The sequence below is a fragment of the Aurantimonas sp. A3-2-R12 genome (assembly GCF_036016755.1).
Taxonomy (GTDB): Bacteria; Pseudomonadota; Alphaproteobacteria; order Rhizobiales; family Rhizobiaceae; genus Aurantimonas; species Aurantimonas coralicida_A.
On record NZ_JAYXIH010000007.1, the window covers coordinates 57,672 to 146,941 of the forward strand.

At 64.2% G+C, this 89,270-nt stretch carries 83 protein-coding genes, 1 tRNA gene, 1 pseudogene and 1 riboswitch (1 of these 86 only partly in view); of the genes and pseudogenes, 53 read left to right on the plus strand and 32 right to left on the minus strand.

Annotated features, from left to right (window positions below):
• The 4 genes from malQ to VSX60_RS05705 form a co-directional block, all read left to right on the plus strand.
• Window positions 1–330: the 3' end of a 4-alpha-glucanotransferase gene (gene malQ / locus VSX60_RS05690; protein ID WP_327623182.1), read on the plus strand. It extends 1,530 nt beyond the left edge of the window; only the last 330 of its 1,860 coding nucleotides appear in the window; its start codon lies beyond the left edge, outside the window; it ends in the stop codon at window positions 328–330.
• A complete protein-coding gene (gene treY, locus VSX60_RS05695) occupies window positions 327–3,032 on the plus strand; it encodes a malto-oligosyltrehalose synthase (protein WP_327623183.1) in 2,706 nt (901 codons plus the stop codon). The genes malQ and treY overlap by 4 nt, the downstream gene beginning before the upstream one ends.
• A gap of 76 nt (window positions 3,033–3,108) precedes the next feature.
• Window positions 3,109–3,894, plus strand: coding sequence for a ThuA domain-containing protein (locus VSX60_RS05700; RefSeq protein WP_327623184.1), 786 nt, complete (start codon window positions 3,109–3,111; stop codon window positions 3,892–3,894).
• Window positions 3,891–4,982, plus strand: coding sequence for a Gfo/Idh/MocA family protein (locus VSX60_RS05705; RefSeq protein WP_327623185.1), 1,092 nt, complete (start codon window positions 3,891–3,893; stop codon window positions 4,980–4,982). Before VSX60_RS05700 ends, VSX60_RS05705 begins: the two co-directional genes overlap by 4 nt.
• 42 nt (window positions 4,983–5,024) lie before the next feature.
• Here the strand turns inward: VSX60_RS05705 and phbB are convergent, their stop codons facing one another.
• Both phbB and VSX60_RS05715 read right to left on the minus strand, forming a co-directional pair.
• Window positions 5,025–5,750 carry an acetoacetyl-CoA reductase gene (gene phbB, locus VSX60_RS05710; protein WP_327623186.1) on the minus strand — a complete coding sequence of 242 codons (726 nt, stop codon included), beginning with the start codon at window positions 5,748–5,750 and terminating at the stop codon, window positions 5,025–5,027.
• An 80-nt stretch (window positions 5,751–5,830) separates the two neighbouring features.
• Window positions 5,831–7,015, minus strand: a complete 1,185-nt coding sequence (locus tag VSX60_RS05715) for an acetyl-CoA C-acetyltransferase (protein ID WP_327623187.1) — start codon at window positions 7,013–7,015, stop codon at window positions 5,831–5,833.
• Between the two features lie 263 nt (window positions 7,016–7,278).
• Here VSX60_RS05715 and phaR point away from each other — a divergent pair, with 263 nt between their 5' ends.
• Entirely contained in the window at window positions 7,279–7,887 is a 609-nt protein-coding gene (phaR, locus tag VSX60_RS05720; protein ID WP_327623188.1) for a polyhydroxyalkanoate synthesis repressor PhaR, read from the plus strand.
• Window positions 7,888–8,113: 226 nt separating this feature from the next.
• Here phaR and rpmF read toward each other — a convergent pair whose 3' ends face one another.
• Both rpmF and VSX60_RS05730 read right to left on the minus strand, forming a co-directional pair.
• On the minus strand, window positions 8,114–8,299 hold the full coding sequence (gene rpmF, locus VSX60_RS05725) for a 50S ribosomal protein L32 (protein WP_327623189.1): 186 nt from the start codon (window positions 8,297–8,299) through the stop codon (window positions 8,114–8,116).
• 230 nt (window positions 8,300–8,529) lie between these two features.
• On the minus strand, window positions 8,530–9,216 hold the full coding sequence (locus VSX60_RS05730; RefSeq protein ID WP_327623190.1) for a biosynthetic peptidoglycan transglycosylase: 687 nt from the start codon (window positions 9,214–9,216) through the stop codon (window positions 8,530–8,532).
• A gap of 173 nt (window positions 9,217–9,389) precedes the next feature.
• On the opposite strand from VSX60_RS05730, the gene VSX60_RS05735 reads away from it, so the two are divergent.
• Window positions 9,390–10,292 (plus strand): polyprenyl synthetase family protein, encoded by a 903-nt coding sequence (locus VSX60_RS05735; RefSeq protein ID WP_327623191.1) that lies wholly within the window; start codon window positions 9,390–9,392, stop codon window positions 10,290–10,292.
• Between the two features lie 97 nt (window positions 10,293–10,389).
• Window positions 10,390–10,650 (plus strand): YARHG domain-containing protein, encoded by a 261-nt coding sequence (locus tag VSX60_RS05740; RefSeq protein WP_327623192.1) that lies wholly within the window; start codon window positions 10,390–10,392, stop codon window positions 10,648–10,650.
• Window positions 10,651–10,704: 54 nt separating this feature from the next.
• Here the strand turns inward: VSX60_RS05740 and VSX60_RS05745 are convergent, their stop codons facing one another.
• Both VSX60_RS05745 and ispG read right to left on the minus strand, forming a co-directional pair.
• Complete coding sequence (locus tag VSX60_RS05745; protein WP_327623193.1) at window positions 10,705–11,697, minus strand: lytic transglycosylase domain-containing protein; 993 nt, start codon at window positions 11,695–11,697, stop codon at window positions 10,705–10,707.
• Between the two features lie 139 nt (window positions 11,698–11,836).
• Window positions 11,837–13,102 carry a flavodoxin-dependent (E)-4-hydroxy-3-methylbut-2-enyl-diphosphate synthase gene (gene ispG, locus VSX60_RS05750; protein WP_327623194.1) on the minus strand — a complete coding sequence of 422 codons (1,266 nt, stop codon included), beginning with the start codon at window positions 13,100–13,102 and terminating at the stop codon, window positions 11,837–11,839.
• Window positions 13,103–13,351: 249 nt separating this feature from the next.
• Here ispG and VSX60_RS05755 point away from each other — a divergent pair, with 249 nt between their 5' ends.
• Entirely contained in the window at window positions 13,352–13,510 is a 159-nt protein-coding gene (locus VSX60_RS05755; RefSeq protein WP_327623195.1) for a DUF3309 family protein, read from the plus strand.
• 27 nt (window positions 13,511–13,537) lie between these two features.
• Here VSX60_RS05755 and VSX60_RS05760 read toward each other — a convergent pair whose 3' ends face one another.
• The 3 genes from VSX60_RS05760 to VSX60_RS05770 all read right to left on the minus strand — a co-directional run bounded on the left by VSX60_RS05760 (window position 13,538) and on the right by VSX60_RS05770 (window position 19,340).
• Window positions 13,538–14,803: an MFS transporter gene (locus VSX60_RS05760; protein WP_327623196.1), complete on the minus strand. Its 1,266-nt coding sequence runs from the start codon at window positions 14,801–14,803 to the stop codon at window positions 13,538–13,540.
• A 79-nt stretch (window positions 14,804–14,882) separates the two neighbouring features.
• Entirely contained in the window at window positions 14,883–18,344 is a 3,462-nt protein-coding gene (pyc, locus tag VSX60_RS05765) for a pyruvate carboxylase (protein WP_327623197.1), read from the minus strand.
• 111 nt (window positions 18,345–18,455) lie between these two features.
• Window positions 18,456–19,340, minus strand: coding sequence for a DMT family transporter (locus tag VSX60_RS05770; protein ID WP_327623198.1), 885 nt, complete (start codon window positions 19,338–19,340; stop codon window positions 18,456–18,458).
• Window positions 19,341–19,733: 393 nt separating this feature from the next.
• Here VSX60_RS05770 and VSX60_RS05775 point away from each other — a divergent pair, with 393 nt between their 5' ends.
• On the plus strand, window positions 19,734–22,958 hold the full coding sequence (locus VSX60_RS05775; RefSeq protein ID WP_327623199.1) for a helicase-related protein: 3,225 nt from the start codon (window positions 19,734–19,736) through the stop codon (window positions 22,956–22,958).
• A 17-nt stretch (window positions 22,959–22,975) separates the two neighbouring features.
• Window positions 22,976–23,359 carry an RNA-binding S4 domain-containing protein gene (locus tag VSX60_RS05780; protein WP_327623200.1) on the plus strand — a complete coding sequence of 128 codons (384 nt, stop codon included), beginning with the start codon at window positions 22,976–22,978 and terminating at the stop codon, window positions 23,357–23,359.
• A gap of 61 nt (window positions 23,360–23,420) precedes the next feature.
• Here VSX60_RS05780 and fdxA read toward each other — a convergent pair whose 3' ends face one another.
• Window positions 23,421–23,759 (minus strand): ferredoxin FdxA, encoded by a 339-nt coding sequence (fdxA, locus tag VSX60_RS05785; RefSeq protein WP_327623201.1) that lies wholly within the window; start codon window positions 23,757–23,759, stop codon window positions 23,421–23,423.
• 343 nt (window positions 23,760–24,102) lie between these two features.
• On the opposite strand from fdxA, the gene VSX60_RS05790 reads away from it, so the two are divergent.
• The 7 genes from VSX60_RS05790 (at window position 24,103) to VSX60_RS05820 (ending at window position 30,100) form a co-directional block, all read left to right on the plus strand.
• Window positions 24,103–25,500 (plus strand): TrkH family potassium uptake protein, encoded by a 1,398-nt coding sequence (locus tag VSX60_RS05790; protein WP_327623202.1) that lies wholly within the window; start codon window positions 24,103–24,105, stop codon window positions 25,498–25,500.
• 306 nt (window positions 25,501–25,806) lie between these two features.
• A complete protein-coding gene (locus tag VSX60_RS05795) occupies window positions 25,807–27,045 on the plus strand; it encodes a tyrosine-type recombinase/integrase (protein ID WP_327623203.1) in 1,239 nt (412 codons plus the stop codon).
• Window positions 27,038–28,153, plus strand: coding sequence for a hypothetical protein (locus VSX60_RS05800; RefSeq protein WP_327623204.1), 1,116 nt, complete (start codon window positions 27,038–27,040; stop codon window positions 28,151–28,153). Before VSX60_RS05795 ends, VSX60_RS05800 begins: the two co-directional genes overlap by 8 nt.
• 99 nt (window positions 28,154–28,252) lie before the next feature.
• Window positions 28,253–28,474: a helix-turn-helix transcriptional regulator gene (locus VSX60_RS05805; protein WP_327623205.1), complete on the plus strand. Its 222-nt coding sequence runs from the start codon at window positions 28,253–28,255 to the stop codon at window positions 28,472–28,474.
• A gap of 201 nt (window positions 28,475–28,675) precedes the next feature.
• The gene (locus tag VSX60_RS05810) at window positions 28,676–28,975 is read left to right on the plus strand and encodes a winged helix domain-containing protein (protein WP_327623206.1); all 300 of its coding nucleotides are present in this window, start codon (window positions 28,676–28,678) and stop codon (window positions 28,973–28,975) included.
• 163 nt (window positions 28,976–29,138) lie between these two features.
• Window positions 29,139–29,825: a hypothetical protein gene (locus tag VSX60_RS05815; RefSeq protein ID WP_327623207.1), complete on the plus strand. Its 687-nt coding sequence runs from the start codon at window positions 29,139–29,141 to the stop codon at window positions 29,823–29,825.
• Window positions 29,822–30,100: a hypothetical protein gene (locus VSX60_RS05820; RefSeq protein WP_327623208.1), complete on the plus strand. Its 279-nt coding sequence runs from the start codon at window positions 29,822–29,824 to the stop codon at window positions 30,098–30,100. The genes VSX60_RS05815 and VSX60_RS05820 overlap by 4 nt, the downstream gene beginning before the upstream one ends.
• A gap of 4 nt (window positions 30,101–30,104) precedes the next feature.
• On the opposite strand, the gene VSX60_RS05825 is transcribed toward VSX60_RS05820, so the two are convergent.
• Window positions 30,105–30,860 carry a hypothetical protein gene (locus tag VSX60_RS05825; RefSeq protein ID WP_327623209.1) on the minus strand — a complete coding sequence of 252 codons (756 nt, stop codon included), beginning with the start codon at window positions 30,858–30,860 and terminating at the stop codon, window positions 30,105–30,107.
• The gene (locus VSX60_RS05830; protein WP_327623210.1) at window positions 30,854–31,453 is read right to left on the minus strand and encodes a hypothetical protein; all 600 of its coding nucleotides are present in this window, start codon (window positions 31,451–31,453) and stop codon (window positions 30,854–30,856) included. Before VSX60_RS05830 ends, VSX60_RS05825 begins: the two co-directional genes overlap by 7 nt.
• Before the next feature lie 174 nt (window positions 31,454–31,627).
• Between VSX60_RS05830 and VSX60_RS05835 the strand changes: the two genes are divergently transcribed.
• The 7 genes from VSX60_RS05835 (at window position 31,628) to VSX60_RS05865 (ending at window position 39,205) form a co-directional block, all read left to right on the plus strand.
• Window positions 31,628–31,858, plus strand: a complete 231-nt coding sequence (locus tag VSX60_RS05835) for a hypothetical protein (protein WP_327623211.1) — start codon at window positions 31,628–31,630, stop codon at window positions 31,856–31,858.
• Window positions 31,858–32,208 carry a hypothetical protein gene (locus tag VSX60_RS05840; RefSeq protein ID WP_327623212.1) on the plus strand — a complete coding sequence of 117 codons (351 nt, stop codon included), beginning with the start codon at window positions 31,858–31,860 and terminating at the stop codon, window positions 32,206–32,208. The genes VSX60_RS05835 and VSX60_RS05840 overlap by 1 nt, the downstream gene beginning before the upstream one ends.
• 58 nt (window positions 32,209–32,266) lie before the next feature.
• Window positions 32,267–34,237 (plus strand): cell wall hydrolase, encoded by a 1,971-nt coding sequence (locus tag VSX60_RS05845; RefSeq protein WP_327623213.1) that lies wholly within the window; start codon window positions 32,267–32,269, stop codon window positions 34,235–34,237.
• Between the two features lie 58 nt (window positions 34,238–34,295).
• On the plus strand, window positions 34,296–35,504 hold the full coding sequence (locus VSX60_RS05850; RefSeq protein WP_327623214.1) for a hypothetical protein: 1,209 nt from the start codon (window positions 34,296–34,298) through the stop codon (window positions 35,502–35,504).
• The gene (locus tag VSX60_RS05855) at window positions 35,504–38,497 is read left to right on the plus strand and encodes a hypothetical protein (protein ID WP_327623215.1); all 2,994 of its coding nucleotides are present in this window, start codon (window positions 35,504–35,506) and stop codon (window positions 38,495–38,497) included. Before VSX60_RS05850 ends, VSX60_RS05855 begins: the two co-directional genes overlap by 1 nt.
• A gap of 96 nt (window positions 38,498–38,593) precedes the next feature.
• Window positions 38,594–39,013 carry a DUF5681 domain-containing protein gene (locus VSX60_RS05860; RefSeq protein ID WP_327623216.1) on the plus strand — a complete coding sequence of 140 codons (420 nt, stop codon included), beginning with the start codon at window positions 38,594–38,596 and terminating at the stop codon, window positions 39,011–39,013.
• 21 nt (window positions 39,014–39,034) lie between these two features.
• Window positions 39,035–39,205, plus strand: a complete 171-nt coding sequence (locus tag VSX60_RS05865) for a hypothetical protein (protein WP_327623217.1) — start codon at window positions 39,035–39,037, stop codon at window positions 39,203–39,205.
• 197 nt (window positions 39,206–39,402) lie between these two features.
• Here the strand turns inward: VSX60_RS05865 and VSX60_RS05870 are convergent, their stop codons facing one another.
• Together VSX60_RS05870 and VSX60_RS05875 are read right to left on the minus strand one after the other, a co-directional pair.
• On the minus strand, window positions 39,403–39,798 hold the full coding sequence (locus VSX60_RS05870; RefSeq protein WP_327623218.1) for a helix-turn-helix domain-containing protein: 396 nt from the start codon (window positions 39,796–39,798) through the stop codon (window positions 39,403–39,405).
• Entirely contained in the window at window positions 39,795–40,037 is a 243-nt protein-coding gene (locus tag VSX60_RS05875) for a helix-turn-helix domain-containing protein (RefSeq protein ID WP_327623219.1), read from the minus strand. The genes VSX60_RS05870 and VSX60_RS05875 overlap by 4 nt, the downstream gene beginning before the upstream one ends.
• 116 nt (window positions 40,038–40,153) lie before the next feature.
• On the opposite strand from VSX60_RS05875, the gene VSX60_RS05880 reads away from it, so the two are divergent.
• Together VSX60_RS05880 and VSX60_RS05885 are read left to right on the plus strand one after the other, a co-directional pair.
• Complete coding sequence (locus VSX60_RS05880; RefSeq protein WP_327623220.1) at window positions 40,154–40,471, plus strand: hypothetical protein; 318 nt, start codon at window positions 40,154–40,156, stop codon at window positions 40,469–40,471.
• Between the two features lie 50 nt (window positions 40,472–40,521).
• Window positions 40,522–41,238 carry a hypothetical protein gene (locus tag VSX60_RS05885; RefSeq protein ID WP_327623221.1) on the plus strand — a complete coding sequence of 239 codons (717 nt, stop codon included), beginning with the start codon at window positions 40,522–40,524 and terminating at the stop codon, window positions 41,236–41,238.
• A gap of 54 nt (window positions 41,239–41,292) precedes the next feature.
• Here VSX60_RS05885 and VSX60_RS05890 read toward each other — a convergent pair whose 3' ends face one another.
• Window positions 41,293–41,547 carry a hypothetical protein gene (locus VSX60_RS05890; RefSeq protein WP_327623222.1) on the minus strand — a complete coding sequence of 85 codons (255 nt, stop codon included), beginning with the start codon at window positions 41,545–41,547 and terminating at the stop codon, window positions 41,293–41,295.
• Between the two features lie 206 nt (window positions 41,548–41,753).
• Here VSX60_RS05890 and VSX60_RS05895 point away from each other — a divergent pair, with 206 nt between their 5' ends.
• Both VSX60_RS05895 and VSX60_RS05900 read left to right on the plus strand, forming a co-directional pair.
• Window positions 41,754–42,032 (plus strand): hypothetical protein, encoded by a 279-nt coding sequence (locus VSX60_RS05895; protein ID WP_327623223.1) that lies wholly within the window; start codon window positions 41,754–41,756, stop codon window positions 42,030–42,032.
• Window positions 42,033–42,053: 21 nt separating this feature from the next.
• A complete protein-coding gene (locus VSX60_RS05900) occupies window positions 42,054–42,407 on the plus strand; it encodes a hypothetical protein (RefSeq protein ID WP_327623224.1) in 354 nt (117 codons plus the stop codon).
• 586 nt (window positions 42,408–42,993) lie between these two features.
• Here VSX60_RS05900 and VSX60_RS05905 read toward each other — a convergent pair.
• Both VSX60_RS05905 and VSX60_RS05910 read right to left on the minus strand, forming a co-directional pair.
• On the minus strand, window positions 42,994–43,362 hold the full coding sequence (locus VSX60_RS05905) for a phage antirepressor N-terminal domain-containing protein (RefSeq protein ID WP_327623225.1): 369 nt from the start codon (window positions 43,360–43,362) through the stop codon (window positions 42,994–42,996).
• 125 nt (window positions 43,363–43,487) lie between these two features.
• Window positions 43,488–43,922, minus strand: a complete 435-nt coding sequence (locus tag VSX60_RS05910) for a hypothetical protein (RefSeq protein WP_327623226.1) — start codon at window positions 43,920–43,922, stop codon at window positions 43,488–43,490.
• 718 nt (window positions 43,923–44,640) lie between these two features.
• Here VSX60_RS05910 and VSX60_RS05915 point away from each other — a divergent pair.
• Entirely contained in the window at window positions 44,641–44,871 is a 231-nt protein-coding gene (locus tag VSX60_RS05915) for a hypothetical protein (protein ID WP_327623227.1), read from the plus strand.
• A 983-nt stretch (window positions 44,872–45,854) separates the two neighbouring features.
• Window positions 45,855–46,667, plus strand: a complete 813-nt coding sequence (locus VSX60_RS05920) for a hypothetical protein (protein ID WP_327623228.1) — start codon at window positions 45,855–45,857, stop codon at window positions 46,665–46,667.
• A gap of 368 nt (window positions 46,668–47,035) precedes the next feature.
• Here VSX60_RS05920 and VSX60_RS05925 read toward each other — a convergent pair whose 3' ends face one another.
• Together VSX60_RS05925 and VSX60_RS05930 are read right to left on the minus strand one after the other, a co-directional pair.
• Entirely contained in the window at window positions 47,036–47,509 is a 474-nt protein-coding gene (locus tag VSX60_RS05925) for a hypothetical protein (RefSeq protein WP_327623229.1), read from the minus strand.
• A gap of 287 nt (window positions 47,510–47,796) precedes the next feature.
• Window positions 47,797–47,873, minus strand: a tRNA-Arg gene (locus tag VSX60_RS05930).
• Window positions 47,874–48,209: 336 nt separating this feature from the next.
• Here VSX60_RS05930 and VSX60_RS05935 point away from each other — a divergent pair.
• Genes VSX60_RS05935 through VSX60_RS05945 form a run of 3 tightly spaced genes read left to right on the plus strand, consistent with a single transcriptional unit; the run spans window position 48,210 to window position 51,377 of the window.
• Window positions 48,210–50,012: a type I secretion system permease/ATPase gene (locus VSX60_RS05935; RefSeq protein WP_327623230.1), complete on the plus strand. Its 1,803-nt coding sequence runs from the start codon at window positions 48,210–48,212 to the stop codon at window positions 50,010–50,012.
• Between the two features lie 44 nt (window positions 50,013–50,056).
• The gene (locus VSX60_RS05940) at window positions 50,057–50,293 is read left to right on the plus strand and encodes a hypothetical protein (protein WP_327623231.1); all 237 of its coding nucleotides are present in this window, start codon (window positions 50,057–50,059) and stop codon (window positions 50,291–50,293) included.
• Window positions 50,280–51,377: an HlyD family type I secretion periplasmic adaptor subunit gene (locus tag VSX60_RS05945; RefSeq protein WP_327623232.1), complete on the plus strand. Its 1,098-nt coding sequence runs from the start codon at window positions 50,280–50,282 to the stop codon at window positions 51,375–51,377. Before VSX60_RS05940 ends, VSX60_RS05945 begins: the two co-directional genes overlap by 14 nt.
• Before the next feature lie 16 nt (window positions 51,378–51,393).
• Here VSX60_RS05945 and VSX60_RS05950 read toward each other — a convergent pair whose 3' ends face one another.
• Window positions 51,394–52,032, minus strand: a complete 639-nt coding sequence (locus VSX60_RS05950; RefSeq protein ID WP_327623233.1) for a thiamine diphosphokinase — start codon at window positions 52,030–52,032, stop codon at window positions 51,394–51,396.
• Between the two features lie 122 nt (window positions 52,033–52,154).
• Window positions 52,155–52,253: riboswitch (TPP riboswitch) on the plus strand.
• A gap of 48 nt (window positions 52,254–52,301) precedes the next feature.
• On the opposite strand from VSX60_RS05950, the gene thiB reads away from it, so the two are divergent.
• The 10 genes and pseudogenes from thiB (at window position 52,302) to VSX60_RS06000 (ending at window position 61,996) form a co-directional block, all read left to right on the plus strand.
• The gene (thiB, locus tag VSX60_RS05955) at window positions 52,302–53,324 is read left to right on the plus strand and encodes a thiamine ABC transporter substrate binding subunit (RefSeq protein WP_327623234.1); all 1,023 of its coding nucleotides are present in this window, start codon (window positions 52,302–52,304) and stop codon (window positions 53,322–53,324) included.
• Window positions 53,325–53,379: 55 nt separating this feature from the next.
• Window positions 53,380–55,005, plus strand: coding sequence for a thiamine/thiamine pyrophosphate ABC transporter permease (thiP, locus tag VSX60_RS05960; RefSeq protein ID WP_327623235.1), 1,626 nt, complete (start codon window positions 53,380–53,382; stop codon window positions 55,003–55,005).
• Window positions 55,002–55,739 (plus strand): thiamine ABC transporter ATP-binding protein, encoded by a 738-nt coding sequence (locus VSX60_RS05965; protein WP_327623236.1) that lies wholly within the window; start codon window positions 55,002–55,004, stop codon window positions 55,737–55,739. Before thiP ends, VSX60_RS05965 begins: the two co-directional genes overlap by 4 nt.
• A 194-nt stretch (window positions 55,740–55,933) precedes the next feature.
• On the plus strand, window positions 55,934–57,457 hold the full coding sequence (locus tag VSX60_RS05970) for a M48 family metalloprotease (RefSeq protein WP_327623237.1): 1,524 nt from the start codon (window positions 55,934–55,936) through the stop codon (window positions 57,455–57,457).
• 232 nt (window positions 57,458–57,689) lie between these two features.
• A complete protein-coding gene (gene rpmH / locus VSX60_RS05975) occupies window positions 57,690–57,824 on the plus strand; it encodes a 50S ribosomal protein L34 (protein WP_206453065.1) in 135 nt (44 codons plus the stop codon).
• 28 nt (window positions 57,825–57,852) lie between these two features.
• Window positions 57,853–58,242, plus strand: coding sequence for a ribonuclease P protein component (gene rnpA / locus VSX60_RS05980; RefSeq protein WP_327623238.1), 390 nt, complete (start codon window positions 57,853–57,855; stop codon window positions 58,240–58,242).
• Window positions 58,242–60,056, plus strand: a complete 1,815-nt coding sequence (gene yidC / locus VSX60_RS05985) for a membrane protein insertase YidC (RefSeq protein ID WP_327623239.1) — start codon at window positions 58,242–58,244, stop codon at window positions 60,054–60,056. Before rnpA ends, yidC begins: the two co-directional genes overlap by 1 nt.
• A 34-nt stretch (window positions 60,057–60,090) precedes the next feature.
• Window positions 60,091–60,728: pseudogene (locus VSX60_RS05990) on the plus strand (CatB-related O-acetyltransferase).
• Between the two features lie 2 nt (window positions 60,729–60,730).
• The gene (gene yihA / locus VSX60_RS05995) at window positions 60,731–61,402 is read left to right on the plus strand and encodes a ribosome biogenesis GTP-binding protein YihA/YsxC (protein ID WP_442873056.1); all 672 of its coding nucleotides are present in this window, start codon (window positions 60,731–60,733) and stop codon (window positions 61,400–61,402) included.
• Between the two features lie 90 nt (window positions 61,403–61,492).
• Entirely contained in the window at window positions 61,493–61,996 is a 504-nt protein-coding gene (locus VSX60_RS06000) for a hypothetical protein (protein WP_327623241.1), read from the plus strand.
• A 151-nt stretch (window positions 61,997–62,147) separates the two neighbouring features.
• On the opposite strand, the gene VSX60_RS06005 is transcribed toward VSX60_RS06000, so the two are convergent.
• The 6 genes from VSX60_RS06005 to VSX60_RS06030 form a co-directional block, all read right to left on the minus strand.
• Entirely contained in the window at window positions 62,148–62,603 is a 456-nt protein-coding gene (locus tag VSX60_RS06005) for an arsenate-mycothiol transferase ArsC (protein ID WP_327623242.1), read from the minus strand.
• Window positions 62,604–62,711: 108 nt separating this feature from the next.
• The gene (locus VSX60_RS06010) at window positions 62,712–63,200 is read right to left on the minus strand and encodes a UPF0262 family protein (RefSeq protein ID WP_327623243.1); all 489 of its coding nucleotides are present in this window, start codon (window positions 63,198–63,200) and stop codon (window positions 62,712–62,714) included.
• Between the two features lie 7 nt (window positions 63,201–63,207).
• Complete coding sequence (gene hisD, locus VSX60_RS06015) at window positions 63,208–64,500, minus strand: histidinol dehydrogenase (RefSeq protein WP_327623244.1); 1,293 nt, start codon at window positions 64,498–64,500, stop codon at window positions 63,208–63,210.
• Window positions 64,501–64,563: 63 nt separating this feature from the next.
• Window positions 64,564–65,031: a DUF2948 family protein gene (locus tag VSX60_RS06020; protein ID WP_327623245.1), complete on the minus strand. Its 468-nt coding sequence runs from the start codon at window positions 65,029–65,031 to the stop codon at window positions 64,564–64,566.
• 125 nt (window positions 65,032–65,156) lie between these two features.
• Window positions 65,157–66,449: an O-antigen ligase family protein gene (locus tag VSX60_RS06025; protein WP_327623246.1), complete on the minus strand. Its 1,293-nt coding sequence runs from the start codon at window positions 66,447–66,449 to the stop codon at window positions 65,157–65,159.
• On the minus strand, window positions 66,418–67,398 hold the full coding sequence (locus VSX60_RS06030) for a glycosyltransferase family 2 protein (RefSeq protein WP_327623247.1): 981 nt from the start codon (window positions 67,396–67,398) through the stop codon (window positions 66,418–66,420). The genes VSX60_RS06025 and VSX60_RS06030 overlap by 32 nt, the downstream gene beginning before the upstream one ends.
• Before the next feature lie 308 nt (window positions 67,399–67,706).
• On the opposite strand from VSX60_RS06030, the gene VSX60_RS06035 reads away from it, so the two are divergent.
• From VSX60_RS06035 to VSX60_RS06045, 3 genes are read left to right on the plus strand one after another with little or no spacing between them, the layout of a single operon-like run.
• The gene (locus VSX60_RS06035; RefSeq protein ID WP_327623248.1) at window positions 67,707–68,951 is read left to right on the plus strand and encodes a glycosyltransferase family 4 protein; all 1,245 of its coding nucleotides are present in this window, start codon (window positions 67,707–67,709) and stop codon (window positions 68,949–68,951) included.
• Window positions 68,948–69,745 carry a WecB/TagA/CpsF family glycosyltransferase gene (locus VSX60_RS06040; RefSeq protein WP_327623249.1) on the plus strand — a complete coding sequence of 266 codons (798 nt, stop codon included), beginning with the start codon at window positions 68,948–68,950 and terminating at the stop codon, window positions 69,743–69,745. The genes VSX60_RS06035 and VSX60_RS06040 overlap by 4 nt, the downstream gene beginning before the upstream one ends.
• Before the next feature lie 37 nt (window positions 69,746–69,782).
• Window positions 69,783–70,661 (plus strand): DUF6492 family protein, encoded by an 879-nt coding sequence (locus tag VSX60_RS06045; protein ID WP_327623250.1) that lies wholly within the window; start codon window positions 69,783–69,785, stop codon window positions 70,659–70,661.
• Here VSX60_RS06045 and VSX60_RS06050 read toward each other — a convergent pair.
• Window positions 70,633–71,946, minus strand: a complete 1,314-nt coding sequence (locus VSX60_RS06050; protein ID WP_327623251.1) for a lipopolysaccharide biosynthesis protein — start codon at window positions 71,944–71,946, stop codon at window positions 70,633–70,635. The genes VSX60_RS06045 and VSX60_RS06050 overlap by 29 nt on opposite strands.
• Window positions 71,947–72,049: 103 nt before the next feature.
• Between VSX60_RS06050 and VSX60_RS06055 the strand changes: the two genes are divergently transcribed.
• The 7 genes from VSX60_RS06055 to VSX60_RS06085 all read left to right on the plus strand — a co-directional run bounded on the left by VSX60_RS06055 (window position 72,050) and on the right by VSX60_RS06085 (window position 81,638).
• Entirely contained in the window at window positions 72,050–73,147 is a 1,098-nt protein-coding gene (locus VSX60_RS06055) for an endo-1,4-beta-xylanase (RefSeq protein WP_327623252.1), read from the plus strand.
• A 116-nt stretch (window positions 73,148–73,263) separates the two neighbouring features.
• On the plus strand, window positions 73,264–75,321 hold the full coding sequence (locus VSX60_RS06060) for a GumC family protein (protein ID WP_327623253.1): 2,058 nt from the start codon (window positions 73,264–73,266) through the stop codon (window positions 75,319–75,321).
• 252 nt (window positions 75,322–75,573) lie between these two features.
• Window positions 75,574–76,836, plus strand: coding sequence for an ABC transporter substrate-binding protein (locus VSX60_RS06065; protein ID WP_327623254.1), 1,263 nt, complete (start codon window positions 75,574–75,576; stop codon window positions 76,834–76,836).
• 128 nt (window positions 76,837–76,964) lie between these two features.
• Window positions 76,965–77,963, plus strand: coding sequence for a carbohydrate ABC transporter permease (locus VSX60_RS06070; RefSeq protein ID WP_442873057.1), 999 nt, complete (start codon window positions 76,965–76,967; stop codon window positions 77,961–77,963).
• Window position 77,964: 1 nt separating this feature from the next.
• Window positions 77,965–78,792 (plus strand): carbohydrate ABC transporter permease, encoded by an 828-nt coding sequence (locus tag VSX60_RS06075; RefSeq protein WP_327623255.1) that lies wholly within the window; start codon window positions 77,965–77,967, stop codon window positions 78,790–78,792.
• Window positions 78,793–78,826: 34 nt separating this feature from the next.
• Window positions 78,827–80,491 (plus strand): beta-galactosidase BglA, encoded by a 1,665-nt coding sequence (bglA, locus tag VSX60_RS06080; RefSeq protein WP_327623256.1) that lies wholly within the window; start codon window positions 78,827–78,829, stop codon window positions 80,489–80,491.
• A gap of 34 nt (window positions 80,492–80,525) precedes the next feature.
• Entirely contained in the window at window positions 80,526–81,638 is a 1,113-nt protein-coding gene (locus tag VSX60_RS06085; RefSeq protein ID WP_327623257.1) for an ABC transporter ATP-binding protein, read from the plus strand.
• A 45-nt stretch (window positions 81,639–81,683) separates the two neighbouring features.
• On the opposite strand, the gene edd is transcribed toward VSX60_RS06085, so the two are convergent.
• From edd to VSX60_RS06110, 5 genes are all read right to left on the minus strand, one after another.
• Window positions 81,684–83,501, minus strand: coding sequence for a phosphogluconate dehydratase (edd, locus tag VSX60_RS06090; RefSeq protein WP_327623258.1), 1,818 nt, complete (start codon window positions 83,499–83,501; stop codon window positions 81,684–81,686).
• 27 nt (window positions 83,502–83,528) lie between these two features.
• The gene (pgl, locus tag VSX60_RS06095; protein ID WP_442873059.1) at window positions 83,529–84,236 is read right to left on the minus strand and encodes a 6-phosphogluconolactonase; all 708 of its coding nucleotides are present in this window, start codon (window positions 84,234–84,236) and stop codon (window positions 83,529–83,531) included.
• 8 nt (window positions 84,237–84,244) lie between these two features.
• Window positions 84,245–85,723 carry a glucose-6-phosphate dehydrogenase gene (gene zwf, locus VSX60_RS06100; RefSeq protein ID WP_327623260.1) on the minus strand — a complete coding sequence of 493 codons (1,479 nt, stop codon included), beginning with the start codon at window positions 85,721–85,723 and terminating at the stop codon, window positions 84,245–84,247.
• Window positions 85,724–85,840: 117 nt separating this feature from the next.
• Window positions 85,841–88,456: an HWE histidine kinase domain-containing protein gene (locus VSX60_RS06105; protein ID WP_327623261.1), complete on the minus strand. Its 2,616-nt coding sequence runs from the start codon at window positions 88,454–88,456 to the stop codon at window positions 85,841–85,843.
• Window positions 88,453–88,974: a hypothetical protein gene (locus VSX60_RS06110; RefSeq protein ID WP_327623262.1), complete on the minus strand. Its 522-nt coding sequence runs from the start codon at window positions 88,972–88,974 to the stop codon at window positions 88,453–88,455. Before VSX60_RS06110 ends, VSX60_RS06105 begins: the two co-directional genes overlap by 4 nt.
• Between the last annotated feature and the right edge of the window lie 296 nt (window positions 88,975–89,270).

Here is an 89,270-nt window from a genome sequence, read left to right on the forward strand (position 1 = left end):
CGTGCGCTGGCGGTGGCATTGGCGGAGGAGGGGATCCTCCCCGACGATTTGCGCCCAGCGGTGGCCGGGACGGACGACCTGCCGGCGGAATTGCCCGCCGAGTTGGCCGTCGCGATCCACCGCTTCGTCGCCCGCACGCCATCCGTGCTAGTGACGGTGCAACTCGACGACATGGTCGGAGCCGAGCGCCAGCCGAATCTTCCCGGCACGACCGACCAATATCCGAACTGGCGTATCCGGTCGGATGTCCCGATCGAAGACCTGCCAGGGAACGAGCGTTTCCGTGCGCTTTCCGCCGCCATGCGTGAAGAAAGACCCATCGCCTCATGAGCCGCCCTCTCGTTGCCACCTACCGCCTGCAGTTTCGCGAGGGCACGACGTTCGAGACGGCCGGGAAGCTCGCGCCCTACATGGCGCAGCTCGGCGTCAGCCATCTCTATGCCTCGCCGATCTTCGCGGCTTCTCCCGGTTCGACGCACGGCTACGACGTCACGGATTACAACGCCTTCGAGGACGATCTCGGCGGGCTGAGCGGATTCACCGCCATGAGCGATGCCCTGGTCGCTTCGGATCTCGCGCTGATCGTCGACTTCGTTCCCAACCACATGGGGGTTTCGCCGAAGAATTATTGGTGGGAAGACGTTTTGCGCTGGGGCGCCGAAAGCCGCTACGCCCAGACCTTCGATATTTCCTGGGAAGCGGAAAAGATTCTCGTTCCGGTGCTTGGCAAGCCCTATGGCGAGGCGCTGGCCGAGGGCGATCTGTCGGTTGAGCTCGACACGGAGAACGCTCAGTTGCGCTTCGATGCCTCCGGCTATGGACTGCCGATCGATCCCAGAACCTACGGCCATGTCTTCGGCTTGATGGATCATCCGGAAAAGGACCGGATGGTGCGGCGATTTTCGGTCTCGACTCCGGCCGAGGCGGAGGAACTGGCGGAACGCTTTTCGGAACATCTGACCGAGAAGGGGTTCAGCAAGGCCCTCAAGCACGCGCTCGAGACGATCAATAGCGACCGGCACGCGCTACACGAGCTGCACGAAGCGCAAACCTGGCGGCTCGCCTGGTGGCGGACGGCCCGCGAAAAGCTCACCTATCGGCGGTTCTTCGAGATCGCCGACCTGATCGGTGTCCGGCAGGAATCGCGGCGTGTCTTCCGCGAATCCCATCAACTGGTCATCCGGCTCGCCCGCGAGCGCCGGCTGGACGGAATCCGGATCGATCACGTCGATGGTCTGGCCGACCCGAAGGGCTACCTAGAACAACTGAAGCAGGCGTTCCACTCGGTTCGCCGTTCGCCGACGATCCACGTCGAGAAAATCCTGACCGGCCCCGAACGGTTGCGCCGATCCTGGGAGATCGAGGGGACCACCGGCTACGAGTTCATCACGGCCCTGTCCGGCCTCTACGTTGATGCCGGGCAGGAAGAGGCGATGACGGCGGCCTATCACGATTTCCTCGGCGAGGACGAGGATTTGCGGGGCATGATCACCCGGCAGAAACGCTCGATCTTCCAGCGCAACCTCGCCGGCGAACTGTCGCACCTGACCGGTCTCGCCCTGGCGGTGGCGGGCAGGGGCCTCGCCACCCGCGACCTCGGCCAGGACACCATAGCGCGGGCCATCGTCGAGGTTGCGACGGCGTTGCCGGTCTATCGCACCTATGTCTCTGTGGACGGCGTGCCGCGGCGCGATATCGCGATCATCGACGATGCCGTCGATCTCGCCATGACCTGGCGCGAGGTCGAAGCCGACGAGCCGATCCAGTTCATCGGCCGCCTGCTCAAGCTGGATTTCGAGGACGGCGCCGATGTCGCCGCTTCGCTGGACTTCACCCGGCGGTTCCAGCAGACCACCGGCGCGGTCATGGCCAAGGCCGTCGAGGATACCGCATTCTACCGCTATAACCGGCTCATCGCCCTCAACGAGGTGGGCGGCGAACCGGATCACTACGGCGCCGACCTGGATGCGTTCCACACGGCAATGCAAATCCGGGTAGAGGACCAGCCCGAGGGCCTGCTCGCCACCTCGACCCACGACACCAAGCGCGGCGAGGATGCCCGCGCCCGCCTCTACACCCTGTCCGAGGCGCCGGAGCACTGGCGCGATCTCATCACGGAATTCGCCGAACGGATGGCGCCGTGGCGCAAGGACATCGACGGTGGTGTCGAGGCCCCGGAACCCGCCACCGAATGGGGGCTCTACCAATCGCTGCTCGGCGTATTGCCGGCCGATTTCGACCCCACCGACGGGGCGCAGAGGGAGGCGATCGCCGGTCGTCTGGCGGCCTATGCTGAAAAGGCCGTGCGCGAGGCCAAGCGCTGGACCAGTTGGACCTCTCCCGCCGAGCCCTACGAGCGCGCGCTGCGCGGCTTCGTCGAGGCGGCGCTCGATCCGAAAAAATCGGGCTCGTTCCTGACCGACTTCTGGGCTGCGGCGCAGCCCTTCGTCGCCGCCGGAGCGCTGACGTCGCTGTCGCAGACGGTGATCAAGCTCGCCGCCCCCGGCGTTCCCGACATCTACCAGGGCACGGAATTCTACGATTTCTCCCTGGTCGATCCGGACAACAGGCGTGACGTCGATTTCGCCGCGCGCAGCGAGGCGATCGCTGGCGATGTGGCGTTCGAGGAGGCTCTGGCCGATTGGCGCTCGGGCCGCATCAAGGCGATGCTGACGGCCGCGGGGCTGGCGATGCGGGGCCGGACGCCGGCGCTGTTCACCGCCGGCAGCTATGTGCCGCTCGCGGTCGAGGGCGACATGGCGCGGCACGTCGTCGCCTTTGTGCGGACGGACGAGACCGGCGGCGCGGCGATCGCGGTGGCGCCGCGGCTTTGCCTGACGCTTCTCGATGGGCGCGAGGCCATCGACGTTCAGGCCGAGCGCTGGGGCGACACCCGGATCAGCCTGCCGGAGGAACTGGCGGCTCGATCCTGGCGCAACATCCTCACCGGCGAGACCGTCGAAGCGTCCGGCGAACTTGCGCTTGCCGCGATTTTGGCCAAGCTGCCCTTCGCACTTCTCGAGGTGAGCTGACGAAACGGGGTGTGCCGCCAGCCTCAATGGACGCATTTTCCGCGGGCGGAGATCGAGATCTGAGCGGGAGGAAGCCATGACCATCCGGACCGTCGTGTGGAACGAATTCATCCACGAACGGGAGAACCCGGTCGTCAAGGAGATCTATCCGGACGGAATCCACGGCACGATCGCCGCATTCCTGTCGACCGATCAGGACTTCGCGGTCTCGACCGCGACGCTCGACGAGCCGGAACATGGTCTGCCGCAAGCGCGCCTCGACGAGACCGACGTGCTCGTCTGGTGGGGGCACAAGGCGCATGGGCAGGTTTCGGACGAGATCGCGGACCGTGTCGCAGCCCGCGTCCATGAGGGCATGGGCCTGATCGTCCTCCATTCGGGTCATTTCGCCAAGGTATTCAAGCGGCTGATGGGCACGCCCTGTTCGCTGCGCTGGCGCGAGGCGGGCGAACGGGAGCGGCTGTGGGCGGTGAACCGCTCACACCCGATCGTGCAAGGGGTGGGTCCTGCGATCGAACTGCCGAACGCGGAGATGTATGGCGAGCCGTTTCTGGTGCCCGAGCCGATGGAGACCGTGTTCATCTCCTGGTTCGAGGGCGGCGAAGTGTTCCGGTCCGGCCTGACCTACCAGCGCGGGGCGGGAAAGATCTTCTATTTCCGCCCCGGCCACGAGACCTATCCGGTCTACCACAACGCGGAGATCCAGACGGTCGTCAAGAATGCCGTGCGCTGGGCCTATAATCCGGTGCCCGCCTGGAAGGATGTCGCGGCGGCGCCGAACGTGCCGGCCGACAAGGCGCCGGAGCCACTCGAGGTCAAGGGCCCGAGGCTGCACAAGGCCGGGGAGGCCGGATACCGATGAGCGGCGGAGGAGACGGCGAGACCGGGGCCGCCGCCGGCGAAAAGCGCATCATGATCCTCGGCACCGGTGGCATCTCGCATCGCCATGCCGAACATTTCCTGTCGATTCCCGGTTGCCGGATTGTGGCGGCCTGCGACACCAATGGCGAACGGGCCCGCGCCTTCGCCGACATGCACGGCATCCCCAAATCCTTCAACAGTCTTGGCGACGCGCTCCAATGGGGTGAGTTCGATGCCGTGGTGAACTCGACGCCCGATAACGTCCACAAGCCGACGACGATGGAGATTCTGGCGGCGGGCAAGGCGGTCTTTTGCGAAAAGCCGCTGGCCGTCAACGCCGACGACGCCTTCGAGATGGCCGAGGCAGCCGAGCGGGCGGGGCTGATCAACATGGTCAACCTCACCTACCGCAACGCCCACGGGATTCAGATGGCGCGGCGGATGATCGAAGCGGGCGAAATCGGCACGGTCCGCCACGTCGAGGCGAGTTATCTGCAGAGCTGGCTGACCGGCCAGCATTGGGGCGACTGGCGCATCGACGAGCGATGGCTGTGGCGCTTGTCGACGGTGCACGGCTCCAAGGGCGTGCTCGGCGATATCGGCATTCACATCCTCGACTTCGCCACCTATGGCACCGGCCTCGACATCGTCGCGCTGCAGGCCCGGCTGAAGACCTTCGACAAGGCTGAGGGCGGGGCCATCGGCGCCTACAAGCTCGATGCCAACGATTCCTGCGCGATGACGGTGGAGTTTTCGAACGGCGCGCTCGGCGTCGTCCATATGAGCCGCTACGCCACCGGTCGGGCCAATGACCTCGACCTGACCATCCACGGCGACAAGGGCGCCCTCAAGATCTGGGCGAACCAGACCGATTCGATGCTGCGGGTCTGTCTCGGATCGGATATCGAGACCCAGACCTGGAAGCCGCTCGAATGCCCGCCGACGCCGCGCAACGCCGACCGGTTCGTCATCGCGCTCTTGTCGGGGGTCAATGGCGAGCCGGATTTCCGCCATGCCGCCGAGGTCCAGAAGCTGCTCGATCTCTGTTTCGTGTCGGACGCGGAGCGACGGATGCTGCCAGTCGGCTGACGGGCAGCGGGGCGGTGGATTGTCAGCCGCCCCGGACCGAACTCAATCCATATACTGGCCGCCATTGGCCGACAGCGTCGAGCCGGTGATGAAGCCGGCGTCGTCGGAGGCGAGGAACACCACGCAGCGGGCGATTTCGTCCGCCTCGCCCAGCCGTCCGACCGGGATCTGCGGCAGGATGTGCTTTTGCATGACGTCGTCGGAGATCGTCGCCATCATGTCGGTGTTGATGTAGCCGGGACAGATCGCGTTGACCGTGATGCCCTTCTTGGCGCCTTCCAGCGCCAGTGCCTTGGTGAAACCGAGGTCGCCGGCCTTGGCGGCGGAGTAGTTGGCCTGGCCGGCCTGGCCCTTCTGGCCGTTGATCGACGAAATGTTGATGATCCGGCCGAAATTGCGCTCGCGCATCCCTTCCCAGACCGGGCGGGTCATGTTGAACAGGCCGGACAGATTGGTGCCGATGACCGCCTGCCAGTGCTCCGGCGTCATCTTGTGGAACATGGCGTCCTTGGTGATGCCGGCATTGTTGACCAGGATCTCGACCGGGCCGTGTTCGGCCTCGACCTTGGCGATCCCCTCAGAGCACGCCTCGAAGGACGACACGTCCCATTTATAGACCGGGATGCCGGTGTCGTCCTTGAAGGCGTTCGCCTTCTCGTCATTACCGGCATAGGTGGCGACCACCGTATGACCGGCCGCCTTCAACGCCTTGGAGATCGCCGCGCCGATGCCGCGCGAGCCTCCCGTCACGATGGCTACTTTGCCCATGTGTTTCCTCCCGTTGCGTGTTTATGCCGGCATCAAACGGGCGGACCTCCATCCGCCCGTCGGCTGTTACTATCGTCGTCCTACATTCGCTCGAAGCACATGGCGACGCCCATGCCGCCGCCGATGCAGAGCGTGGCGAGGCCCTTCTTGGCGTCGCGGCGCATCATCTCGTGGATCAGCGTGTTGAGGACGCGGTTACCGGAGGCGCCGATCGGATGGCCGATGGCGATCGCCCCGCCATTGACGTTGACGATGTCCGGGTTCCAGCCGAGATCCTTGTTGACCGCGCAGGCCTGCGCCGCGAAGGCCTCATTGGCCTCGACGAGGTCGAGATCCTCGACGCTCCAGCCGGCCTTTTCCAGCGCCTTGCGCGAGGCCGGGATCGGGCCCGTGCCCATGATCGACGGGTCGACGCCGGCGGTCGCCCAGGAGACGATCCGCACCAGCGGGGTGAGTCCGCGCCGCTCGGCCTCGGCCTCGCTCATCAGCACCGTCACCGCGGCGCCGTCATTGATGCCGGAGGCGTTGGCCGCCGTGACCGAGCCTTCCTTGTCGAAGGCGGGGCGCAGCTTCTGCACCTTGTCGAGCGTCGTGCCATGCTTGATGTACTCGTCGTCCTCGACGATCGTGTCGCCCTTGCGGCCCTTGACCGTAAAGGGGGCGATCTCGTCCTTGAACCGACCGGCCTTCTGGGCGGCCTCGGCCTTGTTCTGCGACTTCACCGCGAATTCGTCCTGCATCTCGCGGGTGATCTGCCACTGGCGCGAAACGTTCTCGGCGGTGGTGCCCATGTGATAGCCGTTGAAGGCGTCGAGCAGTCCGTCCTTCAGCATGGTGTCGATCAGCTTGAGGTCGCCCATCTTCTGGCCGGAGCGCAGATGCGCGGCGTGCGGTGCCATCGACATCGATTCCTGGCCGCCCGCGACGATCACCTTGGCGTCACCCATGGCAATCTGCTGCATGCCGATGGCGACGGTGCGCAGACCCGAACCGCAAAGCTGGTTGAGCGCCCAGGCAGTGGTTTCCTGCGGACAGCCCGCCAGCATCGCCGCCTGGCGGGCTGGGTTCTGACCCTCGCCGGCGGTCAGGATCTGGCCCATGATGACCTCGTCGACCTCGCCTGCGTCGACCTTGGCCCGCGACAGCGCCTCGCGGATCACTGCGGCGCCCAGTTCGTGGGCGGGCACGGTCGCGAAGGCGCCGTTGAACGAGCCGACCGGCGTGCGCGCGGCCCCGACGATGACGACCGATTGTCCGTTATTCATGGCATGTCCTTCCTGGAGGTGAGCGCCGCGCCGAATCCGGTGCCGTTGGTTCAGATGCAGATAGGGCGCCGTCGCACTTTTCTCAGTTGTCGCAGAGGCGGTTCGCGGCTGTCAAACCCGCTTCGTCGGTTCGCCTCGCTGCCGCCAATAGCCGAAAGGTTTGGAAAGCGCCCGGTTTTGTGCCTATCATTTATGCGGCGCAACGAAGCAGTTGCACAAAGCGTCCTCAGGGCGCCGACGGTATCGTGGACAAGGGGTGAGGCATGGCCAAGAATTCGGATGTTACGGTCATCAAGAAATACGCCAACCGTCGGCTCTACAATACCGGCACCAGCACCTATGTGACGCTGGAAAACCTGGCCGCGATGGTCAAGAGCAACGAGGAATTCGTCGTCCAGGATGCCAAGTCCGGCGAAGACATTACCCATTCCGTCCTGACCCAGATCATCTTCGAGCAGGAGAACAAGGGCGGGCAGAATTTGATGCCGATCGCCTTCCTGCGCCAGCTCATCAGCTTTTATGGCGACCAGATGCAAATGGTCATCCCAGGCTATTTGGAGCAGACGATGAGCGCGTTTACCCGCGAACAGGAGGGGTTTCGCGACAAGATGGCCGGGCCCATGGCCCAGTCGCCGATCAAGATGATGGAGGCGCAGGTCGTCCGCAACACCGAGATGTTCCGGAAGGCCATGGCGGTGTTCAATCCGTTCGTCGTGGGGGCGATGGGCGAGGCCGGGAAAGGCGAGGGCGCGCCGGCGCAAGGTTCGGACAGCGACGCGGCGTCCGGCCAGGAGGACCTGAAAGCGATGCGCCAGCAACTCGCCGAGATGCAGAAGCGTATCGAGGCCCTCGACGGCAAGAAGAAGGACTGAGGCCTGGCGTTTAGAGGCCGGAAAGGCTTCACGCCAGCTTCCTTGGCCCCAAACGCGAAAAAGGCCGGTTGCTGAAACCGGCCTTTTCGATTCTGAGTCAGGATATGGCTGCGCCATTCTGGCGCAGGAGCCGACATCCGCCACGGATCGCGGCCGCCCTCACGTCATCATGCCCAGACACTGATCTGCCGCGTGCGCCTGATGACGCATGGCGTCAGCTTCGGTGTCAGGCTTTTTCCTTGATCGTCAGAATCTGACGACCGCGATACATGCCGGTCTTCAGGTCGACGTGATGCGGCCGGCGCAGCTCGCCCGAATCCTTGTCCTCGATGTAGGTCGGCGCCTTCAGCGCATCCATCGAGCGGCGCATGCCGCGCTTCGACGGGGATGTTTTGCGTTTGGGTACGGCCATGTTCTGCTCCGTTCGGGCTGTCGGGCGATGGCCCGCGAGGCGCATCGGCGACGTCAGTCTGATCTGTTGCGCGCCAATGCCAGGAAACGTCCCGCTTCTTCGCGCCGCGCTTTCACGTCCGAAGCCACTGCGATCACGCTGCGATCGCGGCAAGGCTTCACCATGACGGGAATTCGAGGGTGCCCATAGCAAAGCCAAGCGTCTTTGGAAAGGGGGCGAGGTGAAAACCGTCAGCTCACCTTCGCCGGTTTCAGGCAGCCGATATAGTCGCCGGACCGGCTTGCGAGGCGCTCGACGCGGCGGGCCAGGCGATCGAGGCTCTTGCTCGGGTTGGCCGGGCTGCGTGCTCCCGGAGCCGGTAGCGTGACGGCGAGGAGCGCGGCCTGGCGGGCGTTGAGTTCGGCGGCGGCGCGGCCGAAATAGTGCTGGCTCGCCGCGCCGACACCGTAGACGCCAGTGTCCCACTCGACGATGTTGAGGTAGATTTCCATGATGCGGCGCTTCGACAGGATGGCATCGGCGTAAAGCGCCAGCGGCGCTTCCAGTCCCTTGCGCAGATAGGACCGCCCGTTCCACAGAAACAGGTTCTTCACCATCTGCATAGGGATGGTCGAGGCCCCGCGCGTTTCCTCGCCCGCCAAGGCCTCCTCGACGACGGCGCGCATTTCGCCCCAATCGATGCCGCGATGCCGGCAGAACTGGCCGTCCTCCGACATCATCACCGAATAGACCATCACCGGCGCGACATCGTCGATCGAGACCCACTCGCGGAGCATCGGCCGGAAGGTGAAATGATCGGCCAACATGAGCGTTGAGACCGGATGCACCGCCCGGATGGAATAGATCGGTGTCAGGATGAGCGGAATCGCCCCAAGCAGCAGAACAATCAGGAAAGCGCCGGCAAAAATGCGGCGCATCAGAGCGGCCGGCCACGACGGGCGTCCGGACTATCCACGATGCGGAGGCAACGGCGAAGGCTCATGAAGAGCGTTCTAGCCGGGTCGCCGCGGAGCCGCAACGCTGCTGTGCTTGACCGGCGGCGCGACATGGGCAAAGCCGGGCCGCGACGTTAGGGAGCAGGGATACGCGAATGAGCGCGAGTGATTTCGAAACGCGGCTGGCCGCGTCGGCAAAGGCGATCGAGGCCTCTTTGGCGCGCCGCCTCGGCGGCTCGGACCGGCTGCTGGAGGCGACTCCCGAGCGGCTTCTCAGGGCGATGCGTCATGGCGCACTCGACGGCGGCAAGCGGCTGCGGCCGTTTCTGCTTGTGGAGAGCGCCCGCCTGTTCGGCGCTGATCCGGACGAGGCGCTCGCTGCGGCGACCGCGCTCGAATGCGTCCACTGCTATTCGCTGGTCCATGACGATTTGCCGGCCATGGACGACGATGCCATGCGGCGCGGCAAGCCGACCGTTCACAAGGCGTTCGACGAGGCGACGGCGATCCTCGCCGGCGACAGCCTGTTGACGCTCGCCTTCGGTTTGATCGTCGATGAGGACACGCTGTCGGCTTCGGCGCGCCTCGGGTTGGTCGCTCTGCTCTCGCGCGATGCCGGGGCAGCCGGCATGGCGGGCGGCCAGGCGCTCGATCTGGAGGCAGAGGGGCGCACTTTATCGGAGGATGAGATAGCGACGATGCAGGCGATGAAGACCGGCGCGCTGATCGCCTGCGCCTGTGAGGCCGGGCCGGTAATCGCCGATGCGGCGGCGCCCGATCGTGCCCGGTTGCGGCGCTTCGGCGAGATCGTCGGGCTCGCCTTCCAACTTTCCGACGATCTCCTCGACGAGACGGCGGACGCCGCGACGCTCGGCAAGGCGGCGGGCAAGGACCGGAGCCGGGGCAAGAAGACGCTGCCCGCGCTCAACGGCATCGCCTGGACGCAAGACCGCCTCGCCGAACTCGTGGCGCAGGCCGAAGCGGAACTGGCGCCCTATGGCGACAAAGCGACGACGTTGGTCGAGGCGGCGCGGTTCGTGGCGGAGCGGACGCGTTAGCGGAGCGGTTGGCCCGGACTATATTCAATCGCGAATCCGCTTGACGGCCTGAGATTCTGGGAGGCTACTAGCTCTGTTTTCACCTGTGGAGGTCGCGATGAAGATCGTGGTCATTGGCGTGTTGGGAAGCGCTATCCTGTTTTCGTCGGCGGCTCAGGCGCAGAGCTGCTTTGACCTTTGGTACGAGAGAAACCTGATCTATGCCGAAAACGGCTACTGTTTCTCGACGAGTCTCGGCCGGCGTACCTTCGCAAGCTTCGACTGCTGGACCTCCAACCCCCGGCTGACGGCGGCCGAGCAACGGCGGGTTGCCGCCCTCAAGGCCGAAGAAAAGCGGCGTGGTTGCAAGGTCAATTGACGCGGGGCGCGACGCCTCGAATGCCGTACGATCCGGGTTCCCGAACGAACGGTTTCAGTTCTTCATCACCACGCAGGAGCCGCCGGCGCCGCGCAGTCGCTGGCAGAGCTGGTCGGCCTCGCCCCGCGTCTCGGCGCCGATCCGCACCGCGTAGATCCGAGCCCGCCCACCGGCGCGATCGCGCAGGACAATCGGCGTCTTGCCTCCCAGAATCCCGGAATAGGTCGACTGCACGCGGCGAAACATCTGCATCGCGACCGACTGCTTCACATGGCCGGCGACCTGCACGCCCCAGGGTCGCATCGGGGCGCTTTCGACAGTGGCGAAGATCGCCCGCGTCTTCATGATGGGCAACCGGGCGCAGCTTTGCAGGAATTCGCGTTCGGCTTCGAGCGGTTTCGGCTCCAGTTCGTTGCCGTCTTCCTTGAACCAGTCGGCCGGACGAAAGGTGATGGCGTTGACATATTCCTCGGTCTCATAGGGGAGCGATCCGCCATTGGCGACCCAGCCTTTCACCCTGTTGATGCCGCCATTGTAGGCGGCCGCGGCAAGCCCCCAATTGCCGAGTTCAGCCTTCAGGTCGCTGAGATAGAGCGCCGAGTGACGGATGGCTGAGACAACGTCGTAAGGATCGGCGAGGCCGCGTTCGTCAGCCGTATAGGGCATGAACTGGGCGATGCCCTGTGCGCCGACGGGAGAGATCGCGCCGACGTCGAAGCGGCTCTCCTTCCAGATCAGCCGGGCGAAAAAATCCCGCGACATGCCGACGGCATCGGCGTTCGTGGCGATCAACTGGCAGATATCGGCGGAGACCGGCTTTGACGTCTGCAGCGCTGCGGCCTTGGCGGGCCTTTCGTCGGGTGTCCGGCTTGGGTCCGCGCCGATCCCGGGCGGGGTGGCCGGATAGGCGAGGGCCGGCAGGGTCAGCGATGAGGCGGCATCGTTATCGGCCGGGGCGGCCCGAGTCGGCGTGATGGCGACGAGAGCGAGAATCCCGGCGGCGACGCTGAGGCAGGCAAGCCGAAATGGGAAAAGGTCGTCTTGCATCGGATTTATCCGCATCGGGTCGGCCGGCGCGCGGACAAACCTGCCCCGGCTCCCCGCTACTATGACGAAGCGGCGGTCCGGCGGAAAGGCCGACGGAAGAACGCGACAGGATCCTGGCGGGGCGGCCGCCCGGTGGCGACTATTCCGCCGCCTGCTTTTCTCCGAAGCGGCGTTCGATATAGGCGGCGACCATCGCCTGAAACTCGGTCGCGATGTTCGGCCCGCGCAGGGTCACGGTCTTCTTGCCGTCGACGAAGACCGGCGCGGCCGGCGTCTCGCCGGTTCCCGGGAGCGAAATGCCGATATCGGCGTGCTTGGATTCGCCCGGCCCGTTGACGATACAGCCCATCACCGCGACGTTGAGCGCCTCGACGCCGGGATATTTCTCCCGCCAGGCCGGCATGTTGACACGCAGGTCCGTCTGAATCTTTTCGGCGAGTTCCTGGAAGACGGTCGAGGTGGTTCGGCCGCAGCCGGGACAGGCGGCGACGATCGGCACGAACTGGCGAAACCCCATCGTCTGGAGGAGTTCCTGGGCGACCTGCACCTCGCGGGTGCGGTCGCCGCCGGGTTCCGGCGTCAACGACACGCGGATGGTGTCGCCGATTCCCTCCTGGAGCAGGATGCCCATCGCCGCCGAGGACGCGACGATGCCCTTCGAGCCCATGCCGGCCTCGGTCAGGCCGAGGTGCAGTGCATGGTCGGTGCGGCGTGACAGATCGCGGTAGACAGCGATCAGATCCTGCACCTGGCTGACCTTGGCCGACAGAATGATGCGATCGCGCGCAAGTCCGGTTTCCTCGGCGAGCGCCGCCGAAAGCAGCGCCGACTGGATGATCGCCTCGCGGGTCACGGCGCGGGCCGAACGCGGTTGCGGCAAGTCGTTGTTGGCGTCCATCAGCCGGGTCAAAAGCGCTTGGTCGAGCGAGCCCCAATTGACGCCGATCCGCACTGGCTTGTCGTAACGGATCGCCGTTTCGACGATCGCGACGAACTGCCGGTCCTTCTTTTCCTTGAAGCCGACATTGCCCGGATTGATGCGGTATTTGGCCAGTGCCTCGGCGCAGGCCGGATGGTCGGCCAAAAGCTTGTGGCCGATATAGTGGAAGTCGCCGACCAGCGGCACTGAGACACCCAGCCGGTCGAGCCGTTCGCGCACTTTCGGCACCGCTGCGGCGGATTCGTCGCGATCGACGGTGATTCGCACGATCTCGGAACCCGCCTCGGCAAGGGCGGCGACCTGCGCCACCGTCGCGTCGACGTCGGCGGTGTCCGTGTTCGTCATCGACTGCACCACGACCGGCGCATCGCCGCCGACCACCACACCGCCGACATCGACCCCGACGGTGCGGCGGCGCGGCGAAGGATCGGCTTCGACGGTGACGATAGAAGGCTGAACGGTCATGGCGAACCCTGAGGACATGTGCTTTTCACCTGCGAGGTGGCGTCTTGGCTCCGGCTTGTCAATTCGGTCGGCCACCAGTCGCGGAACGCGAAGGCCCTGCCGGTTTCACCCTGCTGGCAACGTTTGTCGCGATCGGAAGATTTGGCCCGTCTTAACCAACAGCATCATTTGCTTCCTTCAACGGGAACCCAAACGGCGTTCAACGGTTTGTGATGGTGACTGTTGTCAAAAAAACGATCGGACCTCACCATGAGCATCGGTACTATCCTTCTCGTCATCCTCATTCTTCTCCTCATCGGCGCGCTGCCGTCGTGGGGTTACTCGCGCGGTTGGGGCTATGGCCCGTCGGGCATTCTCGGCCTGATCGTCGTCGTGATCCTGGTCCTGCTTTTGCTCGGACGGATCTGACGTCCATAGCCTGACTGGTCACGAATCTCAGGGGACCGGCTTCGTGCCGGTCCCCGTCCGTCGTTGCGTGTTGCCATGGTCGGCGCCGGCCATCAGAGCCGACATCGCGAGAATGACCACCAATAGAGTCGACATCCCAAGGAACACGGCGGGAAAACCGAAGCGGTCCGCCAAGAACCCGATCGCGGCGGGCGCGATCAAGATGCCGGAATAACCAAAGGTCGTCGCGATCGCGATGCCGATGCCCGGCTTCAGCCCATCGATATTGCCGGCTGCCGAAAAGGCGATCGGCACGATGTTGGACAGGCCGACGCCCAGCAGGGCGAAACCGGCGAGGACGGCGGGAAGATTGCCCGCCGCGCCGATCAGCACCAGACCCGACACCGCGATGATGAGAGATAGGCGCACAGTCCCGACAGAGCCGATCCGGTTGCGAATCCTGTCGCCGGCGAAGCGGAACAGGGCCATCGTGGCCGAAAAAGCCGCGAAGCCGAACCCCGACGCGGCGATATCGACATTCAGATCCTGGCGCAGGTAGATCGCGCTCCAGTCGATCGCCGCGCCCTCCGGCACCATTGCGAACAACGAAAAAATACCGATCGCCAGGGCCGTGGCGAGAGCTGTGCGGTCCCGCCTCGCGGCCGCGATCAGGCCGGCCAGCCCAGCCGCCTTCTGATCGTCGTCGATCGGCGCGGCTTGCCTGTCTTCCAGCATGTGCCGCCATACGGGCCAGAGCATCGCGAGGGCAAAGCCGCCGACGAGGAGCGTGTGTCCGACCGGCCCGATCGCCGCGATGACGGCGCCGCCAGCGCCGGCTCCGACAAATCCGCCGATCGACCAGAAGCCATGAAAGGACGACATGATCGCCTTGCCGGCGCCACGCTCGATGGCGACGGCGTTGGCGTTCATCGCCACATCCATACCGCCCAGCGTCATGCCGTAGAAGAAGATCGCCAGAGCGGCGAGGGGCACGGTCGGCGCCAGCGCCAGCAACGGCAGCGCGAATGCCAGCAGCATCTGCGTTATGAGCGCGGGTCGCCGCGAGCCGCCCTTGGCGATCGTCATGCCGATCAGCGGCATCGCGGTCATGGCGCCGAGCCCGAGCACCAGAACGAACAGGCCGAGCGTTGATTGGGAGATGGTGAGCCGGTCGGCCAGCACCGGAACCTGCGGCGCCCAACTGCCGAGGACAAAGCCGTTGACGAAAAAAGCGATGGCGGCGGCAGTGCGGGCCGACGGGTAGGCGCGCGCAAGTCCTGACGCGGTGGCCGTCGGTTCAGCGGGCAGAGACATCCACAGTTCCGTTTCGCTTCTGCCGATCCTCGGCTATGGACGCCAGTCGCTCGCCGGTCGGCCCCGTTAAAGGCCTATGTCAGGCCGCGTAGACGACCAGCAGATCCTTGGCGTCGATCTGGGCGCCAGCGGTGACATGCACGGCTTCTACCGTGCCGTCCCGCTCGGCGTGCAGCGCGGTTTCCATCTTCATCGCCTCGATCGACAACAGAACGTCGCCGGCCTTGACCGCCTGGCCCGGCGCGACGGCCAGCGTCGAAACGACGCCTGGCATCGGCGCGCCGACATGATTGGCGTTGCCAATCTCGGCTTTCGGCCGGAGCGCTGCGCCAGACGCGCCGTGGGCGCGATCGGGCACCTTGACCCGCCGCGGCTGGCCATTGAGCTCGAAGAACACCGTCCGCATGCCCTTCTCGTCGGTCTCGCCGAAGCCGAGGCAGCGGATGACCAGGGTCTTGCCGCGCTCGATGTCGACGAGAACCTCCTCCTCTTGGTCCATGCCGTAGAAATAGGAGGGCGTCGGCAGCATCGAGACCGGGCCGTAGAGTTCCTGGATCGCGGCAAAATCAGCGAAGACCTTCGGATACATCAAATAGGAGGCGAATTCCGGGTCGCTCACCGGCCGCTCGAGCTTGGTCTCGATGGTGGCGCGCTCGGCATCGAGATCGGCCTCGCCGAGCAGCGAGCCGGGCCGCACGGTGATCGGCGTTTCGCCTTTCAGCACCTTCGCCTGGATATCCGCCGGCCAGCCGGACGGCGGCTGGCCGAGGTCGCCACGCATCATCGCCACTACCGAATCGGGGAAGGCGAGATCCTTGGCCGGATCCAGCACGTCGGCGACGGCGAGATCCTGACTGACCATCATCAGCGCCATGTCGCCGACGACCTTGGACGAGGGGGTCACCTTGACGATGTCACCGAACATCCGGTTCACGTCGGCATAGGTCTGGGCGACCTGGTGCCAGCGCGCCTCGAGGCCGAGCGAGCGGGCCTGCTCCTTCAGATTGGTGAACTGCCCGCCGGGCATTTCATGCAAATAGACTTCGGAAGCGGGACCCTTCAGGTCGCTCTCGAAGGCCGCATACTGGGCCCGCACCGCTTCCCAGTAGAAGGAAATGCGCCGGATCGCGTCCGCCGACAGGCCCGGATCGCGATCCGTCCCCTTCAACGCCTCGACGATGGAGCCGAGGCAGGGCTGCGAGGTGTTGCCGGAGAAGGCGTCCATCGCCGCGTCCACCGCATCGACGCCGGCCTCGATTGCGGCGAGCACGGTGGCCGCCGAAATGCCGGAGGTGTCGTGGGTGTGGAAATGGATCGGCAGGTCGGTTTCCTCGCGCAGCGTCTTGAACAGGACGCGCGCCGCGGCGGGCTTCAACAGTCCCGCCATGTCCTTGACGCCGAGGATGTGGGCGCCAGCTGCCTCCATCTCCTTGGCGAGAGCGACATAGTATTTGAGGTCGTATTTGGACCGGTCCGGATCGAACAGGTCGCCGGTGTAGCAGATCGCGCCCTCACAGAGCTTGCCGGCCTCGCACACGGCATCCATCGAGACCCGCATGTTCTCGACCCAGTTGAGGCAGTCGAACACCCGGAAGAGATCGACGCCGCCCTTCGCCGCCTCGGCGACGAAGCGCTTGACCACATTGTCGGGGTAATTGGTGTAGCCGACGCCGTTGGAGCCGCGCAGCAGCATCTGGAGAAGGATGTTCGGCGCCCTTTCGCGGATCAGCGCGAGCCGCTCCCATGGATCTTCGGTGAGGAAGCGCATAGCCACGTCGAAAGTAGCGCCGCCCCAGCATTCGAGGCTGAGAAGCTGCGGCAGGGCGCGCGCATAGGCGTCGGCGATGGCGACGATGTCGTGGGTCCGGACGCGGGTCGCCAGCAGCGATTGCGGCCCGTCGCGCATCGTCGTGTCGGTGATCAGGACCTGCGGCTCGGCGCGCATCCATTCGGCGAAGCCTACCGGGCCGAGGGCATCGAATTTCTGGCGGGTTCCATCGACGATCGGTGCGTTGAACAGCGGCGGCACCGGGGCGACCTGTCCTTCGACGGGACGGGGTCGGTGTTTCGTCTCCGGATGGCCGTTGACCGAGACGTCGGCGAGATAGGTCAGGAGCTTGGTGGCGCGGTCGCGACGCTTGACCTGGCTGAACAGCGCCGGCGTGTCGTCGATGAACTTGGTCGTGTAGGTGTTGTCGCGGAACTTCTCGTGGCCGATGATCGCCTCGAGAAAGGTCAGGTTCGTCGCCACGCCGCGAATGCGGAACTCGCGCAACGCCCGGTCCATGCGGGCGATCGCCTCCTGCGGCGTCGGCGCCCAAGCCGTCACCTTTTCCAGCAGCGGATCGTAAAAACGCGTGATGACGGCCCCCGAATAGGCGGTGCCGCCGTCGAGGCGGATGCCGAAGCCGGTCGCGCCGCGATAGGCGGTGATGCGGCCATAGTCGGGAATGAAGTTCTGCTCCGGATCCTCGGTGGTGATGCGGCACTGCAGCGCGTGACCGTTGAGCTTGATATCCTCCTGGCGCGGCACGCCCGATTCCGGCGTGCCGATCGCGGCGCCGTCGAGGATGTGGATCTGCGCCTTGACGATGTCGATGCCGGTCACCTCCTCGGTGACGGTGTGCTCGACCTGGACGCGCGGATTGACCTCGATGAAATAGAACGCGTCGGTGTCGGCATCCATCAGGAACTCGACCGTGCCGGCGCCGACATAGCTGGTGGCGTCGGCGAGTTGGCGGGCGTATCCGGCGATCTCGCGCCGCTGGGCGTCGTTCAGATACGGCGCGGGCGCGCGCTCGACGACCTTCTGGTTGCGGCGCTGGATCGAGCAATCGCGCTCGAACAGATCGACAACGTTTCCGTGGGTATCGCCGAGAATCTGCACCTCGACATGACGGGCGCGCTCGACGAGTTTTTCGAGATAGACCTCGTCCTTGCCGAACGCCGTCATGGCCTCGCGCTTGCCCTCGATCACCTCGCGCTCAAGGTCCTTTTCGGCGCGGATCGCGCGCATGCCGCGCCCGCCGCCGCCCCAGGAAGCCTTGAGCATGACCGGGTAGCCGATTTCGGCGGCCATCTCGCGGACCTTGGCCATGTCGTCGGGCAGCGGCTGGGTCGCCGGCACGACGGGCACGCCGACCTCGACCGCCAGATTGCGCGCGGCGACCTTGTTGCCGAGCCGGCGCATGGTGTCGGCGGTGGGGCCGATGAAGACGATGCCGGCCTCCTGGCAGGCATCGACGAATTCCGGACTTTCCGACAATAACCCGTAACCCGGATGGATGGCGTCGGCGCCGGACAACTTGGCGACGCGGATCACCTCCTCGATCGACAGATAGCTCTCGATCGGTCCCATATCCTTGGCCAGATGCGGGCCACGCCCGACCTGATAGCTCTCGTCCGCCTTGAAGCGGTGGAGCGCCAGCTTGTCCTCCTCCGCCCAGATCGCAACGGTTTTCAGGCCGAGTTCGTTGGCGGCACGAAAGACGCGGATGGCGATTTCGGATCGGTTGGCGACAAGGATCTTGCGGATGGCCAAGGACTGCTCCTCCTACTAAAGTCGCGCGACTTATAATCGCTTTCGCCGATCGCTCAAGATTGCGGTGGCGCAGCGCGTTTCGCAAGTGCGAAGCGCCGCGATGCCCTCGTGTCAGCGGTTGCGAATCAGCGGAATGCGGCTCGGCCAGCCGAAGCGCTGCTCCTCGCGCACCAGGGTAAACAGGCCAGAGACGCCGACCAACGCCATGCCGGCCATCGCGAGCCCGTCCGGATATTCGCCGAAGAAGGTGGCGCCGATGACGGCGGCCCAGACGATCTGGCTGTATTGGGTGGGGGCCACCCGGGCGGCGGGGGCGAGCCGGGTGGCGAAAACGATGAGCAGATGGCCCATGCCGGCGAACACGCCGCCGAGCAGGAGAACCGGCCACAGGGCGGGTCCGGGCGTTTCGAAATTCGGGATCATCAACACCCCATTGACGACGATCCCGGCGACGAGAACGGCGCCGATCAGGGTGATCCGCCGCTCGGACGGGCCGAGGACGCGCAGGATGATGACGGTCGCCGCGCCGCAGATCGCGACGAGGATGGCGGCGAAATGGCCGGGCAGGATTTCCCGGAAGCCGGGCCTGACGACGAGCAGGACCCCGATGAGGCCGCCGAAGACGGCGAGCCAGCGCCGCCAGCCGACCGGCTCTTTCAGCACCACCCGGGAAAACACCGTCACGAAGATCGGCAGGAGAAAGATCAGGGCGTAGGCCTCGGCCAGCGGCAGGGTGGTGAAGGCGATGACGCCGCCGATGCCGCCGAGCGTGCCGCTGAGCATCCGCAGCGCCAGCAGGCCGGGACGCTTGGGAACGAACACGTTGCCCCAATTGTCTTCCGGACGTTTGGTAAACAGCGCCGGCAGCAGCGCGAACAGCGAAACGAAAAAGCCAATCTCGAAGATCGGCAGGTCGGAGCCAATCCACTTCAGGCTGGCGTCGGCGCCGGCAAAGGAAAAATAGGCGGCGAAGGCCAGGAGGATTCCGGCTTGCATGACTGACGATCCGAGAGGGCGGCGGGAGCCTGTCGCTATGCTAACCCCGTCTTATGACGCAACCGAATTCGCCCGCGTTCGGAACGCCGCCCAAATTTTTTCGCGGCCTGTGTCGCGATACCCACCTCCAGACGCGAAAAAAGGCAGCGAGGGGGAGCTGCCTTTTTCCGTCTGCATAGAGCGATCGAGGGGGGATGATCGCTTGGGGTGTCTGAATAATGCGGGGGCGTGAAAGAGGTTCCAAAAAAAATCGCGCCAGGCCAAACTTTTTTTGCGCTCGCCCATCGCGAAGCCGGCGAGGCGGTTCATCGGTAGCCTCCGGGGTGGTCGAAGCCGCTGCGAATCAACGCAGAACCTTTTCCAAACGATGCGTGATCCCACATAGCGATACGCATGGCTGAATTTCCCCCCGTCCAAGACACCGTCCGCTACGATGGGACCAATGTCACCGCCGTGCTCGGGCCGACCAACACCGGCAAGACGTTCCTGGCGATCGAACGGATGGTCGCCCATTCGTCCGGAACGATCGGCCTGCCGCTGCGGCTGTTGGCGCGCGAGGTCTATCAAAAGGTCTGCGACCGGGTGGGGCCGGCGGCGGTCTCGCTGATTACCGGCGAAGAGAAGATCAAGCCGCCGAACGCGCGCTATGCCGTCTGCACCGTCGAGGCGATGCCGCGCGCGCCGAATACCGCGTTCGTCGCGATCGACGAGGTGCAACTGGCCGGCGACCTCGAACGCGGCCACGTCTTTACCGATCGCATCCTGCATGCGCGCGGGCGCGAGGAGACCCTGCTGCTCGGGGCGTCGACGATGCACGGCGTCTTGCAGCGCCTGTTGAAGGGCGCCCAGACGGTGACGCGGCCGCGCCTGTCGAACCTCGTCTATGCCGGTTCCAAGAAGATCACCCGCCTGCCGCGCCGCACCGCCATCGTGGCCTTCTCCGCCGACGAGGTCTACGCCATCGCCGAACTGATTCGCCGTCAGCGCGGCGGCGCGGCGGTGGTCCTCGGCGCGCTCAGCCCACGCACCCGCAACGCGCAGGTCGCGCTCTATCAGTCGGGCGACGTCGATTTTCTGGTCGCGACCGACGCGATCGGCATGGGGCTGAACCTCGACGTCGATCACGTCGCTTTCGCCCAGGACTGGAAGTTCGACGGCTTCCAGTACCGCCAACTCACCGCCGCCGAATTCGGCCAGATCGCCGGTCGCGCCGGCCGGCATCTGCGCGACGGGACCTTCGGCGTCACTGGCCGGGTCGATCCGCTGCCGGGCGAACTCGCCGAAGCGCTCGAAGCCCACGTGTTTCAGCCGGTGCGGGTGCTGCAGTGGCGCAGCCGAGACTTCGATTTCGCCTCCATCGCGGCGTTGAAGGACAGTCTCGACCGGCCGCCGCCCTGCCCGGAACTGACGAAATCCCTGCCCTCGGTCGATCAGCGGGCCCTGGAGTACCTGTCGCGCGATGCCAATGTCGCGGATCTCGCGCGGGGCCGGGAGCGGGTGGAGCTCCTCTGGGAAGCGTGCAAGCTTCCCGATTATCGCCGCATTGCTCCGGCGCAGCACGCCGAGATCATCGCCGCGATCTACGTCGATCTCGCCGTCCGCGGCCATGTCGCCGAAGACTATATGGCAAGCCAGGTCAATCGTGCCGATCGCACCGACGGCGACATCGACACCCTGTCCCAGCGCATCGCCGAAATCCGGACATGGACCTATATTTCACACCGCCCGGAATGGTTGGCCGATCCGACACACTGGCAGGAAAAGACACGCGCCATCGAAGACCGTCTTTCCGATGCGCTTCACGATAGGTTGACGAAACGCTTCGTAGACCGCAGGACAAGCGTCTTGATGAAGCGGCTGAGAGAGAACGCGTTCATGGAAGCTGAGATCAGCGGCGACGGCACGGTCGTGGTCGAGGGCCACACTGTCGGGGAGCTGCAGGGGTTCAGGTTCACGCTTGACGGCAAGGCCGAGGGCCAGGACGGCAAGGCGGTGCGCGCGGCCTCGCAAAAAGCCTTGGCTGGTGAGTTTGAAAAGCGGGCCGAGCGCTTTGCCAACGCGCCGAACGGCGACATCGCGCTGGGCTCCGACGGATTGATCCGCTGGCTCGGCGCGCCGGTGGCGAGCCTTGCCGCGAGCGACGACCCGCTGAAGCCGAAAGTCGTCCTGTTCGCCGACGAACAACTGAGCGGTCCGGAGCGGGACAAGGTCGCGGCGCGGGCCGAGCGCTCCGTCACCTATCAAGTCTCGACGGTGCTGAAGCCGCTGGTCGACCTGAAATCGGCCGAGGGTCTGGAGGGGACCGCGAAGGGGCTCGCCTTTCGCCTGTCCGAGAATCTCGGCATGGTGCAACGCCGCGACGTCGCCGAGGAAGTCCGTTCGCTCGATCAGGACGCGCGGGCAGCGCTGCGGCGCTGCGGCGTGCGCTTCGGCGCTTATCACATCTTCATCCCGGCGCTGATCAAGCCGGCGCCGGCGGCCTTGCTGACGCTGCTGTGGGCGGTGAACAAGGATGGACGCGAGCGGCCCGGCTATGGCGAGGTCACGCATCTATTGGCGACCGGCCGGACGTCGGCGGTCGCCGATCCGGCTATCGATCCGGTGTTCTTCGGCCTTGCCGGCTATCGGCTGCTCGGCCGCCGGGCGGTGCGGGTCGACATTCTGGAACGCCTCGCCGATCTGATCCGGCCGGCCCTGGCCTGGAAGCCGGGAACGGGAAAACGCCCCGAGGGTGGTTATAACGGCGCGCAATTCCTGGTGACGCCGGCGATGATGTCGATTCTCGGCGCCACCGCCGAGGACATGGAAGAGGTGCTCAAGGGCCTCGGCTACCGCCCCGATGGCATCGAGGCGGGCACGGTCGAAGCCGAGATCCAGCGTCTCGACGCCGAGATCAAAGCCGCCGAAGCGGCAAGCCGGGCCGAAGCCGAGCGCAAGGCGGCGGAGGCCGTCGCGACGCTCGAAACGCCGCAGCCGCAGGACGAATCCGGCGACGCCCCGGCCACGAGCGAAGCAGCGGGCGAACCGGCGGAGGAGCAACCGCCCGCCGAATCGAGCGATGGTTCCACCGCCGAGACGGTTGTGCCGGTAATGGCGGTTGCTTCCGAGGAAGTCGCCGAGGGAGAGCCTGCCGCCAGCATGGCCGACCCGGCTGCAGCGACCGACGACACATTTGGCGCGACAAGTTCGGTGGAGTCGCCCGTGGCGGAAACGGCGCCGGACGAAACGGTGGTTGGCGAGCCGGCCTCCGAGTCCGATGGCGAGCCGGCCGCGCCGAAGCTCGTGCAGGTCTGGCGGCCGCAGCGGGCCGGCGGGCGGGCGGGCCATCGCCAGGGTCAGCGTGGCAAGGGCCGCGAGACCGGCGGCGGGGCGACCGCCCCGGAGCGCGGCAAGGGCGACCAGAAAAGCGACGGCGGAACCGAGAACGAGCGCCAGGCCAAGGGGCGGCCGAATCGTGACTGGAAGGAGCGCGGCGAGCGCAAGGAGGGTGGCGGTGGCCGCCGCTTCGACAAGCCGCAGACCTCATACAACAAGCCGGTGCAGGCAAGGCCGCAGCGCGTCGACCCCGATTCGCCCTTCGCCAAGCTCGCGGCGCTCAAGGACAAGCTTGGCAAATAGTCCCGAAAGCGGTTCCGATGGCTGACGGAGCGGGGCAGCGCATCGACAAATGGCTCTTCTTCGCGAGAGTCGTGAAGTCGCGCAGCCTTGCCCAGAAGCTCGTCCAATCGGGCGGCGTGCGGATCAACCGCGACAAGACGACCAATGGGGCGCGTTTGGTGCGCGCGGACGACACGTTGACCGTGTCGATCCACGATACGGTTCGCATCTTGAAGATTCGCGACTGCGGCACCCGCCGCGGGCCGGCGAGCGAAGCGGCGGAATTGTACGAGGATCTGTCGCCGCCGGAGGAGACAACCAGGCGCAAGGATGCCGAGCTGCCCAAGGGCGGCTACATGCCGCCGAAACGGCCACCGAACAAGAAAGAGCGCCGCGCGCATGAGCGCCTGCGCTGGGGCTGAGCGGCCCCGGGGTTGATCGCGCCCGGCTGGTTCCGGCCAGGCGTCACCCGATGGCGACGGCTCAGTCGCCTTCGCCGGGCTCGGGCGAGAAGTATTTCTCGAACTTGCCTTCCTCGCCGTCGAACTTTTCGCCGTCGGCTGGACCTTCCCGCTTGATCGTGATGTTCGGCCATTTCTCGGCGTATTCGGTGTTGATCGTCAACCATTTGTCGAGGCCCGGCTCGGTGTCCGGCTTGATCGCCTCGGCCGGGCATTCCGGCTCGCACACGCCGCAGTCGATGCACTCGTCGGGATGGATGACGAGCATGTTGTCGCCCTCGTAGAAACAGTCGACCGGACAAACCTCCACACAGTCCATGTATTTGCACTTGATGCAGTTGTCGGTCACCAAATAGGTCATGACGGAACCTCGGTCTTGTCGGACCCCGTTCGGAAGGGGCCGGTCCTTGCGCGAGCGACAGTGCCGGCTCGAACGCCGGCGCATCCTCGTTTCGCCCGGACGTAACCGCTCGCTCGAAGGCTGACAAGGGCAAAGCATGTCGCGGCATGGGCACTTCGGCGGAATGGATTTCTACGCGCCGGGCAAACGCCGCCCGCGTCGCAGACGCCCCCCAGTTGTCGACGTCGCAGCGCAGGTATAAAAGCGCGCGCACGCCGTCCGGCTGGCCGGATCGCGGCGACCCTTTCGGGAGCTTCCCATTCTCCGAACCACCTTCCATACGGCGTCGATCTTCGGACTGGCCTTGGCCGGAGCCATGCTGGTTCCGGCGTTGACGGATTTCGCCAAGGCCAATGACGACTGGCGAATTTTCGTGTTTTCCGCCGTCCTCGTCGCGATCATCTGCATCCTCGTCGCCGCCGCCACTCGGGGCGAACGCGTTCCGTTCACGCCCCGCCTCGGCTTCCTGCTGGTAACGTCGGTATGGTTGGTTACCGCCGGCATCGGCGCCCTGCCGCTATATTTCGGCTCGGTCAACGTCAGCTTCGCCGGTGCCTTCTTCGAATCCATGTCCGGCCTGACGACGACTGGATCGACCGTGATTTCCGGTCTCGACGCACTCCCGCCGGGCCTTCTTTTGTGGCGCTCGCTGCTGCAATGGCTCGGCGGCATCGGCATCATCGGCATGGCGATTCTGATCCTGCCGTCGATCCGGGGCGGCGGTCTCTCCCTGTTCCACATGGAGAGTTCGGACAAATCCGAGAAGATCCTGCCGCGCGTCAACCAGTTGGCGGCCGGCCTGATGGCCGCCTATGCGGTGCTGACGGTGCTCTGCGTCATGGCTTATGCGGCCCTTGGCATGAGCTTCTTCGATGCCGTGAACCATGCGATGACGACGTTGGCGACCGGCGGGTTTTCGACCCACGACTCCTCGATGGGCTATTTCGACGACAACCGCATCCTGGCTGTATCCAGCCTGTTCATGGTGCTCGCCTCGCTTCCCTTCGTGATCTACATCCGGGCGCTGCTGCCGCTCCGGTTCCAGCGCTGGAACGATCCGCAGATTCCGGTTTTCCTGACGACCTGCCTCGTGCTGAGCGTCGCTTTGGCCGCTACCCGCCATGCTCTCAACGCGACGCCCTTCAACGAGGCGTTCGTCAGTTCGGCGTTCAACCTCATTTCGGTGATCACCACCACCGGGTTTGCGTCAGAGGACTATACGCTCTGGTCGAACGCCGCGACGGGCGTCTTCTTCCTCGCCATGTTCCTGGGCGGTTGCGCCGGGTCTACGGCCGGCGGGATCAAGGCCAACCGGCTGGTCATCCTCTTCCTCCTCGTCAAGGCCAGCGCCCGGGGGCTGTTCCGCCCGCACGCGATTCGACGCCTGCGCTACGGCAATCAGGAGGTGACGCCGGAATTGCTGCAGACCGTGACGCTGTTCGTCTTGTTGTTTTTCGGTGTCCTGCTGACCGGCACCGTCGTGCTGACCTCGCTCGGGCTCGACTTTCTGACAGCCTTTTCCGGGGCGCTGACGGCGCTCGCCAATGTCGGTCCGGGATTTGGCCAGATCATCGGCCCGGCCGGCAATTTCGGCAAATTCTCCGATTCGACGCTCTGGGTGCTCTCGGCAATCATGCTGCTCGGGCGGCTCGAGATCGTGACGGTTCTCGTTCTCCTCTTCCCCGCGACCTGGATCGATTGAACGTCGCGGAGCTTCTTTGACGCCGCGACGTTCGACGTCGCCGCACGAGGGTGGAGCCGCCGGTCGCAACGCCTCGCCTACCAGGGTGCCGAGAGTTCGAGACGAATGGTGATCCCGACTGGATTCGAACCAGTGACCCTCAGATTAGGAAACAGCGGGGACGGGTGATCATAAGTGTGCGGGAAGCGTCGTGCGGTCTTGCGTTGCAGGCGAAACGTGCGATACCCTCAGTCGAAAGTGATTGAGAGAAATCATTGGGAAGCGTGAGAATGCTTCCCAATCGCTTCCCAGACGGACACCGCCCTTATGCGTCTCACTGGCCCAAACGTGTCGAAACTGTCGCTGCCAGACGGTAAATCCGAGATGATCGTGTTCGACGATGCGCTGCCCGGCTTTGGCGTTCGCATGCGTTCCGGCGGCAAACGTGTCTGGGTCGCGCAGTATCGCGTCGGATCAAAGCAGCGGCGCGTTACCATTGGCAACGTCGAGGCAATCGGAGCGGATAGGGCTCGCGCAGCGGCGAAAGATATCCTTGCGAAAGTTCAGCTCGGCGATGATCCTCAGTCGGTAAAAGCCGCTGAGCGCAAGCGGGCGGCGACGACGACCGGATCTGTCGCAGAGCTATATCTCGCTGGTCCCGCGAAATCTCGCCTGCGCGACCGCAGCTACCACGAGGTCGATCGTCATCTGCGCGTCCACTGGAAGCCGCTCTGCGACATCCCGATCCATCTCGTAACGCGAAGCGACATCGCCACCCGCCTGAATACCATCGCAAGGGACAGCGGTCCGTTCGCCGCCAATCGTGCGCGCGCGACCCTTTCAGCGCTTTTCGGCTGGGCAATGCGTGAAGGCATTGTCGAGGCGAACCCCGTCATAGGCACGAACAAGGCGACGGCGGAGGTTTCTCGCGACCGCGTGCTGTCCGATGACGAACTGCGACTGATCTGGCAGCTTTGCGGATCTGCTGATTACGGTCGGATCGTGCGCCTGCTCATACTGACAGGGCAGCGACGGGAAGAAGTTGCTGGCATGCGATGGTCGGAACTGGATCTCGCCAAAGCGGCCTGGAGCCTTCCGAAAGAGCGGACGAAAAACAGCTTGCCCCACGACGTTCCGCTATCGCCAGCGGCGGTCGATATCCTGGCGGGCGTTCCAAAGCGCGAGGGGCGCGACCTTGTGTTCGGGGAGGGCGAAGGACCGTTCTCCGGCTGGAGCAAGGCAAAAATCGCGCTCGACGCCCGTGTGGCAAAGGAGCGAACGCAGGATACGGATGCGTCGACGGCGCGAGGGGCAAATGAAGTCTCGAAACACGTCGCACCATGGCGCCTGCACGATATCCGCCGGACGGTCGCCACCCGTCTCGGTGACCTCGGCGTTCTACCGCATGTCGTCGAGGCGGTACTCAATCACGTCAGCGGGCACAGGGCCGGCGTCGCCGGGATCTACAATCGCGCGGCCTACGCGAAGGAAAAGCGGGAGGCTTTGGAAACGTGGGGTGCAGCGGTTCAGCGCGCCGCAAAAGAGGAGGCCCTTGCGCATGAATGACGCTGAAATGACATCCGAAGATGGCGGATCGGAAGCGTCGACTGAAGCGCCGAACCCTGAAGATTTTGATCCGAACTCCGAGGTCTACTGGACGCTACCGATGGTGCTCGCTTGGATCGTTTACCGGGACAGCGGCGAGGTTCGCCAAATGTGGGATCAGTACCGCTCTAGGTGCATGGACGATGCCGGTACCGCAACAGTTTCATTGCTCCACATCGCTTTTCTCGTGAACGAAGACGAGCGTAGCATTGCGATGTCACCCGCCAAGGCGGAGCGCGCGCTTCTAGGAACACTGGCTGTGGGATCGATTGCCGCTTGGGGCATACCGCTCGATGGCGAGCTACGTGTAGAAATTCCGGAAAGCGAATGGGCGGACTTCGGCTTCTTCGAGGGCACCGGAAGCCGAGATGAGGTGCGGGCAGGGCCGTTCGGCCATGGTTATCATTCGGTCCTGCTAAAATCACGAGCGGTCCGGCAGGCGTGGCCGGCCATTCAGCCGCCTGTCCCCTTCTCGTATGAAATCGACGAGCTCGAACGCTTGCCATTGTTCCAGGCGGTGATTTGGTGCGCGACTGGCGGCGCCGAAACGACGAACGAAGAGGTTGAGCAGCTCGGCTACATCAGTCAGGGAGAGAAGATCCTCTTCCCGCTTCTCGCACGAGGGAATATTGCTGCTACTGGCGAGCGACCGGGAGACCTTATCCGAGAGGATATACCGAAGAGCTTCTGGGAGCGCGCTGCCTCAGAGCGTGCCGATGACCTGATACACTTTGTCGACTACACCAGAGACGGCATCGAACCCTTTGGTGCAACAGCCATGAGATGGCATTCCATCAAGATCGAATTTTCAGCGCTTCGATCTGAGATTTTCCCGCACGCCTCTCCTGATGCTCGGACCGTGAGCGGGCAAAAGCGAAGGCGTCGCAAAGGAGGGCAGATCGCTTCAGTTCTAGAAATAATCAAAGATGAGTTTCCGGATGGGCTGACCGGAAGCATCTCGAACAGGGCCGTCAACGAGCGCATCAAGAAGCGTTTAAGTCCCGAGACATCTCCGAAGTCGATACAGCGCGCTATCGGAGAAGCTCGGAGTGGACAAGAAGGACATTAAGGACAAGTCCTTGTTGTCGCGAGACATTCTGCTTCCGTAAGCGCACTTTCGCCCTCGTCAGCCGACGCACTTCCGCATCGGTCATGGACGAGGACCCCGATGAGCAATCTCGAACATCTGCCACCAGATCTCGCCCGCCACCGGGTGATTGGATCGGCCGAAGCAGCGGCCATCTGCAATATCAGCCTGCCGCATTGGCGCCGTCTCTACCGGGCCGGCAAAGCGCCTGCTCCCATCCGCCTCAGCGAGCGCAAGCTCGGCTGGCGCGTCGGCGATCTGATCGCCTGGCTTGATGCCGCTCCTACGAGGGAGGCGGCGTAGGACCATGCTCAACCAAGAGAAAACCCGGCGGCGCGTTGCTGCGCCGACCGGGTCTCCGAAGTTGTTCGCTGCCGTGAACACATCGGAATATGTCACATCCCACCTCAATCTTCAAGCTGCTCGGATCGCGCGCCATTGGGGCGTGAGTGATGCCGTCGCGCGCCTTCTCGCCGAGCACTGCTTTGCGAAAGGAACGCTCCGATGAGCAACCGCTACTCAATTCGCGCCCGCGTCCTTCCGGACGGGCAGCCCATGACGATTGTCGGCCGTGACGCTTGGGCACTGGAACAACTCTTGGCAGCGGGCGAGAGGGGTTGCACCCCCATCGATCGGCCGGCCCCAAGGTGGAGTCACTACGTCTGGAAACTCCGGACAAAGCACGGGATCGTCATCGAGACCATCGACGAGTCCCATGGCGGCACCTTTGCCGGACATCACGCTCGATACGTTCTTTGGAGCGAGGTCGAGGTCTTGTCAGCGGTGACGGCGGAGGCGGCATAGTGTCGACTTCCCTCCCTGAGGCCCGGATCAGCGAGGCAGCCGAATGGCTGTCTCGCCAGTCGCCGCGCCCGTCACCGGTCGTGCCCGCATTGCGGGCTCGGTTCGACCTCACCGCTGTCGAAGCTTGCGCGGCAATCCGGGCATCCCAGAAAGGGGGGCCTCAATGAGCGGCATCGCTTCGAAAGCCTCGCCTGCGCGAGAGCGCCGGGCTGCGCTCCGCGTGGTCAACAGCATCAACGAGGACGGCGCTTCGGCGCCTCCTTCCATCTGCTATGACGATTCAGCGCTTCCGAGCTTCACGAGCTGGAAGCTGGATCTCCTGGAGACGGTGAACGCCGATCCGCAGACGGACCCTTTCTGTCTGGCGGTGCTGGAGGCGTACCTGCACTTCGCGAACCGCAAGAGCCGGACGGCATATCTCGCTGAAAACGACCTAATCGTTCGAACCAGCCTGGTCCCGAGGGTACTCAGGAAGGCAAAGCAGCGGCTGGTGAAGCTCGGCTACCTGAAGCTGAAGGGCAAATCGAAGAAGGGGGTCGTCATCTACGCCATCGACAATCCGCGCCGCGGCATCATTCACGACCACATGCTCATCGCGGCCGAAAAGCTGAAGGACATGGAGGCCGAAAAGAAGGAACGGGAGCGGCTTCGCAGGGCTAATGGGGGGAGCCGATCAGCGCCCCCCATTATAGGCAAAGGGGGTGCTGATTGGCACCTGACAGGGGGGGCCGATCAGCACCCCAAACACCTATATCGAACACCTACATCTAAGATTATCTCTGAAAGGGAGAGCGATCAAAAGGGCGATCCGTGGCGCGTCTATGTCGACGTTTTGGAGCCACTGAAATGACCGGCGCCGCTCCGATCCTGATGCGGCCGGACGAGTGTCTGAACATCAAGCGGGCCGCCGACCACGCCAGGAAATGCGACAGGACCATTCGGCGCTGGATCAAGCAGCACGGCATCGGTAGGCAATCGGCGGATGGTGGCCCGTACGACGTGAGCCTGCCGGCGCTGGAGATGGTGATGCACGGCGACCTTGATGCGTTGGAGCTATTGCGGGCTGGTCATCGGTCGCTGCCGGAGGTGCGGCGGTATTTCGAGTTTCTGGGGCTTCAAGGGTGAATATCTAAGCGGCCTTAGGTTGCAAAGCTGCTCCTCGATATGCGGCCGCGCCGCTTCGGAGCGGAATGATCTTCGCGGTGCGTCCGAGTAGTGCAAGATGCGGGGTGGAAGCTTCGTCGGTGACCACCGCAATTCGGCTCGGAGCCGAATCTCCGAGGTCCCTAACGTCCAAGAATTTTGAAACAGCGTGATGGACGGCGCTCGTGTGAGGAACGACTACATCGAAGACAGCTTGCCGATCGTCCTTCGCGACTATCGCGTCGAATTCCCAAGACGCTGACGCGCCAACCACTGAGCCCTCCCTGATGATCTCAGTTTGAGGAAAGACCTTTTCGAGTTTCATCCATAGCGAAGCCCGCTGATCCTCGGCTCGCTTTTCGGACAGGCGCTCAGCGGTCTCCTGAACAGCAGCCTTAGACGCGTTAGCGACTGCCATAGTGGCCATCACCAGCGCTGGGCGAGGCACCTCGATGTCAAATATCATATCGCTGTCGAACCGCACGTCGAACCGCGACGCGGTCTGCCGTGCAATCCGAGTGAAGATGCGCTCGCCTCCGAGAAGGTCCGCCTCACGTCGGCCGGCGCCAAAGTCCGAAACGAAGAAGCCGAACTCTGACTCTGCGATCCGAATGACGACCCTTCCGCCGCCCGGATACAGGAGCGGTGTTACGATCATGGCGCCTTCATTGCTCGATGTTGCGAAGGCGAGAGCGCGTGCGACTTCCTCGGCAACCGAGGAAATGGAAAGTTCGTTCAGCACAGAAACCCTCCATCCCAATCCGGGGCTTTGACACCAACCAGGCCATCAACGTTCCATGAACGCTCTAGCATGCGACAAATATCTCGAAAAGATTGCGGCTCGGTTTCGATCGGAGCCGCGTTCGGTAAGTTTTCAGCTTTTGAAAACGCCAACGCCCCTATCCTGGCATTGTCGCGGCAGAAGTGGATGTGTGAGCCGGAAATTTCCGGGGCAAGCTGGAATCGTCTCCAGAATTTGTTGCCGTGCGGAGCGGGTGGGAGAAAGTCGACGCGTGATATGCATACCCACTGTTCGACCTCTAGCACTTCCAGTGTGGCAGTGATGTCTGCCATCTTACGATTTTCCCATGCGGTGACCCGAAGTCGCAACCCCTCAATGGTGGTCCCTGTCTCGTCGCTGAGGGTCACAAGCAAAACCGTGCGCTTCGCCTGGACCGATTTGAATGGCTTCGGCTGCCCGTGTTTTGGCTTGGGCGGTTTGGTGACGGGCTGAGGTATCCAGTGGGGATAGCCGAAAAGGATCTTGCGCCGCGCTTCTAACTCGCACCATCCACTGAGGCGCGCCCGTTCGGCAGAACTATCGGCCACACGCACTGTTGTTCATTCCGGCCCCCCGCCCGCCTATCCAGTCAGTTGAACGGCAGGCCGTTACAAAGCAACGTGTCCAGTGGCGTGAACTCGCCAAATGTCCAAACATGTCCAGACGTGTCGAATGTTCATCGGCAGGCGATCCTGCTCCAATTGGCTCAACAGTCGATGGAGCATGCAATGGCGAACAGCCCCGAAACTCACGCGGTCAATCTCTTTCTGAACGGCGGCCGCGTCACGTCCGGTTTCCGCAGCAGCCTATTCGATGCGGCCAATCGCGCCGGCATGTCGGTGAACGAGTTCGTCATCACCGCAGCGGCCGAAAAGCTGATGCAGCGCGGCACCGAATTTCCCGGCGTCTTTCGCAAAGGCGATCTGTCGCCCACTTGCGACCGGGCGAGGGCGGCTTGATGGCGGAGGCAGATCTAGACCATCTGATCGAGGCGTCCCGCGTGGAGATGCTGCGGGTGGTCGACGCGCTTCTGGCGCTCCAGACCTCCGACGACCTGATGCAAGCGATGCGCGAAAGCCTCGATGTTTCGGCCGATCTGCAAACGACTGCTTTCGCGGAATCCCGTCAGATCTATCAGGACCTGGCGAGCGACGGCGTTTCTGCGGACAAGCTCCTGGCGCTGCATCTGGCCTCGATGCGGCATGGCGCCGGCGCGGTATGCAAGACACTGACGGAAGGGTGCTGCCATCAGGCGGCGGAAATGGCCTTCGACCATATTGCTGGTGGGGAGCCTGTCGGAAATGCCTAACTACAGCCCCCATCAGGCGTTTCATCGTGGGCCTCCTCGATAAAAATAGGGTTATCACATGAGAGCTTCTAGCGTCATCGACGTTATTCTGGGCGAGGCCGGCTGGAAAGGCGGGCGCGACGCGCGCTTTGAAGACATGAAGGCGATTGCGTCTGTCGTGGTCAATCGGGCGAAGGCGCTCGGCGTATCGATGGAAGATGTTGTCCAGCGGACTAGCGAATTCAACGCGTACAACAAACCGTTGCCGTCCGGCGTCAACGCCTATCGTAATCTGGCCGAAAAGGCGGTCAAGGACGTTCTGGAAAACGGTTCGGTGCATAAGGCAACCTTCTACGCCACGCCGGATTATACCCAAAACCTCCCCAAAGGCCTGAAGGAAATTACACGCACCAAGGGCCACGTCTATTTCACCGATCCCCAAAAGCGCGCGATCAAGACGCGCATCGGCACGAAGCCGGCCGACTACGGCAAGATCACATCCGGCCCGCTCCGCTCGGTCGACAGGCCCCCCGTTCCGGGCCTCCAGCCATATAATCCAATCGCGCGGCAGGAAGAGATCAATAACAGGCGCGTCGCGACAATGCGCCTTGGCGGTGCGCTCGCGCCCACGCAGCGCCCTGCCGGCATGGGAACGCCAATGCCGAAGCCGACGCAGCGCGCCAGCCTTCCTGGCCGCCCCGGCCTGCCGACGCCGACCTCCCGGCCGGAACCGCCGCAGCGCACTAACTTCGCCGGACCCGCCGGCAGCCCACGCTCGCAACAGGCCGGCTTGCTCGACGTGCCGGAATCCGTTCGGGACCGCATGGCGCCGCAACCGGCTTCGCTCCCCGCGTCCGTCCAGCAGCGCATGAACGGCTTCCCGGATCGCCCGACATTGCCGGACCTTCCTGCCGCGTCACGCATGATCGCCGGCACGGCTCCGAGCGTCACACCATCGCCGATGACCCGCGCCGATGCGCAAAACCTTCCGGCTGGCGTGATGGATCGCATGGCAGGGTTTGACGCCGCTCCCACGCCAACCGCCCGCCCTTCGATGATGGATCGCGCCGCCGGGCTTTTCAGCATGGACGCCAAGGCCGCGACAATTCCGGGCGCAGCTCGGCTTTCGCCTGATGACCGGATTGCGCAGGCAACGCAACATGGCGCGCAGGGCTCCTGGGCACCAACCGGGGCAACAGGATCATGGGCCCCGGCTCCGACCTCACGCCCGAATTTCGCCGGGCCGGCGGGAAGTCCCCGCGCCGCTGGCGTGCCGGACTATCAGGCGCCATCGGCCAGGCCCTATTCGCCGCCTCCTTCAAGCTACCAGTCGCCAGCCTTTTCGACGGCTATGCCGCAGATCGACGCGCTCGGGCAGCCGCCCATCCCCGGCCTGCAACGAGCACCGACGCCGCCGTCCTATCAATCAGCGCCGCCGTCCTACCCCGCCCCGCGGGAAGTCGCGGCCGCTCCGCGTGTTGCCGGGCCAGTGGGGCAAGTCAGGCAGGACGAACAGCCGCAGCGCGGGAATATCCCGACTGGCAGTTACGTGTCGCCGGAGCAGCGCATGGCCGATATGGTAGCGCGCTCGCGGCCTCAACCGGAAGCTCCTGGCCTGTTCAGCGGCGGGTTCAGCGGCCCGAAAGGCGTCCTTGGCGGTGCCTTGCTCGGCGGCTCTGTCGGCGGGCTTCCCGGTGCCTTGCTGGGCGGGCTGCTAGGCAGTCAGTCGGTGCGCTCCGGCCTCGGCCTTGGGGATATGGGGCGCGACAGCTTCCAGAACGATTGGTCGCCGGCGGTCAATCCTGGCGGCGGCGTCGTCGTCAACGGCGCGGGGCGCCCGACCTATTCCCTCGCCAACGGCAGCACGACCACGCCAACCGGCACGCCTTACGATCCATGGTCCGGGATGCGCGGAAATGTCGGGGTTTCAGCCGCTCCTCAAGAGATCGGGTTTTTCGAGAGCATGTTCGGCAAGCGGCGGGCGTCCAGCGGCGGGCGCGGCGGCGGCATAGGTCCGGGCGGTTCCGGCCCGGCTGATCCATCCAGATAAACACGACACCACGCAACAATCCCGGCCCGGCGGCGGTCTTTGGTAAGGGAATAATACGATGGGACTTCTTGACGGCCTATTCAGCGGCGGCGGATTGCAGGCGCAGGCGCCCGGTTCGGGTTCCGGCGGCGGGTTTATGGACCGGCTGACGCAAATGCAGCAGACCAACCCGGAGGCGTTCATCGCGCTCGGCGCGGGGCTTATGCGCGGCGACATGGCCGGCGGCGTTCGCCAAATGGGGCAGGCGGTCGGCGACTATCGCGGCGACCAACGGCGTTCGAACCTCCAGCGCGAAGGCTGGGACCGGCAGGACGACCGCTTTGCGCAAAGCCACGCTCTCGATCAGGCGCGTTTCGACAACACGATTGCGGCGCAAGGCACAGCCCAGGCGCAGGAGCAACAGCAGTTGAACCAGACGCTCAAATGGGCGGAATCGACTGGCGACCCCGACGTAATGGGCTTGGCTGGCGCCGGCATGTTCGACGAGGCGTTCAAGGTTTGGAATGTGAAGAAAAACGGCGGTGATTTGCCCACAAGCGTGCAGGAATTCCTGTACGGGCAGAAGAATCCCGACTTCCTCGACTACAAAAGGTCAACGAAGGGGGGCGTCAACGTCAACGTTGGCGACGGGGCGCCAGAACTTGGCAAGTTGAGCACTGATTATGGCTATTTGCTTGATCCAGAAACCCGTCAGCCTGTAATCGATCCTTCGACCAATCTTCCGATGTCGTCAGCTATCCCCGGTAGTCCGGCATGGCAGGACCAGCAGCAGGCCCAAGCTAAAGCGGCGGCATCTGCCGGGAGTCGTCAAACCTCTACTGATACTGTCACCACTGCCGCACAGCGCGCGCGCGATGCCTTGACGGGCGGAATGCCCGCAACCGGCACGGTCGGCAATATCATGGCGAATTTGCCTGAATCCAACGCGGCGGAAATTCGGCGCCAGACGGAAGTGCTCCAGGCGACGGCGAAATTCGACAACCTGCAAATGATGCGGGCGAATTCTCCCACAGGTGGCGCGTTGGGTAATGTGTCGGACGCGGAAGGCGCCATGCTTGCGGCAAAGTCGGGCGCGCTGGACCCGAGCAGCCCTAACTTCCTCCGAGATGTGGACGACTATGAGCGCACGCTGCTTCGCGTCATTCACGGGCCGGCAGCCGGCGATGCGATCTATCAGCAAACCCGTAGCGGTGCACCGCAAGCGCAGCGACCCGCTAATCCCGGCGCCAATCGAACGTCCAACGGCCTGAACTGGAGCGTACAATAATGGCGACGCTGAACATTGAAGGAAAGTCGGTCGCGATCGATGACGCATTCCTGAGCCTGTCGCCGGATGAACAGAACCGCACGGTGCAGGAAATCGCCGGGCAGATCGGAATCCAGCCCCAGGCGGAGGGTTCGGGCCTCGCGATGAACGCCACCGCCGGCATCAATGAAGGGCTCTATGGGACGCTCGGCGCTCCCGTCGATCTGGCGCGCGGGGCGATGAACCTGGGTATCCGTGGCGTCAACGCGGCGACGGGCGCAGATATCGGGCAGATTCCGAGTGACAGTTTCATGGGCTCGCAGTGGATCGGCGAAAGCCTGGGCGGCCTATCTCCTGCCATCGATCCTGCGAACACGGTTGCCGACACGACGGGCGAGAAGGTGGCGCGCGGCGTCGGTCAGGGCGTCGGGTACACGGTGGCGCCACAGGCTGCTGCCGGTGCCCTGATGCGCGGCGGTCAGCTTTCCGGGCAGGCTGCACAGACCGCCGGTCAGATTCTCGGGCGAACGGAATCGACCGGGGCTGTCGCAGGCAATGCGGCGATTGGCGGTCTTTCGGGTGGCGGCGCTTCGGCCGCAATGGAAGCCGCGCCCGAACAATGGAAGCCGTTGGCGGGTCTCGCTGGCGGTCTGGCGGCCGGTACGGCTGGCGTCGCGGCGGCGGGTGTTCCTGGCCTTACCCGGCAGGGCGCAAGGGCGGCACGAGACTATGCCGCTCCCATGACGGCGAAAGGCCGTGAGCGAATGGCCGGCGAAATGCTGCGCTCGGGCACTGCCGATCCGCAGGCCGCGCGGCAGGCAATCGACGCGGGGAATCTCGACATTCTGCCGGGCTCGAAACCGACGACGTTTCAGGCGACCGGCGACATGGGGCTCGGCGCGATGGAGCGGACGGCGGCGACACGTCGGCCGGATCTGTTCCAGCAGCGGCGAGCTGACCAGAACGCGGTGCGTGTCGGCGCGATGGAAGGAATCGAGCGAGGGGGCGCGCCGGAAAAGGTCGCGGCTGTTGTGCGGTCTCGCCTCCAGCAGATCGATCGCGCCACGCAAGACATCCTTGACCGGGCCACAGGGGCGGCCCGTGGCAGCGCCGACGACCTTGGCCGGGGGATGACGCCGGAAGATGCCGGAACTTCTCTGCGGGGCTCTCTCGAAGCCGCACGAGCACAAGCCAAGGAAGCCGAACGTGCGTTGTGGAACGCGGTCGATCCTGACGGATCGCTTGTCGCGCCTGCGGACAAGTTGCGGACGCAGGCTTCGCAGTTGCTGGAGACCATGCCCTCCACCGAGCGCCGGCCGTCCGGCGAGGAGGCTGCCATATTCGAGACGATCGGTGGCCTGAACCAGGTTGCGCCCTTCGCGGATATCGCCGCCTTACGTTCCCGCCTGAGTGATGCTTTGAAGGTCGAACGGCGGACAAATGGCGAGACGCGTACCTACCGCCGACTGTCGATGCTCCGCGGGGCATTGGAGGACGACCTTTCCGCTGCTATCTCTACGAAGGTGGCGCAGGAAGCCGATGCGGTTGCACGCGGCGCGATGAGCGCAGACGAAACAATGCTGGCACGCTTCGAAGCCAAGCGGGAAAACTGGTTTGCCGAACGACAAGCGCAAGCAAGGGATCAAGGCGGTGGAGTTGGTTCTGTCGGATATGGAGCCGGCGGACAGATTGCCGTTCCTGGCGTATCTGGAGCAAGAGGCCAAACGGGAAGGCAATCTTCAGGACCTTCGAGCAATCCGCGACTATCGGGAGATGGCCTCCCGTCCAACTTCGACGAAGCCGCCCGAGAGCGACTGACGGCCGCCACCACGGCTACCCGCGAACGCGCTGGCACCTTCGACAATCGCCAACTCAGCCCGCTCCGCCGCCGTCCCGCCAAGAATGCCCCCTATGACATGACGGCTTCGGCTGTTCCCGGACGCGTGTTCTCGCCGGGTCCGAAGGGCTTCGAAAATGTCCAGGCCTATCGCAAGGCGGTCGGCGATCAGGGCGCCATGGATGCGCTGGAAGGCTATGCGGTCGATCGTATCAGCAAGGCGGCGATGCGCGAGGACGGTACGCTTGATCCGGGCCGGCTCGCCTCCTGGCGCAAGATGCACGCGGATGCTCTCCGGGCCTTCCCTGACCTCGATCGCCGCATTGCCAATGCCGGCGCGGCTTCGGAGACCGTGGCAAGGATCGCGGCACAGCGGAAAGCGGCGCTCGATGCTGCGCAGGAGGGCATTCTCGGGCGGCTGCTCAGGCTCGACGATCCGGCAGACGTAAAGCGCACGGTTGGCGCGGTGTTCTCGGCGCAGGACGGCGTAAAGCGAATGCGGACTATCCGGCAGGCCATCGGCGACAACAAGGAGGCAAAGCAGGGACTTCGCAAGGCGGTCGCGGATTACATGGCCGAGCGCTTCGTCGGGAACACGGAGGCAGGCACCTCTGGCGTCGGCACGATGAAATCCGACACGTTCCAGAACTTCGTCCGGCAGAACAGCTTTGCCCTGAGTGAGGCCGGGTTCTCGGGCGAGGAAATCAAGCTGATGCAGCGGGTCGCGGAAGATCTGCAGCGAGCCACTCGCTCGATTGCCGCGGTGCGCATACCTGGGCAGTCGAACACGGCGCAGGACATCATGGCGGCATCGAAAGGCAAGATTACGCAGACGATCCTGGACCGGATGATTGCCGCGGTATCGGGTGCCGGTGGCTTCATGGTCGGCAATGTGGGGGGCGGCCTGTCGGCCTATGTCGGCGCTGAAACGATGATGGCGCTGCGCCATGCCGGGCTGGAAACGATTGACGACATCGTTGCCGATGCGCTGCTTAATCCGGCAAGGGCTCGCGTACTCCTGACGGAGCCGGCGAAGCAGGCAGAACGGGGCACGCTCAAGATGCTGGCCCGGCTCTATCGTCAGGCGGCGGTTTCGACCGCGGCCGTCTCCTCCGATCAGAACGGCCGGGACAAGCCACTGCAGATCGATGTCCCGTGGGGTGGGCCTCGCCATTGACGGTCGGCGGTCATATCCATGCCGCCCTGCCGGCGGTACTCACGGCGGCGTCGATGCTGACAGTCGCAGTCTTCGTGTTCATCTGAAGGGATCGTCATGGGCAAGGTACGAGATAGCGACGGGCAGGCGGCTGAACCTACAGCCGAAAAGCAGCCGGCGCACCTCCGCGACGACCTCAAGTTCAAGCCAGGCCAGAGCGGCAATCCTCAGGGCCGTCCCAAAGGCTCGCGCAACAAGCTCAGCGAAGCGTTCATCGAGGCGATGTATGACGACTTCGAGGCGCATGGCGTCTCGGCAATCGTTGAGGTGCGCGAGACCAAGCCTGACGCCTATCTCAAGGTCATCGCATCGATCCTGCCGCGCGATCTGAACGTCAACGTGAACCACATGGACGATATGACGGATGACGAGCTTATCGAGCGCATCCGGGCTCTCGACGCTACCATCCGACCTTTCCTCGATGCTGGTGGAACGGCTGAAGATGACGGCAGAGATCAAACGCCGCTTAAGCACTAACCGCCTGCGGGCATATCGACCTTGAGGGCGGTTACCACCGCGCTCTCCTGCATCGCCAAAGCAGCCGCATCGGGACAGATCGCGCCGAGCGAAGCGCAGAGCCTTGCCGCTATCGTCGAGGCGCAGCGAAAGGCCATCGAGACCGGCGAAATCCTGGAGCGACTGGAGGCACTGGAGAAGGCCGCGAAATAGAAACCCGCTTGTTTCGCGAGAAGCAGGCGATCCCCTGTCCGGCGTTCGTGGGCCCGGTGTCTCCCGCGTGGAGCGCCGGGCTTTTGTCGTGGGTAGGCTCGGCGTGATGAGGTTATTCGGCCGGCGCCCATGAAAGGCCCGCGGCGAAGATGGCGGCGGAGACGACGAGCCTATCGGCGAGAATGCGAATCAGGGCTTCACGCACGGTCTGGCTCCTTACCGGCTGCTGCGCTCTCGATTGCGTCGACCACCTTGTGAAGCGATGCGACGGCCGGCTCCCGCATGCCGGCAGGCAGACCGCTCAGCCGCCTCGCCAGCTTCATCACATCGGCGGGGTAGAAGCTAATCGGATCGGCTGTCTCGTCCTCTCCGATCAGTTCGACAACCTGAACTCCCAAGGCCTTCGCCGCCTTGCGCAGGCGCGATCCTGAAATCCGGTTCGTGCCCTTTTCGTATTTCTGCACCTGCTGAAACGAGACGCCGATTGCATTGCCTAAGTCTGCTTGGCTCATGCCCTTGAATGCCCGGCAGGCGCGCAGTTTTTCGCCAATCGAGATATCTTCAGGATTTGCAGCTTTCGCCAGCGTGGTCATTGGCTGGTTTCCTTCCTCAGCCTCACGCCCGCGCCGCCACCATTGGCGTCTATGAAAGTCACGCCGGCATCTTCCAGTGCCCGCCGCACTGCCTCGACATTATCGGCCGCGCTGCGCCCCGGCCCCAGCCGCTCCATTCTCTTGATCGTCGGGAGCGAGACCCCCGCCAGCTCGGCAAGTGCCGCTTGGGACACATCCACAAGCGCGCGTCCCGCCCGGATCTGGCTTGAAGTAATCACCACATTTCGCCCTTCGTGACCCCTTTAGGACATTTTGTGACGCCAAAGGGTTTACATTTGGTGTCGTGAATCATACATAATGGGTCACAGACGATCCAACAAGGGAGACCCAACCGATGTTTGACCGCCGCGCCATCATGCAAGATGCCTGGACCCGCTACCGCAAGCACAAGACTCGCACCTTCAACCGCGAATGGTTCCGGGCCGCGCTCATGTGGGCATGGAAGGACGCCAAGGCAGCCGCTGCCATCGTCGCCACCCGACAGGCGCAGGAAGCGACTGCCGAACGTGTCCGCGCAGAGATTGCCGCCGAGAAGGCTGCTGGCAAGTTCCGCCCGGTTTCCACCGCCGAGCTTGCCGAGCTGACGATCAGCGCCACCCCCTTCCGTCATTCGATCCAGCGCATCCGCACCGAATACGCCACCGCAGCCTAACCCTGCCGCGCAGCGCGGCACTATCGAACCACCAACAATTGGAGAAGATCATGCGTAACGACCCAATCGGGGCGAATGGCGAAGCCATGCCCACAATCACCCGCCGCGCCGTCCTGACCACTGGAGCCGCAGCCGCGGCCATGGCAACGGTGCCGGCCACATCGACCGCCGCGCCGCAGATCGCTGCCGAGCTGGTCGACCTGATCGCCAAGACCCTGCAGGCCGTAGCCACATGGGAAACCACAATCGACCCGCTGGAGCACGCCACTGACGCATGGAAAGCCCATGTGAAGGCCAACCCGCTGCCGATGGTCCCGTATTTCGGCGGTGCCATCGAGACCGGCCTTTTCGACCGCGAGCAGATGCATCGCGAGATCCGTGAGAAGTACCGCGGGCAGGCCGCAGCCGTCGCAGCGTTCTCGAAGATGGACCCGACGTTGGCCGAGGCCATGACCGCCACCCTGCGCACCAAGGAGGCCGAAAACCTTGCGCTGGCAGACCGGATCTATGACGAGAAGGAAAGCCGCATGGAAGCATTCGGCCTGTCGGCAGCCAAGGAAGCCTATGAGGCCACCAGCGACGCATGGGAACAGGCCCTTTGGGATTTGCTGGAATACGACACGACCAGCCTTGCCGAAGAACGCGCCCGCGCCGCCGCCATCGTTGGCAACACCGTTACCCGCGAAATTATGATGATGGACGAGCGCTTTTCCAGCGGCCTGCTCTACACGGTCGCCGGCATCGCCCACCCCGACCCGGAGACGTGAGCACGTCGGAAGGGCTGGCCTCGTGTCGGCCCTTCTTCATTTCAGGCTGGTCCCTTACACAATGGATCGAGCCGCGTCCTCGATATGGAGCTTCGTCTTCCGATCGGCACTGATGCCGTTGATGTGTTGATGGGCAAGCTCCAGAAGAGCTGCCGACACATCGTTTTCGCTCCACCCCGCAGCTTGTGCCCGCGCCGCCAATTCCTGAAAGGCAGGCTCGATCGCGACCAGGCAGTCCAGCGAACGATCGGCATAATCCTCTGGCCGTTTTGGGGATGCGATTTCGTCTGTGGGTGCCATGAGATTCAATCCTTCCGCCGTCCTCTTCGGGGGAAGTCCTACAGGAATGAGTCCCCGGAATGACATTTGAATTGGTTCGCCTCCCGGCTTTCATCTGTGTACCGTTCACGGATGGCTGTGCCGGGCGGAGGTTGCTGAAGGTGCGACATATGATTGGAGCCGAACCTAATATGCGGGGACCAATGCGAGCATTGCTAGTCGCTGCGGCGGCACTCTTGAGCGTCACGGCGGCGTCTGCGGAATGCAGGTTTGTCAATTTGAAGGACGATACGGTTTCGGTGTCCTTCGAGCAGAACGACGCGCTTCTAAGCATTCGAGGCAAGACGCACCGTTACTCTACGGGAAGCGTCGGCACCGGCATGGATCGCCGCGTCGCCTACCCGATGGAACCGGATGAATTCGAAAAAGGCGGCACGCCGTTTGAGGTTCACGAGTTCGACGGCCACACGTTCCTGACATGGGGTGCGGATCTGCTCGTCGAGCGTTGCCAATGATGGCGCTTCGAAGGGATGGGGATGACTGACGCCTTCCGTGCCGTAATTGCGGCGACCTTTCTCACTGGACCGTTTGCAGCAACAACGCCGGCCATAGCGCTAACCGGCGCTGAGTTGATGCAGGACGGACGATTTACTGAAGGGTACGCTTGGGGTGTCGTAGCGATGATGACGGGAATCGTGGTGAAGGATGATGACCATAACAAGCTCGTTTTTCATTACGATCAGTGCCTGCGGTCTTCCAAAATTAACAGTCGCGTGCTTCTCGACGGCGTCCAAGAATTCATCGAACGGAACCCCAAGAACTTGGCGCTGCCGGCGTTTTTCCCGGTCCTAAACTTCCTCGGCGAAATGTGTGGAAGCCCTGATGACTGACCCCAACCTATTCTGGACCATCCCCGCGGCCGTCCTGTGGGCGCCGCCCATCGTCCCCGTTCATCGAAACGGCCGATGAGGAAACCGCCGCCTGACGATAGAGCCGCGCCCGCATCCAGGCGTCGATCTCTTTCCGGCTCTGTCGGGATCACCGGCATCGCCTTGGGGCACTCTATGCATCGAGGCGAAGGTGAAATGGGTCTCCGCTTAGCACCATTCATCAACCAGTCATGATGGCGCCGATAGCTTCGGGTGATCGGTTCTCATTTCCGGGGCCTGCCATGACCCGCCATTCTTGCCGACTAATCGTAGCCGCTTGCGGCCTTTCTGCTCTCGCTGCAACGGGCGCTCGTGCTGGTCAGGTTGTTCCAGGTGAGGAGCACTGTGTCATAAACGTTGCGACCGACGACCGTCTGAACATCCGAGCCAAGCCCAACGCGCAGGCCGCCATCCACGGCAGAAAACGTCATGACGCCTGTGGGATCATGGTGACAGGGTCTTGCAAGGGCAACTGGTGCCCGGTCGAGGAGGGTCATGTGACGGGGTGGGTCCACAGCCACTTCATCGCTATGGTCTCGCCAGCTCTTTACTGCGTCGCCGGCGTTGCACCGGGCGACATCCTCCGGTTAAGCGGCAATGCCGTCATCGACTGATTGCCGCCGGGGGAAGGCATCACGATTTCGGTGACACCTTGGGAAAGCACCGGGTGTTCCGAGAGTTTCTTGTGCTGGGGCTGCCACGCCAATTCCATGCCCTCGACCAACGGCTTCATGGCGACCAACGTCGTCTCCGGGGAATCTCCCGGCTGCACGAACAGGGTCGCGCCGTGGAATTGGATTGTGGTAATAGCTTTAATCTTCGCGCATACCCTTCCGCCCAGTCGAGAGTTCTGACCAAACTTGATCGGCACCAATGCGGCATCGCCTTCCTGCCCTATGCCGTCGGCGGATGGCAAAAAATCCGCGCCAACGGCTGGGAGGGCTGGGCTAGTCGCCGTTATCTCAGCGGCCAGTGAAACAACAAAAAGCCGCCGCCCTGGTGAAGGGATGGCGGGTCTGGCTTGACAGCGATGGGCGAAGGTCAGGAGTGGGACGAGACTGCCGGGTGCGCTTCCCCAGCGCTCGTGATTACGATCCTGAAGGGGTCCTGCCTAACGTCCGCGAGCCCCCGCTCGATCAATTCCCAAGCAGCGGGCGGATCGAAATGGCGGGCGAGCTTGACCGCCTGGATCTTCCCGAGCAGAGCGAACGCATCGTCCGTCAGATATTCCGTCTGCATCGAACTCCCCCAAATCAAGGTCGCGTTGACAACCACTCCTCCTAAGTGACGGTTTGATTTGGACAAACTTGTGGCCGCCACTTCTTGGCGCATGTCGGATAGCCGAGACGGGCCCCGGAACGCCAGAAAACCGCCGCCCGGTGACGGAACGGCGACGATATGGCCGATAAGGGACCGACAGGGTATCCGGGCGCGGCGTCCGTCTTCGCAGCCCTTGATGCGGCTGCCGGCGGTCATTGGGCGCCTCTAAAGTAGAGGCGGATAGACGCCCGCCCCAGGCAAACGCTCGCCCGTCGCAAAACCAGTCAGTTGATTAACCGATTGACGGATCACGCACTTTCCGACGCTACGATCATACTCCTCAGCCATCGACAAGGTGCCGCTGAGCGCCGGGTCAAGGGCGAAGGATCGCATCGCATAACTCTTAGGTTATGATATAACGTTTGTTAGGTGCCATAGGCATGGTTTTGCCAGCCCCTAACGCGAGCGGAGTGCGGCAATGGTTATCGATGGTCGGCAAATCAAAGCGGCTCGGGCAATCCTCGGCTGGACGGTGAGAGAGACGGCGGATGCCTCTGGTGTCCATCGCAACAGCGTCGTCAGGGTGGAATCCGAAACGACATTCCCTCGATCGGCATGGGCGGCCGACAGGATCGCGGCAGCCATGGAAGCGGCCGGGATATCCTTCGATCAGACGGACGAGGGTCTAGGGGTATCCTTCGAGGCGCCCCGGTATCGAACAGGGCGCAGATATACGCGACCGGCGCCTGATCGGATCGCCGCGTGACCCGGCCGCCGTCCAATAAAATAGAGGGATTTAGGGGGAGTTTTGTGCCGGCAGCACGATTAAGCGACCGATACGCGCTCGCGCGCGAGGGCTGCCAAGCGGCTGGAAATCGCCTCGTTGTGCCAGGGGAAGGTTTTTCACGCATCACACGCGCGGGAAGGATGAGCCGTGGAACAGGCGCTATCTGAAAAGCTGATTGATGCTGTCGCCCTCGATGCCTTCGAGCCCCTGCCCGGCTCGGCGCCCGTCCCGATCGTCGAGAACAAGGCGGGGTGTCGCTGGCCGCTGTCTGAGGGTGGGACCGTCATGGACATGGCAACCCACTACTGCGACTTGGAGCGCTCGCCGGGCTCGTCCTACTGCCCGACCCATAGGGCGATCAGCACGAAGCCTGCCTAGCCACGGCGGCTTCCTGGCGGTTAAACAAACTTGGGATAACCTGCGGCCGCGCAGGGGGTCTCAATTTTGAGGAGACCCCTCCAACTCCCGCGAGACCCGCAGGGCCGCAGCCTGTGCAGCGTTTGACCTCTCCGTCTCGGATACACCTTCGTTCCACGGGCCTGTCTGGCTGGGAACGGGCTCCCTTTGATGAACGCGGCATAGCTCTCGCATTCTTTTAAGGGCGGCCCGGGTCACGAAGTCACGGCGGCCGATACGTTCGATTTCCAGTCTGCCCCGGGCAGCTTCGGCGCGCAGGGTAGCGGGATTTATCTTCCCGCGGAACACTTCCCGGCAGGCTTCGTCAAGCGTCAGGGGCTCGTCGGCATCATCCATTTTCGTTGCCCTCCTGAGAAGCATCCATCTCGGCAAAATCAGGCCGGATAATATGTCCCCATTCGCACTGCAATCCAGTCCCGGAGCGAATGGGCGGAAGCGTCCCGTCATTTGTGGAAGCAGACCCCGAAGGCGCATAAAGGATTGGATTTCATAAGACCGGCGTGCGGTTGAATAGCGGTCGTCATTATGCACTGATCACTCCGATCGGCGCGGGTGGTTGGGCGATGACAGGCGGGCGGCAAATACTAGCAGGTCTTTTGGCGCTCTCTGCGGCGGTATTGTTGTCCAGCCATCAAGCTTGGGCTGCTCCTGAGGGGTTCGGTCCCTTTGTTTACGACCCGGACGTGCCGACTATTATCATTCTCGACGGGGATATTGAGGACAGGTCGGCGCTGAATTTCCGGCGAGTCTTGAGGGCCGCTCCAAGAGCGCGAACGATAGTTCTCAACAGTCCAGGCGGCTATGTCTCAGAAGCTCTCCTAATCGCCGACGACGTCCAACAGCGTCAACTTGGGACACTAATACCGCCAGATTCGATATGCTTCTCCGCGTGTTCGTACATTTTTCTTGCCGGCGCTGACCGCACTGCAATGGGAAGTCTGGGCGTGCATCAAATCTCCTTAGAAGCGCCAGATCTTGAACGAGCGCAACTCGCGATTTCGGACATTATCGAAGCGCTCGATCGGTTTGGTGCGCCAGCAGGTGTGCTTACAACGATGTTTCGAACGTCGGCGGATCAGATGCATGTCTTCAGTCCCGAGGAGATTGCGGCCTACGGTATCAACCGAATCCGTGAACCATCGGGCTCGCCAGATGCGGCGGCGCTTGGCAACTCACTGGCGACGCGAGGAGGTAACGAACAGTCTCGGCCTCAGGATCTACTATTTTATCAAGAGCGGACCGAGACGCTTCCTGGCACTCAGGAAAGCGGCGACGTCGTCTGGTCGGTGGTCAACGAATCGCCGGCCGAAGGCCAACCGTCCGAGCCGGCGATCCGGGCGGAAGCACAGATTCCCGACGAGAATCTGGAGATGATCATGACCATCCGGCGCAATGCGGACTCTACGCTGCCGGCGAGCCACGTCATCGAGCTCCTGTTCACGACGCCGGAGAATTTCAGCGGCGGGAGTGTCGCCAATGTCCAGCGGCTGGCGCTGAAGCCCACTGAGCAAGCCCGCGGCGAGCCGCTGATCGGCGTGGCGGGCAAGGTTTCCGACGGCTTCTTTATCATCGCACTGAACAATCTCGACCAGGCGATGCAGGACAACATGGCGCTGCTGCAGAACGAGCAGTGGATCGACATTCCGATCACCTATGCTTCGGGCCGCCGAGCGCTGATCTCGCTAGACAAGGGCGCATCTGGCGATGAGGCGTTTAACGAAGCGTTTCGGATCTGGAACCGCCAACGTTTAGAATGACGCTCGACGGTTCGCCAGTCCTGCGAGATTTCCATCTCGGTCGTGGTCGGCCGTGCTGCGATAGCGGTTTCAGTCGGCGGTTGATGCGGGCCGACCAAGGTATTGGCCGGCCGCGATCATCAATGGCAGTGAACCGTGCCGGTTCGAGTTTCCATATGGCAGCACTGACCTGGGGGAGAGCTTTTTCGGCAACCGCCTCCGTGGGCGCTGGCGCTGACGGAAAGCGCGAATGTAAATAGGGCGAGCGTCGACATGAAAGTTCGCATGGGGTCCTCCTCCGATCGGTGGAGAAACCGTTGCATCTTCACGGTGTGCATGCAACTAACGGTGGCGTGTGACAAAGCTGCGCAGCCATTGCCAGTCTGACGCTACAAGTTTGGCCCGGGCCAGGTGTAGTCGGTCATGGGCATACCCCCGCATCGGTAATCATCGACGAACTGACCATTCGATTTATCGCGGCATCGCCATACAGGCTGATGATACTCGTTTTGGAATTGGTCCCACGCTACCCCGTAACCGCCGCCGTAACCGCCGCCGTTTCCGCCACCAAAGCCGCCATTGTTTGCGGCCACACCGACCGCGACCGCCGCGCCGGCAATTGCAACGCCAGCTAGGATCGTGTTTTCGCGTCGAATGGTCGTCCGGCACTCTTCCACGGTCACACCCCGCGAAATCAACTCGGCTACGAGGTCGCGAGAAAACTGCGGATCGCCGCTCTTCTCGACAGCACGGCATAAGCTTGAGACGTTTTGCTTCGCTGGATTTGCGTAGAAACTGGACTGGCTCGCGGCGCAGCCCGGAAGTGCGACGGCTATAGCGAATAAAAATACTTTTGTACGCACGAAACAATTTCCCCCGTCAGGCTCTCAGGGGAGTAAAAAGCACCGCTGGTCCATTGTCCATGTGCGTCAGCTCGCGGGATTAGTCCGACCGGCGCGCCTGTAGCCACAATTGTCAGCGGGTCATCCGGTCGGGCGCTGTAGGCTTGGCGGATCCTCAGGCCGAGCGGAGCCAGATGTCCCTTCCGTCGCGCTTGTGCAGTTCTTTGAGCGCAGCTTCCCATGCGCTTCCCAACAAGGCTTCCTGGGAAGCGCATGCCGCGGAGAAATCTGCAAATGTCTGATTGTGTTGGTGATCCCGACTGGATTCGAACCAGTGACCCTCAGATTAGGAATCTGATGCTCTATCCTGCTGAGCTACGGGACCACGCCGGGCGCACCATAATCGAATCCCGCCGCCGGCGCCAAGCCTTGTTCGATGAGGCGGATTGGGCCAGCGCCGCCGCCCGTCGTGGCCGCCGCGCAAAGCCTGGCCCACGCCCGCGCAGGGAGATCGCGGCCGCTACGGCGCCCAGGCGCGGGGCGCGCCTGGGCGACCGTATTGTCGTTGCCCGGTAAATGCGTTTGAATGAAACAAGGCAAGTCTCGTGGGGGCCGGCTTCCGACCGCTGTCGCGTGACCGGCAATTTGGGTCGGGGTTTCCACGGCCTTGTGCTATCGAGAGTTACCTCATTGGTGAAAACTGGAGCAGGGCGGGATCGAATTGACCGGATATGATCGACGTTTCGGCCTTGATCTTGCCAGCGGCTTCATCGCTCTGATCGTCTTCAGCTTCGTCATCAACATCCTGCTTCTGATTCAGCCAATCTATCTGCTGCAGATCTATGACCGCGTGCTGTCGTCGGCCTCCGTCGAGACGCTGGCGTTCATTTCCGTCATCGCGGTGGCGGCGCTGGTCTTGCTCGGCGCGGTCGACGCGATCCGTTCGATGATCTGCGGCCGGATCGCCGCGCGGCTGGAGGCCGGGACCGGCGCTCGGGCGCTCATCGGCGCGATGCGCGGCCCGCGAGCCTCGCTCGGCGACGTCCAGCCGCTGCGCGATCTCGCCACGGTCCGCGGGTTCATATCCGGCCGCGCCCTGCTGGCCTATTTCGACCTGCCCTTCGTTCCGTTCTTCATCGGGATTCTCTATTTCATCCACCCGCATCTTTTCTGGCTGACGCTGGGTGGCGCGACCGTCCTGGCTTTGCTCGCCTGGGCCAATCAGCACGCGATGCAGCGCCCGGTCGGCGAAGCCGGCGAGCAGGCGATGGCCGCGATGCTCGCGGCGCAGTCCTTCGCCCGCGGCGCCGAAAGTATCACGGCGATGGGCATGGTGGGCAATGTCGTGGGAGCATGGGGCGGACAGGAAGCGCGGTCGCTCGACGCGCAGGACCGGCTGAACCGCATCAATGCGATCTATGCCGGTGTCTCCCGCACGCTTCGCATCGGATTGCAGATCGCCATCCTCGGCTATGGCGGCTATCTGGTGCTGGCTGGCGAAATGACCGCCGGGATGATCTTCGCCTCCTCGCTGATTTCCGGTCGCGGACTCCAGCCGATCGACCAGGTCATCGCCGGGTGGAAGCCCGCCGTCGATGCGCGCAAGGCCTGGGGCCGGCTAAGCGTGCTGCTCGCCGTGCTTGGAACCAAGCCCGCCGCGACCGATCTGCCCGATCCCGTCGGGCGCCTGTCGCTCGAGAATGTCGTCGTGTTTCCGCCCAATGCACCGAACGCCGACCCGTTGCTCAAACGGATCTCGGCCGAGATTCCGGTCGGCGACTGCGTCGTGGTGGTTGGTCCCTCGGGCGCCGGCAAATCGACGCTCATGCGCGCCATCGTCGGGGGCATCGATATCCGTTCGGGCGCCATTCGTGTCGATGGGGCCGATATCCGCAACTGGGACAGGGAGAATCTCGGACGCCATGTCGGTTATCTGGCCCAGGACGTTGAGCTCCTACCGGGGACGATCGCGCAAAACATCGCCAGATTCGATCCCGACGCGCATGATGAGGCAATCATCGATGCGGCGAGGAAAGCCGAGGTTCACGACCTGATCCAGCGATTGCCGAAGGGCTATGACACGATCATCGGGCCGGCGGGACAACAATTGTCCGGCGGACAACGCCAGCGCGTCGGTGTGGCCCGGGCATTTTATGGATCGCCGAAGCTGCTCGTTCTCGACGAGCCCAACGCCAATCTCGACACCGAAGGCGAGATGGCGCTGGACAAGGCGCTTGCATCGGCCCGCGAGGCGAAGGTGACGGTGCTCCTGGTCACACAGCGCCGGCCGATTGCCGAACGGGCCGACAAGATCATGATCCTGCGCGACGGGGCCGTGCAGGATTTCGGGCCGCGGCAAGAGGTGTTCGCGCGCCAGGTCCAGAAGGCGAAGGCGGCCCAGGAGGCCGCGCGGGCGGCTTCCAACGATCGGGCGGAGGCCTCGCCGGCATCGTTCCCGGTCGTCACCGGGCGTTTTCCGGCCGTGGTCGCCGGCGGGCGGAACCCCGAGACGGCTGACAGCTGACCGGCGGCTTGATGGCGCGGTCGCCGACAATGGAGCGGATACCCATGACGAAGAACAGCGACGGCTGGGCTAGCGACGTCAAGACCGGAATACGCCTGATCACCGTGACGGGAGTCGCGCTCTCGGCGATCTTCCTGTTGGGCTTCGGGGCTTGGGCCGCACTGGCGCCGCTGGCGAGCGCCGCGGTCGCGCCGGGGGTGGTCGCGGCGGCCGGCAAGAACCAGGGGGGTCCAGCATCTGGAAGGTGGGATCGTACGGAGCATCCTCGTGCGCGAGGGTGAGCGCATCAAGGCGGGACAAGCGCTGTTCGCCCTGGATCCGACAGCTCCCAAAGCGCAACGCAATCGTCTGCAGAAACAGATGGTTGGCCTGGAGGCGCGGACCGAGCGGCTGACCTCCGAGCGCGACGGCCTGGAGATGTTGTCGTTTCCGCCGGTGTTGCGTCAGTTGGCAGGGACAGAAGGCATCGGCGATCTTCTCATCGAGCAGGAACGCGAGTTCACCGCCCGATTGGACCGTCACCGCCAGGAACAGGTGATCATGGGCCAGCGTGTCCAGGCCCTCCGCGAGCAGATCGAGGGGATGACCGCGCAGCAGACGGCGATCGAGCGCCAACTCGAAGTCGTTCGGGAGGAAGTGTCGCGCAAGCGCACGCTGCTGGACAAGGGCCTGACCAATCGCTCGGAATATACCGCGCTGCTTCGCAGCGAGGCAGATCTGGTCGGTCAGGTAGGGCAGGGTGTTTCCAGCATTCTGGCGGCGAAAATCCAGATCGTCGAAGCGCAGGCGCAGCTGGCGCGGCTCGAAACGCAGCGCGTCGAGACCGCGGTGACGCAGCTCAATGAAATCCGGGCGCAGATCTCCGATACCGAAGAACAGCTGCGGTCGGCCGAGGATGTGCTCGATCGCATCATCGTTCGTTCGCCGAGCGATGGGATCATCATCAAGATGAGCGTGAATGCCTCCGGCAGCGTAGTGGGGCCTGGCGATCAGCTCCTCGAACTCCTGCCGACCGGCGAAGATCTCCTCATCGAGGCTCGGGTCTCGCCGCAGGATGTCGACGTCATCTCGCTCGGACAAAGGGCCCGGCTGCGGTTCAGCGCGCTCAATACGCGCACCACGCCGACCGTGGAGGCGAAGGTCACCTATCTTTCCGCCGACCGGCTGATCGACCAGACCACCCGGCAACCCTACTACACCGCCCGGCTCAGCATGATCGACGACCTGCCACCCGAAATCAGCCGCGACCAGATTTATCCGGGCATGCCGGTGGAGGCCTATATCGCGACCGGCGAGCGCACCTTCCTGGAATATCTCGCCAGGCCCATCACCGACAGTTTCTCAAGGGCCTTCCGGGAGGATTGAACCGCTCGGCATCGCCTCACCGCACCGTGGGGTCGGCCTGGGCGATCAGCATCGCTGAGCCCTCCTGCAACCCGACGACGATCTCGCCGAGCGCCTCGTTCGATTGGGTCAGGATCGAATGGAACGGCACGTCGACATCGGCCAGCGGCCATTTCGCGCCCACGACTGTCAGTCCCGACAGATCCGAGAATTTCAGGATCGAGAATTGCGCGCCGGGGGTCAGATCGAAGCGGCGCGGCTCCGGGGACAGCGGCCAACCATGCTCACGGCCGTCGAACAGCTCGACATCGAGGCCGCGCGCGGCAAAGCGCAGCGCCAGGATGAGATGGGCGAAGGTATGGTCGCTGCGTGGACCGCCGAGCGCGCCGACAAGCAGCAGCCGGCTCGCGCCCCGAGCGACCGCCGCGTCGATGGCGAGTTCGCCGTCGGTCTGGTCCTTGTCGCTCGGAAAGGTCTCGCGGGGAATGTCGGAGAATTCGCCGGCCGCAATCGCCGGGCTGGAATCGAAATCGCCGACCCACAGTTCCGGGGTGAGCCCCAACGCCGTGGCATGGCGAATTCCGTCGTCGGCGGCGATCACTCGCGTGCCGGATACTGCATTAGCAAGGGCGGGTGTCGGATCGACGCGGCCGGCAAGAAGGATCGTGAAGCGCATGGCGCCGTGATCTAGCGCGTGGAAGCGGCGAAGGGGAGGGGGAAAACGTGTCCACCCGCTCGAAGCAGTGGCCGTCGGACTGGTTGCCCTTGCCGGTGGCGGAGCTTGCCGCTAAATCTTCGGCAGCTCACACGGGGTGCCTTCGGGCTGAGAGGCGTCGCGCCAACCCGTCGAACCTGATCCGGATCGTACCGGCGGAGGGATTGCGGGCGTTCGCGAGGCCCTCGCGGCGCGGCTCTTCCGACGTCGCGGCATCGAAAGGCCCCGCCATGACTCCCATCCGTTCGCAACTTTTGTCTGGCGCCGCTGTCCTCGCCGCGCTGTCCACTTTCGTGACTCCCGCCGTGGCGCAGGACGCCAAGCCGACGCTCACCATCTATACCTATGAAAGCTTCACGCCCGAATGGGGTCCGGGGCCTAAGATCGAGGCGGCGTTCGAGGCCGTCTGCGATTGCGACCTGAAGTTCGTCGGCCTGGAGGATGGGGTCGCGATCCTCAACCGGCTGAAGCTGGAGGGCGAGACGAGCGACGCCGACATCGCTCTCGGGCTGACCTCCGACCTCATTCCCGAAGCCAAGGCGACGGGCCTGTTCGCCGACAGCGGCGTCGATCTGTCCAAGCTGACGGTGCCGACGGGCTTTTCCGATCCGGTCTTCGTGCCCTACGACTATTCCTATCTCGCCGTCGTCTACGACACCGAGGCTATCGACAATCCGCCGAAGAGCCTCGACGACCTCGTGTCCGGCGATTCCGAGCAGAAGATCGCCATCGAGGACGCGCGGACCTCGACCCCGGGCCTCGGCCTGCTTTTATGGATGAAAGCGGTCTATGGCGAGGAGGCGAAAGCCAAATGGGCAAAGCTCTCCGACCGCATTCTGACTGTCACGCCCGGCTGGAGCGAGGCCTATGGCCTGTTCACCAATGGCGAGGTGCCGCTGGTGCTGAGCTATACGACATCGCCGGCCTATCACATGGTCGAGGAAGGCTCCGAGCGCTATCAGGCCGCGGCCTTTTCGGAAGGCCAGTATCTCCAGATCGAGGTCGCGGGCCTGCTCAAGAACGCCGATCAGCCGGATCTGGCGCGCCAATTCCTAAAATTCATGCTGACCCCCGAAATCCAGTCGATCATTCCGACCACCAACTGGACGCTGCCGGTGATCGACGGCATCGAAATGCCGGAGGCGTTCGACCGGTTGGTCAAGGTGGAGACGCCGCTGTTCATCGATCCCGAGACGGTTGCGGCGAACCGCAAGGCCTGGACGCAGGAATGGCTCGAGGCGATCGGCCGCTGATGCGCCTGGGCGTCCGCGGTGGACGGCGCGGCGGGGCTCGCTCGCGCGCGCGGCCATGACCGGCGCCACCGACCGGACCCTTCGCATCGGCCTCGGCTTTGCCGCCGCCGCGGTCCTGATCGTCTTTCTCGGCGGCGCTTTCGTGTTCCTGCTCGCGGCGACGGGTGCCGTGCCCGATCTGCCGGCGCTCTTCGCCGACCGCTATATCCGGGGCGTCGTGCTCTTCACCCTGGAGCAGGCGGCGCTGTCGACGCTCTTGTCACTTGCCGGCGCGGTGCCGCTGGCCGCCGCGCTCCACCGCGCCCGCTTTCCCGGACGCCGGGCGGTGCTGCGGCTGTTCCTCTTGCCGCAGGCGCTGCCGGTTCTCGTCGGGGCGCTGGCCATTATCACGATCTGGGGTCGCAACGGCGTGCTGTCCGGCGCCTTCGCCGCGATCGGGCTGCCGCGCCTCGACGTCTATGGGCTTGCCGGCATACTGATCGCCCATGTCTTCTTCAACCTGCCGCTGGCCGCGCGGCTGATGGTGGCGGCGCTGGATCGCGTGCCGGCCGAAAGCTGGAAGCTCGCCGGGCAATTGTCCCTGACGCCGCTCGCCACCTTCCGGCTGCTCGAATGGCCGGCGATCCGCGCCAGCCTGCCGGCGGCCGCCAGCCTCGTCTTCATGCTCTGTGTGACGAGCTTCACGCTCGTCCTCGTCCTCGGCGGCGGACCCCGCGCGACGACGCTGGAAGTCGCGATCTATCAGGCGCTTCGCTATGAGTTCGATCCCGGCCGGGCGATCGCGCTGTCGCTCCTGCAAATCGCCCTGACCGCCATCATCCTGTGGTTCGCGACCCGGCTCGGCGGCGATGTCGCGGCTGGTTTCGGGCTCGGCGGCCGGGCGCTGCGCTACGACCGGCCGAGCCGGGCGAGGGCGGCGATGGATGCCGCGATCCTGTCGCTCGGAGTAGCCTTCGTCCTGTCGCCCTTCGTCGCGGTTCTGGTGCGCGGATTGCAGGCGGACCTCGTCTCGCTCGCCGTCGATCCGGCGGTCCGGCGCGCGGCGCTGACCAGCCTGGTCATCGCCCTTGCCGCGGCATCGCTGGCGCTTGTCATCTCGGTCCTGGTGATCCTCGCCCTCGAAGCCTTGCGCGGCGCGCCGTCCGGGGCTCGTCGTGGGCGAGACACGGCGCGCAAGGGGCTGGAGACGGCCGCCAGCCTCGTTCTCGTGGTGCCGCCGATCGTCGTCGGAGCCGGCTGGTTTCTGGCGTTGCGTGAGGTCACCGACGTCTTCGCCGCCGCGCCTTATGTCGTCGTCGCCACCAACGCCGCCATGGCCGTGCCGTTCATCGTGCGGATCGTCGGGCCGGCGCTGGCCGCCGCCAATCAGGCGACCGGGCGACTGGCGGACAGTCTGGGGCTCGCCGGCCTGTCGCGGCTGCGCTTCGTCGATTGGCCGGCCATGCGTCCCGCGCTCGGCCTCGCCTTCGCCTTCGCGCTGGCGATTTCGCTCGGCGATCTCGGCGCGATCGCCCTGTTCGGCAACCAGGACCTCGTCACGCTGCCCTATCTGCTGTTGCAGCGCATGGGGAGCTATCGCACCAGCGACGCGGCCGGTCTGGCGCTGATTCTCGGAATTTTGTGCCTCGGCCTGATGGTGCTGGCCGAGCGCGGGCTGGCAGGCGCGGGAGAAAAGCGATGAGCGAGGTGCCGGCCTTATCCTTCGAAGACGTTCGCCTGGCCTATGAGGGCAGCGACATGCGGTTCGATCTCAAGGTGATCGAGGGCGAATGGCTGGCGGTGATCGGCCCGAGCGGCGCGGGAAAGTCGACGCTGCTCGATCTGGCGGCCGGTTTCGCGACCCCCGATTCGGGACGGGTCGGCATCGCCGGCTCCGACATGAGCGGGGTCGCCCCCGCCGAGCGGCCGCTCAGCATCGTCTTTCAGGAGAACAATCTGTTCCCCCATCTCGACGTGTTTCGTAACGTCGCGCTCGGCATCGCCCCGAATCTTCACCTGTCCGAGGACGACCGGCGCCGCGTCTTGGAGGCGCTGGAGGCCGTCGGCCTTGCGGGTTTCGAAGCCCGTCGTCCCGCCGCGATGTCCGGCGGCGAACGCCAGCGCGTCGCGCTCGCTCGCGCTTTCCTCCGCGATCGTCCGCTGCTGCTGCTCGACGAGCCCTTTGCGGCGCTGGGGCCAGCGCTGCGCAAGGAAATGCTGGGGATGCTGAAGACGCTTCGTGCGGAACGCGCGCCGCGTCCCATGACCGTGGTGATGGTGACCCATCATCCGGACGACGCGGCCGACCACGCCGATCGCGTCGCATTCCTCGATCGAGGCGTGGTGCTCGCGGTGGGGCCGACGCGCGCGATCCTGTCGGGCCGGACCGATCCGCGTGTCGCCCGCTATCTCGGCACAAAGGTTTCTGATTCATGACGCATTTCCGGCAAATTTGCTTGTTAGCCGGGAAGGCATCCATGATGAGGGGGCGCGCCGCGGATTTGCGACGTCGTGTTGCGGATCGATCCTTCCGCGGAGCGTGGCGTTTCGGCTAAGGGTCTTGTGCGAACAGGGCAGAGCTGAATTTCTGCGGCATATTGGCGGGGGCGGTGATCGCACCGATGGAAATGATGTCCGGGGTCTGGTCCGCAAGGCGTGTGACACGCGCGGCGCTTCGCGGCGCGGCGTTGGCCGCGTTGATGGCGGTTGGCGCGTGTACGTCGTTGGAGGCGAGCCTGGACGGTCTGGCCGGCGATGTCGGCCGCGACGCCAAGTCCGGCTATGCGGCGACGCGCCAGCCGATCACCTTCGAAAACATCCAGCAGGGCGACCCGCAGTCGGTCATCGGACGGGCGCAGCATCCGAAGATCCTGGCGGCGTATGGTGGCGCCTATTCCGATCCGAAACTCGAACGAACCCTGGCGACGGTCGTCGGCAAGCTTCAGGCGGTGACGGAGGATCCGAACCGCGCCTACCGAATTACCGTTCTGAATTCTCCGAACGTCAACGCCTTCGCGCTGCCGGGCGGCTACGTCTATGTGACCCGCGGTCTGCTGGCGCTGGCCAACGATTCCGCTGAAGTGGCCGCCGTGATCGGTCACGAGATGGGCCATGTCACCGCCAATCACGGCATCGAGCGCCAGCAGCGCGAGCAGGCGGCCGAGATCGCCAGCCGCGTCGTGAACGAAGTTCTGGCCAGCGAGCCGGCCGGGGAGATCGCACTCGCCCGCAATCGGCTGAATCTCGCTCAGTTCTCGCGCAAGCAGGAATTACAGGCCGATGTGCTCGGGATCCGCCACGTCGCCCGCGCCGGGTACGACCCGTTTGCGGCTTCGCGCTTCCTGGGTGCGATGGATTCCTATTCCAAGATCCGGAATGCCTTTCAGGCCAACGATCCCAATCTCGATTTTCTCGCCTCGCATCCGTCGGCGCCGCAACGCATCGACCTCGCCGCGCGTCACGCGCGCCAATATGGCCCGTCCGGTACGGGCGCGACCGACCGCGACCGGTATCTGTCGGGCATCAACGGGATGCTGTTCGGGGACTCGGCTGCCGAAGGTTACGTGCGCGAGCGGCGTTTCTATCATCCCGGCCTCGGCATCACCTTCGAGGTTCCCGATGGCTTTCTTATCGACAATACCGCCGAAGCGGTTATGGCGACGGGGCCGGGCGACACCGCGATTCGGTTCGATGGTGTGGCCCTGCCGGCAACCACCAGCCTCGTCGATTACGTCAACAGCGGCTGGATCGGCGGACTTGATCCATCGACCATCCGCAAACGGCGGATCGGCAATCTGGACGCGGTTTCGGCGCGGGCGCGCGGGGGCGAGTACGCCTTTGAGGTGACGATCATTCGCGTGGGCGGCCAGGTCTATCGGTTCCTGACGGCCGTCCAGGCCGCGTCCGCGGCTTCCGTCGGCACCGTCGCCGATCGTGTCGCCAGTTCCTTTCGTTTGCTCAGCGCCTCGGAAAAGGCCGCGCTCAAGCCCCTGCGAATACGGATCGTGACGGCTGCGGCGGGAGACACGGCCGAAAGGTTGGCGACTCGCATGGTCGGCGTCGACCGCAAATCGCAGATGTTCCGTCTTTTGAACGGCCTTGAGGGCCGGGAAGAGGTCCGCGCGGGAGGGCGCTACAAGATCGTCACGGAATAGTGTCGGAGGCGACGGCGTAGCCATGAAGCCCTTGGCGTCGCGTCGGCCATGTTGCGCGACGCACTTTGAAGGCGCCATCGGCCGATTGACTTTTGCCCCCCACCCTTCCTATAAGCGCCCACACGAGTGGGCAGCGTTCCGCGCGACGGGTTGTTGCGCGCTTTCCTCCTGCTCCGTACCCAGATTTCGGAACACATGAAGGGTCCGCGCATCCGAGCGCGGGATTGATACGATGAAACGTACCTATCAGCCGTCCCGGCTCGTCCGTAAACGCCGTCATGGCTTCCGCTCGCGCATGGCGACCAACGGTGGCCAGAAGGTCATCGCGGCGCGTCGCGCCAAGGGCCGCAAGCGGCTCTCGGCCTAGTCACGTCGCGGCCGCCGGACGATCTCCGATGGCCGTCGGCAAGATGAGAAATCGCGCGGAATTTCTGGCCGCGCGCAAGGGCCGTCGCTTGAACGGCCCGTTTTTCTTTGTCGAAGCCCTTGATCGGGGCGATGGCGAGGCTCCCCGCGTCGGTCTGACCGTGACCAAGAAGGTCGGCAACGCCGTCGTGCGCAATCGAATCCGCCGCCGGCTGCGCGAGGCGATCCGCCTTGACGCCGAGGCTGACATGGCGCCCGGCATCGATTATGTGATCGTCGCGCGGCGCGAGGTGCTGGCCATGCCCTTCGCCACCCTGAAGGACGAATTGTCCCGACGGTTTGCGCGTGCGAAGCGGCCGGATCGCGATCCGACCATAGTGAAGCGGCGTCCGCCAGGGCGTCCATCGGGGTCTGATTGATGGAAAACAACCGCAACTTTCTGATCGCCATGGCGCTGTCCATCGCGGTTCTCGTCGGCTGGCAGTTTCTGGTGGTCAGCCCGCGTATGGACGCGCAGAGGCAAGCGACAGAAACGGTTCAGAACGACGGTTCGTTGCAGACCCCGCAGACGCCGGCGGGTACCCCCCAGGAGAATGTCGTCGCGCCGGCGGGGCGCGAGAGCGTCGTGCCGAGTGAGGGTTCCGTTGCGGCGGTTCCGGCGACCCGCGAAGAAGCCGTCGCCTCCGGTGCGCGCATCCCGATCGACACGCCGGCGCTGTCGGGCTCGATCAACCTGACCGGCGCCCGCCTCGACGACCTGCGGCTCAAGAATTACCATGAGACCGTCAAGGATACCTCGCCGACGATCGTGCTGCTGTCGCCCGAGAACCTGCCGACCGGCTATTTCGCCGAATTTGGCTATATCGGGCAGAATGCCGGCGATCTGCCCGGTCCAACGACGAATTGGCAGGCCGAGGGCAACCAGACCCTGACGCCGGAAACGCCGGTGACGCTGACCACGACGAACGGCGCGGGCGTGACCTTCTCGCGGCAGATTTCCGTCGATGAAAATTTCATGTTCACCGTCGAAGACACGGTGCGCAACGACGGCGCGCAGCCAGTTACCCTGTCGTCCTACGGGCGTGTCACCCGCTACTCCAAGCCGGAGGTGGCCTCCGTCTACGTCCTGTTCGAGGGGCTGCTCGGGGTGTTTGGCGAGGACGGGCTCTCCGAAGTCAAATATTCCGCGATCGAGGACGACCTGCGCTACGTGCCGCCGAAGGTCGCCAGCGGCTGGCTCGGCATTACCGATAAATACTGGGCGACGACGCTGATCCCGCAGGCCGGGCAGCCCTTCCAGTCGCGCTTCCTCTATCTGACCGGCAACCGGCCGCGCTACCAGACCGAATATGTTGCCGATCCGATGACACTGGCTCCGGGCGCTACCGCTACCGCGACCAACCGCACCTTCGCCGGCGCGAAGGTCGTCGACGTCATCGACAGCTACGAGGACACGCTCGACATCCGCCAGTTCGGCCAGTTGATCGACTGGGGCTGGTTCTATTTCATCACCCGTCCGATGTTCCACGCGCTGGACTGGTTCTATCGCTTCATCGGCAATTTCGGCCTGGCCATCCTGGCGGTTACCGTCGTCCTCAAGCTGATCTTCTTCCCGCTCGCCAACAAGTCGTACAAATCCATGGCGCGCATGAAGAACATGCAACCCAAGATCACCGAGCTGCGCGAACGCTTCAAGGACGACAAGCAGAAGCAGCAGCAGGAGATGATGCGGATCTACAAGGAGGAGAAGATCAATCCGGCGGCCGGCTGCTGGCCGATCCTGATCCAGATTCCGGTCTTTTTCGCCCTCTACAAGGTCCTCTATGTGACCATCGAAATGCGGCATGCGCCGTTTTTCGGCTGGATCCAGGATCTCGCCGCGCCCGATCCAACCAGCATCTTCAATCTCTTCGGCCTGGTTCCGGTCGATCTGCCGAGCTTCTTGTTGGTCGGCGTCTGGCCGATCCTGATGGGCATCACGATGTTCATCCAGATGCGGCTCAACCCGACGCCGCCGGACCCCACCCAGCAGATGATCTTCACCTGGATGCCAGTGATCTTCACCTTCATGCTGGCCTCGTTCCCGGCCGGCCTCGTCATCTACTGGACATGGAACAACTTCCTGTCGATCATCCAGCAGAGCGTGATCATGAAGCGCAACGGTACCAAGATCGAGCTGTGGGACAATCTGCGCGGCCTGTTCCGGCGACGGGAAAAACCGTCCCAGAGCTGAGCCGACACCGACGGATAGAGGCGAAGGGCCGACGATGCATGGACCCGATCCGGACGATCCTCACCCGGTGGAGGGGCATCCACGGGTTGGTTTCCTGAAACCGATCGTCGACCATCCGCAGATCGAAATCGGCGCATACACCTATTACGACGATCCGGCGGGACCGGAACACTTCGTCGAGCGCTGCGTCGGCCATCTCTATCCTTTCCTGGGGGACCGCCTTGTCATCGGGCGTTTCTGCGCCATCGCGGCCGGTGTGTCCTTCGTCATGAACGGCGCGAACCACGCGATGACCGGTATCTCGACCTATCCCTTCAATATCTTCGGCCATGGCTGGGAAGAGGGGTTCGATTTTCGACCATCCTCGCCGGCATGAAGGGCGACACGATCATCGGCAACGATGTCTGGATCGGCGAGGGCGCGACGATCATGCCGGGTGTGACGATCGGCGATGGTGCGATCGTTGCCGCACGGTCGGTCGTGACCGGGGACGTGCCGGCCTATGGCATCGTCGGTGGCAACCCGGCTCGGGTCATCCGGTTGCGGTTTTGCGAGCCGTCTATCGCGCGGCTGCTGCGGCTTGCCTGGTGGGATTGGCCGATCGACAAGATCACCTGCAATCTCGGTGCGATCCGGGGTGGCGATATCGATGAGCTTGAGAAGGCGCAATGACCATGGCTGACGAAACCGACAAGGCCGAGACACTTCCGGAAGCGGCGGACCCGCGCTTCTTCGCGCGGCCCTGGATCTTCGTGCGCGGCGCCCCGGCGATGAAGTTCTTGCCGCCGGAAGGCCCGCCCGAGATCGCCTTTGCCGGCCGCTCGAATGTCGGCAAATCCTCGCTGATCAACGCGCTGCTCGGCCGCAAGGGGCTGGCCAGAACCTCGAACACGCCCGGACGCACGCAGGAGTTGAATTTCTTCGTGCCGGACGGCTATGGCGGGGAGACGACGGAGCTGCCGCCGATCGCCCTGGTCGACATGCCCGGCTATGGCTACGCCAAGGCGCCGAAGGATCAGGTCGACGCCTGGACGCGGCTGGTGTTTTCCTATCTGCGCGGACGGGTGAGCCTCAAGCGTGTCTTCCTGCTCATCGACGCGCGGCATGGGATCAAGCCCAACGACGCCGAGGTAATGGGCCTGCTCGACAAGGCGGCGGTCTCCTACCAGATCGTCCTAACCAAGATCGACAAAATCAAGGCGCCAGCCGTTCCCAAGCTGGTCGAAGCGACTGCGGCCGCGATCGCCAAACGCCCGGCTGCGTTTCCGCGAATCCTGTCGACATCGTCGGAAAAGGGCGTCGGGCTGGACGATCTCAAGGCCGAGATCCAGTCACTGGCGGACTGAGCGCGAAAGCCCTCAGAACCTATGGATTGGTAGCGGGCGTGAAAGTGTTTTGCAGAGGGTCGGCTCATTCGTATTGAGGGTTCTGTCTGAATGTACATGCGGAAATTGCTTGGTACACTATCGCTGGCGGGTGCTATATCCGGGCTCTGGGATGAGATTGTCGGTTTTATATTCGATCAAATCCTGGACGGCACCGTCGTTTTTACGGATATGCCTGAGGTTTTTAAAAATCTCATTTCTATCGCTCTTCTTTTATTAGGTGTAATATTATTATTCTGGCCGCGTATCGTAGCTTGGAAAAATGGTGTTGTTCACGAAGATGCCTTCACAAAAACTGGACAGCAGGTTTTTGTGGGGAGGACAATTGATATTTCTAAATTAGTGGGTCAAGAAATATCTGACTCGATATTCGTCGATTGTGACATTATCGGAGACGGATTTGTACATCTTCTCGACGATAACTTATTTCTAAACGGATACGAAGTTAATATGATAAGCCGTGAGAAGCTATTTTTTGAAGCCGATAATGATGATAACATAGTTGGCGCGATCGCTTTAACCGTTGTTTATTTATTAAATCCAAGATTCGAGTAAAGAAAATCGCCTTGAGCAATTTATGCGCTGAAAATTTGTTCGGGCAGTCGGGCCGGCCAATTCCCTTGCAACCTCTCCACGAGAGCGTGGAAAAACGCTGAATTCTCGCCTCACCTGCTCGCGTCTGATCGCGGGCTGCTCAATAGCGGTATCAGCCGTTCTTTTCCAGCAACCGCCTGCGGATATGCGCCTCGATCCGGTCGCAGACGGCGCGATAGGCATCGAGAATCTGTTCGCGGCTGCCGTCAGCCACGGACGGGTCCGGCATTGGCCAGAATTCGACGTCGACCGAGGCGGTGCCCGTGGCGTCGAGGGCGGCGTGGTGCGCCTCCGGCGCCATGGTGACGATCAGGTCGAAATAGCCGTCCTGCAGCTCCTCGAAGCGCTTCGGCCTATAGTCGCCGAGGCTGAGACCTCGTTCGGCCAGCACGATGTCGACGAAGGGGTCGCGCTGCCCGCTGCGGACGCCGGCCGAGGCGATGTAGACCGATGCGGGAAGGATCGAGCGGGCGATCGCCTCGGCGATCGGCGAGCGGATCGCGTTCATGCCGCAGACGAACAAGAGTGACGAGACCGCGACCTTGCCAGAAGGGTCGACCGCTGTCATTGGCCGCCCCCCGCTGTTGCAACAACATGGAATCCGACGTGTCGGGCCACGCAGGATACGCCAGATATTGTGCCGATTGCCGGTTTCGTCCGCGGCGCCATCGTGGGCTCAGTTCCGCCAGTGCAGAACGCAGATCAGCGTGAACAGCCGGCGCGCCGTATCGAGGTCGACGACGATTTTGCCTTTCAGGCGATCCATCAGGGTCTGCGATCCGTCATTGTGGATGCCCCGCCGGCCCATGTCGATCGCCTCGATCTGCTGCGGCGTCGCGCTGCGGATCGCCTCGTAATAGCTGTCGCAGATCAGGAAATAATCCTTGATCACACGGCGGAAAGGCGTGAGCGACAAGATATGCGCGACGATCGGCTCACCGACCTCGTCCCGTACGTCGAAAACCAGGCGCTTGTCGGCGAGCGAGAGCTTGAGCTTGAAGCGGCCGTCCTCGGGAGCGCCGGCCGGATTGAAGACGTTTTCCTCGATGAGGTCGAAGATCGCCACCGCGCGCTCGTGCTCGACGTCCGGCGTTGCCCGGCCGATGGTCTCGTCGAGCTCGATGTCGATGAGCCTGCCGCTCTTCTGGTCGCCGCCGCCGGTCATCGCACGATCAAAGGTTCAGCCGGATCGCCACGGACCGGCCGTGAGCGTCAAGGCCTTCGACGCGGGCCAGTTCGATCGCGGCGGGGCCAAGCGCCCGCAACTGCTCCGGCCCGAGCTTGAGGATCGAGGTGCGCTTGACGAAGTCGAGAACCGACAATCCCGACGAGAAACGGGCTGAGCGGGCGGTCGGCAAGACGTGGTTTGAGCCGCCGACATAGTCGCCGATGACCTCCGGCGTATGGCGGCCGAGAAACACAGCGCCGGCGTTGCGCACCTTGGCGAACAGCGCCTCGGGCTCCTCGACTGCGAGTTCCAGATGCTCGGGCGCGATCCGGTCCGACAGGGCAGGGGCCTCGTCGAGGGATGCCACGCGGATGATGGCGCCATGGTCGCGCCAACTGGCGGCAGCGGTCTCGCCGCGCGACAGAAGCCGCAGCTGCCGCTCGACGGCCGCTTCGACCGCATCGGCGAAATCGCCGTCGTCGGTGATCAGGATCGACTGCGCCGCTGCGTCGTGCTCGGCCTGGCTCAAAAGATCTGCGGCGATCCAGTCCGGATCGTTGGCGCCGTCGGCGATCACCAGAATCTCGGACGGACCGGCGATCATGTCGATGCCGACCGTTCCGAACACCTGGCGCTTGGCGGCGGCGACGTAAGCGTTGCCGGGGCCGACGATCTTGGCGACCGGCGGGATCGTCTGGGTGCCATAGGCGAAGGCCGCGACCGCTTGGGCGCCGCCGAGCCGGTAAATCTCGTCGATGCCGCAGATCTTCGCGGCCGCGAGCACCAGCGGATTCAGCGCGCCCCGCATCGCCGGCACGGTCATGGCGATGCGCTCGACGCCGGCGACCTTGGCGGGAACCGCGTTCATCAACACCGAGGAGGGGTAGCTCGCCTGGCCGCCCGGAACGTAGAGGCCGACTGATTCGACGGCGGTCCAGCGGCTGCCGAGCTCGACGCCGATCGCGTCGACATAACGGTCGTCCTTGGGACGCTGGCGTTCGTGGTGGCTGGTAATGCGCTCATGTGCGGTCCGCAGCGCCGCGAGCGTCTCCGGGGCGGTTGCCGCGAAGGCGGCGTCGATCTCGTCCGATTCGACCCGCAATGTCTCTGCCGTCAGATCGAGGCCGTCGAAACGCCGGGTCAGATCGATCAGCGCGGCGTTGCCCTCGGCGCGCACACGGGCGACGATGGCGCGCACCGCGTCATCGACGTCGGCGGCGGATTCGCGTTTGGCGCCGAGCAGCGCCCGGAATTTCGCCTCGAAATCGGCGTCCGTGCTGGTAAGCCTCGACGGCACTGTGGCAACTCCCCTCTTGATCTGCGGCGGCGTGGCGACCGGCGCCGTGCCGAACTGCCTTCGTCAGGCCGACGGATCGGAACGGTCGTGCTCCGGCCGGGCCGACGTGCTCCAGGCACCTCCGACGTCGCTGAGCTGCGCCTCGATCACCTCGACGTCCAGCCTTATCGCGGAGCCGCCGGCGAAGACAAGTTCGACGACCCCGGACGGGGCATCGGCGGGGGTGAAGCGGATGGCCAGCAGTACGAGCACCTGATCGCCCTCGGTCGCGTCCAGGCCCATCCGCTTGACGCTCCGCACCCGGTCGAAATGCAGGACGGCCCGTCGCCGCTCATATTCGGCCTTGCGGAACAGGCGAAAGCGGGAAATTCCCTCGGCGGTTTCCCAGACGAAGCGGTTCATTTCGACGACGAACTGCTGCTCACCGGCTCGGTAGCGACAGTCCCGCAATGTGACGACGGCATCCTGGCAATAGGCCGACAGGATGGCGAGATCGTCGGTATCGACGGCAAGGAGGCGCAGGCGGTCCATCGTGATGAGCGTTGCTTTCTATCTAAACGGGCGGACTGAACGGGTTACTGCACCGCAAACTAGGCCGGCGGCTCGGAATTGGAATGGTCATCCCGTCGCCCGGTTCACGACGACGTTTCGCGCGATTATTCAAGCCGGAAGCGGCTGCAAAGCCAAAGGCCGACGATGGCGAGCCAGGTCATGAGCCAGATCGGATTGCCGCGACTGAAGAAATAGCTCTCGAAGAAGGAATTCAACAGGGCAAATGCGAGGATCATCAGGAGGAAATCCGCCAGGCGGCGGTTTTCCACGGCGGGCTGGGTCGTCAGATAATCCTTGAACGGCAGCAACACCAGCATCCATGCCGCGACCGCGAGTGTCGGCCATCCGCCCCAGATGGCGATGTCCAGATAGCCGTTATGGGCGTTGACGATAAGGCGCGGGTCCCAGGACAGCTCGAACGGGGCCTCGGCCTTGTAGACGACGCCCGTGTTCCAGAAAGTCTCGAAGCCGAAGCCCGTCCATTGGTGATGGCCCATCAAGTCGAGGGTGAAGCGCCACAGATCGAGGCGGCCGGTAAAGGTCGTGCCGGGCAGAACCGCCTGCAGCACGATGTCGAGCGCGGGCGAAATTGCCGCTCCCAGCGTCAACAGCGCGGTTACGAGAATGGCAAGGAAAAGGACCGTGATCGGCAGGAGACGACCGCCGAAGATCCGGCCGCCGGTAACGAAGAGTGCGACGAGCGGAACCAGGGCCAGGGTGGTCTTGGAGCCGGTCTTGTAGATGAAGATCGCCGACAGAACCGAGATGACGAGGCCGGCCCACCGCTCGCCGCAGCGCATGAGGTAGAGGCCGGCGAAAAACAGCATCGCCATGATCGGACCGGCGACGTTCTTGTGGCTGTAGATGCCCCGCCACAAACCGGCATGCTGCGGCTCGAGGCCGTCTGATCCGTGGATCGCCAATCCGGGATAGGCGACAAGCCCGAGATAGGAGAGCCCGAGAACGACGAGCGCGGCAATGGCGAGCGCCAGGCGAAAGTCGCGGATCGAGGGGGGCAGGCTGAGCGCGCCGGTCATGGCGAGCATTGCGGTCAGGGTGAACAGGATCGCGCGGATCGCGGCGCCCGGCGACTCCGATTGCAGGACCGAAAAGGCCAGCAAGGCGATCGTCAACAGCCAGACCGGGCGCAGCAGCGAGAGCGCGACCGCGCGGTCGGTGAACAGGAGATGGCCGACGATCGCGACGAGCGCGAGTGCACTGTAGCCGAGTTGATTGACGATATTGCCCTGAACGTCGGTCTCGTATTCCAGCACGAAGGGCGTGAAGGAGACGAGAAGAAACGTCAGGATCGTCGCCGCGAAGACGAGCCGAAGCACCCTGATCGGGTCGTGGACGCCGACGGCGTCAGTTCTGTTCGGGACGACGATATTGTTCATTGACGAGGCCGAATTCGGCGAGCAGGCGGCCGACGGCGACCTGCATGTGATAAAGCCCGATGACGGGCGACTTGGTGTCGAAGGCCAGCCGTGCCGAGCGGAACGGCGAGGCGGCCAGCAAGGCGGCGCTCTTGGCGAGGCGGCGGAACCGGTCGGTCGTCCCGCCGCGACGGCGGCGCTCGATGATCGAAGAGATCGCGCCATTGCGTAGTCCCCGCGCGTTCAGCCACGAGAATTCGGTGCGCCGGGCTGGCGTCGTCTCATGGACGAGAGCCTCCGTGCACCAGCCGAAGGTGAAACCTTTTTCGCGGCAGCGCGAATAGAAGTCGCTGTCGCCGCCGCCGATGAAGTTGAAGGCAGTATCGAGATAGGGGGCGTCGATCGCCTCCAGGACACGGCGCCGGATCAGGACGTTGCCGGAGGAATAGAGGATCGGCACGGGTCCGGTTCGAGCGTAATGGGGCGTGAACACGGGATGGCGAGCATAGCGCGCCTGTCCATTGCCTTCGAAAATCGGGATCTGCGGGGCGCCGACGATGTCGACGGCAAGGGTCTCGGCCGTCTCCACCAGCCGCGCGATCCAGCTTTTACTGGCAATCTCGTCGTCGTCGATGACCAGAAGATACTGCATCGCCGGGAAGCGCTCGATCGCCGTTTGCCATCCAGCATTGTAGGCCGCGCAATTGCCGCGCTCATGGGCGATCAGGATCAATCCCGGAAGCCGGCCGGTTTCAAACAAGTCTGCGGCGGCGGCCAGTCCCTCGCGGCCTTCGGCATCGTTCTCCATGACGATGACCGCAAACCGCCTTTCGGTCTGCTGGGCGGCGAGCGATTCGAGCGTTTTCAGGAGATGCTCCGGCCGGCGGAAAGTCGGCAGGGTGACGACGACCTCGTACCGCCCGAAATCGAGGTCCGGCGAGATACACTCGATGGTAATGGCGTCGGTCATAGGGCGTCGTTCGATCGGATCGCGTAACGGAAGGCGGGTTGGAGCAGATACCAGAACAAAATCAGAAGAAGATGAACGAAGTCTCGACGCAGCCCTCAAAAATCGCGAAATTCGGTCGCGAGCCCAGCAGAACAAACGAGAAGCTGGCCCCGCAGCGCGCTTTCCGATCCATCCCCATGGCACGCTTGGCCTGCTCCACGACGCCGCGCGGCGATCAAGCCGCCGAAACGTGCCGGCGGCATTAGGGCAATTTCAACGTGCGGCTGCGACAATCGGATTCCTGCAATGCGCGGAGTGGTCCGGTCGGAATGCATCTTTTGTTCGTTTCGTCGCTCCTGCCCGACGACGCCCCATCGACCGGCTTCGAGATCGCGAACCGCGCCATCGTCGCGGCGTACCGCCATCATGGCGTGCGGCTGACTTTCGTCGGCTTCCGCCGGCCGGGGTCGCGGCCCGCCAGAGCGGACGAAATATGCCTCGGCGAACTGGCGATCGAGAATTCCGGGGCGTCGACGCTCCGCAAGGCGGCCTGGGTCGGCGCGGCGTTCGCTCGCAAGCTGCCGGTCGGAGCCGCGAAAGTGGCCGGGCTTAGCCGCGCCGAACTTCTTGGGCGTCTGGCCGAAGCGGGGCCGGTGGACGGATATGTTCTCAGTTCCGTGCAGATGCCGGCTGCCTATCCCTTCCTGGCGCGCCAAAAACCGTCGATCTTCATCGCCCACAACGTCGAACATCGCTCCGCCCGCGAAAACGCCCGCAACACTGGCGGTTTCCACACCCGGCTGCTCTTTGGCCGCGAGGCGGCGCTGCTCGAGCGCGCCGAGGCAACGATCTGCCGGGACGCGGCGGTCGTCCATACGCTGAGCGAAGACGACCGGGACGGGCTCGGCCTTGCCGGATCCGACAAATGCGTGCCGCTGGCGCTGACCGTCGGCCGCCCGAACGTCGCCGACAAGGGCGAACGGGCCCATGATGTCGGACTGATCGGCACCTGGAGCTGGGCGCCGAACCGGGTCGGCCTCGACTGGTTCGTCGACGAAGTCGTGCCGCTGCTTCCTTCCGATATGTCCATCGCAGTGGCCGGGCGCTTCGACGGCCCGCCACCCGCCGCCGCCGCCAATGTCACTTTTCTCGGCCGCGTCGAGGACGCCCAGCGGTTCGTCGGCGCCTCGCGCGTGCTCGCCCTGGCGACCAAGGGCGGCACCGGCGTTCAGTTGAAGACGATCGAAACCTTCGAGGAGGGGATGCCAGCGGTCGCAACGCCGCAAGCCCTGCGCGGCGTCGACAGTGTTCCCGCCAATGTGCGGGTCGCGGATGCGCCGCGGGACTTCGCCGACCGGATCATCGAACTCGTCGCCGCCGAAAGGGCCGGCCAATCGCTTCGCCTCGACGGCGCCGCCTTCGCGCGCGCCCAGGGGGCCGCGCTCGACGCCGGCATCGCCGCGGGTCTGGATCGGTTCGCCACGGCCATCAACACGCCTCAGGCGCTGGTTGCACCGGTTGGCCCCGATGCAATCGTCCCGCCTCGGCTCGCCAACGGGCTCGCCAGACGATGATGAAAGCGAGCGCCCTTTGGCCGGCGGGTTCCTCGCGAGGCGAAGCCGGCGCGAGCCGTGACATCGCCGGCATCGCGGTCACCGACCACTCGGGCGCGGCGGTCATCGCGGCGCTCGCCGACGCGCTCTCGTCCGGCCGGACCACGCGGATCGCCTTCCTCAACGCCCATTGCGTCAACATCGCCCGGCGGGACGCAGCCTACAAACGCGCTCTGGAGCGCTTTCTGGTGATCCCCGACGGGATCGGCGTCGATATCGCGGCGCGGATGCTCTACGGCAAACCGTTCACCGAGAACCTCAACGGCACCGATTTCCTGCCCCGCCTTCTCGCCTCGCTCGACGGCCGCCTGCGCGTCGCCCTGATTGGGGGCGCGCCGGGCGTCGCCGAGCGCGCGGCGACCCGGCTCGCGGTCGAGATCCCGGCGCATGATTATCTCGTGGTGTCGGACGGGTTCTTCGACCGCAAAGCTTGCGCTGGCGTCCTGGACCACCTCGCCTTGGCCAAGGCCGACATCGTTCTCGTCGCCATGGGCGTTCCCGCCCAGGAACTCTTCATCGCCGATCATCTGGGCGAGCGCTACGGCCGGCTCTTCGTCGGCGTCGGCGCGCTGTTCGACTTTCTCGCCGGCAATGTGGCCCGTGCGCCGCTCGCTATTCGGCGCCTGCGCATGGAATGGGCTTGGCGTCTGGCGCTGGAGCCCGGCAGGATGTGGCGCCGTTATATTCTCGGCAACCCGCTCTTCCTCTTTGGCATTCTGCGCGATCGGTTGCGGCGGGAGCGGGACGATGTCTGATGCCGCGCCACGGCAGGGCGCCGGGAAAGGGCGGCCCATGCGATCGGCGATCGTCACGTCGAGTTATCGCGGCGATTTCGAGCGATGCCGGTTGCTCTGCGAAAGCATCGATCGGCGCGTTGCCGGCTTTACGCGCCACCTGATCCTGGTCGAGGCCGGCGACATCGCGCTGTTCCGGCAACTCGCCGGGCCGAAGCGGGAGATCGTCGACGAGCGCGAGCTGCTGCCGCGTTGGTTGCGCCCGTTCCCGGACCCCTCGTCCTTCGGTCGCCGTCGGATTTGGCTCTCGGCCTACGGCCCACCTCTGCGCGGCTGGCATGTCCAGCAATTGCGGCGGCTGGCGATCGCGGCGGCGATCGAAGAAGAGGTGATGCTCTCCGTTGATTCCGACGTGGTCTTTCTGCGGGAGTTTGACGTTGGCAGCCTGTCGAGCGACGGCAAGGTTCGTTTCTTCCGTCGTAAGGGCGCGGTCGCGACCATCGATTCCGCCGCGCGCGACGAACACCGCGAATGGTCGCGACGGGCCGGCGAGTTGCTCGGCATTTCCACGCCACCTTGGACCGATACGGCCTACATCACCACGCTTTTGGCTTGGCGCACCGACACGGTTCGGGACTTGCGACGCCGCGTCGAAGCCCGGATGGGCAAGCCTTGGCTCGCGGCCATCGCGGCCTCGCGCAGCCTGTCGGAATGCACGATCTACGGGCGCTTCGTCGACGAGTGCGAAGATCGGCCCGATCGCCACGCGCCGAGCGACCTGGAGCTGTGCCAGGTCTACTGGAACGGCGCGGCCCTCGGCTCACGCGAACTGACGGATTTCGCCGCCGGGTTGGAGCCGCATCAGGTCGCGGCGGGCATCCAGTCCTTCACCGGCACCGATCCCGCCCTCATTCGCCGGGCTGCTGGGCTGGCGTGAGACGCCGCGCCGAGCGCGCGGCGGGTGGGGCGGTCCAGTCGAACGCCGCGTAGGTCGCGGCGGCGGACACGATCCAGAGCACCAGGAACAATCCGTTCAGGCCGAAAATCCAGATCTCGGTCTGCGGCGCCGCGCGTAGCAGAACGATGAGAAGCGCCGCCTTGATGAGGCCGACGACCGCCAGGATCATCGCCCGTATCCCGGTCCTGCCACGGGCGTAGAGAAGCTCGCTCTCATATTCGACCAGATTGCGGAAGGCCGGCACGAACAGAGCGAGCAGCACCAAAGGAGCGGCCTCGGCGACATTCTTGCCGAGCGCCGTTGGAAAGACGTGCAAGACACCGCCGAGAAAGCCGAGGCCGGCGACGGAGACGGCCGCGACGGCGGCCTCGATGCCCCAACGGATTCGCCATTGTGTCAGCCACTCGGGCGTGCGCATCAGTTTCTGAACGATCATCGTGTTGAAGGAACGGATCGGCAGGGCGGTGAGATCGATGAGCCGCATCAAGATCGCGTAGATGCCGGCCATCTGCGGCCCGCCGAGCGACAGGACCAGCAGCTTGTCGAGTTCGGACTGAAGATAGAAGATGATTTCGGCGCTGGCGACCGACACGCTGTCCCGCCACCTGGCGAGATAGAGGGCCGGACGCAGGCGCAGGCGCTGCCGGGGATAATAGGCGATGACGGCGAAGCCCGCGGCGACGGCGTTCGCGCCGGCATAGGCGAGCGCCCATTGCACCAGCGAGCCGTCGCCGATCATCACGAAACCGACGGCGGCCACCGCCCGGATCGCCGAGCCGGCGATGACGATGATCGCCCCGCGCATAAAGCGTCCGAGACCGTTGTTGACGATGACCACGACCTCGAGGGCGCGCCAGAACACGACCTCCGCCAGGACCACGGCGGCGAAGGCGCCGATGCTCATCTCGCCCTTGAAGAATGTGACATAGAAGCCGGCCGCCGCGATCGCGACCAACGGCAGCGACAGGATAAAGGCGACAATCAGTCCGGCGGTGTAGGTTCCCACCAATCGCCGACGGACCGTCGCAACGCGGTAAAGCGGCGAAACGAAGCCGAAGCCGGCGATGCGCGACAGAACGATTCCGGTTGCTGAAGCCGTGGCGAACAGGCCGAAATCGCCAACCGACAGCCCGTTGGCGATGGAGACGAAATAGGCGAGCGACAAGACGAGGCGCCCGGCCGATCCGCCGAGCAACGAGGCGTAGTCCCGCACGAGGTTTAGGTTGCCCTTAAGCCTTTCGATCCAGACTGCGAAACGTTGCATGATCGACAACCTTGGAGCCGAGGGGCAGATGACGATACTTCACCGCCGTCGAGCCGCAAAATCCGCTTTCGCCGTCCCGCAGCGGGACGCGGCGGATGGGTGTTTGTCCAACCTTTCCAATAGCGCGGGAACCTTAACGCGCCGTTCTCTGCTGGTCGCCGGCGCCGGACTGGCGCTGGCGCCGGGGACAGTCGCGCCCGCCCGGGCCGAGCGGCATGGGGCGCCCCGTTCCGGCCCGGTGCCCCTCGGTTGTGCAGTCCAGGCCGAGTATTTCGATGCCGATCCGGCCTACAGAGACGCCGCGGTCGAGTATTTCGACCTGATCATGCCGATGAACGAACTGAAATTCGATCAAATCCGGCCGACCCGCGACAGCTGGAATTTCGAGCCCGCGGATCGGCTGGTGGAGTTTGCCCTTTCCCACGGTCGCTCGACCCGCGGGACCTGCCATGTCTGGTGGAATTCGACGCCTGAATGGGTTGAGCAAATCGAGACGGCAAAGGAAGCGGAAGCGGCGCTCATCGAGCACATCGAACGGGTCGGCGATCGCTACAAGGGCAAGTTGACCGGCTGGGACGTCGTCAACGAGGTGATCTCGCACAATCCGATCAGCGAGGGTCCGCTGCGCCGGACCGCCTGGCTTAAAAAGCTCGGGCCGCAGCATATCCCCATCGCCTTCGAGGCGACGGCGCGGGCGGATCCCGGCGCGCGGCTGGTCATCAACGACTACGATCTCGAATTCGCCGGGCCGCGCTACGATGCCCGCCGTGAGGTGATGCTGACGATCGTGCGCCAGCTCCAGGACCGCAACGTGGCGGTTACCGGTGTCGGCATCCAGGGGCATCTTTACGCCGACCGGACGATCGACAAGGACGCGCTGGAAGAGTTCCATCGCACGCTCGACGGCTTGGGGGTCGGCCTCTTGGTGACCGAACTGGATGTGATCGACTGGGAGAGCGTGCCCGGTGCCGAGCCCCAGGATGCGACGGCGCAACGCCTGGTGACCGATCTCCTCGATGGAGTCTTTGCCTTCAAGGCGCCGGAATCAGTGATCGTCTGGGGTGTCAGCGACCGCTATAGCTGGGTTTCGGATGTGCTTCCTCGCCCGGACGGGCATCCAAGCCGCCCGTTGCCACTCGACCGGGATATGGCTCCGAAGCGCTGGATGACGCTCTTGCGGCAGCGTTTGAGATCGAGCTGACTTTGCGTAAGGGGCCGTTATCGTCCCCGCGTTAACTGTTTCTTGAGCATGAAACCGCATTTTCGACGGATCAGGGCCCGCGACAGACGTCCGGCTCCGGCAATTCGGTGACGCCCATGTTCTCGACATCTTCAGCGACAAATCCGACGGCAAGCACCCGGTCGCGCTCGCATGTCACGGTCGTCGAGCGTTCCGGACAGGCTTCGCTGATCGACCCCATCTACATCTTCCGCCATGTCTGGTCGTCCAAGCCGCTAATCGTCCTCACAACGTTTCTCGGCATCGCGCTCGCCATTCTACTGGCTCTATCGACACCGAAACTCTACACCGCCGACACCCAGATCCTGGTCGACCCGCGCGACATCAAGGTGGTGCAGAACGAAGTCACCCCGAACGGGCTGCCCAACGAGGCAACCTTGGCGCTGATCGAAAGCCAGATCGCGGTCGTCTACTCGAACAACGTCCTGAACCGGGTGATCGACGAGGCCGGCCTCGAAAGCGACCCCGAATTCAACGGGACGGCAGAAACGTTTTTCGGCTCGATCTTTCCGAACCTGGCGTCCTTCCTCCGTGAGGACGACGCTCAGAGCGGGCGGCAACGGCTCGTGACCGTGAAGAACCTTCGCAAGGCGATGACCGTCACCCGCGACGCCAAGAGCTTCATCATCAATCTTTCGGTCGAGACGAGGGACCCGGAAAAATCCGCCGAGCTCTCCCGTCTGATCGGCGTCACATTCATCGACCAGCTCGGGCGCGTGCAGTCGCAGACGGCGCGGCGCGCCAGCGACGCGCTCTCCGCGCGTCTGGCCGAACTGCGCCAAACCGTCGCTGAAGCGGAGCGGGCCGTCGAGGAATACAAGACTCGGAACAGGCTCGTCGGCGTCGGCGGACGGCTCGTCGACGACGATTACATCCTGCGCACCAACGACCAGCTTGCTCGTACGCGCGGCGAACTGGCGGCGTTGCGGGTGCGCGCCGAGCAGATGAAAAACGTCGGGATCGACGATGTCGTCAAAGGCTCCTTTCCCGAGGAGTTGACGTCGGAGGCGCTGACCCGGCTGCGCAATACCTATTCCGAACTCGCCCAGCAGGCCGCCGTCCTCAGCACCACGCTCGGGCCTCGTCATCCGCAACGCATGGCCAGCCAGGAGGCGTTGGCCTCGGCGAGGAACGCCATCCGTGCCGAGCTCAACCGTATCGTCGCGGCGGCGCAGACGGATCTGGCCCGCGCAGAGCGCACCGACCGCGATCTGAGCACGCAGATCACCGCATTGAAAACCAAGCAGCTGGAGACCAGCGAATCCTTCGTCAAGCTGCGCGAACTGGAGCGCGAGGTCGAGGCATCGCGCGCGGTTTACGAAGCGTTCCTGCTTCGGGCGCGCGAAACCGGCGAGCAGGAAACCCTGAATACCGCCAATGTCCATGTCATCTCCGAGGCGACACCGCCGCTGGAGCCGTCGAGCTTGTCCCGGCGGACGATGGTCCTTCTTGGCGCGATCCTCGGCTTTCTCGTCGGAATCGGTATCGCCGTCCTCCGCGGCGCGGTGCGGTTCTTCCAGGAAGTGCGGCCGCTCGATCGTGTCGCCTGGGACGGCGCTGGCGTCCCTCTCGGTTTCGAGGCAGCCGGCTATCGCGGGCGCTCGCCCTATTCCCCCGGATATTATCCGTCTGCCGGCTTCTATTCCGCTGCTCCCGTCGGCATGGGCGAGGCGCGACAGGCTGACCGCGACGACGCCGCCGTTGTTGGCGGGGTGGGTCTCGCTGACGCAGCCGGGATCCGTCCGGCGGTCTACGCCGAGACGGGGGATCTCCGGCGTCCGGTTGACGAGGCCGGTGAACCGAACCGGGACCAGCACGAATCCGACCAGCCGGCCGAAATGGGCCCGCTCGAGGAGGAGCGCGTGGTCCGCGAAGAGGACATGGATCAGCAACCTGCGGGCGACGCTCCGGCTTCGCCCGACGCGGCGGCGGAGCCCGCCCCCGTCGACGGTCAACCGCAGACGCGCGAAGAATTGCGCGACGGCATCCGTGCGATCGCCGCCGAGCGTCCCGAAATCGGCGATCAGGATAATCTCGCCGCAACGGATGACGCGGAGGTCGAGCGTCTCCAGTTCGACATCGCCGCCGTCAAGCGGCACATCGCCGAAATCCGCGAACGGCGTCAGGTCCACTGAGACGACGACCCCGTCCGACCTCCCGAGGCCGCGGGCGCGAACGCTCGCGAATTGATCCTTCCCAAGTCCGATCGCGGCTTTCACGCGCCGAAACGCGGAACGTGTCCATGTGCCGTGTTGCGATCGCCGATGCCCTTGCGTTTCCTCTCAGTCGGGATAGCTTCGAAAGAAGGGCATCCGACCGTGGGAGTGGCCGGATGCAGGGCACCGACGATCGGCGCGCCCGATCGGGACATCAGGGAGGATTTTTCCATGACGCTTTCGCGGTTGGTTCTGGCGTTTGCCGCTTCGACCCTTTTCACCGGCGGCGCGTTCGCGGCCGAGCTGTCACTGGTCTCCGGCTCTGTCGGCAAGGACATCGAGGAATTGCGGGGGCAGCTCGACGATTTCGAGAAGGAATCCGGCCACACGGTCAAGATCGTCGAAATGCCGGCGTCGACCACCGACCAGTTCGGGCAGTATCGCCTGTGGCTGTCGGCCGGCAATGAGGACATCGACGTCTACCGGACCGACGTGATCTGGGCGCCGCAACTGGCCGGCAGTCTCGTCGACCTGACCGAGGCCGCCAAGGACATTGTCGGTCAGCATTTCCCCTCGATGATCGAATCCCAGACCGTCGACGGCAAGCTCGTCGCCCTGCCCATGTATACGGACGCACCAGCGCTCTACTACCGCACCGACCTGTTGGAGAAATATGGCAAGGAGCCGCCCAAGACCTGGTCGGAACTGGAGGCCACCGCCAAGGAGATCCAGGAAAAGGAGCGCGAGGCCGGCAACGGCCAGATGAACGGTTTCGTGTTCCAGGGCGCGCCCTATGAGGGGCTGACCTGCGACGGGCTGGAATGGGTGGCGAGCAACGGGGGCGGCCAGATCGTCGCGCCGGACGGCGAGATCACCATCAACAATCCGAAGGCCGCCGCCGCGCTCGAAAGGGCCAAGGGCTGGGTCGGCACGATCGCCCCCGATGGCGTCCTCGCCTACAAGGAAGAGGAGTCGCGCGGCGTCTGGCAGACCGGCAATGCCGTGTTCATGCGCAACTGGCCCTATGCCTACGCGCTGTCGAACGGCGACGACTCCGCGGTCGCCGGCAAGTTCGACGTGGTGCCGCTACCGGCCTCGGAAGGTGGTTCGTCGGCGGCCTGTCTCGGCGGCTGGAACCTGGCGGTCTCCAAATATTCGCAGAACCAGGAGGCGGCGATCGATCTCGTCAAGTTCCTGAGTTCGGAAAAGGCGCAGAAGCAGCGTGCCGTCAATCAGTCGCGGTTGCCGACGATCCCGACGCTCTACGACGATGCGGAGATCGCCGAGAAGCAGCCGATCGTCACAGAATGGAAGGAAGTCGTGACCAACGCGGTGCCGCGTCCCTCGGCGCCGACCAAGCGCCAGTACAACGAGGTCTCGAAGGAGTTCTGGACGGCCGTCAACGAGACGATATCCGGTCGAGGCTCGGCCGCGGACAATCTCGATCAGCTCGAAAAGCGCCTGCGCCGGCTGAAGCGCAGCGCCTGGGAGTGAGATTCCGCCCAAGCTGATTGGGCGGAGGAGGCTAGGGAGCGCCTTTTCCTGCGAACGCCATCCGGCGGGCATAGACCGCGAAGCGGCGGCCGGCGGACCAGATCGAAAGTCCATTGGGAGGGACGACGATGGCCAATGTCTCGCTGGGCGTGCCGCCGACAGGCAGGGCGATCGCGGCCGAGGAGCAGGGAGCAGTGGGCCGCTCCGATCTCTCCCGCCAGCGGCTGAAGTCGGCCTGGCTGTTTCTCACCCCGATGCTCGTCGTGCTGGCCCTCGTCGCCGGCTGGCCGCTGCTTCAAACGATCTGGTTCTCCTTTACCGATGCCAGCCTCGACAACATCGCGGGGGCCGAGTTCGTCGGATTCCGGAACTATTGGGAATATGTCGATTACGGCAATGGGGAGGGCGAATATTTCGGCCTCCTGTTTGATCCGCAATGGTGGAACTCGGTCTGGAACACCGTCTACTATTCGGTGATCTCGGTCTCGATCGAAACAAGCCTGGGTCTCGTCTTCGCCCTCGTTCTCAACGCCGAGTTCAAGGGGCGCGCCCTGGTGCGCGCGGCGGTCCTCATCCCCTGGGCGATCCCGACGATCGTCTCGGCGAAGATGTGGGCCTGGATGATGAACGACCAGTTCGGCATCCTCAACGACATGCTGATGACGATCGGCGTCCTGTCCGCCCCGGTCGCCTGGACGGCGACGCCCGAGACAGCGATGTGGGCCGTGATCATCGTCGATGTGTGGAAGACGACGCCGTTCATGGCGCTGCTCATCCTCGCAGGCCTGCAGATGGTGCCCGGCGATGTCTACGAGGCCGCCAAGATCGACGGCATCCATCCGGTCAAGGTGTTCTGGAAGGTGACGCTGCCGCTGATCCGGCCGGCGATCCTCGTCGCCGTCATCTTTCGCGCGCTGGATGCGCTGCGTGTCTTCGACCTCATCTACGTGCTGACGCCGAACAATACCGATACCAAGACGATGTCGGTCTTCGCCCAGGAAAACCTCTTCCAGTTCGACAAGTTCGCCTATGGATCGGCGGCCTCGACGCTGTTGTTCCTGGTGATCGCCTTCATCACCCTGTTCTACATCAAGGTCGCCAGACTGGATCTCGGGGGAGGACGCTGACATGCCGGTCGTCATCAAGCGCACCGCCTTTTACGCCCTCGTCGTCGCCATCGTCCTGTTCTCGATCTTCCCGTTCTATTACGCGATCCTGACCAGCTTCAAATCCGGTACCGCACTGTTCCGGGTGAACTATTTCCCGACGGATTTCTCGCTGGTGAACTATCGCGGCATCTTCGCGAGCGGCGAGTTTCCGACCAACATCCTCAATTCTGTCATCGTCGCCTCGGTCGTCGTGGCGATCTCGCTGTCCCTCGCGGTGACCGCCGCCTATGCGCTGTCGCGGATCAATTTTCGCGGACGCGGGCTGTTGCTTTTGACCATCCTCGCCGTCTCGATGTTCCCGCAGATCGCCGTGCTCGCCGGGCTGTTCGAGATGGTCCGCGTCACCGGCCTCTACAACACGCTGTTCTCGCTGATCTTCGCCTATATGATTTTCACCCTGCCGTTCACCGTCTGGGTGCTGACGACCTTCATGCGCGACCTGCCGATCGAGATCGAGGAGGCGGCGATCGTCGACGGCGCCTCGCCCTTCACCATCGTCGTCAAAGTGTTCCTGCCGCTGATGTGGCCGGCGCTGGTGACCACCGGGCTGCTGGCCTTCATCGCGGCGTGGAACGAGTTCCTGTTCGCGCTGACCTTCGTGTCCAACAACGACACGCGGACCGTGCCGGTGGCGATCGCGCTCTTATCGGGCGCCTCCGAGCAGGAAATTCCCTGGGGCACGATCATGGCGGCCTCCGTCGTGGTGACGGTGCCGCTGATCGTCCTGGTGCTGGTTTTCCAGCGCAAGATCATTTCCGGCCTGACCGCCGGCGGAGTGAAAGGCTGACATGCGGACGACGCGGCAGACTGACGATGCTTCCATGACGACCGATTGCGCGGATGCCTCGCCGAGAGCCGCCACGGCGGATCGCGACTGGTGGCGCGGCGCGGTGCTCTACCAGATCTATCCGCGCTCTTTCCAGGACTCCGACGGCGACGGCATCGGCGATCTTCCTGGCATCACCCGCCGGCTGGCCTATGTCGCCTCGCTCGGGGTCGACGGCATCTGGCTGTCGCCCTTCATGACCTCGCCGATGAAGGATTTCGGCTACGACATCTCCGACTATCGCGACGTCGATCCGCTGTTCGGAACGCTTGCGGATTTCGACGCGCTCGTCGCCGAGGCGCACCGGCTAGGTTTGAAGGTGGTGATCGATCAGGTGCTGTCGCACACCTCCGACCGCCACCCCTGGTTCGTCGAAAGCCGCCTGAGCCACGACAATTTCAAGGCGGATTGGTATGTCTGGGCCGATCCCAAGCCCGACGGAACCCCGCCGACCAACTGGCTGTCGGTGTTCGGCGGCTCGTCCTGGGAGTGGGACTCCAAGCGCCGGCAATACTACCTGCACAATTTTCTCGCCTCACAGCCCGATCTCAACTTCCACAACCTGGATGTGCGGGCGGCGCTGCTCTCCGACGTCCGCTTCTGGCTCGATCGTGGGGTCGACGGGTTTCGGCTCGATACGGCGAATTTCTACTTCCACGATCGCGAATTGCGGGACAATCCGCCGCTCGAGGCCGCGCTCCAGTCCGAGGTGATGGCCTCGCGCAACCAGCCCTACAATTGGCAGGCGCATATCTACGACAAGAATCGGCCGGAAAACCTCACCTTCCTGAGGGAGTTCCGGGCGTTGCTCGACGAATATCCGGCCGCCACCTCGGTTGGCGAGGTCGGCGAGCGCATCCACGGCGCCGAGTTGATGGGCGAATACACCGCCGGCGGCGACAAGCTGCATATGTGCTACGCCTTCGACTTCCTGTCGGGCCGGATGCCGGCGGTCGCCGATCTGACGGGCACGCTGCGGCGCTTCGAGGCGGCCGCGGCCGACGGCTGGGCCTGCTGGGCGTTTTCCAACCACGATGTCGAGCGGCACGCGACGCGCTGGGCCGAGGATCACCACGAGGCCGACAAGGTTCTGCGGCTGGCGGCCGGCGTCCTGTTGACGCTGCGCGGCTCGATCTGTCTCTACCAGGGCGAGGAACTGGGGCTGGTCGAGGCCGACATCGCCTATGAGGATCTGGTCGATCCCTACGGCATCAATTTCTGGCCGGAAGTGAAGGGGCGCGACGGCTGCCGCACGCCGATGGTCTGGGAGGCGGACGCGACCAATGCCGGTTTTTCGACCGGCAGGCCTTGGCTGCCCGTAGCCGCCGGGCACAAGGACCGCGCCGTCGATGTGATGGAGGCGGAGCCGGACTCGCTGCTCGACTTCTACCGGGAGTTCCTGCGCTTCCGGCGTGCCCATCCGGCGTTCGCCAAGGGTACGATAACGTTTCTGCCGTCGCCGCCGACGGTTCTGGCGTTCACGCGCGAGCATGACGGGGAGCGGCTCGTCTGCGCGTTCAATTTCGACGCCGATGCGACGCATTTCGATCTGCCGGTAGGCAGCGTTCCGACCGCGCTGTCCGGATATGGATTTTCAGGTGAGGCCGATGGGGCGACGATTCGCCTCGGCGGCTTCGACGGTTTTATCGGCAGGCTGTGAGGCAAGCGCGCGCGGCTGGAAGGGAGACAGGACCATGGCGAACCTCAAGCTGACCGGTATCAGAAAGGCCTACGGACAGGTGCAGGTCCTGCACGGTATCGACCTCGATATCGAGCCGGGCGAGTTCATCGTCTTCGTCGGCCCGTCCGGCTGCGGCAAATCCACCCTTTTGCGGGTGATCGCCGGTCTCGAGGACATCACCGGCGGAACGCTCGAGATCGACGGCGAGGTCGTCAATGGCCGGACCCCGAAGGAGCGCGGCATCGCCATGGTGTTCCAGTCCTACGCGCTCTATCCGCACATGAATGTCTACGACAACATGGCATTCGGCCTGAAACTGGAGAAAAACAACTCCAAGCAGGAGGTCGACCAGCGGGTTCGCGAGGCGGCGCAGATCCTGCAGATCGAGTCCTATCTCGACCGCCTGCCCAAGGCGCTTTCCGGCGGCCAGCGCCAGCGCGTCGCCATCGGGCGGGCGATCACCCGCAATCCGAAGGTGTTCCTGTTCGACGAGCCCTTGTCCAACCTCGACGCGGCGCTGCGTGTCCAGACCCGGATCGAGATCGCCCGGCTGCACGAGCGCATGGCCGGCACGACGATGGTCTACGTCACCCACGATCAGGTCGAGGCGATGACCCTCGCCGACAAGATCGTGGTTCTCAACCAGGGCCATGTCGAGCAGGTCGGATCACCGATGGAGCTCTACAATCGGCCGGACAATCTCTTCGTCGCCCGCTTCCTCGGCTCGCCCTCGATGAACATCCTGCCGGCGACGATCGAAGCGACGGGGCAGCAAACCCGGGTGCTGCTGACGGGCGGGCGCTCGGTGACACTGCCGATCGCCTCTCCACCCGACGCAATTGGACGCCCGGCCCATCTCGGCATCCGGCCGGAGAACCTCGTTTTATCCGACAGTCCGGACGCGCCGTTCAGCGGCGAGGTCATGCTGACGGAGTCGCTCGGCGAGGTCACGCTGGTCTATGTCGACATCGGTCGCACCGACGAGCCCTTCGTCGTCAAGCTGCCGGGGGAAGTGACGATCGCGCGGGGGACCACGGTGGCGTTGACGGCCGACCCCGACGCGATGCGGCTGTTCGGCGAAGACGGCAAGGCGATGCGAACGGCGCCGCAGCGCGTCGCCGCCTGACGGACTGACAAGGGACACCGCCGAAAGCGGCGATCCCGGTTTGCGTCAGAAGACGCTGGCGCCGTTGTCGGCGGTGCCGACCGCTGCCCGGAAGGCTCCGAACAACTCGCGCCCCAGCCCGTATTCGTTGCCGGATAAATCCGGCTTCGCCAACTCACGGGCGTCGAATTCCGCCGCGTCGACCAGGATTTCAAGCGTGCCGTTTTCGCCGTCGAGCCGAATCATGTCGCCTTCCTGGATCCGGGCGATGGCGCCGCCGGCCTTGGCTTCCGGCGTGACATGGATCGCCGCCGGCACCTTGCCCGAGGCGCCCGACATCCGGCCGTCCGTCACCAGCGCGACCTTGTGGCCACGATCCAAAAGCACGCCGAGAAGCGGCGTCAGCTTGTGCAGTTCCGGCATGCCGTTCGCCTGCGGTCCTTGGAAGCGGACCACGGCGATGAAATCCTGATTGAGGTCCCCGGCGTCGAATGCCGCCTTCAGATCGTTCTGATCGTGGAAGATTTTCGCAGGCGCCTCGACGAGGCGGCGCTCGGGCTTGACCGCCGAAACCTTGATCACGGCCTTGCCCATGTTGCCGGTCAGCATCCGCACGCCACCATTCGATGAAAACGGTTGATCGGGGGTGGTCAGCACCTTCGGGTCGCCGCTCTCCTTCGTTGCCGCCACCCGCGTCACGGATTGCCCATCGTCGGCGAGCCGAGCCTCGACCGCGTAGGCGCTCAAGCCGTGGCCCCAGGCGGTGCGGACGTCCTCGTGCAGCAGCCCCCGACCAAGGAGCTCGCGGATCAGGAATCCCATGCCGCCGGCGGCCTGGAAGTGGTTCACGTCGGCGAGGCCGTTCGGGTAGACCCGCGCCAGCAGCGGCGTTGCATCCGAGAGGTCGGAAATGTCCTGCCAGGTGAGCTTGATCCCGGCCGCCGCCGCCATCGCGACGAGATGCATGGTGTGGTTGGTGGAGCCGCCGGTGGCATGCAGGCCGACGACGCCGTTGACCACGGCGCGCTCGTCGACGACCAGCCCGGCCGGCGTGTATTCGTTGCCGAGCGCGGTGATGGCAAGCGCCCGCTTGGTCGCCTCCTTCGTCAAAGCATCGCGCAGCGGCGTGTTCGGGTTGATGAAGGAGGAGCCCGGCGTGTGCAGACCCATGATCTCCATCAGCATCTGGTTGGAGTTCGCGGTGCCGTAGAAGGTGCAGGTGCCGGGTCCATGGTAAGATCGGGACTCGGCCTCGAGCAGCTCGTCGCGGCCGACCTTGCCTTCCGCATAGAGCTGGCGGATGCGGCTCTTCTCGTCGTTCGGAAGCCCGGTTGTCATCGGCCCGGCCGGGACGAAGATCGCCGGCAGATGGCCGAAGGTCAGCGCCGCGATGGTCAGGCCCGGCACGATCTTGTCGCAGACGCCGAGATAGACGGCCGCGTCGAACATGTCGTGGGAGAGACCGACCGCCGCCGCCATGGCGATCACGTCGCGCGAGAACAGCGACAGCTCCATGCCGCCCTGTCCCTGGGTCACGCCGTCGCACATCGCCGGAACGCCGGAGGCGACCTGCGCGGTGGCGCCCATTTCGCGCGCCGCCTCGCGGATCAGTTCCGGATAACGTTCGAACGGTTGATGGGCCGAGAGCATGTCGTTATAGGCCGTGACGATGCCGAGATTGGGCGTCTGGCCGCCGGCAAGGCGGTCCTTGTCCACCGGACCGCAAGCGGCGAAGCCGTGGGCAAGATTGCCGCAGGACAGTGTCGAGCGCTTCGGCCCCTCGGCGCCCTTGGCGGTAATGCGCGCGACGTAGGCTTCGCGGGTCGACGCCGAGCGCTCGCGAATGCGATCGGTGATGGCTTCGATGCGAGGATCTGCGGTCATGGTCTCGACCTTCTTGGCAGGAGGAAGTCAGGGCGCCCAGAATACGTTCAGCGGCTCGGTCCGCCGCGCCCGCAGCACCGCACGAACCGGGAGGTCCATTGCCGCGCCGTCCTTGAGCGCCGTCTCATAGACAGCCAGCTTTTCCTCACCTTCGATATGGAGAGCGAGGAGGCGCGCGTCGACCAGCAGCGGCAGCGTCAGCGTCACGCGCGGTTCGCCGGCCCCCGGCGCGCGGATCGCGACGACCGGCTCGTTCGTCGCCATGTCGATCGCCTGGGCCAGATTGTCGGCGTCGGGGAAGAACGAGGCGGTATGGCCGTCGGCACCCATGCCGAGGATCGCCGCATCGAAGGGACGGGCCAGCCGCTGGAACCGCTCGCCGAGGTCGGTCAGCGCGTCTTCGGGCGTCGGCGCATCCATGTAGAGCGGCACGAAGCGCGCCTGCGCCGCGCCGTTCTTGAGCAGGTGTCGGCGTAGCATGGCCGCGTTCGACCGCTCGTTGGTTTCCGGAACCCAGCGCTCGTCGACCAGCGTGACGCGGACATTGCGCCAATCGATGTCGGCCTCGGCCAGGCGCTCGAAGAAACGCGTCGGCGTCGAGCCGCCGGAGACCGCCAGCGTCGCCGAGCCGCGCGTGGCGATCGCTCCAGCGAGCACGGCGGCGACGCCGGTGGCCAGCGCTTCGGCGAGCGCCTCGCGCGTTTGATAGCGATGCAGGACGGGAGTGGGGATCATCGCATCCATCAATAGGGCTCGTGCCAGGTGCGCCCGTCGCGTTCGATCAGCGCGACGCCGGAGGACGGCCCCCATGTGCCGGCGGTGTAACCCTGCGGCTTCATGCCCTTCTCCTCCCAGGCATCGAGGATCGGGTCGACCCACTTCCAGGCGGCCTCGACCTCGTCGCGTCGCATGAACAGCGTCTGGTTGCCGCGAATGACGTCCATCAGCAACCGTTCGTAGGCGTCAGGATTGCGCACACGGAACGACTCGGCAAAGCTCATGTCGAGCGGCACATGGCGTAGCCGCATGCCGCCCGGGCCAGGGTCCTTGATCATCAGCCATTGCTTGACGCCCTCGTTGGGCTGCAGGCGCATGACCAGCTGGTTCTGGACGATATTGCCGGCGGCTCCGGCGAAGATCGAATGCGGGATCGGCCGGAAGGTGACGACGATCTCCGACATGCGTTCCGAGAGCCGCTTGCCGGTGCGCAGATAGAACGGCACGCCGGCCCAGCGCCAATTGTTGATCTCGGCCTTGATCGCGACGAAGGTTTCGGTGTTGCTCTCGCCATTGCCGAGATCGTCGAGATAGCTCTTGACCGCGGCCCCGTCCGAAGCGCCCGCCTTGTACTGGCCCCGCACGGTGCGGCTTTCGACATTCGAGGCGTCGATCGGGCGCAGCGCGCGCAACACCTTCAGCTTTTCGTCGCGCAGCGCGTCGGCATCGAGGGCCGCCGGCGGCTCCAGCGCGACCAGGCACATCAGCTGGACGATATGGTTCTGCACCATGTCCCGCAACGCGCCCGACTTGTCGTAATAGCCGGCGCGGCCTTCCAGCCCGACCGATTCGGCGACGGTGATCTGCACATGGTCGATATGCGCCGAATTCCAGATCGGCTCGTATAGGGCGTTGGCGAACCGCAGCACCATCAGGTTCTGCACGGTTTCCTTGCCGAGATAGTGGTCGATGCGGAAGACCTGCTCCTCGGTGAAATGATCGGCGATAATCTGGTTGAGTTCGCAGGCTGATTTGAGATCGCGACCGACCGGCTTCTCGATGACGAGCCGCATGTTCGAACTCGACAGGCCCTTTTCGCCGATCTGCCTGGCGAAATCGGCGAACAGCGAAGGACCGACCGCCAGATAAAAGGCGCGAATGCGGTCTTCGCCCGCCTCGTCGAGCAGGGCGCGCAATTCGTCCCAGCCTTCGTCGGCGCGCGCGTCGACCTTGCGGTAGTGGAGCCGCGACAGGAAGCGGTCGACCGATACCTGATGCATGTCGGCTGCGTCGACGTGCTTGGCGAGGGCCTGGCGGGCGAAGGCGCGGTAATCCTCGTCGGATATCTCGCTGCGGGACGCGCCAATGATGCGCGAGGCGTCGGGTATCTGGCCATCATGATCGCGATGGTAAAGGGCCGGCAGCAACTTGCGCTCGGCAAGGTCACCATTGCCGCCGAAAACGACATAGTCGAATGGCTCGACGGGTATGATCTGGCTGGACATCGCTCGTCTTTCTGTCGCGGAGGGCCGACATCGGCCGCGCACGCGATCTGCTTAGTCTAATCGATTGAATTTTTCCATACCCCGGAAAAATTCAATCCCCGTCTTATTGGCGCGCGCTCATCGCTCATCGCTCATCGCTCCTCGCTCGTCCTTGCGACGCGCGGCGGCGCGCGCGATCGCCTCCACCACCTCATGTCCGGCAAATGGCTTGCGGATAGCCTCGACTTCGGGAGGGTTGTCTTCGGGCAATTCCAGTCGCTCCCCGTAGCCGGTGACGAAGACGAAGGGGATGTTCTTGCGGTTGAGCGGTCCGATCAGGGAAAAGCTGGTTTCAGCGCCGAGATTGACGTCGAGCAGCGCCACATCGAAAGTCTCGCTCTCGATGAGCTGGCGGGCCTCGGCAAGGTTGGCGGCCGTGAAGACCCTCTCCATGCCATTGTCGAGCAGCAATTGCTCGGTGTCGAGCGCAATGATGACGCTGTCCTCGACGATCAGGCAACTCAAGCCGTCCAACGTCACGGTCCCGCTCGTCGGGGCCGTTTTCGACTGTGGTGTCGCCTCGCTCGGGGTTTTCCGGTCGCCACTGTCCAGGTGGAAGGCCGAAGCCGGGAACAGGAAGCGTGCGGTCAGACCTGACTCTGGGTAAGCTACCTCGGCCTCGCCGCCGAGATCGTGGGGAATCGCGCGCTCGATGATCGTCGAGCCGAAGCCGCGGCGCGTGGGCGGCGAGACCACCGGCCCCTCGCTCTCGTGCCAGCGAAGCTCGCATGAGCCATCTGCCGCGATCGTCCAGCCGGCGCGCACGATCCCTTTCGTATCGGAGAGTGCGCCGTATTTCGCCGAATTGGTCACCATTTCGTGGAACACCAGCGCCAGGGTGGAAAAGGCATTCGCCTCGATAAAGATATCCGGCCCCTCGAGATGAACGCGACCGGCGTTCCGCCCGACATAGGCCTGCACTTCGGTCTGGATGATGTCGCCCAGTCTTTGGGCGACGTAGGTTTGGCGGGTGATCTGGTCGTGGGCCCGCGCCAGCGCCTGGATGCGCCCGCCAATGATGCCGCCGAACTCCTCGACCGAAGCGGCTCCCGCCTGGCTTTGCCCGACCAAGGCGCGGATCAGGCTGAGAATGTTGCGAACCCGATGGTTGAGTTCGGCGATGACGAATTCCTGATGTTGGGTCGCAACGTCGCGGTGGCGCTCGTTTTCCTCGTTGAAATGCAACAGCACTTCCAGAAGTGAAACCCGCAGAGCCTCCGCCCGCTTCAGCTCCGACTCCGTCCAGCTACTACTCCTGCCGACCACCGACTCCTTCCAGACCTCGAAGCTCTCGCGTGGGGTCAGCCTTGGCCCGTTCGGCCCCATCACAGTCTGCTTCTTGGTGGGATTGCCGGCCCAACTGACGGTCTGGACGATCTCCTTGCGGAAGAAAAGAAGATAATCCCGCGGTCTGCGGGAAAGCGGGATCGCCAGCATGCCGGCTGCCCGATCTGTAAAAGCGGCGGCGTCCGGAGAGACCTCGCCCAGCCGGTCGCTCGCATAGACCTTGCTGGCGGAGGCACGATTGAGGAATCGCGCGAGTTGGGCGATCTCCTGCTGGTTTGGGCACTGACCGAAGGCTCGGGCCTCGTCCTCCGCCCAGACCGCCAGCCCGTCGCAGGCGATGAAGTCGCGCCACTCGTCGGCATGGTCGGCGAGCGCCGTGATCGAGGGCGTCGTCGCGACGAGTTTGCCGATGTAGCGATCGTGGAGATTGCGCGCGGCCTCGTCGGCCTCACGCCGCTCCCTGTGAATCCGGCCCTCGATAACGAAGGAGGCCATCTGGCCAAAGAGTTCGATGGCGCTTCGCAACTCCATGGGCAGGTGCCGCGCCGCGTAGTGATGCAGCGCGAACAGGCCCCACAGCTTGCCGTCGATCACGATCGAGATCGACATGGAGGCCGAAATCCCCATGTTCTTCAGGTATTCGACGTGGATCGGCGAAACTGCCCGCAGCAACGAGAGCGAAAGATCCAGCGGTCGCCCCTCGGGGCTGAGGGCGGGCGTGATCGCAACCGGTTCGGCATCGACATTGGCGATGATGCGGATCTGATTACGGATATAAAGCGCGCGCGCCTGCTGCGGAATATCGCTTGCCGGATAATGGAGGCCGAGAAACGTCTCGTAGCCGCCACGCACTGATTCGGCGATGACAGCACCGGCACCGTCATCATGAAATCGATACAGCATGACCCGGTCGAACCCGGTCACGGCCCGCAATTGTCGTACGCATTCGCGATAGAGCGTTTCCAGATCGGGCGCTTTCTGGATGCGCAGTATCATTGCTTTGACGAGGGCGCCGGAATCGGCCGAGCGTCGCGCGGAGGCCGGCTCCATCTCCAACACGATTGAATCGCCTGATCGGTGGATGGCGACATCGAAATACTGGCCGTTCTCAAACACATCGATCGCGAAGAGTCGCTCCGAGCCGTCATTGTTCGACAGCACTTGCAGGCGTCCCCGCACCGCGTGCATCGTCGATGCTGGCAAGATGGTGACGAGCGGCACGCCGAGAAGCTCGTCCGCCGATTTGCCGACAAAATCGCCGATATTGACCGACGCGTGCCGGACCATCCAGTCGGCGGTGGCCGCGATCAGAAAGCCGAATTCCTGGATGCGACCCAGCAGATGAATGGGCTCGCGATCGCAGTTCGACAGATCGACCTGAAACGGAACAGCGGCGTCGGTGGTCACGATGGGACGTTCCCGTCTTTGGATGGGTGTGGGAAGCCGGCGAGGGCGGCCTCGAATAAGGCGAAAGCGGCATTCGCGGCTGCAAGCGCGCGGGCGCGATGGGGCGCGGCGTATATAGCGACCGACAGGTCGTCCATCCGGTCCCGGAAACCGTCGGCGAGTGCCGCCGCCTCCAGATAGGCGGTCGAAACTCCCGGCCATCGCCGGGCATTCCCGCGTGCCAGGAAATCGCGATGGATGAACCGGGCTCCGAGCCGCGACCCATCGAGAACATAGGCAATGCCCGCCGCCTCCGGGAGCCCGACGGGGCGAACGGGGAAGGGGATAGTGGCGGCCGGATGCAATCCCATTTGCCGCATGTCCGATGCCAGCGCCGGCAGCAGGATCGTCCGCAAGTTCGAGCCGATCGTCGCGTCGAGCCCCGCATGTCCGTCGAGAAGCGGTTCCAGGGCCGAATGCGCGGCATGATTCATGGCGATAAAACGTTGATAGAGGCCGGGATCCGAGGCTTCGGTCATGCCCTCGAAAATCCGGTCGAGGGCAGCATGGCGATCCGTGGTTCCGGAGCGTAGCAATTGTCTCAACGACGGGGCCGACGATCGTCCGTCGGATGGTCCGTCCAGGGGGCTTGCGAGCGCGGCATCAGTCATGTTGCATTCGGGTATCGTCCGGCTGGGATTGAGCTTACGGCGGCGTAACGTCAACCCTAGAGCATCCGGCGAATAATTTGAATCGACGGGTTCCCATTTGATGTTCGGTTTGATTCTCTGTGAGCAGGAGGTGCTTCATGGGAAAGGCTGTTTCATCAGATTTG

Bases quoted from the DNA above. Each gene is read 5' to 3' on its own strand.
- VSX60_RS06075 (WP_327623255.1), top strand. From the start codon at position 77,965: ATGCCGGTCGTCATCAAGCGCACCGCCTTTTACGCCCTCGTCGTCGCC.
- thiB (WP_327623234.1), top strand. From the start codon at position 52,302: ATGACTCCCATCCGTTCGCAACTTTTGTCTGGCGCCGCTGTCCTCGCC.
- VSX60_RS05740 (WP_327623192.1), top strand. From the start codon at position 10,390: ATGAAGATCGTGGTCATTGGCGTGTTGGGAAGCGCTATCCTGTTTTCG.
- VSX60_RS05795 (WP_327623203.1), top strand. From the start codon at position 25,807: ATGCGTCTCACTGGCCCAAACGTGTCGAAACTGTCGCTGCCAGACGGT.
- VSX60_RS05780 (WP_327623200.1), top strand. From the start codon at position 22,976: ATGGCTGACGGAGCGGGGCAGCGCATCGACAAATGGCTCTTCTTCGCG.
- VSX60_RS06030 (WP_327623247.1), bottom strand. From the start codon at position 67,398: ATGACCGACGCCATTACCATCGAGTGTATCTCGCCGGACCTCGATTTC.
- VSX60_RS05880 (WP_327623220.1), top strand. From the start codon at position 40,154: ATGTTTGACCGCCGCGCCATCATGCAAGATGCCTGGACCCGCTACCGC.
- VSX60_RS05770 (WP_327623198.1), bottom strand. From the start codon at position 19,340: ATGCAAGCCGGAATCCTCCTGGCCTTCGCCGCCTATTTTTCCTTTGCC.
- VSX60_RS06040 (WP_327623249.1), top strand. From the start codon at position 68,948: ATGATGAAAGCGAGCGCCCTTTGGCCGGCGGGTTCCTCGCGAGGCGAA.
- VSX60_RS05950 (WP_327623233.1), bottom strand. From the start codon at position 52,032: ATGCGCTTCACGATCCTTCTTGCCGGCCGCGTCGATCCGACACCCGCC.
- bglA (WP_327623256.1), top strand. From the start codon at position 78,827: ATGACGACCGATTGCGCGGATGCCTCGCCGAGAGCCGCCACGGCGGAT.
- VSX60_RS05760 (WP_327623196.1), bottom strand. From the start codon at position 14,803: ATGTCTCTGCCCGCTGAACCGACGGCCACCGCGTCAGGACTTGCGCGC.
- VSX60_RS05800 (WP_327623204.1), top strand. From the start codon at position 27,038: ATGAATGACGCTGAAATGACATCCGAAGATGGCGGATCGGAAGCGTCG.
- treY (WP_327623183.1), top strand. From the start codon at position 327: ATGAGCCGCCCTCTCGTTGCCACCTACCGCCTGCAGTTTCGCGAGGGC.
- VSX60_RS05700 (WP_327623184.1), top strand. From the start codon at position 3,109: ATGACCATCCGGACCGTCGTGTGGAACGAATTCATCCACGAACGGGAG.
- pgl (WP_442873059.1), bottom strand. From the start codon at position 84,236: ATGATCCCCACTCCCGTCCTGCATCGCTATCAAACGCGCGAGGCGCTC.
- VSX60_RS05775 (WP_327623199.1), top strand. From the start codon at position 19,734: ATGGCTGAATTTCCCCCCGTCCAAGACACCGTCCGCTACGATGGGACC.
- VSX60_RS06035 (WP_327623248.1), top strand. From the start codon at position 67,707: ATGCATCTTTTGTTCGTTTCGTCGCTCCTGCCCGACGACGCCCCATCG.
- rpmF (WP_327623189.1), bottom strand. From the start codon at position 8,299: ATGGCCGTACCCAAACGCAAAACATCCCCGTCGAAGCGCGGCATGCGC.
- VSX60_RS05860 (WP_327623216.1), top strand. From the start codon at position 38,594: ATGGGCAAGGTACGAGATAGCGACGGGCAGGCGGCTGAACCTACAGCC.
- VSX60_RS06025 (WP_327623246.1), bottom strand. From the start codon at position 66,449: ATGAACAATATCGTCGTCCCGAACAGAACTGACGCCGTCGGCGTCCAC.
- yidC (WP_327623239.1), top strand. From the start codon at position 58,242: ATGGAAAACAACCGCAACTTTCTGATCGCCATGGCGCTGTCCATCGCG.
- VSX60_RS05840 (WP_327623212.1), top strand. From the start codon at position 31,858: ATGGCGGAGGCAGATCTAGACCATCTGATCGAGGCGTCCCGCGTGGAG.
- VSX60_RS05910 (WP_327623226.1), bottom strand. From the start codon at position 43,922: ATGACCGCCGGCAGCCGCATCAAGGGCTGCGAAGACGGACGCCGCGCC.
- ispG (WP_327623194.1), bottom strand. From the start codon at position 13,102: ATGACCGTTCAGCCTTCTATCGTCACCGTCGAAGCCGATCCTTCGCCG.
- VSX60_RS05885 (WP_327623221.1), top strand. From the start codon at position 40,522: ATGCGTAACGACCCAATCGGGGCGAATGGCGAAGCCATGCCCACAATC.
- fdxA (WP_327623201.1), bottom strand. From the start codon at position 23,759: ATGACCTATTTGGTGACCGACAACTGCATCAAGTGCAAATACATGGAC.
- VSX60_RS05815 (WP_327623207.1), top strand. From the start codon at position 29,139: ATGAGCGGCATCGCTTCGAAAGCCTCGCCTGCGCGAGAGCGCCGGGCT.
- zwf (WP_327623260.1), bottom strand. From the start codon at position 85,723: ATGTCCAGCCAGATCATACCCGTCGAGCCATTCGACTATGTCGTTTTC.
- VSX60_RS05745 (WP_327623193.1), bottom strand. From the start codon at position 11,697: ATGCAAGACGACCTTTTCCCATTTCGGCTTGCCTGCCTCAGCGTCGCC.
- VSX60_RS06060 (WP_327623253.1), top strand. From the start codon at position 73,264: ATGTTCTCGACATCTTCAGCGACAAATCCGACGGCAAGCACCCGGTCG.
- VSX60_RS05810 (WP_327623206.1), top strand. From the start codon at position 28,676: ATGAGCAACCGCTACTCAATTCGCGCCCGCGTCCTTCCGGACGGGCAG.
- thiP (WP_327623235.1), top strand. From the start codon at position 53,380: ATGACCGGCGCCACCGACCGGACCCTTCGCATCGGCCTCGGCTTTGCC.
- VSX60_RS05900 (WP_327623224.1), top strand. From the start codon at position 42,054: ATGACTGACGCCTTCCGTGCCGTAATTGCGGCGACCTTTCTCACTGGA.
- VSX60_RS06110 (WP_327623262.1), bottom strand. From the start codon at position 88,974: ATGACCGAAGCCTCGGATCCCGGCCTCTATCAACGTTTTATCGCCATG.
- VSX60_RS05735 (WP_327623191.1), top strand. From the start codon at position 9,390: ATGAGCGCGAGTGATTTCGAAACGCGGCTGGCCGCGTCGGCAAAGGCG.
- VSX60_RS06070 (WP_442873057.1), top strand. From the start codon at position 76,965: ATGGCCAATGTCTCGCTGGGCGTGCCGCCGACAGGCAGGGCGATCGCG.
- VSX60_RS06005 (WP_327623242.1), bottom strand. From the start codon at position 62,603: ATGACAGCGGTCGACCCTTCTGGCAAGGTCGCGGTCTCGTCACTCTTG.
- VSX60_RS06085 (WP_327623257.1), top strand. From the start codon at position 80,526: ATGGCGAACCTCAAGCTGACCGGTATCAGAAAGGCCTACGGACAGGTG.
- VSX60_RS05870 (WP_327623218.1), bottom strand. From the start codon at position 39,798: ATGACCACGCTGGCGAAAGCTGCAAATCCTGAAGATATCTCGATTGGC.
- VSX60_RS05755 (WP_327623195.1), top strand. From the start codon at position 13,352: ATGAGCATCGGTACTATCCTTCTCGTCATCCTCATTCTTCTCCTCATC.
- VSX60_RS06065 (WP_327623254.1), top strand. From the start codon at position 75,574: ATGACGCTTTCGCGGTTGGTTCTGGCGTTTGCCGCTTCGACCCTTTTC.
- VSX60_RS05940 (WP_327623231.1), top strand. From the start codon at position 50,057: ATGACGAAGAACAGCGACGGCTGGGCTAGCGACGTCAAGACCGGAATA.
- rpmH (WP_206453065.1), top strand. From the start codon at position 57,690: ATGAAACGTACCTATCAGCCGTCCCGGCTCGTCCGTAAACGCCGTCAT.
- VSX60_RS06045 (WP_327623250.1), top strand. From the start codon at position 69,783: ATGCGATCGGCGATCGTCACGTCGAGTTATCGCGGCGATTTCGAGCGA.
- VSX60_RS06010 (WP_327623243.1), bottom strand. From the start codon at position 63,200: ATGACCGGCGGCGGCGACCAGAAGAGCGGCAGGCTCATCGACATCGAG.
- phbB (WP_327623186.1), bottom strand. From the start codon at position 5,750: ATGGGCAAAGTAGCCATCGTGACGGGAGGCTCGCGCGGCATCGGCGCG.
- VSX60_RS05970 (WP_327623237.1), top strand. From the start codon at position 55,934: ATGTCCGGGGTCTGGTCCGCAAGGCGTGTGACACGCGCGGCGCTTCGC.
- VSX60_RS05835 (WP_327623211.1), top strand. From the start codon at position 31,628: ATGGCGAACAGCCCCGAAACTCACGCGGTCAATCTCTTTCTGAACGGC.
- VSX60_RS05730 (WP_327623190.1), bottom strand. From the start codon at position 9,216: ATGCGCCGCATTTTTGCCGGCGCTTTCCTGATTGTTCTGCTGCTTGGG.
- edd (WP_327623258.1), bottom strand. From the start codon at position 83,501: ATGACCGCAGATCCTCGCATCGAAGCCATCACCGATCGCATTCGCGAG.
- VSX60_RS06000 (WP_327623241.1), top strand. From the start codon at position 61,493: ATGTACATGCGGAAATTGCTTGGTACACTATCGCTGGCGGGTGCTATA.
- VSX60_RS05965 (WP_327623236.1), top strand. From the start codon at position 55,002: ATGAGCGAGGTGCCGGCCTTATCCTTCGAAGACGTTCGCCTGGCCTAT.
- VSX60_RS05715 (WP_327623187.1), bottom strand. From the start codon at position 7,015: ATGAATAACGGACAATCGGTCGTCATCGTCGGGGCCGCGCGCACGCCG.
- VSX60_RS05855 (WP_327623215.1), top strand. From the start codon at position 35,504: ATGGCGACGCTGAACATTGAAGGAAAGTCGGTCGCGATCGATGACGCA.
- phaR (WP_327623188.1), top strand. From the start codon at position 7,279: ATGGCCAAGAATTCGGATGTTACGGTCATCAAGAAATACGCCAACCGT.
- VSX60_RS05850 (WP_327623214.1), top strand. From the start codon at position 34,296: ATGGGACTTCTTGACGGCCTATTCAGCGGCGGCGGATTGCAGGCGCAG.
- VSX60_RS05845 (WP_327623213.1), top strand. From the start codon at position 32,267: ATGAGAGCTTCTAGCGTCATCGACGTTATTCTGGGCGAGGCCGGCTGG.
- VSX60_RS05820 (WP_327623208.1), top strand. From the start codon at position 29,822: ATGACCGGCGCCGCTCCGATCCTGATGCGGCCGGACGAGTGTCTGAAC.
- rnpA (WP_327623238.1), top strand. From the start codon at position 57,853: ATGGCCGTCGGCAAGATGAGAAATCGCGCGGAATTTCTGGCCGCGCGC.
- VSX60_RS05805 (WP_327623205.1), top strand. From the start codon at position 28,253: ATGAGCAATCTCGAACATCTGCCACCAGATCTCGCCCGCCACCGGGTG.
- VSX60_RS06050 (WP_327623251.1), bottom strand. From the start codon at position 71,946: ATGCAACGTTTCGCAGTCTGGATCGAAAGGCTTAAGGGCAACCTAAAC.
- VSX60_RS06020 (WP_327623245.1), bottom strand. From the start codon at position 65,031: ATGGACCGCCTGCGCCTCCTTGCCGTCGATACCGACGATCTCGCCATC.
- VSX60_RS05705 (WP_327623185.1), top strand. From the start codon at position 3,891: ATGAGCGGCGGAGGAGACGGCGAGACCGGGGCCGCCGCCGGCGAAAAG.
- yihA (WP_442873056.1), top strand. From the start codon at position 60,731: ATGGCTGACGAAACCGACAAGGCCGAGACACTTCCGGAAGCGGCGGAC.